The sequence below is a fragment of the Pectobacterium sp. HCp5_1 genome (genome assembly GCF_032905925.1).
GTDB lineage: Bacteria > Pseudomonadota > Gammaproteobacteria > Enterobacterales > Enterobacteriaceae > Pectobacterium > Pectobacterium brasiliense_A.
In genome coordinates this window covers 113,855-229,197 of the sequence record NZ_JAUMIO010000001.1, presented here as the reverse complement: position 1 = coordinate 229,197, position 115,343 = coordinate 113,855, and the positions used below count along the sequence as shown (strand labels likewise).

At 51.4% G+C, this 115,343-nt stretch carries 93 protein-coding genes, 1 tRNA gene and 1 other annotated feature (2 of these 95 running past the window's edge); of the genes, 59 read left to right on the top strand and 35 right to left on the bottom strand.

What is annotated here, in order from left to right:
* Together Q3A88_RS01060 and Q3A88_RS01055 are read left to right on the top strand one after the other, a co-directional pair.
* Positions 1-358 carry the 3' portion of a hydantoinase/oxoprolinase family protein gene (locus Q3A88_RS01060; RefSeq protein ID WP_317177249.1) on the top strand. The gene continues 1,211 nt to the left of window position 1, outside the view, so 358 of the gene's 1,569 nt are visible here — the last part of the coding sequence; its start codon lies off the left edge, out of view; it ends in the stop codon at positions 356-358.
* A gap of 96 nt (positions 359-454) precedes the next feature.
* Positions 455-1,602, top strand: a protein-coding gene (locus Q3A88_RS01055; RefSeq protein WP_317177248.1) for an IS3 family transposase whose coding sequence is annotated in 2 segments (ribosomal slippage) — positions 455-692 and positions 692-1,602 — 1,149 coding nt in all. Because the reading frame shifts where the segments join, the coding sequence is not laid out codon by codon here.
* Between the two features lie 77 nt (positions 1,603-1,679).
* On the opposite strand, the gene pflA is transcribed toward Q3A88_RS01055, so the two are convergent.
* From pflA to ycaO, 4 genes are all read right to left on the bottom strand, one after another.
* On the bottom strand, positions 1,680-2,420 hold the full coding sequence (gene pflA / locus Q3A88_RS01050; RefSeq protein WP_010277183.1) for a pyruvate formate lyase 1-activating protein: 741 nt from the start codon (positions 2,418-2,420) through the stop codon (positions 1,680-1,682).
* A gap of 269 nt (positions 2,421-2,689) precedes the next feature.
* Positions 2,690-4,972, bottom strand: a complete 2,283-nt coding sequence (pflB, locus tag Q3A88_RS01045; protein WP_233989663.1) for a formate C-acetyltransferase — start codon at positions 4,970-4,972, stop codon at positions 2,690-2,692.
* Positions 4,973-5,029: 57 nt separating this feature from the next.
* Positions 5,030-5,887, bottom strand: coding sequence for a formate transporter FocA (focA, locus tag Q3A88_RS01040; RefSeq protein ID WP_110163035.1), 858 nt, complete (start codon positions 5,885-5,887; stop codon positions 5,030-5,032).
* Positions 5,888-6,326: 439 nt separating this feature from the next.
* Positions 6,327-8,090 (bottom strand): 30S ribosomal protein S12 methylthiotransferase accessory factor YcaO, encoded by a 1,764-nt coding sequence (gene ycaO, locus Q3A88_RS01035; protein WP_317177247.1) that lies wholly within the window; start codon positions 8,088-8,090, stop codon positions 6,327-6,329.
* Between the two features lie 329 nt (positions 8,091-8,419).
* On the opposite strand from ycaO, the gene serC reads away from it, so the two are divergent.
* The 6 genes from serC (at position 8,420) to Q3A88_RS01005 (ending at position 16,134) form a co-directional block, all read left to right on the top strand.
* Entirely contained in the window at positions 8,420-9,505 is a 1,086-nt protein-coding gene (gene serC / locus Q3A88_RS01030; protein WP_110163033.1) for a 3-phosphoserine/phosphohydroxythreonine transaminase, read from the top strand.
* A gap of 81 nt (positions 9,506-9,586) precedes the next feature.
* Complete coding sequence (gene aroA / locus Q3A88_RS01025; RefSeq protein ID WP_317177246.1) at positions 9,587-10,876, top strand: 3-phosphoshikimate 1-carboxyvinyltransferase; 1,290 nt, start codon at positions 9,587-9,589, stop codon at positions 10,874-10,876.
* A gap of 220 nt (positions 10,877-11,096) precedes the next feature.
* Entirely contained in the window at positions 11,097-11,774 is a 678-nt protein-coding gene (gene cmk / locus Q3A88_RS01020; RefSeq protein ID WP_010277170.1) for a (d)CMP kinase, read from the top strand.
* A 116-nt stretch (positions 11,775-11,890) separates the two neighbouring features.
* Entirely contained in the window at positions 11,891-13,564 is a 1,674-nt protein-coding gene (gene rpsA, locus Q3A88_RS01015) for a 30S ribosomal protein S1 (RefSeq protein WP_010277167.1), read from the top strand.
* Positions 13,565-13,653: 89 nt separating this feature from the next.
* The gene (gene ihfB / locus Q3A88_RS01010) at positions 13,654-13,938 is read left to right on the top strand and encodes an integration host factor subunit beta (RefSeq protein ID WP_005967571.1); all 285 of its coding nucleotides are present in this window, start codon (positions 13,654-13,656) and stop codon (positions 13,936-13,938) included.
* Positions 13,939-14,271: 333 nt separating this feature from the next.
* Entirely contained in the window at positions 14,272-16,134 is a 1,863-nt protein-coding gene (locus Q3A88_RS01005; RefSeq protein WP_233989665.1) for an amidohydrolase, read from the top strand.
* 61 nt (positions 16,135-16,195) lie between these two features.
* Here the strand turns inward: Q3A88_RS01005 and hisIE are convergent, their stop codons facing one another.
* From hisIE to hisL, 9 genes are all read right to left on the bottom strand, one after another.
* Positions 16,196-16,828: a bifunctional phosphoribosyl-AMP cyclohydrolase/phosphoribosyl-ATP diphosphatase HisIE gene (gene hisIE, locus Q3A88_RS01000; RefSeq protein WP_102116268.1), complete on the bottom strand. Its 633-nt coding sequence runs from the start codon at positions 16,826-16,828 to the stop codon at positions 16,196-16,198.
* A complete protein-coding gene (hisF, locus tag Q3A88_RS00995; protein ID WP_317177245.1) occupies positions 16,822-17,598 on the bottom strand; it encodes an imidazole glycerol phosphate synthase subunit HisF in 777 nt (258 codons plus the stop codon). The genes hisIE and hisF overlap by 7 nt, the downstream gene beginning before the upstream one ends.
* On the bottom strand, positions 17,580-18,317 hold the full coding sequence (gene hisA / locus Q3A88_RS00990) for a 1-(5-phosphoribosyl)-5-[(5-phosphoribosylamino)methylideneamino]imidazole-4-carboxamide isomerase (RefSeq protein WP_317177244.1): 738 nt from the start codon (positions 18,315-18,317) through the stop codon (positions 17,580-17,582). Before hisA ends, hisF begins: the two co-directional genes overlap by 19 nt.
* Before the next feature lie 6 nt (positions 18,318-18,323).
* A complete protein-coding gene (gene hisH / locus Q3A88_RS00985) occupies positions 18,324-18,914 on the bottom strand; it encodes an imidazole glycerol phosphate synthase subunit HisH (protein WP_014915086.1) in 591 nt (196 codons plus the stop codon).
* Complete coding sequence (gene hisB, locus Q3A88_RS00980; RefSeq protein WP_039286954.1) at positions 18,914-19,981, bottom strand: bifunctional histidinol-phosphatase/imidazoleglycerol-phosphate dehydratase HisB; 1,068 nt, start codon at positions 19,979-19,981, stop codon at positions 18,914-18,916. Before hisB ends, hisH begins: the two co-directional genes overlap by 1 nt.
* Positions 19,982-19,996: 15 nt before the next feature.
* Complete coding sequence (gene hisC, locus Q3A88_RS00975) at positions 19,997-21,070, bottom strand: histidinol-phosphate transaminase (RefSeq protein WP_317177243.1); 1,074 nt, start codon at positions 21,068-21,070, stop codon at positions 19,997-19,999.
* Positions 21,067-22,395 carry a histidinol dehydrogenase gene (gene hisD, locus Q3A88_RS00970; protein ID WP_039550950.1) on the bottom strand — a complete coding sequence of 443 codons (1,329 nt, stop codon included), beginning with the start codon at positions 22,393-22,395 and terminating at the stop codon, positions 21,067-21,069. The genes hisC and hisD overlap by 4 nt, the downstream gene beginning before the upstream one ends.
* Before the next feature lie 5 nt (positions 22,396-22,400).
* On the bottom strand, positions 22,401-23,300 hold the full coding sequence (gene hisG / locus Q3A88_RS00965) for an ATP phosphoribosyltransferase (protein WP_039276337.1): 900 nt from the start codon (positions 23,298-23,300) through the stop codon (positions 22,401-22,403).
* Between the two features lie 49 nt (positions 23,301-23,349).
* Positions 23,350-23,471: a sequence feature (His leader region), on the bottom strand.
* A complete protein-coding gene (hisL, locus tag Q3A88_RS00960; protein ID WP_106389040.1) occupies positions 23,447-23,494 on the bottom strand; it encodes a his operon leader peptide in 48 nt (15 codons plus the stop codon). (Overlaps the previous feature by 25 nt.)
* A gap of 281 nt (positions 23,495-23,775) precedes the next feature.
* On the opposite strand from hisL, the gene Q3A88_RS00955 reads away from it, so the two are divergent.
* Positions 23,776-24,612, top strand: a complete 837-nt coding sequence (locus Q3A88_RS00955; RefSeq protein ID WP_317177242.1) for an SDR family oxidoreductase — start codon at positions 23,776-23,778, stop codon at positions 24,610-24,612.
* Between the two features lie 102 nt (positions 24,613-24,714).
* On the opposite strand, the gene Q3A88_RS00950 is transcribed toward Q3A88_RS00955, so the two are convergent.
* From Q3A88_RS00950 to Q3A88_RS00935, 4 genes are all read right to left on the bottom strand, one after another.
* Positions 24,715-26,667 (bottom strand): methyl-accepting chemotaxis protein, encoded by a 1,953-nt coding sequence (locus tag Q3A88_RS00950; RefSeq protein WP_317177241.1) that lies wholly within the window; start codon positions 26,665-26,667, stop codon positions 24,715-24,717.
* A 334-nt stretch (positions 26,668-27,001) separates the two neighbouring features.
* Positions 27,002-28,936 carry a methyl-accepting chemotaxis protein gene (locus Q3A88_RS00945; RefSeq protein ID WP_110163027.1) on the bottom strand — a complete coding sequence of 645 codons (1,935 nt, stop codon included), beginning with the start codon at positions 28,934-28,936 and terminating at the stop codon, positions 27,002-27,004.
* 454 nt (positions 28,937-29,390) lie between these two features.
* Positions 29,391-30,092: a response regulator gene (locus tag Q3A88_RS00940; RefSeq protein WP_014915093.1), complete on the bottom strand. Its 702-nt coding sequence runs from the start codon at positions 30,090-30,092 to the stop codon at positions 29,391-29,393.
* Between the two features lie 91 nt (positions 30,093-30,183).
* The gene (locus Q3A88_RS00935) at positions 30,184-31,779 is read right to left on the bottom strand and encodes a sensor histidine kinase (protein ID WP_317177240.1); all 1,596 of its coding nucleotides are present in this window, start codon (positions 31,777-31,779) and stop codon (positions 30,184-30,186) included.
* A gap of 419 nt (positions 31,780-32,198) precedes the next feature.
* Between Q3A88_RS00935 and Q3A88_RS00930 the strand changes: the two genes are divergently transcribed.
* The 11 genes from Q3A88_RS00930 (at position 32,199) to Q3A88_RS00880 (ending at position 43,043) form a co-directional block, all read left to right on the top strand.
* Entirely contained in the window at positions 32,199-33,569 is a 1,371-nt protein-coding gene (locus tag Q3A88_RS00930) for a 2-hydroxycarboxylate transporter family protein (RefSeq protein ID WP_014915095.1), read from the top strand.
* 115 nt (positions 33,570-33,684) lie between these two features.
* A complete protein-coding gene (locus Q3A88_RS00925; protein ID WP_039509140.1) occupies positions 33,685-34,569 on the top strand; it encodes a fumarylacetoacetate hydrolase family protein in 885 nt (294 codons plus the stop codon).
* A gap of 87 nt (positions 34,570-34,656) precedes the next feature.
* Positions 34,657-35,721, top strand: coding sequence for a [citrate (pro-3S)-lyase] ligase (citC, locus tag Q3A88_RS00920; RefSeq protein ID WP_317177281.1), 1,065 nt, complete (start codon positions 34,657-34,659; stop codon positions 35,719-35,721).
* Between the two features lie 23 nt (positions 35,722-35,744).
* The gene (citD, locus tag Q3A88_RS00915) at positions 35,745-36,035 is read left to right on the top strand and encodes a citrate lyase acyl carrier protein (RefSeq protein WP_010277114.1); all 291 of its coding nucleotides are present in this window, start codon (positions 35,745-35,747) and stop codon (positions 36,033-36,035) included.
* Positions 36,035-36,910, top strand: a complete 876-nt coding sequence (citE, locus tag Q3A88_RS00910; protein ID WP_010277112.1) for a citrate (pro-3S)-lyase subunit beta — start codon at positions 36,035-36,037, stop codon at positions 36,908-36,910. The genes citD and citE overlap by 1 nt, the downstream gene beginning before the upstream one ends.
* A gap of 53 nt (positions 36,911-36,963) precedes the next feature.
* On the top strand, positions 36,964-38,493 hold the full coding sequence (gene citF, locus Q3A88_RS00905) for a citrate lyase subunit alpha (RefSeq protein WP_317177239.1): 1,530 nt from the start codon (positions 36,964-36,966) through the stop codon (positions 38,491-38,493).
* A gap of 26 nt (positions 38,494-38,519) precedes the next feature.
* Positions 38,520-39,047: a citrate lyase holo-[acyl-carrier protein] synthase gene (gene citX / locus Q3A88_RS00900; protein ID WP_317177238.1), complete on the top strand. Its 528-nt coding sequence runs from the start codon at positions 38,520-38,522 to the stop codon at positions 39,045-39,047.
* The gene (citG, locus tag Q3A88_RS00895; RefSeq protein ID WP_317177237.1) at positions 39,025-39,930 is read left to right on the top strand and encodes a triphosphoribosyl-dephospho-CoA synthase CitG; all 906 of its coding nucleotides are present in this window, start codon (positions 39,025-39,027) and stop codon (positions 39,928-39,930) included. Before citX ends, citG begins: the two co-directional genes overlap by 23 nt.
* A 378-nt stretch (positions 39,931-40,308) precedes the next feature.
* Positions 40,309-41,064: a flagellar brake protein gene (locus Q3A88_RS00890; protein ID WP_014915103.1), complete on the top strand. Its 756-nt coding sequence runs from the start codon at positions 40,309-40,311 to the stop codon at positions 41,062-41,064.
* 412 nt (positions 41,065-41,476) lie between these two features.
* On the top strand, positions 41,477-41,683 hold the full coding sequence (locus tag Q3A88_RS00885) for a hypothetical protein (RefSeq protein WP_014915104.1): 207 nt from the start codon (positions 41,477-41,479) through the stop codon (positions 41,681-41,683).
* Complete coding sequence (locus Q3A88_RS00880; RefSeq protein WP_317177236.1) at positions 41,673-43,043, top strand: APC family permease; 1,371 nt, start codon at positions 41,673-41,675, stop codon at positions 43,041-43,043. Before Q3A88_RS00885 ends, Q3A88_RS00880 begins: the two co-directional genes overlap by 11 nt.
* Before the next feature lie 75 nt (positions 43,044-43,118).
* Here Q3A88_RS00880 and sbcB read toward each other — a convergent pair whose 3' ends face one another.
* The gene (gene sbcB / locus Q3A88_RS00875) at positions 43,119-44,546 is read right to left on the bottom strand and encodes an exodeoxyribonuclease I (RefSeq protein WP_317177235.1); all 1,428 of its coding nucleotides are present in this window, start codon (positions 44,544-44,546) and stop codon (positions 43,119-43,121) included.
* A gap of 303 nt (positions 44,547-44,849) precedes the next feature.
* Between sbcB and Q3A88_RS00870 the strand changes: the two genes are divergently transcribed.
* From Q3A88_RS00870 to Q3A88_RS00815, 12 genes are all read left to right on the top strand, one after another.
* Entirely contained in the window at positions 44,850-45,794 is a 945-nt protein-coding gene (locus tag Q3A88_RS00870; protein WP_410522753.1) for a siderophore ABC transporter substrate-binding protein, read from the top strand.
* A 21-nt stretch (positions 45,795-45,815) separates the two neighbouring features.
* Entirely contained in the window at positions 45,816-46,778 is a 963-nt protein-coding gene (locus tag Q3A88_RS00865) for an ABC transporter permease (RefSeq protein ID WP_317177233.1), read from the top strand.
* Positions 46,765-47,772, top strand: a complete 1,008-nt coding sequence (locus Q3A88_RS00860; RefSeq protein ID WP_110163020.1) for an iron chelate uptake ABC transporter family permease subunit — start codon at positions 46,765-46,767, stop codon at positions 47,770-47,772. The genes Q3A88_RS00865 and Q3A88_RS00860 overlap by 14 nt, the downstream gene beginning before the upstream one ends.
* The gene (locus tag Q3A88_RS00855; RefSeq protein ID WP_010277081.1) at positions 47,769-48,527 is read left to right on the top strand and encodes an ABC transporter ATP-binding protein; all 759 of its coding nucleotides are present in this window, start codon (positions 47,769-47,771) and stop codon (positions 48,525-48,527) included. Before Q3A88_RS00860 ends, Q3A88_RS00855 begins: the two co-directional genes overlap by 4 nt.
* 133 nt (positions 48,528-48,660) lie before the next feature.
* Positions 48,661-48,978: a PTS system regulator TmaR gene (gene tmaR / locus Q3A88_RS00850; protein WP_005967626.1), complete on the top strand. Its 318-nt coding sequence runs from the start codon at positions 48,661-48,663 to the stop codon at positions 48,976-48,978.
* A gap of 310 nt (positions 48,979-49,288) precedes the next feature.
* Positions 49,289-51,580 carry a ComEC family protein gene (locus Q3A88_RS00845; protein ID WP_317177232.1) on the top strand — a complete coding sequence of 764 codons (2,292 nt, stop codon included), beginning with the start codon at positions 49,289-49,291 and terminating at the stop codon, positions 51,578-51,580.
* Between the two features lie 37 nt (positions 51,581-51,617).
* Positions 51,618-53,366 (top strand): lipid A ABC transporter ATP-binding protein/permease MsbA, encoded by a 1,749-nt coding sequence (msbA, locus tag Q3A88_RS00840; RefSeq protein WP_317177280.1) that lies wholly within the window; start codon positions 51,618-51,620, stop codon positions 53,364-53,366.
* A complete protein-coding gene (gene lpxK / locus Q3A88_RS00835; protein ID WP_110163019.1) occupies positions 53,363-54,364 on the top strand; it encodes a tetraacyldisaccharide 4'-kinase in 1,002 nt (333 codons plus the stop codon). The genes msbA and lpxK overlap by 4 nt, the downstream gene beginning before the upstream one ends.
* Positions 54,365-54,475: 111 nt before the next feature.
* Positions 54,476-54,658 (top strand): Trm112 family protein, encoded by a 183-nt coding sequence (locus Q3A88_RS00830; RefSeq protein ID WP_005967647.1) that lies wholly within the window; start codon positions 54,476-54,478, stop codon positions 54,656-54,658.
* Positions 54,655-55,407: a 3-deoxy-manno-octulosonate cytidylyltransferase gene (gene kdsB / locus Q3A88_RS00825; protein ID WP_317177231.1), complete on the top strand. Its 753-nt coding sequence runs from the start codon at positions 54,655-54,657 to the stop codon at positions 55,405-55,407. Before Q3A88_RS00830 ends, kdsB begins: the two co-directional genes overlap by 4 nt.
* Before the next feature lie 306 nt (positions 55,408-55,713).
* Complete coding sequence (pelN, locus tag Q3A88_RS00820) at positions 55,714-57,027, top strand: pectate lyase PelN (protein WP_039509155.1); 1,314 nt, start codon at positions 55,714-55,716, stop codon at positions 57,025-57,027.
* 324 nt (positions 57,028-57,351) lie between these two features.
* The gene (locus tag Q3A88_RS00815) at positions 57,352-58,245 is read left to right on the top strand and encodes a YcbJ family phosphotransferase (RefSeq protein ID WP_317177230.1); all 894 of its coding nucleotides are present in this window, start codon (positions 57,352-57,354) and stop codon (positions 58,243-58,245) included.
* Here the strand turns inward: Q3A88_RS00815 and elyC are convergent.
* The gene (gene elyC / locus Q3A88_RS00810) at positions 58,197-59,045 is read right to left on the bottom strand and encodes an envelope biogenesis factor ElyC (RefSeq protein ID WP_317177229.1); all 849 of its coding nucleotides are present in this window, start codon (positions 59,043-59,045) and stop codon (positions 58,197-58,199) included. The genes Q3A88_RS00815 and elyC overlap by 49 nt on opposite strands.
* 167 nt (positions 59,046-59,212) lie before the next feature.
* On the opposite strand from elyC, the gene cmoM reads away from it, so the two are divergent.
* The 7 genes from cmoM to Q3A88_RS00775 all read left to right on the top strand — a co-directional run bounded on the left by cmoM (position 59,213) and on the right by Q3A88_RS00775 (position 70,078).
* Positions 59,213-59,998 (top strand): tRNA uridine 5-oxyacetic acid(34) methyltransferase CmoM, encoded by a 786-nt coding sequence (cmoM, locus tag Q3A88_RS00805; protein ID WP_014915115.1) that lies wholly within the window; start codon positions 59,213-59,215, stop codon positions 59,996-59,998.
* A complete protein-coding gene (mukF, locus tag Q3A88_RS00800; protein ID WP_039550939.1) occupies positions 59,995-61,320 on the top strand; it encodes a chromosome partition protein MukF in 1,326 nt (441 codons plus the stop codon). Before cmoM ends, mukF begins: the two co-directional genes overlap by 4 nt.
* Positions 61,301-62,023 (top strand): chromosome partition protein MukE, encoded by a 723-nt coding sequence (gene mukE / locus Q3A88_RS00795; RefSeq protein WP_010277044.1) that lies wholly within the window; start codon positions 61,301-61,303, stop codon positions 62,021-62,023. The genes mukF and mukE overlap by 20 nt, the downstream gene beginning before the upstream one ends.
* Positions 62,024-62,042: 19 nt before the next feature.
* On the top strand, positions 62,043-66,482 hold the full coding sequence (gene mukB / locus Q3A88_RS00790; protein ID WP_317177228.1) for a chromosome partition protein MukB: 4,440 nt from the start codon (positions 62,043-62,045) through the stop codon (positions 66,480-66,482).
* Positions 66,483-66,882: 400 nt separating this feature from the next.
* Positions 66,883-68,622: a L,D-transpeptidase gene (gene ldtD / locus Q3A88_RS00785; RefSeq protein ID WP_317177227.1), complete on the top strand. Its 1,740-nt coding sequence runs from the start codon at positions 66,883-66,885 to the stop codon at positions 68,620-68,622.
* A gap of 178 nt (positions 68,623-68,800) precedes the next feature.
* Positions 68,801-69,349 (top strand): YcbK family protein, encoded by a 549-nt coding sequence (locus Q3A88_RS00780; protein WP_010277035.1) that lies wholly within the window; start codon positions 68,801-68,803, stop codon positions 69,347-69,349.
* A gap of 81 nt (positions 69,350-69,430) precedes the next feature.
* A complete protein-coding gene (locus Q3A88_RS00775) occupies positions 69,431-70,078 on the top strand; it encodes an MBL fold metallo-hydrolase (protein ID WP_039291484.1) in 648 nt (215 codons plus the stop codon).
* 71 nt (positions 70,079-70,149) lie between these two features.
* Here Q3A88_RS00775 and Q3A88_RS00770 read toward each other — a convergent pair whose 3' ends face one another.
* The 4 genes from Q3A88_RS00770 to pncB form a co-directional block, all read right to left on the bottom strand.
* Positions 70,150-71,340 (bottom strand): amino acid aminotransferase, encoded by a 1,191-nt coding sequence (locus Q3A88_RS00770; RefSeq protein WP_317177226.1) that lies wholly within the window; start codon positions 71,338-71,340, stop codon positions 70,150-70,152.
* A 322-nt stretch (positions 71,341-71,662) separates the two neighbouring features.
* The gene (locus Q3A88_RS00765; RefSeq protein ID WP_317177225.1) at positions 71,663-72,790 is read right to left on the bottom strand and encodes a porin; all 1,128 of its coding nucleotides are present in this window, start codon (positions 72,788-72,790) and stop codon (positions 71,663-71,665) included.
* Positions 72,791-73,085: 295 nt separating this feature from the next.
* Positions 73,086-74,486, bottom strand: coding sequence for an asparagine--tRNA ligase (gene asnS, locus Q3A88_RS00760; RefSeq protein ID WP_010277024.1), 1,401 nt, complete (start codon positions 74,484-74,486; stop codon positions 73,086-73,088).
* 192 nt (positions 74,487-74,678) lie between these two features.
* Positions 74,679-75,884, bottom strand: coding sequence for a nicotinate phosphoribosyltransferase (gene pncB / locus Q3A88_RS00755; protein ID WP_317177224.1), 1,206 nt, complete (start codon positions 75,882-75,884; stop codon positions 74,679-74,681).
* 223 nt (positions 75,885-76,107) lie between these two features.
* Between pncB and pepN the strand changes: the two genes are divergently transcribed.
* From pepN to Q3A88_RS00740, 3 genes are all read left to right on the top strand, one after another.
* On the top strand, positions 76,108-78,723 hold the full coding sequence (gene pepN / locus Q3A88_RS00750; protein ID WP_317177223.1) for an aminopeptidase N: 2,616 nt from the start codon (positions 76,108-76,110) through the stop codon (positions 78,721-78,723).
* A 205-nt stretch (positions 78,724-78,928) separates the two neighbouring features.
* On the top strand, positions 78,929-79,939 hold the full coding sequence (gene pyrD, locus Q3A88_RS00745) for a quinone-dependent dihydroorotate dehydrogenase (protein ID WP_317177222.1): 1,011 nt from the start codon (positions 78,929-78,931) through the stop codon (positions 79,937-79,939).
* A 201-nt stretch (positions 79,940-80,140) separates the two neighbouring features.
* Positions 80,141-80,728 (top strand): cell division protein ZapC, encoded by a 588-nt coding sequence (locus Q3A88_RS00740; protein ID WP_317177221.1) that lies wholly within the window; start codon positions 80,141-80,143, stop codon positions 80,726-80,728.
* A gap of 72 nt (positions 80,729-80,800) precedes the next feature.
* On the opposite strand, the gene Q3A88_RS00735 is transcribed toward Q3A88_RS00740, so the two are convergent.
* Positions 80,801-81,904: a YcbX family protein gene (locus Q3A88_RS00735; protein WP_317177220.1), complete on the bottom strand. Its 1,104-nt coding sequence runs from the start codon at positions 81,902-81,904 to the stop codon at positions 80,801-80,803.
* Positions 81,905-82,149: 245 nt separating this feature from the next.
* Here Q3A88_RS00735 and rlmKL point away from each other — a divergent pair, with 245 nt between their 5' ends.
* The 7 genes from rlmKL (at position 82,150) to Q3A88_RS00700 (ending at position 92,322) form a co-directional block, all read left to right on the top strand.
* Entirely contained in the window at positions 82,150-84,267 is a 2,118-nt protein-coding gene (rlmKL, locus tag Q3A88_RS00730) for a bifunctional 23S rRNA (guanine(2069)-N(7))-methyltransferase RlmK/23S rRNA (guanine(2445)-N(2))-methyltransferase RlmL (RefSeq protein ID WP_317177219.1), read from the top strand.
* A gap of 3 nt (positions 84,268-84,270) precedes the next feature.
* Positions 84,271-86,199: an ABC transporter ATP-binding protein gene (locus Q3A88_RS00725; protein WP_110163006.1), complete on the top strand. Its 1,929-nt coding sequence runs from the start codon at positions 84,271-84,273 to the stop codon at positions 86,197-86,199.
* A 95-nt stretch (positions 86,200-86,294) separates the two neighbouring features.
* Entirely contained in the window at positions 86,295-87,671 is a 1,377-nt protein-coding gene (gene pqiA / locus Q3A88_RS00720; RefSeq protein ID WP_317177218.1) for a membrane integrity-associated transporter subunit PqiA, read from the top strand.
* Positions 87,631-89,298, top strand: a complete 1,668-nt coding sequence (gene pqiB, locus Q3A88_RS00715; protein ID WP_375232370.1) for an intermembrane transport protein PqiB — start codon at positions 87,631-87,633, stop codon at positions 89,296-89,298. The genes pqiA and pqiB overlap by 41 nt, the downstream gene beginning before the upstream one ends.
* Positions 89,298-89,864, top strand: a complete 567-nt coding sequence (pqiC, locus tag Q3A88_RS00710; RefSeq protein WP_110163003.1) for a membrane integrity-associated transporter subunit PqiC — start codon at positions 89,298-89,300, stop codon at positions 89,862-89,864. The genes pqiB and pqiC overlap by 1 nt, the downstream gene beginning before the upstream one ends.
* A 302-nt stretch (positions 89,865-90,166) precedes the next feature.
* A complete protein-coding gene (gene rmf, locus Q3A88_RS00705; protein ID WP_010276992.1) occupies positions 90,167-90,334 on the top strand; it encodes a ribosome modulation factor in 168 nt (55 codons plus the stop codon).
* Positions 90,335-90,762: 428 nt separating this feature from the next.
* The gene (locus Q3A88_RS00700; protein ID WP_110163002.1) at positions 90,763-92,322 is read left to right on the top strand and encodes a methyl-accepting chemotaxis protein; all 1,560 of its coding nucleotides are present in this window, start codon (positions 90,763-90,765) and stop codon (positions 92,320-92,322) included.
* Positions 92,323-92,477: 155 nt separating this feature from the next.
* On the opposite strand, the gene Q3A88_RS00695 is transcribed toward Q3A88_RS00700, so the two are convergent.
* Positions 92,478-94,394 (bottom strand): methyl-accepting chemotaxis protein, encoded by a 1,917-nt coding sequence (locus Q3A88_RS00695; RefSeq protein ID WP_317177217.1) that lies wholly within the window; start codon positions 94,392-94,394, stop codon positions 92,478-92,480.
* Between the two features lie 856 nt (positions 94,395-95,250).
* A tRNA-Ser gene (locus tag Q3A88_RS00690) sits at positions 95,251-95,340 on the bottom strand.
* A gap of 280 nt (positions 95,341-95,620) precedes the next feature.
* On the opposite strand from Q3A88_RS00690, the gene Q3A88_RS00685 reads away from it, so the two are divergent.
* Positions 95,621-96,358 (top strand): phosphatase, encoded by a 738-nt coding sequence (locus Q3A88_RS00685; RefSeq protein WP_014915133.1) that lies wholly within the window; start codon positions 95,621-95,623, stop codon positions 96,356-96,358.
* Between the two features lie 60 nt (positions 96,359-96,418).
* Positions 96,419-96,997: a molecular chaperone gene (locus Q3A88_RS00680; protein ID WP_014915134.1), complete on the top strand. Its 579-nt coding sequence runs from the start codon at positions 96,419-96,421 to the stop codon at positions 96,995-96,997.
* A gap of 78 nt (positions 96,998-97,075) precedes the next feature.
* On the opposite strand, the gene Q3A88_RS00675 is transcribed toward Q3A88_RS00680, so the two are convergent.
* The 3 genes from Q3A88_RS00675 to mdtH all read right to left on the bottom strand — a co-directional run bounded on the left by Q3A88_RS00675 (position 97,076) and on the right by mdtH (position 99,892).
* Positions 97,076-97,642 carry a lipoprotein gene (locus Q3A88_RS00675; RefSeq protein ID WP_120358349.1) on the bottom strand — a complete coding sequence of 189 codons (567 nt, stop codon included), beginning with the start codon at positions 97,640-97,642 and terminating at the stop codon, positions 97,076-97,078.
* 214 nt (positions 97,643-97,856) lie between these two features.
* The gene (gene grxB, locus Q3A88_RS00670; RefSeq protein WP_039286828.1) at positions 97,857-98,504 is read right to left on the bottom strand and encodes a glutaredoxin 2; all 648 of its coding nucleotides are present in this window, start codon (positions 98,502-98,504) and stop codon (positions 97,857-97,859) included.
* Between the two features lie 182 nt (positions 98,505-98,686).
* On the bottom strand, positions 98,687-99,892 hold the full coding sequence (gene mdtH / locus Q3A88_RS00665; RefSeq protein ID WP_010275951.1) for a multidrug efflux MFS transporter MdtH: 1,206 nt from the start codon (positions 99,890-99,892) through the stop codon (positions 98,687-98,689).
* 315 nt (positions 99,893-100,207) lie between these two features.
* On the opposite strand from mdtH, the gene rimJ reads away from it, so the two are divergent.
* The 4 genes from rimJ (at position 100,208) to murJ (ending at position 104,093) form a co-directional block, all read left to right on the top strand.
* On the top strand, positions 100,208-100,792 hold the full coding sequence (gene rimJ, locus Q3A88_RS00660) for a ribosomal protein S5-alanine N-acetyltransferase (RefSeq protein WP_110162998.1): 585 nt from the start codon (positions 100,208-100,210) through the stop codon (positions 100,790-100,792).
* A 9-nt stretch (positions 100,793-100,801) separates the two neighbouring features.
* Positions 100,802-101,437 carry a YceH family protein gene (locus Q3A88_RS00655; RefSeq protein ID WP_039496023.1) on the top strand — a complete coding sequence of 212 codons (636 nt, stop codon included), beginning with the start codon at positions 100,802-100,804 and terminating at the stop codon, positions 101,435-101,437.
* Between the two features lie 28 nt (positions 101,438-101,465).
* Positions 101,466-102,431 (top strand): Gfo/Idh/MocA family oxidoreductase, encoded by a 966-nt coding sequence (locus Q3A88_RS00650; protein ID WP_317177216.1) that lies wholly within the window; start codon positions 101,466-101,468, stop codon positions 102,429-102,431.
* Positions 102,432-102,557: 126 nt separating this feature from the next.
* Positions 102,558-104,093: a murein biosynthesis integral membrane protein MurJ gene (murJ, locus tag Q3A88_RS00645; RefSeq protein WP_205541593.1), complete on the top strand. Its 1,536-nt coding sequence runs from the start codon at positions 102,558-102,560 to the stop codon at positions 104,091-104,093.
* A 108-nt stretch (positions 104,094-104,201) separates the two neighbouring features.
* Here murJ and argS read toward each other — a convergent pair whose 3' ends face one another.
* A complete protein-coding gene (argS, locus tag Q3A88_RS00640) occupies positions 104,202-105,932 on the bottom strand; it encodes an arginine--tRNA ligase (RefSeq protein WP_039286819.1) in 1,731 nt (576 codons plus the stop codon).
* Between the two features lie 655 nt (positions 105,933-106,587).
* On the opposite strand from argS, the gene Q3A88_RS00635 reads away from it, so the two are divergent.
* Both Q3A88_RS00635 and cutC read left to right on the top strand, forming a co-directional pair.
* Positions 106,588-107,136 carry a VOC family protein gene (locus Q3A88_RS00635; RefSeq protein WP_317177215.1) on the top strand — a complete coding sequence of 183 codons (549 nt, stop codon included), beginning with the start codon at positions 106,588-106,590 and terminating at the stop codon, positions 107,134-107,136.
* A 284-nt stretch (positions 107,137-107,420) separates the two neighbouring features.
* On the top strand, positions 107,421-108,179 hold the full coding sequence (gene cutC / locus Q3A88_RS00630; RefSeq protein ID WP_317177214.1) for a copper homeostasis protein CutC: 759 nt from the start codon (positions 107,421-107,423) through the stop codon (positions 108,177-108,179).
* 156 nt (positions 108,180-108,335) lie between these two features.
* Here cutC and cmoB read toward each other — a convergent pair whose 3' ends face one another.
* The 5 genes from cmoB to Q3A88_RS00605 all read right to left on the bottom strand — a co-directional run bounded on the left by cmoB (position 108,336) and on the right by Q3A88_RS00605 (position 112,903).
* Positions 108,336-109,322: a tRNA 5-methoxyuridine(34)/uridine 5-oxyacetic acid(34) synthase CmoB gene (cmoB, locus tag Q3A88_RS00625; RefSeq protein ID WP_010275923.1), complete on the bottom strand. Its 987-nt coding sequence runs from the start codon at positions 109,320-109,322 to the stop codon at positions 108,336-108,338.
* Entirely contained in the window at positions 109,319-110,062 is a 744-nt protein-coding gene (gene cmoA, locus Q3A88_RS00620; RefSeq protein ID WP_039273264.1) for a carboxy-S-adenosyl-L-methionine synthase CmoA, read from the bottom strand. The genes cmoB and cmoA overlap by 4 nt, the downstream gene beginning before the upstream one ends.
* Before the next feature lie 168 nt (positions 110,063-110,230).
* The gene (locus Q3A88_RS00615) at positions 110,231-110,626 is read right to left on the bottom strand and encodes an MAPEG family protein (RefSeq protein ID WP_227528090.1); all 396 of its coding nucleotides are present in this window, start codon (positions 110,624-110,626) and stop codon (positions 110,231-110,233) included.
* Positions 110,627-110,781: 155 nt separating this feature from the next.
* Entirely contained in the window at positions 110,782-111,594 is an 813-nt protein-coding gene (locus Q3A88_RS00610) for a DUF72 domain-containing protein (RefSeq protein WP_317177279.1), read from the bottom strand.
* Between the two features lie 91 nt (positions 111,595-111,685).
* Positions 111,686-112,903 carry an EAL and HDOD domain-containing protein gene (locus Q3A88_RS00605; RefSeq protein ID WP_233991055.1) on the bottom strand — a complete coding sequence of 406 codons (1,218 nt, stop codon included), beginning with the start codon at positions 112,901-112,903 and terminating at the stop codon, positions 111,686-111,688.
* Between the two features lie 477 nt (positions 112,904-113,380).
* Here Q3A88_RS00605 and aspS point away from each other — a divergent pair, with 477 nt between their 5' ends.
* Both aspS and nudB read left to right on the top strand, forming a co-directional pair.
* Entirely contained in the window at positions 113,381-115,177 is a 1,797-nt protein-coding gene (gene aspS, locus Q3A88_RS00600) for an aspartate--tRNA ligase (RefSeq protein WP_010275907.1), read from the top strand.
* 1 nt (position 115,178) lies between these two features.
* Positions 115,179-115,343 carry the 5' portion of a dihydroneopterin triphosphate diphosphatase gene (gene nudB / locus Q3A88_RS00595; RefSeq protein WP_039273284.1) on the top strand. It continues 279 nt past the right edge of the window, so the window shows 165 of its 444 coding nt (coding positions 1-165); the start codon lies at positions 115,179-115,181; its stop codon lies off the right edge, out of view.

The window sequence follows — 115,343 nt, the reverse complement described above, 5'->3', positions numbered from 1 at the left end:
GATTAAATCGTCAAGCGCGGCTATTCCCGCAGTGCTGGTAGGCGGCGGCAGTATTTTGCTGCCTGACGTTTTATCCGGTGTCAGCCAGGTCGTGCGTCCGCAGAACTTTGATGCGGCCAATGCGGTGGGTGTGGCGTTAGGGGCGGTGGGCGCACAGATCGAACGTGTGGTTAAAATGCCGGATAACGATCGTGAAACGATAAAAAGCGAATTGCAGCAGCAAACCATTGTGCTTGCCGAAGAGATGGGTGCTAGGGCAGGCAGCGTTGAAATCATCGATTATCAGGAAATCCCGTTGGCGTATCTGCCGGGAAATGCGGTACAGGTGAAAATCAAGGCAGCAGGGACTTTGGCTTAGCGCAGCGTATTAACACTGCTGTGATATCTTTTTGAATCGCTACGGGTTTGTTAGACATCTCAGAGTCATTTAAAATGGCTTAAAAAAGAGGTGCCCATGAGCGGTAAGCGTTATCCCGATGAGTTTAAAATTGAAGCGGTCAAACAGGTTGTTGATCGTGGCCATTCCGTTTCAAGCGTGGCAACACGCCTCGATATCACCACACACAGTCTTTATGCGTGGATAAAGAAGTACGGCCCAGATTCTTCGGTAAACCAAGACCAGTCTGATGCTCAGGTTGAGATCCGACGGCTCCAGAAAGAACTAAAACGGGTTACTGATGAACGAGATATATTAAAAAAAGCCGCGGCGTACTTCGCAAAGCTGTCCGACTGAGGTACGTCTTTATTCGTGACAACAGTCGTGACTTTCCGGTTCGTTTACTCTGCCGTGTTCTGGATGTTCATCCGAGTGGTTTTTATGCTTGGCTTCAGCAACCACATTCACGGCGATACCACACAGACCAGAAGCTGACCGGGCTGATTAAGCAGTTTTGGCTTGAATCTGGATGTGTATATGGCTATCGCAAGATCCACCTAGATCTGCGCGATACGGGTGAGCGGTGTGGTGCAAACCGGGTCTGGCGTTTGATGCACAGCGCTGGAATAAAAGCTCAGGTCGGTTACCGCAGTCCAAGATCGTACAAAGGCGAAGCAAGCATTGTGACGCCTAACAGACTCCAGCGGCAATTTAATCCGATGGCACCGGATGAACGCTGGGTGACAGATATTACGTATATCAGGACGCATGAAGGCTGGTTGTATCTTGCGGTGATCGTCGATCTGTTCTCCCGCAAAATCATTGGCTGGTCGATGCAATCCCGAATGACGAAAGATATCGTTCTGAATGCGTTGTTGATGGCACTGTGGCGACGTAGTCCACGAAAACAGGTACTGGTACATTCTGACCAAGGCAGTCAGTATACAAGCCATGAGTGGCAGTCATTCCTGAAGTCACATGGTCTGGAAGGCAGCATGAGCCGACGCGGCAACTGCCACGACAATGCAGTTGCAGAAAGTTTTTTCCAGCTTTTAAAGCGTGAGCGGATAAAGAAAAAGATCTATGGAACGCGGGAAGAAGCCCGCAGCGATATTTTTGATTACATCGAAATGTTTTATAACAGTAGGCGTCGGCATGGTTCAAGCGATCAGATGTCGCCGAATGAATATGAACAGCAGTATCATCAACGGCTCGGAAGTGTCTAGATTACCCGTAGCGATTCAACCCGCTAAAATACGAATAGCGCGCCGTGAGCGCGCTATTTTTCAGAAAACGTCAGAGGTTAGTACATGACCTTGTGACCGTAGCTTTCAAGAATCGATTTAACGCGATCCATCGTATCGGCCTTCGGCGGCTTAACGCCGTCTAATTTGTACTCTTCACCCATCGCGATCCACTTATGTTTCCCAAGCTCATGGTAGGGGAGAAGCTCAATTTTCTCGATGTTCGTCATATCTTTGGTGAATTCGCCCAGCTTGTGTGCGGACGCATCATCGTCAGACCAGCCGGGAACGACCACATAACGTATCCAGGTACGCTGGTTGCGCTTTGCCAGATAGCGAGCGAAATCCAGAGTACGGTGATTAGATACGCCAACTAAATTCTGGTGTATGTCGTCATTCATTTGCTTCAGGTCGAGCATCACTAAATCGCTGACGTCCAATAGCTCGTCAATGACGGGGTCGTAACGACGTACGAACCCATTCGTATCCAGACAGGTGTTGATACCTTCTGCCTTGCAGGCACGGAACCAGTCGCGCACAAATTCGGCCTGGAGAATAGCCTCGCCGCCGGATGCTGTTACGCCGCCGCCGGATGCATTCATAAAGTGGCGGTAGGTCACGACTTCTTTCATGAGTTCTTCAACCGTCACTTCTTTACCGCCGTGCGTATCCCAGGTATCACGGTTATGGCAATACAGGCAGCGCATCAGGCAGCCCTGAAAGAAGATGATGAAACGGATGCCTGGGCCATCGACGGTGCCACAGGATTCAAAGGAGTGGATGCGACCGATAAGTGACATTGCGAGGTTTTCTCCAAATTTGACCGAACAATAGCGGTCTTTATGAGCGCAGTCATAAGAAAGCAAGTATCGATCTGACAAGAATTCCTGACAGAAGAACACCGTGTGACAGATGCTGCGTCGAATCTGTTTTGCGAGCCATCCACATGATGAGGGCAACATAGCGGGCTGGCAAAACAGGCTAACAACCTGAACGACAAGCGAGGGTGAGAAAAAGGCCCCACTGACGTGGAGCCTTTATTTTACGCCTTTTCAGACAGTCATGGAAATTACATTGACTGAGTGAAAGTACGAGTGATGACGTCTTGTTGCTGTTCTTTCGTCAGTGAGTTGAAACGCACTGCGTAGCCAGATACACGGATGGTCAACTGCGGATATTTCTCCGGGTTTTCCATTGCATCAAGCAGCATTTCACGGTTCATGACGTTGACGTTCAGGTGTTGACCGCCTTCGATGCTGGCTTCGTGGTGGAAGTAACCATCCATCAGGCCGGCAAGGTTAGCTTTACGCACGTTGTCATCTTTACCTAACGCGTTAGGTACGATGGAGAAGGTATAAGAAATACCATCTTTCGCGTAAGCAAACGGCAGTTTAGCAACGGAAGTCAGAGAAGCCACAGCACCTTTCTGGTCACGACCGTGCATTGGGTTCGCACCTGGTCCGAATGGCGCACCTGCGCGGCGACCATCTGGCGTGTTACCCGTTTTCTTACCATATACCACGTTAGAGGTGATGGTCAGAACAGACTGTGTTGGTGTTGCACCACGGTAGGTATTCAGTTTCTGAATTTTCTTCATGAAACGTTCAACCAGGTCACAAGCCAGTTCATCTACGCGAGCATCGTTGTTACCGAACTGCGGATATTCGCCTTCGATATCAAAGTCGATAGCCAGACCATCTTCATCACGAATCGGTTTAACTTTGGCATATTTGATGGCAGACAGGGAGTCAGCAGCAACAGACAGACCCGCGATACCACACGCCATAGTACGGAACACGTCACGGTCATGCAGTGCCATCAGCGACGCTTCGTAGCTGTATTTGTCGTGCATGTAGTGAATGATGTTCAGGGAGGTGACGTATTGTTTTGCCAGCCAGTCCATGAAGTGATCCATACGATCCATCACTTCGTCGAAGTTCAGAACATCGCCTTTGATCGGTTCTGATTTCGGACCAACCTGCATTTTCAGTTTTTCGTCCACGCCGCCGTTAATCGCGTACAGCATGGTTTTCGCCAGGTTTGCACGAGCACCGAAGAACTGCATTTGTTTACCAACGATCATCGGGCTTACACAACAAGCAATTGCGTAGTCATCGTTGTTAAAGTCCGGACGCATCAGATCGTCATTCTCATATTGCAGAGAAGAGGTATCGATGGAGACTTTAGCTGCATAGTTTTTAAAGCTTTGTGGCAGTTTTTCAGACCACAGAATGGTCATGTTTGGCTCTGGAGACGGCCCCATGGTGTACAGGGTGTTCAGGAAGCGGAAGCTGGTTTTGCTCACCAGTGTACGACCATCCAGACCCATACCAGCCAGAGATTCTGTTGCCCAGATTGGGTCACCAGAGAACAGCTCATCATACTCAGGGGTACGCAGGAAACGTACCATACGCAGTTTCATGACCAGATGGTCAATCATTTCCTGAGCTTCTTCCTCAGTGATTTTGCCTGCAGCCAGATCGCGCTCAAGGTAGATATCCAGGAAGGTGGAGACACGTCCGAAGGACATTGCCGCACCATTCTGTGATTTCACTGCTGCCAGGTAGCCGAAGTAAGTCCACTGCACGGCTTCCTGAGCTGTCGCTGCTGGGCCAGAAATGTCACAGCCATATTTAGCGGCCATTTCTTTAATTTGGCTCAGTGCATGATGCTGATCGGCAATTTCTTCACGCAGACGGATTGTTGCTTCCAGATCTTCGCCGTTTTCCAGTTTGGATTGCAGAGAAGTGAACTGAGCAAATTTGTCTTTCATCAGGTAGTCGATACCGTACAGCGCAACACGACGGTAGTCACCGATGATACGGCCACGGCCGTAGGCATCTGGCAGACCAGTCAGAACGCCTGATTTACGACAACGCAGGATATCTGGAGTGTAAACATCGAACACGCCCTGGTTATGCGTTTTACGATATTCGGTGAAGATTTTTTTCAGTTGAGGATCCAGTTCACGACCATAAACTTTGCATGAACCTTCAACCATTTTGATGCCGCCGAACGGAATTAACGCACGTTTCAGCGGAGCGTCAGTTTGCAGACCAACGATTTTTTCCAGACCCTTGTTGATGTATCCCGCGTCGTGAGACGTGATAGTTGCAGCAACATTGGTATCAAAATCAACAGGCGCGTGAGTACGGTTTTCCTGTTTGATGCCTTCCATGACGCTGTCCCACAGCGCTGAGGTCGCTTTGGTTGCGCCAGCCAGGAAAGACTCATCACCTTCATACGGCGTGTAGTTTTTCTGGATAAAGTCACGAACGTTGACGTTATCCTGCCATTCACCTTTGCTAAAGCCTTGCCATGCATTGGCCAATTTTTCATTCAGCTCGGTCATTTTACACCTACCTTTGATATGGATTTCTTAAAACCCGACGTTGCGGCCGATTGCACCTTAGTGCTTGTCTCCACCGCGCAAATAAATTACCCAATATGTCAAACCGACCATTATGCCGCCGCCGATGATATTCCCCAGGGTGACGGGAATCAGGTTATCGGTAATGAAGTGGCTAACGGTTAAATGTTCAAACTGAGACGGCACCATGCCAATGGCATTCCAGAATTCCGGGGCCGCAAAATTTTTGATAACGATGCCCATAGGAATCATGAACATGTTGGCGATACTGTGTTCAAAGCCGCTGGAAACGAACATGGCGACAGGCAGAATCATGGCAAACATTTTGTCTGTAAGCGTACGGCCGGAATAGCTCATCCACACGGCCAGACAAACCAGCAAGTTGGCCAGAATCCCCAGACACAGCGCTTCAACAAACGTGTGTTCAAGTTTGTGTTCAGCTGTTTGCAGGACGTTAAGACCCCACGCACCTTTTGCGACCATATGCTCTCCCGAGAACCAGATAAGTCCAACGAAGAAAAGCGCGCCAATCAGGTTGCCGACATAGACATTTGCCCAGTTACAGGCTAGTTGCTTCCAGGTAATACGTCCACTGGCTTTGGCAATCACGATGAGAACGGTTGAGGTAAACAAGTCTGCGCCGCAGACGACCACCAACATAAGGCCAAGGGAGAAACAGATACCACCGATCAATTTCGCGATGCCGAAAGGCATCGTTGCGGTTCCAGTGGTGGCCGTAATATAAAAGACGAAGGCGATCGAAATAAACACACCCGCTGTGATCGCTAAATAAAACGTCGTACACGGTTGTTTAGTAGCTTTATAGACTCCGGCGTCTTCAGCAACTTTTGCCATCGCAGCCGGGAGTAATAGAGTAAAGGGGTTGTCAGCTTTCACACTAACTCTCTCTTAAAAATTATCAGCGTTGAGATACTAACAAAGCAGTATACGGTAAAATTTGACGTGGATCATATTGCAAGAAATTAACAGGTCAGCAAGCAAGGTGGGATAGGGCGATTTAGTAGTTAATTTATTGAATTTTATAATAAAAAAATATTTTAAATTTTATAAAAAGAGTTGAATGGCATACGTTAAACCTACCGATTTAGCGTTAATAAAAATCACGTTTTGTAGAATTTCAGTACCACCTTGTCGATGTAATTTAATTAAAACTTCACCATTTAATAACAATGTTCTGATTATGCATTACGAATAATAAATATTGCCCTTTGGATAACAAAATAGCCCTTTAAAATAAAGGGCTATTTGTCCGTGGCTATTTTCACGCGATCGCACTCATCGATATAAGACGCGCGCTGACCTCATCATTCTGGCATTATTTTGCTTGCCAATAACGACGTTTCGCCTGTTGCAGTTTTTCATAGGCTGCCAGCAGCGACTGGTGTGCAGGTAAAGAAGTAAAGGTGTCATCGACGGCAAACAGACCATAGAAGCACGCTTCGCCAGCAACAGCAGCGCTAGCGGCATCGACGGTCTCACTGCCGTACATTTTGGTAAAGGCATCGTAATATTCTGCCGGATCGCGCTCAGGCTCTTGCGCCAGTAACAGCAGCGTTTGCAGGCAACGGTAGTAGTTGCTGCGCTGTGCCGTAAAGACGGAGTCGTTGAAGTCCTGCGTCCACTCTGTCCAGCTTAACGCCTGATCCAGATCGCCGCCGGCCAGTGCCAGCATGGCTTTTAGTTCGCCAACGCGCAGTGTAAACCAGCCATTATCTTTGCCGGTGGCAATGCCGAGCAGCTCGCGTACGCGGGTGAAGTCATCCAGCCCTTCGTCATCCAACTGCTGCAACAGCGCCAGATAGTCTTCTTGTTCCCATTTACTGTCAGGCAGCGCCAGCAGCGTGTCACGCAGGTGAGCACCCATGCTATTATTGGCTAACAACAGATCGTCGGCAGGGTAGATGTCTGACATTCCCGGCACGATGATTCGGCAGGCATAAACAGACAGATGCTCATAGTCAGCAATGTAGACTTCTTTATCTTCCTGCTTGAAGATCGCCATCAATGTAGCGAATTCTTCTTCCGTCGACCCTTTAAAGCTCCAGTCGGCAAATTCATAATCCGCTGTTTTCTTGAACGTATCCCAGGAGATCAGACCGCTGGAATCGATAAAGTGGGTTTCCAGATTGGCGTGTTCGGCCACTTCCTCATCATCGAACGTCGGCGGCGTGAACACGTCCAGATCTTTCAGGCCACGACCTTGCAACAGTTCGGTGACGGTTCGCTCCAACGCCACGCCGAAGTCAGGGTGTGCGCCGAAGGAGGCAAAGCAGGTGCCGTTAGCTGGGTTAAACAGCACCACGCAGATGACCGGATATTTCCCGCCCAGTGAGGCATCGTAAGAGAAAATCGGGAAACCTTCTTTTTCCAGCGTCGCAATCGCTTCGACCACGCCAGGGTAGCGGTTCAGCACCGCTTGCGGAATTTCTGGCAGGCTGATGGATTCGGCAATGATGCGGTTCTTGATGCTACGCTCAAACACTTCAGACAGCCCCTGAACGCGGGCTTCGTTGGCGGTGTTACCTGCGGACATCCCGTTAGAAACGTACAGGTTACCGATGATGTTCATCGGAATATAGACCGTTTGCTGATCGGACTGACGCGTAAATGGCAGCGCGCAAATGCCTCTGTCGGCATTGCCGGATTGCAGATCGATCAGATCGCTGGCGCTCAGTTCCTGCTCAGGATCGTAAAACTGGTGCAGACGGGCATCCAGAATACCTTCTGGCAACGCATCATCTTCTGGAATAGGGAACCATTTTTCATTCGGGTAGTGAACGAAGTCGCCGTTAGCGATGCTTTTGCCGAGATAGAAGTCAGCAAAGAAATAGTTGGTGGACAGACGTTCGAAATACTCGCCTAACGCAGAGGCCAGCGCCGCTTTCTTACTGGCACCTTTACCGTTAGTGAAGCAGAGCGGGCAATCGCGGTCTCGAATATGGACAGACCAGACGTTTGGCACCGGGTTCAGCCATGACGCTTCTTCGATGTTAAACCCCAGGTCCTGGAGCTGTTGTTGAAAACGGGCGATGGAATCTTCCAGGGCGGCGTCTTTGCCTGGGATAAACGTTTGAGTCATGGTGTTCACTCTTATCGAGATTAGCGGAAGCGGCATGATACGGATTTTTCTGTTCAGACTCTATTTATTCATAACCGATCGGCAACAGTGAAAAAGAACAGACGGCGTAACGTGCCGTTTTGCATAATGAAAGCGCAATAAGCGTTGCAGCCGCGATGGACGAGTGATAAAACCGATAGCAGGGTAAAAGTAGTGTGGTTATGGCGGTCGTTCCGTTATAACTACTATCTTGTAACAGCGGTATTTTTATAACCGTCAGGTTTATAAAAATGGTATTTGTAACAACGGTGATAAAAAGAGCCGCTATTTTTCAGGTGTGGTGAGGGGAAATGACTCAGATTTTTAATTTTAGCGCCGGTCCAGCAATGCTGCCGGTTGAAGTACTGCGTCGTGCTGAACAGGAATTGTGTAATTGGAATGGTCTGGGCACATCGGTTATGGAAATCAGCCACCGCAGTAAAGAGTTTATGCAGGTTGCCGCTGAATCCGAACAGGATCTGCGTGATTTGCTGAAAATCCCCTCCAACTACAAAGTGCTCTTTTGCCACGGCGGTGCTCGTGCGCAATTCGCCGCAGTGCCGTTAAATCTTCTGGGCGAACGCTCAACGGCCGACTACATCGACGGCGGATATTGGGCGCACAGCGCAATCAATGAAGCAGAAAAATACTGCACGCCTAACGTGATTGACGTGAAAACGCGCGTGGGCGAACTGCGCGGCATTAAGCCGATGCGTGAATGGAAATTGTCTGATGACGCGGCGTTTGTGCATTACTGCCCGAATGAAACCATTGACGGTATTGCGATCGAAGAAGAGCCGGACTTTGGCGATAAAATTGTGGTCGCCGACTATTCTTCCAGCATCCTGTCTCGTCGTATTGATGTCAACCGTTACGGCGTGATCTATGCCGGTGCGCAGAAAAATATCGGCCCTGCCGGCCTGACGCTGGTTATCGTACGTGAAGATTTGCTGGGCAAGGCGCGCCGTGAGCTGCCATCGATTCTGGATTACCAGGTTCTGGCGGACAATGACTCCATGTTCAATACGCCACCGACCTTTGCCTGGTACCTGTCCGGCATGGTCTTCAAATGGCTGAAAGAGTACGGCGGTCTGGCTGAAATGGAAAAACGTAACCAAGAGAAAGCCGACCTGTTGTATAGCGCGATTGACGGTAACGATTTCTATCGTAATGACGTCGCGGTAGCGAACCGTTCTCGCATGAATGTGCCATTCCTGTTGGCGGACTCTGCGCTGGATAAAGTCTTCCTGGAAGAATCAGTCGCTGCAGGTCTGCATGCGCTGAAAGGCCATCGCGTAGTAGGCGGCATGCGTGCCTCTATCTACAATGCGATGCCGTTGGAAGGCGTGAAAGCGCTGACGGAATTTATGGCTGACTTCGCTCGTCGCCACGGTTGATTAAGACCGCCCCTCGATACATTTTGTTAAGCCCCGGACTTTCCGGGGTTTTTATGTCCACGTTGAAAGAATAGGCTTTACATGCAGGAATCCCTGACGCTACAACCCATCAAACTGATTAACGGTACCCTTAACCTTCCTGGCTCAAAAAGTGTCTCTAACCGTGCGCTGTTGCTGGCGGCCTTGGCTGAAGGAAAGACCCGGCTGACTAACCTGTTAGACAGTGACGATGTCCGCCATATGCTTACCGCTCTAACGGCATTGGGAGTGGACTACCACCTGTCGTCTGACCGGACGGTGTGTGAGATTACCGGTCTGGGTGGGGCGTTTACGGCATCGCAACCGCTGGAACTGTTTTTAGGGAATGCCGGTACCGCGATGCGCCCACTGGCTGCCGCGCTGTGTCTGACCGATGGCGATATTGTGCTGACAGGCGAACCGCGGATGAAAGAGCGCCCAATCGGGCATCTGGTCGATGCGCTGCGTCAGGGCGGGGCGAAAATTGACTATCTGGAACAGGAAAATTACCCACCGCTTCGTCTGCACGGTGGTTTTCAGGGCGGCGAAGTCAGCGTAGATGGCAGCGTATCAAGCCAGTTCCTGACGGCGCTGTTGATGACTGCGCCTCTGGCCGCGCAAGATACGCAAATCAGCATTCAGGGCGACTTGGTTTCCAAACCGTATATCGATATCACGCTGCATATGATGAAAGCGTTTGGTATTGAAGTGCGTAACGAGAACTATCAACGATTTTTCGTTACGGGTCGCCAGCAGTATCGTTCACCGGGTGATTATCTGGTGGAAGGCGATGCGTCATCGGCTTCTTATTTCCTGGCCGCTGCGGCGATTAAAGGCGGTGTTGTGCGCGTGACCGGCGTAGGCCGTAATAGCGTACAGGGCGACATTCGCTTTGCCGATGTGCTGGAAAAAATGGGTGCAACCGTGCGCTGGGGTGAGGATTATATTGAATGCGAACGCGGTGAACTGCACGCGATCGACATGGATATGAATCACATTCCTGATGCTGCGATGACTATCGCGACGGCGGCGCTTTTCGCTCAAGGTGGCACCACTACGTTGCGTAATATCTACAACTGGCGTGTGAAAGAAACCGATCGTCTGGCGGCAATGGCGATTGAACTGCGCAAAGTGGGTGCGGAAGTGGAAGAGGGTAATGATTACATTCGCATTACGCCGCCTGCCAAGCTAAAAGTGGCAGAAATCGGCACGTACAACGATCACCGTATGGCGATGTGTTTCTCGCTGGTGGCGCTATCGGATACGCCAGTTACGATTCTGGATCCGAAATGTACGGCTAAAACCTTCCCTGACTACTTTGAACAACTGGCACGTCTCAGCGAGCTGGCTTGATTCCTCTCCAGGCACGGTTTCCGTGCCTTTTTCCTCTATCGATTTTCCCGAACTACGCTCAATTTTTCTTCTGAAATTGCGCATCTCGTTCAGAGAATGCCTTATTTTTCCCGCCATTCCGGCATTGGGGTAACCTTTCTCTGTATTGATGCGTATAATGAGGTTCCGTGATGCCATAAAACGGCATAAGCGGAACTTCCCAGTATTAAAGGAGAGAGAAATGACGGTGATGGCACCGGTAATTACGGTTGACGGACCGAGCGGCGCAGGCAAAGGTACTTTGTGTAAGGCATTGGCTGAAGCTTTACAATGGAACCTGCTGGACTCGGGGGCTATCTATCGTGTTTTGGCTCTGGCGGCATTGCACCACCATGTGGATATCGGTTCGGAGGACGCGCTGGTTCCGTTAGCCTCTCATCTTGATGTGCGCTTTGTTGCAGAAGACGGGCAACTCAAAGTCATCCTGGAAGGTGAAGACGTTAGCCATGAAATTCGTACTGAAGCGGTAGGCAACACGGCGTCTCAGGCCGCCGCTTTTCCTCGCGTTCGTGAAGCATTATTACGTCGGCAGCGCGCATTTCGCGAGGCTCCGGGGTTGATTGCTGATGGCCGAGACATGGGAACGGTCGTCTTTCCTGATGCTCCAGTGAAGATTTTTTTGGATGCCAGTGCGGAAGAACGTGCACAACGTCGCATGCTACAGTTGCAGGGGAAGGGCTTTAATGTTAACTTTGAACGCCTTTTGTCTGAGATAAAAGAACGGGATGAGCGCGATCGCAGCCGCCCCGTTGCGCCGTTAGTGCCTGCTGCCGATGCGTTGGTGCTGGATTCAACGGAAATGACAATCGATGAAGTGATAGCGCGCGCGTTGGCTTATGCCCGCGAAATTTTAGCGTAATCACAGAAAACTGAATTTTTACCTCGCTGTAAGGATGCACAGCGGGGCATGTTAAACAACCCCATCGAGCAGGATGCCAGATGGACGTTAAATTGAAACCCTTAAGATTATCAAACATGACTGAATCTTTTGCTCAACTCTTTGAAGAATCCCTGAAAGAAATCGAAACCCGTCCTGGTTCCATCGTACGTGGTGTTGTTGTTGCTATTGATAAAGATGTCGTACTGGTTGACGCCGGTCTGAAATCTGAATCTGCCATTCCGGTAGAGCAATTCAAGAACGCACAGGGCGAACTGGAAATTCAGGTTGGTGATGAAGTTGACGTTGCTCTGGACGCTATCGAAGATGGCTTCGGTGAAACGCTGCTTTCTCGCGAAAAAGCTAAACGTCATGAAGCATGGCTGACGCTGGAAAAAGCCTACGAAGAAGCTGCAACTGTTACTGGTATTATCAACGGTAAAGTTAAAGGCGGTTTCACTGTTGAGCTGAACGGCATTCGTGCGTTCCTGCCAGGTTCTCTGGTAGACGTTCGTCCGGTTCGCGATACACTGCATCTGGAAGGCAAAGAGCTTGAGTTCAAAGTTATCAAGCTGGATCAGAAACGCAACAACGTTGTTGTTTCCCGCCGTGCAGTTATCGAATCTGAAAACAGCGCTGAGCGCGATCAACTGCTGGAAAACCTGCAGGAAGGCATGGAAGTTAAAGGTATCGTTAAGAACCTTACTGACTACGGTGCATTCGTTGATCTGGGCGGCGTTGATGGCCTGCTGCATATCACTGATATGGCTTGGAAACGTGTTAAACACCCAAGCGAAATCGTCAATGTGGGCGACGAAATCACTGTTAAAGTGCTGAAGTTCGACCGCGAGCGTACTCGTGTGTCTCTGGGTCTGAAACAGCTGGGCGAAGATCCATGGGTCGCTATCGCTAAGCGTTACCCAGAAAGCACGCGTCTGACTGGCCGCGTAACCAACCTGACTGACTACGGCTGCTTCGTTGAAATCGAAGAAGGCGTTGAAGGTCTGGTACACGTTTCTGAAATGGATTGGACCAACAAAAACATCCACCCATCCAAAGTTGTTAACGTTGGTGATGTAGTGGAAGTGATGGTTCTGGACATCGACGAAGAACGTCGTCGTATTTCTCTGGGCCTGAAACAGTGTAAATCCAACCCATGGCAGCTGTTCGCAGAAACCCACAACAAGGGCGACCGCGTTGAAGGTAAAATCAAGTCTATCACTGACTTTGGTATCTTCATCGGTCTGGATGGCGGCATCGACGGTCTGGTGCACCTGTCCGACATCTCCTGGAACGTGGCTGGCGAAGAAGCCGTTCGCGAATTCAAGAAAGGTGATGAAATCGCCGCTGTTGTTCTGCAGGTTGACGCAGAGCGCGAGCGTATCTCCCTGGGCGTGAAACAACTGGCTGAAGACCCGTTCAATAACTACCTGTCTGTTAACAAGAAAGGTGCTATTGTTACTGGTAAAGTTACAGCAGTTGACGCCAAAGGTGCTACAGTTGAATTAGCAGACGGTGTTGAAGGCTATCTGCGTGCTTCTGACGCTTCACGTGACCGTGTTGAAGATGCAACTCTGGTACTGAGCGTTGGCGACAGCGTTGAAGCGAAATACACCGGTGTTGATCGTAAAAACCGCGTTGTTAGCCTGTCTGTTCGTGCGAAAGACGAAGCTGACGAGAAAGATGCAATCGCAACTGTTAACAACAAGCCGGAAGAAAACAATTTCTCCAGCGCGATGGCAGAAGCGTTCAAAGCAGCTAAAGGCGAGTAATCACTACGGTGGAATGAGCAACGTAAGTTGCTCATTCTTGTAACGGTAGTCAGTTATCCTGGTTATTGATAACCGCACTTGGAGGAGCTATGACCAAGTCTGAACTTATTGAAAGGCTTGCTGGACAGCAATCTCATATCCCAGCCAAAGTGGTTGAGGATGCAGTGAAAGAAATGCTCGAACAAATGGCTTCTACGCTAGCCGAAGGCGACCGTATTGAAATCCGTGGGTTTGGCAGTTTTTCACTTCACTACCGTGCACCGCGTGTAGGTCGTAATCCGAAAACGGGTGACAAAGTTGAGCTGGAAGGTAAGTACGTCCCTCACTTTAAACCGGGCAAGGAACTCCGCGACCGCGCTAATATTTACGGCTAATCGTTAGTCTTAAATACCAGCCTTATAAAAGCACCCACCTCGGGTGCTTTTTTACATTTATAACCATCATCTTCTCTGCACTTCTGCACTTCTGCACTTCTGCACTTCTGCACTTCCTCACGATTGACGATTAGGTCTGATTACTTATCAGAGTGCGATCTCACGTAATACGCTTTCCGTTTTGCCCTTCGCACCGCTAAGTGATCGTCAGCACACAAAATATGAATTTTTTGATTTTCAACTGCTTGGACGTTGAAGTTTCTAATGCTATTGCCTATTTTTTATTCGGCACATTAACATTTCTAATGCGTTACCTCTAAATAAGGAAAGTGTATGAGCGAAGCGTGTAGTCATTCTGGCAGCATAAGCTGTTCCTGCTGTAGCCCTCTGTGGAAATCGTTTCTCCCTGATACTCCAATTGATATCCCAGAAGAAAAGAGCAGCTTGCTTATCGAAACGAAATTATTCCGTTCCGCGCTAAATAAGGATGGGAGCCCTGGAAAAGCAATTCTGACATTGGAGGATGGGCAGGAGGTTGCGGTTGAAGCCATGGGCATTCATGGCGGACTGGTGGTGGCGACAGGTTCATATCAAAACGTGAAGGCCAAAATGCCGAAACACACAGCGGAGCATCAATTGTCTGGCACACAAACGCTGTTGCCGAGCCTGATTGAGCCCCATGTCCACATTATTAACACCGCGATGTTATCTGCTATCGGCAATGACGTTAGCCCGTTCGACAAGCAGAAATTACGAAAAAATTATAATAGGGACTGGGTGACATCCTATCTGGCGGCAGAGGGAAAATCGGCTACGGATAAAAATGATAGCTGGCTTATCGGCTTTGGTGCCGATCCCTCCTTGTTTATTGGTGGAGAGAAGGAGTTTAATGCTGCCGTTCTTGATAAGTGTGTGACGGATAAAAGACCTGTCTTTGTCATCAATGCCTCAATGCATCTGGCCTATATCAATACGTGTGCGATTGAGCTTGTTAGCAAGTCTTGTAAAGATATTCCACCAGACGGCATCCTTAAAGAAATAGCAGGCATAGAGCCTGTCGTGAATGTCATTGTCAGCAGTTATCCCAAAGCAAAATTGGCACTCATGCTAATTGAATCGGTTAACAGCCTGTTTAATGTGGCGAGTCAGCGCGGTGTGACTTATATGCTTGATGCTGGCGTTGAACCTAAAGGGGCTCAACCCGGCTTCGATCAGGTGGGTTTTCTGAACACGTGGGCACACCTTCCACTCTGTCCGGTGCGAATAGGTGGTGCGCTGATCGTTACGAGTGATGATGATTTCAATAGTAAGGTGGTCGATTTTTACTCCCCAGGCTATGGCGATAAACATTTTCACTTGCCGTATATCAAGGTTATTTCAGATGGTTCAAACCAAGGACTGACGGGGTATCAATCTACGCCGTACTGCTGTAATAACCGCTATGAGAAGACACCGGGTGAGGAAAATATCGGGGCCTTTAACTTTAATCCTCTAACTGATATCAATACGCTGGTGCAGAATGTTGTGGATAAAAACTGGCCGTTGATGATTCATACGAATGGCGACGAAGCCATTAGGCTGACGTTAGCGTCATTTAAAGAGGCTGGTGTGACATCGGCTACCTATGAACAGCGCCGCGATCGCCTGGAACATGCATCCCTACTGACTGATGACCATCTATCTGAAATGAAGCTACTCGGTATTTCGCCTAGCTTCTTAATTGGTCATGTAGGGTATTGGGGATGGGCATTTCAGCAAACCATATTGGGAGAGGAGCGGGCTGATCACCTTGATCGCTGCCAGTCCGCTCTTAACCACGGGATGAGGATTACGCTACACAGTGATAACGGTGTTACGCCGCTCGGCCCGTTGCGCATGATGGAACAGGCTATTTCACGTGTGATGGAAGGCGCGCCTAAACAGGCGACTCCTGCTGTGTTACGTGAACAAGAGCGGATTTCCCGTTTCGCTGCGCTTAAAGCCGCGACCTATGATGCAGCCTGGCAATGCCATGCCGATAAGTGGGTAGGTTCGCTAGTCACAGGTAAATGTGCTGATTTTGTTATTCTGGCAGATTCTCCGCTGACTTATGACTCAGCAGATAAGAATAATCCGGTCAAAAATATGCGTGATATACCAGTTCTGGAAACCTGGAAAGGAGGGCGGAAAGTGCACTCAGGTACGGGCCATTCTTAACGCCGCTGTATCGTTATGCTAAGACCCCGCGTTATCAATCGCTGGTAACGCGGGGAAATGCTTACTTATTGTGACGCGCTTTGAGGCGATTGATGATGGTCGCCAGATCTAAATCCTGATCCTGCAACAGCACCAACAGGTGGTACATTAAATCTGCGGCTTCATTGGTCAGTTCTTCGCGATCGTGTACCGTAGCGGCTAGTGCGGCTTCCAATCCTTCCTCACCGACTTTCTGCGCAATGCGCTTGGTGCCGCTGGCATACAGACGCGCCGTGTAAGAGCTATCCGGGTCAGCATGTTTACGCTCGGCCAGCAGTTGCTCTAATTGATAGAGGAACGTCCAGTCGCTGGCAGCCGGTGAGAAACAGCTGCTGGTGCCAAGGTGACAGGTTGGCCCGATTGGGTTAACCAGAATCAGCAGCGTGTCGTTATCGCAGTCTGGCGTGATAGAGACGACATTGAGGAAATGGCCGGAAGATTCGCCTTTCGTCCACAGACGCTGCTTGGTACGCGAGAAGAACGTAACTTTGCCGCTCTTTTCCGTGGCCTGTAAGGCATCCTGATTCATATAGCCCAGCATCAACACTTCACCGGAGACGGCATGTTGCACGACAACTGGCAGCATACCGTCCGTTTTTTCCCAATCGAGCTGGTTTCGTTGTTCGTCGTTTAGAAAAACTGCTTCGCTTAACACACTCGAATCTCCACACCCTGTTGCTTAAGATATTGTTTCAGTTCGCCAATATTAATAATTTGCTTGTGAAACACCGATGCTGCCAGCGCGCCATCAACGTGGGCGGTTTGGAACGCATCCAAAAAATGCTCCATGGTGCCTGCGCCGCCGGAAGCAATAAGCGGGACATGACAGACATCACGCACCAGATTTAACTGATGTAAATCGTAGCCGTTGCGCACGCCGTCCTGATTCATCATGTTCAGGACAATCTCGCCCGCGCCGCGCTTTTGCACTTCTTCCACCCAATCCAGCGTTTCCCAAGTGGTGACTTTGGTGCGCGCTTCATCGCCAGTGTACTGATTGACATGGTAGCGGCCCGTCGCAGCATCGTGCCAGGTATCAATCCCGACGACGATACACTGCACGCCATAACGATCGGCCAGACGAGTAATCAGCTCTGAATCGGCCAGTGCCGGCGAGTTGATGGAGATTTTATCCGCGCCGAAAGAGAGGATTTGACCCGCTTCTTCCACACTTTTAATGCCGCCCGCCACGCAGAAAGGAATATCAATCACTTCTGCGACACGGGATACCCAACTTTTATCGACCACACGACCATCGGAAGAGGCGGTGATATCATAAAAGACTAACTCATCGGCCCCTTCCTGCGCGTAGCGCTGCGCCAGTGGGACGATGTCGCCGATGATTTCGTGGTTGCGGAACTGTACGCCTTTGACGACCTGACCGTTACGCACGTCCAGACAGGGAATTATCCGTTTTGCCAGCATGAAATAGCCTCCGCGACGTTGAATTTACCTTCCAGCAGCGCACGACCCACGATCACGCCCTGCACACCGCTGCCGCGTAAATTGGCGATATCCGTCAGATTACCGATGCCGCCGGATGCCTGAAAGGCAATCTGTGGATAGCGCTGACAGATTTCACGATAGAGCTCGACGTTGGAACCGCTCAGCGTACCGTCACGAGAAATGTCGGTGCACAATACATGTTTCAGACCGAACGGCAGATATTGTTCGACGACCTGTTCAAGCGTGGCGTCTGAATTTTCCTGCCAGCCGCTGATGGCGACGAACTTCGTGCCGTTGACGTCGATACGCACGTCCAGTGCCAGCACCAGCGCTTCTGCGCCGTAGCGGGTGAACCATTGCTGAACGAGTTCTGGCTGCTTAACCGCGGTGGAGCCGATAACGACACGGCTGGCACCAGCTTTTAATAACGCTTCCACGTCCTGTTCGGTGCGGATACCGCCACCGATTTGAACCGGTACGCTAACGCCTGCCAATAGCGTGGTTAACAAGGGGATTTGGCGGGCAGAAGGATCTTTTGCACCGGTCAAATCCACCAAATGCAGCACGCCAGCCCCTTGTTGCTGGTAATCCTGCAAGCGGGGAAGCGGATCGCTGCCGTACTGGCGCTGTTGGCCATAATCACCCTGATGCAGACGGACAACCTGTCCATCAATCAGATCTAAAGCGGGAATAATCATGACGTTCTACATCTCCAGAAAGTTTTTCAGCAGCTGCGCGCCCGCAGCACCCGAGCGCTCAGGGTGGAACTGCACGCCAAAGAAGTTATCTTTTTCCAGCGCCGCGGTGAAGGCTTCGCCGTAGTTGGCCTGTGCAATCGTGTTTTCGCAGACCGGCATGGCATAGCTGTGAACGAAATAGAAATAGGCGCCGTCATCGATATCGCGGAACAAACGATGTCCGGCCTTCGGAATGACCTGGTTCCAGCCCATATGCGGCAGCGGTAAGCCGTGGTCAACCATCTTTTTCACGGGCGTGTCGACAATCCCCAGCGTGGGGATGCCACCGTTTTCGTCGCTGTTTGTGCCCAGCAACTGCATGCCGAGGCAAATACCGAGAACGGGCTGGGTACAGGCCTTGATCAACGCAATCAGGTCGCGCTCTTCCAGTTGATTCATCGCGGCCTGCGCGGTACCAACACCCGGCAGAAACAGCTTGTCCGCTTGCAGGACAATCTCGGCCTCACGGCTCACAACGGGCGTATACCCCAACCGCTGCACGGCGTAGGTCACCGAAGAGAGGTTAGCGCAGCCAGTATCAAGAATGACGACCTTCATCAGAGCACTCCTTTCGAGCTCGGCAGCGTGTCACCCTCGACGCGAATGGCCTGACGCAGCGTGCGTCCGAAGACTTTAAACAGGCTTTCCACACGGTGATGATCGTTGCGCCCTTTGGTTTTCAGGTGCAGCGTACAGGCCATGGAATAAGACAGTGAGCGGAAGAAGTGCTCGACCATTTCCGTACTCAGATCGCCGACGCGCTGGTAGCTGAATTCCGCTTTGTATTCCAGATGCGGACGGCCTGAAATATCCAGCGCACAGCGTGCCAGACACTCATCCATCGGTAGGACGAAGCCAAAACGGCCAATGCCGCGTTTGTCGCCCAGCGCTTTGTTCAGGGCTTCACCCAGTGCCAGACCGGTATCTTCCACCGTGTGGTGATCGTCAATGTACAGGTCGCCTTTCACTTCAATGTTCATGCGGAACCCACCGTGGGTGGCGATTTGATCCAGCATGTGATCGAAGAAGCCGACGCCAGTGTTGATTTTGCTGCCGCCTTCCTGATCCAGCCAGACGTTCACATCAATCGCGGTTTCACGCGTGACGCGGTTGACGTGTGCATGACGGTCGCGCTTGGTGAGTTGGTTGGTAATGGCTTGCCAGTTCAGTCCACCGCGTTGGTAGAGCAGGCCGGTTATGCCCATATTTTGTGCCAGTTGGATATCGGTCTGGCGATCGCCGATGACGTAGCTATTCGCCACATCCATCAGACCACTATTCAAATAGGCGGTCACCAGTTCGGTTTTAGGCTTACGGCAGGTGCAGTTATCCGCCGGCAGATGCGGGCAAATCAACACTTGCTCAAACTGGATGCCCTGCGATGTCAGAATCTGCATCATCAGGTTGTGCGGTGGATCGAAGGTTTCCTGCGGAAAACTATCGGTTCCCAGACCATCCTGATTGGTGATCATCACCAGCGTATAGCCCGCTTTTTGCAGCGCGAGCAGCGAGGGGATGACATCTGGTTCCAGCGCCAGTTTATCCAGACGGTCAACCTGAAAATCCTCAGGTGGTTCAGCAATCAATGTTCCGTCACGGTCGATAAAGAGGTATTTCTGGCCCACGTGAGCTCCTTAAAATTAAGCGTTGATGCCCGGCAATGATTGTAATGCAGCAACAACGCGTTCACATTCGTAGCGGTTGCCGATAGTAATGCGCAAACAGCCTGCGAGGCTCGGTTGCTTATTTTGGTCACGCAGAATAATGCCCTGATCCCACAGCGTTTTAAATACAGAAGGGGAAGCGGTAAAGCGCACCAGCAAATAGTTGCTCTCGCTGGGGAAGATTTCTTCAATGCAGGGAATGTCTTTTAAGGCATCGCTCAGCCAGCGGCGAGCGGAGGTAATTTCCTCAACATTCGCCTTCATTTTGGCGATCCCTTCGTGACTCAGCGCCTGCGCGGCGATATCTGCCACTGGGGTAGACAGCGGATAAGGGGCAATGACTTTCAGCAGAAGCTGAATTACCTCAGGGTTCGCCAGCGTGAAGCCACAGCGCAGCCCCGCGAGTGAAAAGGCTTTGGACAGCGTACGCAGAATCACCAAATGAGGAAACTCGGCCAGCCAGACTGAGGTAGTCGCTTGCGGACAGAACTCGATGTAGGCTTCATCGATAACGACCAACGCTTTGCCCTGTGCAATTGTGAGCAACTGACGTAAATCCTCCCGTGCAATCAGGTTGCCGGTTGGGTTATTTGGGCTGCATACGTAAATGACTTTGGTGCCTTCTAGCTGTGCTTCAATCGCATCGAGATCCAACTGCCAGTCTGATTTACTGGCTACGGTGCGACGTTCGACGCCAAACGTCTCAGCGCTGACAGCGTACATGCCGTAGGTTGGCGGACAGAACAGGATGGCATCTTTCCCCGGTTCGCAGAACGCGCGGATCAGCAGCTCGATACCTTCGTCGGCACCGCGGCTAACCAGAACCTGCTCCGGCGTTACGCCAGCATATTCAGCGTAACGGTTGATCACCGTGACCGGCTGACACTCCGGGTAGCGGTTCAGCGTTTGCAGCGTTAACTGAAACTCTGGTGCTTCAGGATATTCATTGGCATTCAACCAGACATCGCCGTTACCGCCCAGACGACGGGCAGATTGGTAGGGTGTCAACGCACGGACGTTGGCACGTGCCAGTTCTTCAATGCTGCTCATGCTTGCTCCTTCAGTGCTGCAACACGCAGGGTAACGGCGTTTTTGTGGGCGGTCAGCTGTTCGGCCTGTGCCAATATTTCTATGGTCGGTGCCAGTTGCAGTAACCCCTGCGGCGTGAGCTGCTGTACGGTCATGCGCTTCTGGAAATCGGCCAGACCCAGGCTTGAATAAGTTGAGGTATAGCCATAGGTCGGCAGCACGTGATTTGTACCGGAGGCGTAGTCGCCAGCGGATTCCGGCGACCAGTCGCCAAGGAAGACTGAACCCGCGCTGGTGATGCTATCAACCAGTGACTCGGCGTCGCGCGTCTGGATGATCAGGTGTTCTGGACCATACTGATTGCTGATTTCAACACACTGCGCTAAATCACGCGCGACGATGACGCGGCTGCTGGCAAGCGCCTGACGTGCGATGTCCGCACGGGACAGCTGCGTGAGCTGCTCTTCAACGGCGTCTGCCACAGCTTTGGCCATTGCTGCGTCTGGCGTGAGCAGAATGACCTGTGAGTCGGGGCCGTGCTCTGCCTGTGACAACAGGTCGGAGGCGACAAACGCGGGCGTCGCGCCGCTGTCGGCGATCACCAGAACTTCGGATGGGCCAGCGGGCATATCAATGGCCGCGCCATCAAGCTGCTGGCTAACCTGACGCTTGGCTTCCGTCACATAAGCGTTGCCGGGGCCAAAAATCTTATCCACTTTCGGCACGCTCTCGGTGCCAAATGCCATCGCAGCAATCGCTTGCGCGCCACCGAGCTGAAAGACTTCTTTAATGCCGCACAGCTGTGCGGCATACAGAATTTCATCGGCAATCGGCGGCGGCGAGCACAGCACGACGCGACCACAGCCAGCGATGCGCGAAGGTGTTCCCAACATCAGCACGGTTGACGGCAGCGGGGCAGAGCCCCCGGGAATATACAGACCGACGGTTGCGATAGGGCGAGTGAGTTGCTGGCAACGTACGCCTGGCTGCGTTTCGATATCGACAATCGGCAGTTTTTGCGCGTTGTGGAATGTCTCGATATTACGCACGGCGATCGCCATCGCCTGTTTGACGTCATCGCCCAGACGAGCGGAGGCGGCGGCGATCTCAGCCTCGGTGACGCGAATCGCATTCACCTGAACCTTATCAAACTGCGCGCTGTAATCACGTAACGCGCTATCACCACGGCTTTTCACGTTTGCCAGAATATCGCTAACGATGGCGGTAATGCGATCTGACGCAGAAATGGCCGGACGAGTGAGTAACTGACGCTGCTCTTCTGCTGAACAGCGCTGCCAGTCAACGAGCGTGCTGAAGCTGCCAGTGCTGTTGGTGTTATCAGCCATCGTCATCACTCCATCATTTTTTCAATAGGCAGGACCAGAATGGAGCTGGCACCCAACGATTTCAGCTTTTCCATCGTTTCCCAGAACAGCGTTTCGCTGCTGACCATGTGCATGGCAACACGACGTTGATCGCCTGCCAGTGGCAGAATGGTCGGGCGCTCGGCACCAGGCAACAGGGCAATGATTTCGTCCAGACGTTCGCTAGGCGCGTGCAGCATGATGTATTTCGATTCACGCGCCTGAATCACGCCTTGCATACGGGTCAGCAGTTTATCGATCAGCAGCTGTTTCTCTTCTGGCATCTCGCCGTCGCGCTGAATCAGGCAGGCTTTGGAACGGTAAATCACTTCCACTTCGCGCAGGCCGTTGGCTTCCAGCGTGGCACCGGTTGATACCAAATCGCAGATGGCATCGGCCAGACCGGCGCGCGGTGCGACTTCGACGGAACCGTTGAGCAGACAGGATTTAAAATTGACAGATTGTCTGTCGAGATATTGTTTGAGCAGGTGAGGATAAGAGGTGGCGATACGTTTGTTTTGCAGACATTCAGGACCGGTATAGGCTTCATCCAACGGCATCGCCAGCGACAGGCGGCAACCGCCGAAATCCAGACGACGCAGCGTGAAGTAACGCGGATCTTCGCCCTGTGCACGACGGTTTAACAGCTCTTCTTCCAGCACGTTTTCGCCGATGATGCCCAGATCGACCACGCCATCCATGACCAGACCGGGGATATCGTCATCGCGTACGCGCAGGATATCAATCGGCATGTTTTCTGCGAACGCGATCAGGCGCTGTTGCTGTAAGTTGATTTTGATCCCGCAGCGCGCCAGCAGTTCGCGTGAATCGTCGCTCAGGCGGCCTGACTTCTGCATTGCTATCCGTAAACGTGTTTTATCCAGCATGGAAACCTCATTAACCTGTCAAATTTAAATTTTTGGAAATAGAGCGAGCATAAAAAAACCCTCGGAAGATGATCTTCCGAGGGCTCTCTTTGTGTTCTGCGCCACTGGAAGATCTTAACGTCTTCCAGCACCAACTGCCCGAAAGACTAATCAGGATGATGGTGATGATGGTGGTTAAACAGAACGCGTGTCATAAAGTGTCTCTTTGTTGTGTCAGTATTTATTAAATGAATAACGATTTCTGTCGAATAACCTAAACCATGTTCGGGTTGTTGTGCAACATTTTTTTAGCAGATGTGGGAAGTTCGTTTTGGTTGCGTGATGCGTCTACCTAATTGCACGAGATATTGGCCCATGATAGACAGAAAGCGCGGATGAAATCGGACAGGCTCTGTAGCGATGGGCATGAAAGCCGTTTACTCTGTAGGCGGTGCGTGATGTTAATTAACAGGCTCCTTGCAGGGGAGAACGGCTGATGAAAAAAGTATCGATTGTTGGATTGGGCTGGCTGGGTATGCCGCTGGCTCTGGCGCTGAATGGGCACGGTTACCACGTGACAGGGACGAAAACCACTCAGGATGGCGTGGAAGCAGCGCGTATGAGCGGGATTGAGTGCTATCAACTGGCGCTGACGCCGGAACTGGAATGTGACGCTGATGAGCTTAGTGCGATACTACAGGTTGACGTGCTGATCGTGACGTTGCCCGCCAGCCGAACGGCGGAAGGGGGCGAAGGGTATGCGCAAGCGGTACAGCAACTGGTGAATATGGCGCGCGTGTTTCATGTCCCGCGTATTATCTTCACCAGTTCAACCTCGGTTTATGGCGATAGCAGCGGTACAGCAAGAGAAAATTCGCCGCTACAGCCGACGACGGTCGCAGGGAAAACGCTGGTGTCCCTCGAACAGTGGTTGCAGCATCTACCTGATACTTCGGTGGATATCTTGCGTCTTGCGGGGCTGGTCAGCGGTGAACGCCATCCCGGGCGTTTCCTTGCCGGCAAAACCAATCTGCCGCGTGGCAATCATGGCGTGAATCTGGTGCATCAGGAAGATGTGCTGGCGGCGATCCTGCTGCTGCTTAAGCTTCCGAACGGTGGGCATATCTATAACCTGTGTGCGTCAGAACATCCTGCCAGACAGGACTTTTATCCTGAACAGGCGCGCAGATTGCACCTGTCTCCGCCGCAGTTTGCTCCTGTAACCGACAGCGATCAGGGGAAGATTGTTGATGGGCAGCGTATCTGCCATGAACTCGGGTTTGAGTATCAATACCCTAATCCTTCAACGATGCCGTTGAACGAAGGGGTGTAGCGCTAACCGAAATCCGTGCGGCTTTGTTTGCCAGGCTTTTTTGATACCGCGCCAGGGTTTCTGATACGCCCGGATGTGTGTGAAGTATCCGGGCGTGAAGCGTTAAAACGAGGTCCAGTCGCTTTCTGACGATGTGGCTTTTTTGTCTGCTGTTGACACACGTTTTGGCAGTGCGTGTCGTGGCGTAGAGGATGAGGCGCGTGAGCCAGCGCGGGTGTCAGATTGGGACACGCGGAAGTGCTCAAGCAATTTCTCTAACAGCACCGCCTGTTCTTCCAGCGAGTTGGCGGAAATGGAGGATTCCATCACCAGCGAGGCGTTCTGCTGCGTCGTGGTGTCCAGTTCACTGATCGCCTGCGCGATTTGCCCAATTCCCCGGCTCTGTTCCTCAGAGGCGGAGGAAATTTCCCCCATGATGTCGTTCACGCGGGAAACGGAATCGACGATTTGCTCCATGGTTTCTCCCGCAACCGCCACAAGGTGACTCCCCGCATTGGTACGCTCGACGGACTCTGCGATCAGGGACTCGATGTCTTTGGCAGCCTGAGAACTGCGCTGCGATAAACTGCGTACTTCGCCTGCGACCACGGCAAAACCACGGCCTTGTTCACCGGCACGCGCGGCTTCTACCGCAGCGTTCAGCGCCAGAATGTTGGTCTGGAAAGCAATGCTATTGATAACAGTGGTGATATCGGCGATTTTTTTGGAACTGGCCGCGATATTGTCCATGGTCGTCACAACCTGTTTCACGACCTCGCCACCTTTCAGCGCATTCTTGGAGGCATCGGCAGCGATCTGACTGGCATGTTTGGCGTTGTCGGCGTTGTTTTTCACCGTTGACGTCAATTCTTCCATGCTCGCCGCGGTTTCAACTACGGCTGCCGACTGCTGCTCGGTGCGTGATGACAGATCGCTATTGCCTGTGGCAATTTTGCTTGCCGACTGGCTGACGCTACCGACGCTGTCCCGCACTTCGGAGATAACGTGGCGCAGCTGTTCATTCATCGTCCCCATTGCGTGGGTAAGCCGCCCCAGTTCATCGTGGCGATCGGTCTGAATCGAGGTGGTGAGATCGCCACTGGCAATACGTTCCGCCAGCGACAGGTTATGGATGATGGGTCTGGTGATAATCCGGGTGATGTAGATCGAAATAATAATACCGATGATGACGGCGATGAGACCGATAATCATGGTAACGGTAGCGGAGTGATAGGCCAGTTCATCGTTTTTCGCTTTGATAATGGCCGTCAGCGCGTTGATGTCTGCGCTGCTTTTCGTTCCTGCTCTCATGACCAAATACTCTGCTTTTTTCACGTCATCGAAAGCGGTGTAATAGTCTGCATTAATCTGTTGATATTGCTTGATATAATTGCGCAACGCGTCAGTCTGACTTTTCAGGTCGGCAGGTAAAATCGGTAAGGCCTGATAGGCGGATTCCGTTTCCGCATAACGGTTATTCAGCGCAGTGACGGTTTTCTCATCTTTTGTTATTTGCAGCTCATAACTCAGCTTTTGCACTTCACTTAACAAGAAAGCCAGTCTGCTAATCGCGTAATAAGCATCGTTATCAGGGAATGAACTGGTGCTATGAATAGTCTGTGCAACAGGTTCCAGCGTGGCTTGTGCATGGAGTTGATTCATTTTTCCCTGAATAGCAACCGCTTTTTGTGTTGCAACAGACATAGCGGATACCGATGTCTGAAAGCCTTCTAAGTTTTCTTTTAAGCTGTTGATGTGGCCTAACTCATCGGCGCTCCAGGCCAGCGTTTTTGCACTGTCTGTTAAGTCTGTCGCGCTTTTAACGAATTTCGCCAGAATATCTTTTGTCTTCTCATCAGGGGCGTAGAAATATTTAACACGATTTATTTTTGCCTGAAACACCTCAATATTGATGCTGTAAATAAGATTGGTTTTCTCATAGATATCTTTGATGTCTTTAAATCTTTTGGTACTAAGCGATGAGGCAACAATAACGAGTAATAAAATAATGCCAAATCCCGCATACAGTTTATGTGCGATTTTTGTGTTACGGATTCGACTGGCAAGATTCTGCATTATAACTCTCCATGTAGGACGATTTTAGTAATAATGACCACGGTTTTATTGCTAACTATTATTTTACTGTTAACGACAATGCCGTTTCTAAGCACGATTTCATTTCTAACTGCGGTTTCATTTCTAACTACTATGAGTTATCGGGCTTTCTTATCGCGATGTTAGTGCCGAAGTAGGGGATAATAACATTTTGTGATGACTATCAAGGCGGGTTGTGCAAATGCATAGTGTTTTATGGGAATACATCCAAAATAACGTAGCTTACTGATTATTTAACGATTTATTTATTGTTGAATTCAGCCCTGACGTCATATCAGGGCTGAAGGAGCGAACGTTAGAAGGTGGTCCAGCCTGAATCCTGCGATTGTTTTGATGCAGGCGGCAGGCGTTTCTGCTGTGGCGGCAAACCGGAGAGAGCCGCTTTGGGCTTGCGCCCCTCGTGATCGGACAGGCGGAAGTTCGCTACCATACTTTCCAGTATCGCAGACTGTTCTTCCAGCGAGTTAGCGGAGATCGAGGATTCCATTACCAGCGCGGCATTCTGCTGTGTGGTGGTGTCCAGTTCGCTGATGGCACGGGAAATTTGCTCAATACCACGGCTTTGCTCATCGGAGGCGGAGGCAATTTCCCCCATGATGTCGTTAACCCGCGAGACAGAAGAGACAATCTGATCCATCGCCGTTCCCGCATTGGCCACCAGCTGTGTTCCCACATTAATACGCGACACCGATTCAGATATCAGGCTGGCGATTTCTTTTGCCGCTTGCGATGTGCGTTGAGAAAGCGTCCGCACCTCGCTGGCAACCACGGCGAATCCGCGACCTTGCTCACCGGCGCGTGCGGCCTCTACCGCGGCGTTCAGCGCCAGAATATTGGTCTGGAAAGCAATACTGTTGATAACGGCGGTGATGTCGGCAATCTTCCGTGAGCTGTCTGAAATGCCTGACATTGTATCCACCACATCCCGGACCACTTCGCCGCCTTTGTGTGCATTTTGCGAGGCTTCGGTACTGATTTGGCTCGCTTGTTTGGCGTTTTCGGCATTGTTTTTCACGGTTGACGTCAGTTCTTCCATGCTGGCGGCAGTTTCTACCACGGCGGCAGACTGCTGCTCGGTGCGCGAGGAGAGGTCGCTGTTACCCGCGGCAATCTTGGCCGCAGAGGTGGACACGCTGTCCACGCTGTCACGCACATCGCTGATCATATGGCGCAGCTTCTCGTTCATTCTCCCCATAGCGGCCGTTAGCTGACCCAGCTCATCATCGCGGTCAGCCACGATCGTTGACGTCAGATCGCCTGCGGCGATTTTTTCCGCCAGAGAAAGGTTGTGAATCACGGGGCGGGTGATTTGGCGGGTAATCAGCAGCGAAATGATAATGCCGATCACGACGGCGATGAGGCCAATGATCATCGTGATGGTAGCGGAACCGTATGCCAGTGCGTCATTCTTCTCTTTGACGATAGCGATAAGCGCTTTAATAGAGGCGCTGCTTTTATCCCCGCCAACCTTCACGCCGTCTTCGGCTTTTTTCAGATTGTTGACGCTCTGGAAGTAGTCAGTGTTGAGCTTTTTATAGCTGGCGACATAGCTTCGCAGGCCCTCTGCGGCGACCTGTTGTTCAGGCGTCAGTGCCGCAGTGGCGACCTGGTAGCTGCTGTCAAAGCGACCAAAAGCCTCATCGAGCTTCTTCGCGGCATCGGCATTTTGCTTAAGCTGCAACTCATAGGATAACTGCTTGAGTTCTGAAACCTGCGTTGCCAAATCTTCAGCCTGATATTGCGTTGCGCTATCAGCAGGCTGCTGGCGCAATTTGGCGTAAAAATCCGCGGTAATGTTTTGCCCGTTGGCGGCGCTGATTTTGTCGCGATTTTCTACCACGCGCTGCGTGGCTTTCCCCATCTCGGTGATCGCGTTCTGGAATTCGGTCAGGTTCTGGCCGAGATCGTTGACGAGGGGAGCGCCTTCCGGACTCCATGAGAGCGTTTTCGCTTCAGTGGTTAACTCTGAAGCATGTTTAACGAAGCCCGCCATGGTTTCACGCGACTTCTCTTCATACGAATAAAAATACTTCAGGCGGTTTATTTTGGCCTGAAAGACTTCGATGTTGATGTTGTAAATAAGGTTGGTTTTCTCATAAATATCACGAATTTCTCTGAAGCGACCTGCGCTCAGTAGTGATGCAATGATGACCAGTAGCAGGATCACCCCAAACCCAAGATACAGCTTTTGGGATATTTTAAGATTTCTGATTTTTTTGGCTAAGAACATGACGTCTCTCCGGGGATGAATTACTGGTGTCGGGTGTTAATAACGATATGATCCATGGTGTTTATCGGATTTATAGTGGTTTTTTTTAGTGTGAGTGAAGAAACTAATAATAATTTGTGAGGCTTCTCTCTTATTGTTGGACAACTGCACAGCAGGCACCGGTTGAATTACCAATCTGTATTACGTTAATCGTTATAAGAATAAGCACAGAAAACCGGCATTGTTTTTTAATTTTTAAAAAATAAAGAAGGAAATGGCTAATGTAGACATATATTGAAATATAAATAGGATAAAAATAACCAATGGTTAAGCTTTGACTTAATACTGGTAAAATATCCCGATTAGTCAATGACGTTATCGGATTTTTTATCTCAACTTTTATCGCACACCGTCGTCTGACTGTGCCGAATGCCCTATGACGGCTAACATCGCCGTCATAGGATGGGGGCGGGATCTAGTGGGTGTTTTTTGTGCGATACAGCCGGCGTGGATGCCCAATCTTGCCGTAGCGCATTTCGATGTCGAGGAACTGGTTTTCAACGCAGAACTCCAGATAGCGGCGCGCTGTCGTTTTGCTGAGCCCGGTTTTTTCGACGATATCATCGACAGAGTAGAGTGTCTCGCCGTCATCGTTGGCAAAAATCTGCTTGATCAGTCCCAGCGTGTTCTCTTCAATGCCCTTTGCTGACGAGGAGGTGGCTGTGCCGGATGATTGCAGCTGATAGAGAATATCGACGTTCTGCTGATCGACAATTTTGTAAGTGTGCTGCGTTTTCACGAATTGAATAAATCGCTCCAGCGAAGAGCGCAGTCGTGGGTAGGAGAGCGGTTTGATAATGTAGTCAAAGGCCCCGCAGCGAATCGCCTGAGCGCAGGTATTCATATCGCTGGCGGCGGTAATAAAGATGACGGAACAATCCATCCCTTTGAGCAGTTGGCTTTCAATCAGCGAAACCCCTTCGCCGTCAGGCAAATAGTTATCCAGCAGGATCAGGCGTGGCCTGTGCTGCTGAAGGAGCTTTTTGGCTTCAAAAAGCGTAGCGGCAATCCCGACGACACGCAGATTGAAATGTTTCTCAATAAATTCAGCATGAATAGTTGCCAGCTTACTTTCATCTTCAACGATTAAAACATCGAAATGTTCAGTGTGCTGCATGGTGTGAATCCCTGTTAGTCTCTGAATTATAAAATAATGTGTCCGCTATACCTCAAGCGGCCTGTGCGTTGTTCACTACGCGCCGCTCAACTTATTGGGGGGACATCGGAATAAATAGGGAAAATATGCTGCCATTCGGCTGGTTGGCCGAGACTTCGATCATTCCCTGAGCCTGATTGACGTAGCTGGCTACCAGATGCAGCCCCAGCCCGTGATCGCCCTGTGTTTTGCTGGTCACGCCCATTTCAAACAGGCTGTCGGCAATGGCTGGATCGATACCCGTTCCCTGATCGGCGACTTCAATAACTAGCTCTTGTTCGCTGTTATAGATATACACCTCGACAGGATAATGTGGCGCAGTGGTGGCTAATGTGGCTTCCATCGCGTTATCCAGCAAATTACCAATGATGGACATCAGTTCCGTTTCGCTCAGCGTGGGGGGGATGTGGGTGAGCTGGCAGCGTGGGTCGAAAACAATCTCAATGCCTTTTTCTCGTGCCGTCGCGTACTTGCCTAGCAGCAGTCCGCACAACGCGGGTGAACAGAAGCGGCGCGAAACAAAATCCAGCACTACCTGCGCGCTTTCGGACTGCGCTTCAATATATTTGATGGCTTCGTCATAGCGTTTTAGGTGCAGTAGTCCGGCCAGCGTCGCTGTCCAGTTCAGCTGTTCGTGGCGCAAAATGCGCAGACTATTCGCGTAACGCTTCACCTGACTGAGTTGCATGCTAAGTGTATGAATATCGTTTTTACCGCGGAAGCTGATGACCCAGCCCTGAAGCTCATCTTCCAGCATGATCCGCACCCGACTGGCAATCACGGTAGCGTGGTTAAAACGGCAGATTTCATCGTGGGTGTCGCTGTTCCACATGGCCTCGCCGGAGAAAAAGGGCACGGGTTTAATGACGGTATCAATCGGCTTGCCGCGCAACAGGTAAGACGGTTCGTTCAGCCCGAGGATTTCTTTGGCGGCATGGTTAATGGCGGCAATTCGGTGCTGCTTATCGATCGCGATCACCCCTTCGTAGATCGATTCGAGCAGCGCCTTCTGCTGCCTGACCAGCATACGAATCTCAAGAGGTTCGAGGCCAAACATCTGTTTCTTCAGATTCCGCGAGAACCACCAGGAAAAGAGAAACAGCGCGACAAACATCGCCAGAATCGCCAGCAGGATATGCGCCAGTTTACTGAATGTCAGATTATCGATATGGGTTTTTAGATAGCCGACGGAGACAATACCAATAACCTTGCCGTCAGCGACGATTGGCGCTTTGCTGCGTAGGGAAATGCCAATGCCGCCCCGGCGCACGGTGATAGTGCTTTTCCCGGCGAGCACCTCAACGTTATCGCCGCCCACCATCTGCGTGCCGACAAGACTGGCATCTTCAGAGTGAAACAGGTGATGCGCCTGATTATCCCCGATTACGATATAGCTGGCGTCGCTGCGTAGCTTCAATTGCTGAACGAGCGTGCTGATCTGCCTGGTGTCTTTATGCTTCACCGACTCAATCAGGGACGGGATGATGGCGATTTCTCTGGCCTGTACCTGCGCGCGCGTACCCAGCTCGGAATACAGCTGCTTATCGATATCGTGATAATAATAAATACCCGTCATCAGAAGTAACGAAGAGAAGAAGACGATCAAATAGATAAATAATTTGATATGAAAGGAAAGTCTCACTCTCATGATGTGCGGTAACCTGCTGATGAACGAAAAATAGCTGATGAATTTATCACGAATGGTAATCAGAATGGGCTGAGAGGAAAAAACTTGTGAGCAATAACACGTTTAAATATGTTGTTACCAATATGATGGTGGTAATAAATAGATAAAATTAAACGCATCTGTTTTCTTTAATAAACAACTTAATTACGTTTTATCAACATAGTCATTTTTAGGAAATAAAAACCATAAACTCCATAGAAACCATAAAGTTTATTTTGCGCGTAAAATCATCTAACTGCCTGCGTAATAAACGATTTTTGAATATAAACCATAAAAACCATAAACGCCTTTAAAACTCATTTTTTAATTTGAAGGGAATCACATAATAATAGCTAACCGCCCCCTATCATTCGCGGACAAAATAAAACGGGGACAGAGTTATGAGTACGACTGATGATTCATATATTGTGGTAAATAATGAGGCGGCTGGGAAGGCCTCATTAAAGGAAAAATGGTGGCACGTTCTGGATACCTATAAAGTAGGTATTATCCCTGTGCCACTCTTTGTGCTGGCGGGGGTATTAATCGGTATCGACTGCCTGAGTGGCAAGCTGCCGAGCGACATCGTTGTGATGGTGGCGACGCTGGCGTTCTTCGGGTTTGCCTGCGGCGAATTTGGTAAACGTCTGCCGATTATCGGCAAGATGGGGGCGGCGGCAATCTGCGCGACCTTTATCCCTTCGGCGATGGTGCATTATGGCCTGCTGCCGGACGTTGTCGTTGAATCCACGACCAAGTTCTATAAAAGTACCAACATCCTGTATCTCTATATCTGCTGCATTATTGTCGGCAGCATCATGAGTATGAATCGGCAGACGCTGATTCAGGGCTTCCTGCGTATTTTCTTTCCTATGCTGTGCGGTGAAGTCGCCGGCATGCTGGTGGGCATGGGCGTAGGTATTGCGCTCGGCCTGGATCCGTTCCAAATCTTCTTCTTCCTGATTCTGCCGATTATGGCGGGTGGGGTGGGTGAAGGTGCTATCCCATTGTCTATCGGCTATGCCACGATTCTGCATATGGATCAGGGTGTTGCGCTGGGGCGCGTCTTGCCTATCGTCATGCTGGGCAGCCTGACCGCGATCATCCTTGCCGGTGTTCTGAATCAGTTGGGTAAACGCTATCCACACCTGACCGGTGAAGGCGAACTGATGCCGAATAAAGACAATAACCTGAGCGGCGGCGCAAGCAGCGCACCGGCTTCCGCCTTTAGCGGCAAAGCCGATGTCACGACGATTGCCTCTGGCGCGCTGCTGGCAATCCTGCTGTACATGGTGGGTATGCTTGGTCACAAAGTCATTGGCCTGCCTGCACCGGTTGGCATGCTGTTCGCGGCGGTGTTGGTGAAGCTGGCTCACGGTGTTTCACCGAAAATGCTGGAAGGTTCTCAGGTCGTTTACAAATTCTTCCAGACCTCTGTGACGTATCCGATTCTGTTTGCCGTTGGCGTGGCGATTACGCCGTGGCAGGAACTGGTGAACGCGTTTACGATTCAAAACCTGCTGGTGATTATCTCTACCGTGGTGACGCTGGTCGCTACCGGTTTCTTTGTGGGTAGAAAAATCGGTATGCACCCGATTGATGTTGCCATTATTTCCTGCTGCCAGAGCGGACAGGGGGGTACCGGTGACGTCGCCATTCTGACGGCAGGTAATCGTATGGTGCTGATGCCATTTGCGCAGATTGCCACGCGTATCGGCGGTGCGATTAACGTGTCGATTTCACTACTGGTGCTCGCCAACTTTTTAGTCTGATGCCATGTAGAAAATAAGAAGGCGCTGGGCTAAAGAAAGATTGTATTAAAAATGAGTTGAGTTAACGAAATAAAAACCGCCAATGCGCGTGGGCTTATTTTGCACAGGAAATATTATGAAACTTGCAAGCTATCGTTATAACGGTAAGGACAGTTACGGCATTTATACGCCAACGGGATTAATCGATCTCGGCGGTAAAATTGGCCACCGCTATCCCGATCTGAAAACACTGCTGGCGCAGAATGCGTTACAGGTGGCACACGAATTCAGTATGTGCACGCCGGATATTCCGGTCGCGGATGTGACGTTCTTACCGGTTATTACCGCACCAGGGAAAATCCTGTGCGTGGGGATGAATTACGCCGCTAAGCGTCAGGAATTTAATGAAGAGAATCCTGCACCAACGTTATTTGTGCGCTTTGCGGATTCGCAAACCGGGCACGCGACGCCGGTGATCAAACCGCATTACTCCAGCGAGTTTGATTATGAAGGCGAGCTGGCGGTCGTTATCGGTAAAGGTGGACAGAATATTGCTCAGGATGTCGCGCTCTCTCATGTTGCAGGCTACAGCTGCTACATGGACGGCTCTGCGCGTGACTGGCAGCACAGCTGGTTTACCGCAGGCAAGAACTGGCAGAAAACCGGTGCGTTCGGCCCCTATCTGACCACCACGGATGAAATTCCCGATCCGCATGTGCTGGCAATCCGCACCTATCTGAATGGCCGCATGGTGCAGGACGACAATACCAGCAGCATGATCCACAAAGTGGCGGAATTGATTGAATACATCAGCACCTTCACCGAACTGAGTGCTGGCGATGTGATCATTACCGGTTCACCGGGCGGCGTGGGTAAAAAACGCAATCCGCCGCTGTTTATGAAAGCGGGTGACTGTATTGAAGTTGAAATCGAAAACATTGGCCATTTGCGTAACACGATCGTGGATGCCGCTGCGCCGGTGAAATCGGTTCCGGCAGCCGCCGAAGCCGTCGCGCACTGAATAGCCGTGTCAGTACCAGGCTGCCGGCGCTAAACCGGCAGCTTGCAATAGATTGCCTAAATAATTCGAGTTGCAGGAAGAACCGTGATGTATGCCAATGATTCCGTCTTTTTTGACACGCTGGATGTGCGCCTTCGGGAGCAGGAGAGGAACGCGGTGCGCCAGTTCCTCGCACACTGCCAGCTCGGCATGGATGACGATATCGACATCGTGGTGGTTGGCAAACGGGGCGGGCGGCTGATTGCCTGCGCTGGGCTGGCCGCCAACACCATAAAGTGCGTTGCGGTCGATCCTGAATTCAGACACCTCAATCTGGGTGTGCAGGTGGTGAATGAAGTGATGCAGCAGGCGGCGCAGCGCGGCCACTTCCACCTGTTTCTCTATACCCGACCGGAAAATGTCGACATCTTTCGCGGATGTGGCTTCTACCCGCTGGTGTGTTATCAGGACAACGCGGTGCTGATGGAAAACACGCCGATTGGCATCCAGCAGTATTGCCAGTCTTTGGCGGCCTTTGCGTACCCTGAACCGCTTGCGACGCGGACAGATAAAAAGATCGGCGCGATTGTGATGAACGCGAACCCTTTCACGCTGGGTCACCGCTATCTGGCCGAGCATGCGGCACAGTCGTGTGACTGGCTGCACATCTTCGTGGTGCGGGAAGACGTGTCCTTTTTCCCGTTCAGCGAGCGCCTGGAGATGGTGCAGCGCGGCGTGGAACACATCCGCAATGTGACGGTACATGCCGGTTCGAACTACATGATCTCTAAGGCGACCTTTCCCGGCTATTTCCTGAAGGAAGAGAAACTCATCACCCGTGCTCATGCGGCGCTGGATTTACTCATTTTCAGGAAATATATCGCGCCGGCGCTCGGTATTACCCAGCGCTTCGTCGGCACCGAACCCTTTTGCCCGGTGACGTATCAGTACAACCAGGACATGCACTACTGGCTGGAGAAAGACCAGACGGTGTCTTCCCCGGCGTTAAGCGTGGTTGAAATTGAACGTAAACGGCAAACATCAGGACTGGCTATTTCCGCTTCGGAAGTCAGGAAATTACTCAAGCTTCGGCAGTACAGCCGTATTCAGGACATCGTGCCAGCCTCAACCTTTGCGCATTTACAGCGCTATTACGAGCCCGAATACGCGTAATTAAAATTAATCAGGATAAGTCTATGAAGATTGTTAAGGAGTCCCTTGCTGGCACCTTTGAATCCAGCGATTTGCTGGTCAAAGTGGCACCGGCTGACGGGAAACTCACCGTGGTCATTAACAGCGAAGTCATGAAACAGTTCGGTCACCAAATCAAACAGGTCGTGAATGACACGCTGAAAGAACTGGGCGTACAGGAAGGGACGATCATTGTGGATGACAAAGGCGCGCTGGATTGTGTCATCCGTGCTCGAGTGCAAAGCGCGGTACTGCGCGCCGCAGACGGACAGCAGATTGAATGGGAGAAATTGTAATGAATAAGCTTCGCCGCAGTATGTTGTTCCTCCCGGGCGCGAACGCCGCCATGCTGTCCAATGCGTTTATCTATAAGCCTGACTCCATTATGTTCGATCTGGAAGATGCCGTTTCCCTGCGCGAGAAAGATACCGCACGCCTGCTGGTTTTCCATGCGCTCCAACACCCGATGTACCGTGATATTGAAACTGTGGTACGCATCAACCAGCTCAGTACGCCGTTTGGCCTGCTGGATCTGGAAGCGGCCGTGCGCGGCGGTGCGGATGTGATCCGTCTGCCTAAAACCGATTCCACCGATGATGTCGATGAGCTGGAGCGCCATCTGGTGCGTATCGAAAAGGCCTGCGGTCGTGAAGTGGGTTCTACGCGCATCATGGCCGCGATTGAGTCTGCGGTCGGCGTGATTAACGCGGTCGCGATTGCACGCTCTTCCGAGCGCATGATCGGGATTGCGCTGGCGGCGTTCGACTACGTGATGGATATGCAAACGGAACGCGGTGACGGCACGGAGCTGTTTTATGCCCGTTGTGCGGTGCTGCATGCCGCTCGTGCTGCCGGTATCGACGCCTTCGACGTGGTCTATCCCAACGTCAATGACGATGCAGGCTTCCTGAAAGAGGTCGATCTGATCCGTAAGCTGGGCTTCAACGGTAAATCCCTGATTAACCCGCGTCAGATTGAGCTGTTACACAACGCCTATGCGCCTACGCAGGATGAAGTGGACTATTCCCATCTGGTGATCAAAGCCGCTGAAGAGGGCGAACGTGCCGGTCTGGGCGTTATTTCCCTGAACGGAAAAATGATCGACGGGCCGATTATCGACCACGCCAGAAGAGTGCTGGAACGTGCTCAGGCCTCCGGCGTTCGCAAATAGCCATTGCGTGATTGCACCGCAATTGCCGCTCTCAGGAATTACAGGATTAGATAATGAGTCATTTTATTGAAGCACTGCAAAAGCAGTACCCGGAAAAACGCCATCTGCAACCCTTCGTCAACGCGAATCAACATACGCCGTGGTTGAATGATGTTGCACAAAAACATGAACGCAAACTGTGCGCCGATCTGGAAGAGGCGATTCGTCACAGCGGACTGAAAGACGGGATGACGATCTCTTTCCACCACCATTTCCGCGAAGGCGATAAAGTCATTAATCGGGTGATTGATACGCTGGCACGGATGGGTTTTCGCGATCTGACGTTGGCATCCAGCTCGCTGATGAGCTGTAACGCATCACTGATCGACCATATTAAAGCGGGCGTAGTCAGCCGGATTTATACCTCGGGGATGCGCGGCAAATTGGCCGATGCCATCTCTCACGGATTAATGAAAGAACCGGTACAGATTCATTCCCACGGTGGTCGCGTCCATCTGCTGCAAAGCGGTGAACTGAATATCGACGTCGCTTTCTTGGGGGTGCCGTGCAGCGATGAATTTGGCAATGCCAACGGTACCGTCGGGAAATCCAGCTGCGGCTCGCTGGGCTATGCGATGGTCGATGCACAGTTTGCCCGTAAAGTGGTGCTGTTGACGGAAGCGCTCGTGCCGTTCCCGAACATGCCAGCCAGCATTGTGCAGGATCAGGTGGACTACATTGTTCAGGTCGATGAAGTGGGCGATCCGGCCAAAATCAGCGTAGGTGCGGCGCGCGTTACCAGCAACCCGCGTGAGCTGCTGATTGCCCGTTCCGCGGCAGACGTGATTGAACATGCCGGTTATTTCAAAAATGGTTTCTCGATCCAGACCGGTTCCGGCGCGGCCTCGACGGCCTGTACGCGTTTCCTCGAAGATAAAATGCGTCAGCAGAACATCGTGGCGCGCTTCGCCCTCGGCGGCATCACGGGCGGTATCGTCGATCTGCACGAAAAAGGGCTGATCGAAAAGCTGATCGATACCCAGTGTTTCGATGCCAATGCGGCCGCATCGCTGGCGAAGAACCCGAATCACGTCGAGATTTCCACTAACGTTTACGCCAATCCCAGCTCTAAAGCGGCCTGCTGCGATCAGTTGGATATGGTGATTCTCAGCGCGCTGGAAATTGACACCGACTTTAATGTCAACGTGATCACCGGCTCCGACGGCGTGATGCGCGGTGCGTCCGGCGGACACTGTGACGTCGCGACGGCAGCGAACCTGACCATCGTTGTTGCGCCGCTGATTCGTAGCCGCATCCCGACCGTGGTGCGTCAGGTGACGACGCGTGTTACGCCGGGAGAAAGCATTGACGTACTGGTGACCGATCACGGTATTGCCGTCAACCCCGCGCGACCTGAAATTGCTGAACGCCTGAAACAGGCGGGGCTGACGGTGATGACGATTGAGGCGCTGTATCAGCGTGCGATTGCGCTGGTGGGTGAACCACGCGCTATCGAGTTTCACGATCGTATCGTCGGCGTTATTCGCTACCGCGATGGCAGCGTGATTGACGTCGTTCGTCAGGTGAAAGAAGCCGGCGAATAAGCGGTAAACGCATGAGGGAATCGACGATGACAAATGCTGTTTCCATCTCGCTGGAAACCTTACTCGCGGCGAAGGAACGCCGCGCAGTTCGCCAACAAGAATGGCTTGCCCGCCACGGTGCGACGCTGGTGTCGCTGACGCTGGTCACGCCGGGGCCGGTAAAAGATAGCGAAGGCTATCGGCAGGTGATGGCCGAAGCGATCAAGGCATTCACGTTTCTATGTCAGACCAGAGGGTGGACGGTGCTGGAGCAGCAGACATGCTGGCTGACAACGGGCGCGGAAGGGCTGTGGGCGATCACTAAAGATGCGCTGTCCGTGAAAGCCGCGACCATTGCGCTGGAAGATAGCCATGAGCTGGGTCGGCTATGGGATTTCGACATTTTCAGCCCGGAAGACGGATCGATTGGCCGGTCGGTGCTGGCACACGGTGGGAGAACGTGCCTATTGTGCGACCAGATGGCACACGCCTGTAGCCGTTCGCGTCGCCATTCTCTGCCTGAGCTGCTTGAGCACATTGAGGAAAAGGTTAATGCCTACTTTACGCCAGCCTGACGGTGTACTGTCGGCTGCGGTATCCCGTTCCGCAGTCGGCGATTATCGGGAGTGCGGCGCGTTACCGGATATCGACCGACGAGTGACGCACGCGCTGACGATGGAAGTGATGCTGACGCCGAAGCCCGGACTGGTGGATCGCGCCAATAACGGATCTCACCGCGATATGGATGTCGCGCTGTTTCAGACCAGCATTCAGGCGATATCCCCCTGGTTTCGGCATTTTACCGACGCGGGTTATCAGCACGCTAACACACCGCTAGCGCAGTTGCTGTCTCAGGTTCGGCCTATCGGCATCGCCTGCGAACAGGCGATGCTGTCAGCGACGAAAGGTGTGAATACCCATAAAGGTGGGATTTTCGCGTTTGGCCTGCTGTGTACGGCTGCCGGTTGGCTGGCAGGGCGGGGAGAACGTGTAACGCAGCGTAGCTTGTGCGATAGCGTGGCGGCAATGTGTCACGATTTGGTGCGGAATGAGCTGGAGGCGTGTTCTGGTGCAGCGACGGCGGGTGAACATCTCTATCAGCGTCATGGCCTGACGGGGGCAAGGGGAGAAGCCGCCAGCGGTTTCAGTACCGTATGCCAGTACGCGTTGCCTGCCTTGCAGCAGGCGATTGCTGCAGGGGGGGATGATGAAACCGCGCTGTTACGGACGCTACTGGTGTTGATGGCCCACAACCCGGACACCAATGTCGTTTCACGCGGCGGCATGGACGGGCTGGCGTTTGTGCAAGATTACGCGCGGAGATTGCTGACGGGGCCGCTGGATCGTCAGGCGCTGAGAGAGATGGACGACGCGCTGATTGCCAGAAACCTTAGCCCGGGCGGCAGCGCCGATCTACTGGCCTTAACCTGGCTGCTGTATCACTATCCTGCCGACTAGCAAACGAACAGGTGCGATAAAAGGCGCTGGCAGCGATGCGTTTCATTTTTGACCGCGCCTTAACACTTTTTCTCTTGTTCCGCTAAAGTTATTGAGAAAATTGCCGATATCGTTTTCACCAACTTCTACCCGTCATACTTCGAGTTACGTACGTGCTGGCTGCTCAAATTCCTTTCCACGAGTTTGTTCTTCGCTTGCCTCCCTGTAACTTGAGTTAGTTAGGGTAGGTTTCATGCTGTTTCAGGTACTCCGAGTAATCGTTTTCAATATGCAGCCAGTGCAGTGCATCGTGTTGGCACACATGGGACTTGAAAGATAACGAAGAGGCGTGCATCAATATAAGCCATTGACACATACTCTGTGTAAACAATGGTGGGGATGAAAGCGGTGAATGAAAATTTGAAAGAGCAGTTTGTTAAGCGCAACAAACTGGCCATCTGTGCAACACTGCGCGAGTTAAAGAAGAATGATACGTCTTTGATGGTTCATCATTCTCACGGACAGTTCATCAGTAAAATTCTTGACGTTGTACCCGATAACAACCTGTTTGTCTTCGATTTAGGCGGCATTGAGCGTGAGAATAACCGCGCGCTGTATGCGGGGGCGCTGTCTTTTGTGGCAGAACCTGCCGGTGCAAAAGTTGAATTCAATGCTGAAATTGCAAAAACGGTGACTTACGACGGGCTGCCAGCCTTTAGCGCGCAGATTCCTGAGCTGCTTTATCTTATCCAACGCAGAACCTATTTCCGCATCAACACGCCGCTGTGGCCGCCGTTGACGTGCCGTGGCGAACTGCCGGATGAGAGTGTTTTCCTGTTCACCATTAAAGATCTCTCTCTGGGTGGATTGAGCCTGTATACCGACCGTGATACCACGGGGCTGTTGACCGAAGGCGACATCATTAAGAGCGTGGAGATGGATCTGGCTGACCACGGTTTTTTCTGTGTTGATTTGCAGTTTGTCGGTCAGGCAATGGTGAAGATCGTCGATAACAAAGGTGAATTGAAACTGACGCAGCGTCTGAGCTTCAAGTTCCCTTCACTGAACGCATCGCAGGAACGGGACCTCCAGCAGGTGATTTTTGAGTTGGAAAGATTACAAAACGAAAAGAAAAAGCGATTCCAGGAGTTGTAATTTTTAAGCACAACTTTTTGTTTGGGCTTCACACATAACAGCAACGTTTTTATAACGAGTATTCGCTTATTTATCCTACCTATTACCCATAAGTCATGCGAAAAGCCAACGTACAGGCTTCTCGAAGAAGGGTGGGGATAAATAAATGGTTTCCAACGTTCTCAGAGCCTTGTCAGATGAGATCGAGTGGTGCAGAATACGCGCCTTGCAAATAACCGACGTCTAATAGCGTCGGTTATTTTTTTACATTTATGCTCGTCAACCTTTCAGGTTACAGGGGTATTGGTGTGGTTTCTTACCTTTTCTCTGTGGCTCAGGTTTGCTGGGTATAGGGTCTTCAACCAAAGAGGCCGGACAACGATCCGGATAGATAATTTTGTGTGTGCCTGTGAGCACAGTGAGGAAAGGAAAGATGGGGCAATTAACACGTTTCGCACCGGTGCCCGCCGGTTTGTGCTGCAATGGTATTGGTTATGGCGCGACGCAGTCGCAAGTTATCTCTGGTGCTGTTACAGCCACCTCTTCTCATCGTGATTCAGGCGAGTCCTGTATCCACTCATTTGTTTTCGGTGCGTATGCTCCTGCCGTGATGAACGGAGGTGTGCGCCATGTCGCTTGATTCTCAGCTGCCTAATGCTGGCGCAAAACGTGCTCAGTTAAAAAGAACGCTCACGCTGTGGCCTGTCGTTATGATGGGGCTGGCGTACATGCAGCCGATGACCATTTTTGATACCTTCGGTATCGTGTCTGGCTTGACCGACGGCCATGTGGCAACGGCCTATGCGTTTGCGCTGGTCGCCATTCTGTTCACGGCGCTGAGCTATGGCAAACTGGTAAAACGTTTCCCATCTGCGGGCTCTGCTTATACTTACGCGCAAAAAGCGATCAGCCCACACGTTGGGTTTATGGTCGGCTGGTCGTCACTGCTGGACTATCTGTTCATGCCGATGATCAACATCCTGCTGGCGAAAATCTATCTGGAAGCGATCTTCCCCGGCGTACCGTCATGGATTTTTGTGGCGGCGCTGGTCGGCTTGATGACGCTGTTTAACCTGCGTGGTATCAGTCTGGTTGCTAACCTGAACTCCATTATCGTGGTGGTGCAGGTTGCGATCATGGCGATATTCCTCGGTCTGGTGATTCACGGTGTTTATCTGGGCGAAGGGGCTGGTACGCTGACCAGTACGCGTCCGTTCTGGTCTGAGAACGCCCATGTGGTGCCGATGATTACCGGTGCAACCATTCTTTGCTTCTCGTTCCTCGGTTTTGACGGCATCAGCTCGCTGTCGGAAGAAACGCAGGACGCAGGTCGGGTGATTCCAAAAGCCATCTTCCTGACGGCGCTGATCGGCGGGGTGATCTTTGTTGCCGTGGCGTACTTCCTGCAACTGTATTTCCCGGATATTTCGCGCTTTAAAGAGCCGGATGCGTCTCAGCCGGAAATCATGCTGTATGTTGCGGGTAAATTCTTCCAGTCCGTTATTCTGGTGTTCTCCTGCGTCACCGTACTGGCATCCGGTATGGCGGCACACGCAGGCGTGTCTCGCCTGATGTATGTCATGGGGCGTGATGGCGTATTCCCAGAGCGCTTCTTCGGCTATATCCACCCGAAATGGCGTACGCCGTCTTTGAACGTCTTACTGGTTGGCGCTATTGCACTGTCTGCGGTGTCGTTCGATCTGGTGACGGCGACGGCGCTGATCAACTTCGGTGCGCTGGTGGCGTTTACGTTCGTGAACCTGTCGGTTATTTCACAGTTCTATATTCGTGAGCGCCGTAATCGTACCGTGAAAGACACGATTAACTTCCTCGTGATGCCTGTGCTGGGCGCGTTGACGGTGGGTGCACTGTGGGTGAACCTGGAAGCTAGCTCAATGACGCTGGGTCTGGTGTGGGCAACGATTGGATTGCTCTATCTGGCGTTTGTGACACGCAGTTTCCGTCAGCCAGTACCGCAATGTAGCGAAGAACCGGTTTAAATAAACCGACGACATGCCTAAAAGAGAAAAGCGGAGCCACTGTGCTCCGCTTTTTTATGGCTTTAGGCGGCTATCTTAGCCCACCAGCTCCTGCGCATAGGCGTACAGTGCTTTTAGCTGTGCCATCTTCTCTTTATCGTCTTCGTGCAGTTGATAAAGGTTGCTGAGTTCTGACATATAGTCCTGCAAGCGCTCCGGCGTAAAGACCGCACGCCGATGCTGCAACCAACGCTGCTGTTCGCGGTCGTCCAGCGTGCCGGGGAAATTGCGGGCGCGATAGCGGAAGAGCAGCGGTTCCAGACGATTATCGGCAAACGTGAGATCCAGCGCGGGCAGGTTCTGCGGAGCGGTCTCCTGAATAATCTTCATCGCCATGCGGTCAGCATCGCCAAAGAAGCCATCATAAAGCCGTAAATCGACATCATCAGATGCGGCGAATGCGGGGGCTTCAGCAAACAGCTCCACCACTTTTTCCCTGACGCTCGCGTTGCTACGTAGCAGTGCGAGATTGTCCAGACAGCGTTGACGATCGATGCCTAATCTTTCCGCATCTTCCGGCCGTAAGGTATTGGCTGGTGCTAAGACCGGACATTTATTGATGTGCACCAGCTTGAGTGGAACGGCACTCTGATCCGCCTCCAGCGCATCCCGGCGGGTGTATAACCGTTCGCGCAAGGCTGCGCTGTCCAGTTCCAGCAGCGGCGTCATATCGCCAGCCAGATCGCACATGATGACCGCATTACGGTTGTCCGGATGCCAGGCGAGTGGAACAACCCAACTGGTATTGCTCCTCGCCGCGCCAAACATGCCAGACACGTGAACGAGCGGCTTCATTTGCGGGATATCAATCAGCGCGGAAATTTTGTTTTTGTTACGTAGCAGGAACAGATATTCAAACAGTTTAGGCTGCGCCTGCTTGAACAGCTTCGCCATAGCGATGGTGGCATAAACGTCGGACATCGCATCATGCGCCTGCTCGTGCGAAATACCGTTGGCTTTCGTCAGATGCTCAAGGCGGAAACTGGGCAAGCCGTCATCGTTTTCCGGCCAGACGATGCCTTCCGGTCGCAGGGCATAGCAGGCGCGTAACGCATCCAGCAAATCCCAGCGGGAATTGCCGTTTTGCCAGCTGTAGGCGTAAGGATCGTAGAAGTTGCGATAGAAAATATTGCGGCTGACTTCATCATCAAAGCGAATATTGTTGTAGCCCATAATACAGGTGCTGGGCACGCTGAACGCGTCGTGGATCTGACGAGCGAACTCCGCCTCATTGACGCCTTTTGCCAGCGCAACCTGTGGCGTAATTCCGGTGATCATCACCGCTTCCGGTTCCGGCAGGTAATCATCCGCCGGACGACAATAAATGACTAGCGGCTCACCGATAATATTGAAGTCCATATCGGTACGGACACCCGCAAACTGCGCAGGGCGATCGCGCGCTGGATGTTTACCGAACGTCTCGTAGTCATGTATGAAAAAAGTGGGTTGTGTTTTCTCGGCCATATATGCAGTTAGCTACGTGTGCGCGCTGAGCCTGAAATCAGGCAAAACAATCTGGAAAACGGCAAGGATACCATTGAATCAACTTTTCTGTGGCGCTTTCCTGATTTGCACCACTTCCCTGACTTACATCAATAGGAGGGTAGACAGAATCGCTAGGCATGACTGTGTCCATTCGGTTACAATTTTCGTTCTAATGCGAATGATAATTAAATTCTTTATTACCCCGTAGATCACTCTGCGGGGTGGCATTCGGCAACAAACAGCGAAATGGAGAACACACTTATGCGGTTAAATGCGGTGCGATTGAATGCAGCGTTTGCAGTGAAGGCGACGTTATTGGCATCTATGTTTGTTCTGGCCGGCTGCGATCAGCAGGCATCGCCTTCAGAAGGAAGCCACACGGTCAGCATTGAGCATGCGCAGGGCACCACTCAGGTTCCACAGCCGCCGAAGAAAGTGATTGTGTTTGATCCCGCCTCATTGGATACGCTGGATGCATTGAAGGTTGAAGGGATTGCTGGTGTACCAAAAAGCAGCACGCCGCTGCCCGCGTTTTTATCAAAATATAACAGCGATACTTACCTGAACGCCGGGACGCTGTTTGAACCTGCCTATGAAGCGCTTAGCAGCGCGAAGCCCGATCTGATTATTGCCGGTGGACGTACGCGCGACGCCTACGACAAGTTGAGCGGTATTGCACCGACGATCTCAATGGACGTGGATGAGCACCAGTTTATGACGAGTTTTACCCAACGCATCGAGCAACTGGGCACCATCTTCGGTAAAGAAGATGACGCGAAGAAACAGATTGATGATTTCAAACAGCAGATCGCCCAAACGCGCGCTAAAACGGAAAATGCAGGCAATGCGCTGGTTCTGATGGTCAGCGGCGGCAAAATGTCTGCCTACGGTCCTAAATCGCGTTTCGGCTTCGTGTTTGATGAGCTGGGCTTTAAACCCGCGACTGAGTTCCCTGAGTCTGGGCGTCATGGCAACGTGGTGACCTCAGAATTCTTACTGAGCGTGAACCCGGAATGGCTGTTCATTCTCGATCGTGACAGTGCGATTGGTCGCCCGGGTGGAGAATCGGCCCAGCAAGTGCTGGATAACCCGCTGATTCACAAAACCAACGCCTGGAAAAATAATCGCGTGATCTATCTGGATTCTGCATCGCTGTATATCGCTGGGGGGCTGCAAAGCTATAAAAACCTCGTGAGTACCGTCAGTGACGCGTTAGATAAGCAATAACGGCAGGTTACGGCAGAATCAATGAAGTCTTTTTACTATTCGCTGGGTCTGGTTTTTCTGGCCTGCATGATCGTTGTCAGCCTGTTTGTTGGGGCAGGGCAACTGAATATGCAGGCTGTGTGGAACGACCCGGAAATGCGCGATATTTTCTTTATCAGCCGCGTTCCTCGCACGCTGGCTTTGCTGCTGGCAGGTAGCGCCATGAGTGTGGCTGGTCTCATCATGCAGTTGCTGACGCAAAACCGTTTTGTCGAACCGTCTCTGGCGGGAACCACACAGTCGGCTAGCTTAGGTTTGCTGGTGGTGATGATCGTCGTGCCCGGAGCGACGATTTTCACCAAGATGGTGGTGGCGAGCCTGTTCGCTTTAGCGGGTACCTTCCTGTTCATGATGCTGCTACAGCGAATTGTGCTGAAATCCGCGCTGGTGGTGCCGCTGGTCGGCATTATGCTGGGTGCGGTTATCAGTTCAATCACCACGTTTGGCGCGATGTATTTTGATCTGCTACAGGCGCTCGGCAGTTGGGAATCGGGCGATTTCTCCGGTGTCTTGCAGGGGCGTTACGAACTGCTTTGGCTGGTTGGTGCGTTAACGCTGGTGGCCTGCTGGATCGCTGATCGCTTCACGGTCGCGGGCATGGGGCGTGAGTTCTCCGTCAATGTCGGCCTTAACTATCGGCAGGTGATGATGATGGGGCTGAGCATTATCGCCATCGTCAGCGGCGTAGTGGTCGTGGTGGTCGGTAGCTTGCCGTTTATCGGACTGATCGTGCCGAACCTGATCAGCATGATGATGGGCGACAATGTGCGCAAAACGATCCCGTGGGTGTGCCTGCTCGGCGGTGGTCTGGTGCTGTGCTGCGATATTATCAGCCGCGTGATTCGCTATCCTTTCGAGATTCCGGTGAGCGTGATTCTTGGCGTCATTGGCGCTGCCGTTTTCCTTCTCTTATTGCTAAGCCAGAAACGCCATGTCAGTCAATGAACGTAATACGGTGCTGACCGGACCCATCAGCGAAAAACGAGCGGGGTTATCGCCGACGCAGCGGTTGATGTGGCTGGCTGTTGCGGCTGCCGTGGTGATCGTGCTGTTTATGACCATCAATTTAGGCAGCAACCTGCGCTACATTTTGACGCACCGCGGGTTGATGTTGACGACGATGCTGCTGGTGGCGTTTGCTGCCAGTGCCTCGACCGTGCTGTTCCAAACGGTGACGAATAACCGGGTGCTGACGCCGTCGATTATGGGGTTTGAAGCCCTGTTTATCCTGATTCAGACGTCGCTGGTATTTGTTTTCGGCATTAGCGGCATTCCGGGGCTGGGCGTTGAAGGAAAATTCGTTCTTGAGACGCTGCTGCTGATTCTCTTCTCCGCGCTGCTGTACCGCTGGCTGTTTACCGGCAGCCGCAATAACCTGCATTTGGTTTTACTGGTCGGGATTATCTGCGGCACGCTGTTTCGCAGCATGGCGGGTTTAATGCAGCGTTTGCTGACGCCCGGCGAGTTCGCCATCTTACAGGGGCGGATGTTTGCCACCTTCACCCGTACCGTGCCTGAACTGGTGGCGCTGTCGGTTGGAATTACGCTGGTGGTCGCGGTAGTGATCTGGCGTATGCGCTTTCGGTTTGATGTACTGGCGCTGGGGCGTAATAACGCGATTAACCTAGGTATCGACTACAAACGCAGCGTCACGATCATTCTGCTGCTGGTTTCCGTGCTGGTTGCTATTTCAACGGCGTTGGTCGGTCCGCTTACCTTTTTGGGCTTTATGGTCGCGAACCTGGCCTATTTAGTGATTGGTTCCAGCCAGCATCGCCTGTTGCTGCCCGCCGCTTTCCTGCTGGGCGTTATTTCACTGGTTGGTGGACAACTGGTACTTGAGCATCTGCTGGATATGTCTGGTGCGCTGTCGGTCGTGATCGAATTTGTGGGTGGATCGCTGTTTATTGTGTTGCTACTGAAAAAGGTTTCCGTGTGATTGAGATCGGCAATGTAACCAAAGCGTATAACAACGTTAAGGTATTAGATAATGTCACCGCGACGGTGCCTCGTGGTGGCGTCACGTCGATTATCGGCCCGAATGGGGCAGGGAAGTCGACATTGTTGTCCATCATCAGTCGCCTGCTGGACGCGGATCGCGGACAGGTAAAAGTCAACGGCATGGACGTGATGACCACGCCAAGCGATAAGCTGGCGACGTGTTTATCTGTGTTGCGGCAGGAAAACCAGTTTACCAGCCGCTTAACGGTAGCGGAGCTGGTAGGTTTCGGTCGCTACCCTTATACCAAAGGGCGACTAAATGCTGACGATCGTGAACGCATCAGCGCCGCGCTGGCGTTCCTCAACCTGACCGAATTGAAAGATCGCTTTTTAGATGAGCTTTCCGGTGGCCAGCGCCAGCGTGCCTATGTCGCGATGGTGCTGTGTCAGGACACGGAATATGTACTGCTGGATGAACCGCTGAATAATCTGGATATGAAGCACGCGGTGGCGATGATGAAACAGATTCGCCGTGCGGCCGATGAGCTAGGTAAAACCATCGTGCTGGTTATCCATGATATCAACTTTGCTTCCGCCTATTCGGATTACATTATTGCGATGCGCAAAGGGCAGATCATCTACACGGGAAAACCGGAAGACATCATGGTGTCCGAGGTGTTGGAAGATATTTTCGATACGGAAGTGGCCATCGAGCAGGTTCATAACCAACGTATCGCGGTATATTATCGTTGATGGTTTGATGACAGATTATCCGCTCAGCGAGGTGTTAGCGCAAAGGGCGTAAGCACTGCTTGAAAGACGCTGGGTATAACCTGTATGGTGAATGCATAAAGAATTTATGTATGACTTAAGGTAAGGGTAAAAGATGGATAAGGACACTAAGCCGTGTTTCCAGGATGTGCTGGAATTCGTGCGCATGTTTCGTCGTAAAAACAAGCTTCAGCGTGAAATCGTCGACAACGAAAAGAAAATTCGTGATAACCAGAAGCGCGTCCTGCTGCTGGACAACCTGAGCGAATATCTTAAACCTGGCATGTCCATTGAAGACGTGCAAAATATCATCGCCAACATGCGCGGTGATTATGAAGACCGTGTTGATGACTACATCATCAAAAACGCCGATCTGTCGAAAGAGCGCCGTGAGCTGTCTAAAAAGCTGAAAGCGATGGGCGAAGTTAAGTAACCTGACGCATCGTTTTTACTGTAACCAACGTTACGGTAAATAGCGCCTGTAAAAGGATCGCTTCTGCGGTCCTTTTTCTTTTTAATCGCCTCATTATTCACTTCCTTCTTTGCAATCAATTTTCCGTCAATTATCGCAGTATCAAACACCTGAAAAACTGGAATCCAGCTCGCACGCTGAATGGCATTGTTTGCAATTTAGCCGTTTTCTTGCGAAGCGTTTCCCTACCTGAAGTTTTCGTCCTATTGCATCAGTTTGAGTTACTGCAACATGCTAGGACGAACCACAGGGTGTGTCATGGCAAAGGACGATGTCAGTAAAAGGGATGATGTCAGTAAATAGTCTGGCTTGGGCGAGCGTGCTGGGTATTTTGCCGTTGCTTTTCTTACCGCAGATTCCCGCGCAAATGCTGCTGTGGTGGGGCATTGGGTTATCCACCTGTGTGATGTTGGTAGGATATCGTCACGCGGGGATACGCTGTGTGGCGCTTGTTGCCATGAGTTTTTGCTGGGCCTTGTTGAATGCTCAAACTTTACTGTTACAAATCGAGCGCGTTACGCAGGGTCAGGTTAACGCTGTCGTGACGATCAGCAGCATACGATTCAATGAGCAGGATGAGGATGGGATCACGGTTCGGCTGGAAGAGATCAATCAGCGCCGGATCTTCCCTCCGTTATATGCTCAACTGACCTTATCACCGGCTATGGAAAACTGGTGTGGTGGTCAACGTTGGGCAATTACCACCAGTTTACGACCTATTCACAGTCGACTAAATGAAGGCGGTTTTGATAGCCAACGCTGGGCGATAGCCAAACGGCAACCGTTGTCAGGTCGTGTGATAACGGCAAAGGCGGTTGATAGCCATTGTGACTTTCGCCAGCGCACGATTGTACAGGCGGAGCAGCAGGTGCAGGGATTAGCGTGGCGTTCTATTTTACTGGCGCTGACGTTTGGTGAGATGAAAACGGTTAGCCCAGAGCTCAAGGCGCTACTTCAGAATACCGGGACGATGCACCTGATGGCGATCTCTGGCCTCCATATCGTGCTTGCAGGTCTGGTTGGTTGGGGAATGGCGCGGGCGTTACAGTATGGCTTTCCCGTGCAGTGGATGGGCTATCGTTTCCCATTACTGACGAGCGCTGTGGTTGCCTGGGGGTATGTCTGGCTGGCAGGGGGAAATCCGCCTGCGGTACGATCTGCTCTGGCGCTTAGCGTATGGGTTTGCCTAAAAGTGTGGAACATCAACGGTTCAGCTTGGCAGGTCTGGCTATGGTGTGTCGCGTTGATTCTGGTCAGCGATCCATTGAGCGTACTGTCAGACAGTTTTTGGCTATCTTGCCTCGCTGTCGCATCGCTCATTTTCTGGTTTCAGTGGGCACCGCTTCCTCATCGGCTACAGACCCGACGGCGTTGGTTCTGGCTGCGCTGGATCCACCTGCAAACGGGAGTCACTCTGCTATTGATGCCCTTGCAGCTTCATATTTTCCACGGTTTTAGTATCACCTCGCTGCCCGCAAACCTTTGGGCTGTGCCTTTGGTGTCCTTCGTTACCACTCCGCTCATTTTGCTGGCATTGAGCACGCTGGCATTCGCGCCGCTGAGTGAAATGCTCTGGTGGCTGGCGGATATTTCGCTGCGTGTAGTATTTGCTCCACTGACGTACTTACAGACGGGGTGGGTATATCTTGATGCATCGCTGCTGCTTGCGAGCGTCGCGGGCTGGGGCGCGGTTGTGATATGGCGCTTTAGCTGGTGGCGCGTCTATCCGATGAGCGTCGGTGCTCTGATTGTGGTTTTGCTGGTTTTTCGCATAAAGACTGATGAGCCGGACTGGCGTGTGGACATGTTGGATGTCGGGCACGGTCTGGCGATTGTGATCGAGCAGCGTGGGAAAGCGGTACTATACGACACGGGAAACCGCTGGGAAGGAGGCGATATGGCGACGCGAGAAATTCTACCCTACCTGCGATGGCGGGGCGTTGACGTGGAAAACATTATCCTGAGCCATAGCCATATGGATCACATTGGGGGACTGGGAACTCTACAGGTGGCTTACCCTGAAGCAACGATATATAGCGCGACCAACGTGATGCATCATCGTTCTTGCCTACGCGGCGAGCGTTGGCGCTGGCAGGATCTCACGTTTACCGTGCTGTGGCCGTTAGCGCTCGTAGAACGAGCGGAAAATAACGACTCCTGTGTTATTCGCGTTGATGATGGAAAATACAGCGTCTTACTGACAGGCGATCTGGAGTCAGATGCGGAAAAGGCATTGATTAGGTTAGATCGTCATGCCCTGCGTGCGAATTTGTTACAAATCCCTCACCATGGCAGTAAGACATCATCATCGCCTTCCTTTATTCGTGCGGTTAATGCCGAGTTTGCTATGGCTTCTGCGGCGCGTTATAACCCGTGGCGGTTGCCTTCAGTAAAGATTGTTGAACGATATCGGCACTATGGCTACTCATGGCTGGATACCGCGTCATTCGGGCAGTTAAGTGCTCGTTTTTTCAGCAATTCATGGCGCATTCTGCGGTTCAGGGATCACATATCGCCTCGTTGGTATCATCAGTGGTTTGGCGTAGAGCGGTATAATGAGTAAAATGGTCGGCTATTTCTTCCCGATTCAGGTTTACTACATGCTGAATGATAAAGATCTCTCCACCTGGCAGACCTTTCGCCGCCTCTGGCCGATGATCTCTCCTTTTAAGGCAGGGCTTGCTGCTGCTGCAATTGCACTCATTATTAACGCAGCCGGCGATACCTTGATGCTCTCCCTGCTTAAGCCCTTGCTGGATGAAGGATTTGGCAAAGCGGAACGTTCCGTATTGCTCTGGATGCCGTTGGTCGTCATTGGGTTGATGCTAGTAAGAGGGGCGTCAGGCTTCGTGTCCAGCTACTGCGTTGCCTGGGTTTCCGGCAAAGTGGTGATGAATATGCGTCGCCGCCTGTTCTCCCATATCATGGGGATGCCGGTGTCGTTCTTCGATCAGCAGTCAACTGGGACGTTGTTATCCCGAATCACCTACGATTCGGAGCAGGTCGCGGCATCGTCGTCAGGTGCGTTGATTACGGTTGTCAGAGAAGGGGCCTCAATTATCGGCCTGTTTATTCTGATGTTCTACTACAGCTGGCAGTTGTCCATCATTCTGATTGTGATTGCGCCAATCGTATCGATTGCCATGCGCATGGTGTCCAAACGCTTCCGCAATATCAGTAAAAATATGCAGGATACGATGGGGCACGTCACCACCAGTACGGAGCAAATGCTTAAAGGCCACAAAGAAGTGCTGATGTTTGGCGGCCAGGAAGTTGAAACCAAACGTTTTGATCAGGTCAGCAACCGGATGCGTCAGCAGGGCATGAAAATGGTGTCCGCGTCGTCGATTTCCGATCCTATTATTCAGTTGATTGCTTCGCTGGCGTTGGCCTTTGTACTGTATGCCGCCAGTTTCCCCAGCGTGATGGAAACGCTAACTGCGGGGACAATCACGGTGGTGTTCTCTTCCATGATCGCACTGATGCGTCCGTTAAAATCACTGACCAACGTTAACGCGCAGTTCCAGCGCGGTATGGCCGCGTGTCAGACGCTGTTTGCGATTCTGGATATGGAGCAAGAGCGTGACACGGGCAAACTTGAGATCGAACGTGCGAAAGGTGAACTCGAATTCCGTCAGGTGAATTTCGCTTATCCGGGAAGAGAAAATCTGGCGCTGAGAAATATCAATCTGCATATCCCCGTGGGTAAAACAGTGGCGTTGGTTGGCCGATCTGGTTCCGGTAAATCAACGATTGCCAGTTTGATCACGCGTTTTTATGACATTCAATCCGGTGAAATTCTGCTCGATGGCCACGATCTTCGTGAATATCGCCTGTCTTCCTTGCGTAATCAGGTGGCGCTGGTTTCTCAAAACGTCCATCTGTTCAACGACACGATAGCAAACAACATCGCCTATGCCCGCAATGAGCACTATAGCCGTGAGGAAATTGAGCGCGCGGCGACAATGGCGTATGCGATGGATTTCATCAATAAGATGGAACACGGTCTGGATACGATCATTGGTGAAAATGGCGTGATGCTTTCTGGTGGACAGCGGCAGCGTATCGCGATTGCCCGTGCGCTGTTGCGGGATAGCCCGATCCTGATATTGGATGAGGCGACGTCGGCGCTGGACACGGAATCTGAGCGTGCGATTCAGTCTGCCTTAGACGAACTGCAAAAAGATCGCACCGCGCTGGTGATTGCACACCGCCTTTCCACGATTGAAAAAGCGGATGAGATTCTGGTTGTCGAGGACGGCAGAATCATTGAGCGTGGTAACCATGCTGCGCTACTGGCGGAGAACGGTGCCTACGCTCAGTTGCATAGAATGCAGTTTGGCGAATGATTGAACGTATCTGGTCTGGGCAATCACGGCTCTATTGGCTGCTGCTGCCGCTTTCGTGGCTATACGGACTCATCACGTTTCTGATTCGCCAGAGCTATCGATGGGGATGGCGGAAAAGCTGGCGATCTCCTGTGCCCATCGTGGTTGTGGGGAATTTGACGGCGGGTGGTAATGGGAAAACACCGGTCGTCATTTGGCTCGCCGAACAGCTGCGACGCAGAGGCTATCGTGTCGGCGTAGTATCACGTGGTTACGGCGGGAAAGCTGAACGTTATCCGCTGTTGCTGGATGAGTCGGTCACGACGGCGCAGGCTGGCGATGAACCGGTGTTGATTTTCCAGCGTACCGGTGCACCCGTGGCGGTCGCTCCCCGTCGTCGGGATGCCGTGAGCGCATTATTGGCACAGCACACGCTAGATGTGGTGATCACCGACGATGGATTGCAGCACTATGCGTTGGAAAGAGATATCGAACTGGTTGTGATTGACGGGATGCGGCGTTTTGGCAACGGATGGTGGCTGCCAGCGGGCCCAATGCGGGAAAGAGAAAGCCGTCTGGCATCGGTGGATGCCGTTATTGTTAACGGCGGGACGCCGAGAGCAAATGAGATAGGCATGACACTCACGGCGGGTATGGCGGTTAACTTGCTTTCTGGTGAGTCACGACCGCTGAACCAGTTGCATGATGTCGTTGCGATGGCAGGCATCGGACATCCTCCGCGTTTTTTTGCTACGCTGCGCGATGCTGGTGTTAGCATTGCACGTGAAGTTGCCTTTGCTGACCACCAATCGTACCAGCCAGAACAGCTCAACTCGCTGACTCAGGATGCGACACAGCCGCTGCTGATGACGGAAAAAGATGCCGTAAAATGTAAGGCATTTGCTCAGGATAACTGGTGGTATCTGCCCGTCGATGCCGTGTTAGCTGAGCCCTATGGCACGCAATTGCTCGACAAACTGGAACATGTGCTTAATCGGAATGCGGGCAGCAGAGCATAAATTGGTCTGCTACCACGGTTTCAGATATCCCTTGTGGATATCACCTTATTAGATCGCTGCTGTAGCGAGAAAGAACATGCCGGTCATCGATCGGCCAAAGATGGAGGAAGCATGGATCACCGTTTACTTGAGATTGTTGCCTGTCCTGTTTGTAATGGTCGGCTGTACTTTAATAAAGAGAAACTGGAACTGATATGCAAGGTCGATGGTTTGGCCTATCCGGTTCGTGATGGTATCCCTGTGCTGCTGGAAAACGAAGCGCGTAAACTCGGGGCTGATGAGATAACACAATGACCTTTACTGTGATCATTCCTGCGCGTTTTGCGTCAAGCCGACTGCCGGGTAAACCGCTGGCGGACATCAACGGCAAACCAATGGTCGTCCATGTGATGGAACGGGCGCTGGAATCGGGGGCGCAGCGCGTTATTGTGGCCACCGATCATCCCGACGTCGAGGCGGCCGTGCAGCAAGCGGGCGGTGAAGTGTGCCTGACTCGCGCCGATCATAATTCTGGTACAGAGCGCCTGGCTGAAGTCATCGAACGTTACGGTTTTACCGATGATGACATCATCGTGAACGTTCAGGGCGATGAACCGCTCATTCCTTCCGTTATCATTCGTCAGGTGGCGGAAAACCTCGCTGCCAGTAAAGCAGGAATGGCGACACTGGCGGTGCCGATTGAAACCAGCGAAGAAGCATTCAATCCGAATGCGGTAAAAGTCGTTACCGACGCTGAAGGATACGCGCTGTATTTTTCCCGAGCGACTATTCCCTGGGACAGAGAGCGTTTTGCTCAGTCTAAGGAAACCATTGGCGATCACTTCCTGCGGCATATCGGTATCTATGCTTACCGTGCGGGCTTTGTGCGTCGTTATGTCAGTTGGGCACCGAGCCAGCTGGAGCAAATCGAATTACTGGAGCAACTGCGCGTGCTGTGGTACGGCGAGAAGATTCACGTTGCGGTCGCCAAAGCTATTCCTAGCGTCGGCGTGGATACCCCAGAAGATCTGGCCCGTGTGCGACATGTCATAGCGAGTCAGTAAGGTCTGCCACACCCGCCGGTTATAAGCACGTCATGGGGGAATCTATTCTTGCTGGAATAGGCTTTCCCCCATGACGTTTCTCTTAATAAGATATTTTATCTTTTAAATTATTTAGCACTTATTTAGATAACTATTCTTAAAAACTCTCAAATTACGCTGTGTCGCGTTATTTATGCCGATGTCTTATTCCCATTCTGAATTGATTTGTCGTGAGTGGAACTTTTATTTTTATATTTAAATGCTACTATCAATTCGCCATGTTTTCGCATGGCGTTTTTTGTTATTTCAACTAAGGATGGTAATGATATGAATGCTAAACATTATATCGCAAAAATTTTTCTCGGCGGTATGTTAATGGGGGCTGCCGCGGGCAGCAGCGCGGCGGTTTATTATATGGCTCCCAACGGCAACGACGCGAATAACGGCAGTAAAAACTCCCCCTGGAAAACAATCGACCGCGCACAGAAAACATTAAACCCTGGCGACCGCCTGTGGATCCGTGGTGGTAAATACGTGTTTACCAAAGGACTAAACGTCTGTGCGACGCGTACTGATGTGGTGAATGCGATCACGCTGAGTAAGAGCGGTACTGAAGGTAAGCGCATTGAGTATTGGGCATCTAGCGGGGAAGTGCCAATTTTTGATTTCAGCCAGATGCAGGATGATTGCCGTGTTAAAGGATTCAATGTCGTTGCAGATTGGGTTTCTGTAAAAGGACTGGAAATAACCGGTGTCCCACAGCGTAATAACCTTAACCATGAATCCTGGGGCGTGTGGATAAGGGGCAGCAATAATATATTCGAGCAGTTGAATATTCACCATATTATGGGAACGGGGCTGTTCATCCAGCGTGGGGGGAATAACCTGGTATTGAATAGCGACTCTCACCATAATTACGATCCACTGACCTCTAATGGTGCGGGCCAAAGTGGAGATGGCTTTGGTGCGCATATCCCTGCTAACCAACCGGGTAATATTTTCCGCGGTTGCCGGGCGTGGTCAAACTCGGATGATGGCTTCGATTTAATTAATGCTTATTCTCCGGTGCTGATTGAAAATTCCTGGGCCTGGTCGCACGGTTATTTACCGGGGACGACACAGTCACTGGCTGCGGGTAACGGTAACGGTTTTAAAATAGGTGGCTACGGTGGTGTTTATGTGGCGAATGCGGTGAAACATACCGTGCGTAACTCGGTTGCGTTTTTAAATAAAGCAGCGGGTTTTTATGCTAATCACCATCCGGTAGCGAACGATTTCTTCAACAACACTGGCTATAAAAATAACCCGAACTTTAATATCCGCGGCATTGATGCAAACGGAAAAGCGATTGGGCTAGGTACGCTACGCAACAACGTTTCTCACGGTGGTAAAGACCTGTCGTTCTCCGATGGCGCGAACATGCGCTATAACTCGTGGGATCTGAAAATTGCGGTATCAGATTCTGATTTCGAGAGCGTTTCCGTGACCGGATGGGACGCGCCGCGTCAGGCTGACGGCAGCTTGCCAGTACTGAAAAGCCTGCGTCTTGCTTCAGGCAGCGCGCTGATCAATAAGGGCGGGGATGTCAAACTGCCTTACAAAGGATCTGCCCCAGATCTGGGCGCCTTTGAACGCGAATAATGGCAGTGTGTTAACACGCTAGCCTGTCACTCCGATATTCCCTGCTGACGAGTAGGGAATATCGCTGCAACAACCTCAGCAGGAGTTATCCCTGCCGCCATTGATCCCCCGCTTATACTCTAAATAATTCGAGTTTCAGGAAGGCGGCAAGTGAAGGAATCCCGATGAGCTTACATAGGTAAGTGATTCGGGTGACTGAGCGATGCCAACGCACATGCAACTTGAAGTATGACGAGTATATTTGATCTGCGTTGAAGTATTTGTCGCCTGCTCGCCGCATCATGGTGAGTGGAGCTATTTGGCTCAACTGAGGTATAGCCGTTGATGGAACAGTTGAAATCGGAACTCAGTACGGTGTTGGGGGAAAGCCTCAGCCGACTTGAGCGCATAAGCGAGCAGCCGTATGCGGATCTGTATGCCTTGTATGATAAAGAAGGCAACGCCATTCCTTTGTTGGCTAAAAGTTATGTTTGTCAGGGCGTGGCGCAGCAGGAAGCCTACAAACTGTCGATGCTGGCGCGTGAGGGCGAGGTGCGTCTGCCAACCGTTTATGGATTGGTACTGACGCAACAGCAGCCTTATCGGGAACTGCTGCTGATTGAGCGCTTGCGCGGCGTGTCGGTGGAAGCGCCGCCAAGAAACGGCCAGCGCTGGACGCTGCTGATGGATCAAATTGTTGAAAACGTATTGGCCTGGCACCGAATTGATAGTCATGGCTGCGTCGGTTCCGTGGACAGCACGCAGGACAATGACTGGTTCAACTGGTATCAACAGCGTCTGGAAGTCCTGTGGTCCACGTTGCTCAATGTTAATGCGCCGCAGCTTACTCAGCAGGATCGGAGCGTGCTGTATCGTTCGCGCCAGTGCTTAGAGATGTTGTTTGAAGATTTTGAGGATGGCTGTGTGTTGGTACACGGTAACCTGTCGCTGCGCAGTATGTTGAAGGACGCGCGTAGCGATCAGCTATTGGCAATGATCAATCCGGGAATGATGCTGTGGGCACCGAGAGAGTATGAACTCTTCCGGCTTTGTGAGTCCGGCATGCCGGAACAGCTGCTTTATCACTATCTGAAACAGGCACCGGTATCTGAATCCTTTGTCTACCGGCGCTGGCTCTATGTCATTTGGGAAGCCGTATCCCGCTATATCCACACGGGACAGCTAGACCGTCAGCTATTTGATGTCGCTTCCCGTGAGTTGTCCCCTTGGCTGGAGTGAGCCTGCGGTTGTTCCGCGTCGTGCGGTGCTGCCGTGCTTCCCTTCAGTGCTTGCCAGAGGCGACCGAGCGTTTCGTACCAGGCTCGCTCGCTGTGCGATAGATAGTAAGCGGAAGGGAACACTTTTTCCCACGGGTTGAGCGCGGAGGTAATCGCCATCTGATTGGCTGGTGCGGGAATCGGCGCTAGCCCTTGAGCCTGGAAAAATCGCATGGCGCGAGGCAAATGATTGGCCGAGGTCACCAGCAAGAAAGGGCGTTCGCCAACAATCTTAGCGGTTGCCGCCGCTTCCTCTTCCGTGTCCTTTGGCGTATCCAGAATGATGATATCCTGTTGGGGAATGCCCAGACTTTCGGCAACCAGCGCCGCGGTTTTCGCGCTGCTGACAGGGTTACCCTGTGCGGCTCCACCGGTAAAAATCAACTTTGCGCCGGGATTGGCATGATAAAGGCGAACCCCCTCTGTGACGCGCGGGAGGCTGTTGCTGATGAGATTAGAACTGGGTGCCCATTCCGCGTTATAGGTATATCCCCCGCCTAGCACGACAATATAGTCGGCTTTGCTCGCCTGCGGCGTTTGTCGCCAGGTTGGGTAGTGTGATTCCAATGGTAATAGCAACCGATCGGCAACAGGCTGCAAGCTGAGCAGAATAAGCATCAGCCAACTGGCTAATATTATCGTTTTCCCCGTGCGCTGCCGCTGGGTAAACCAAAGCAGCAACAGGCCAACACCCATCAGAAGCAATAGCAATGGCAGGGGCTGAAGAAGGCCACCGACGAACTTTTTGAGTGTGAAAAGCATAAAATTGCATTCCTTTTGAGTGAAAAACCCGCATCCGGGAAGATATCATGCGGTAAGGCCATTTATTCTAAGCCAGCCTGTGCCAAAATGGCAGGCTGGAAAAAAATCGCATCGCGCAGACATGTCCTGCACGAGATCCCCGTTTATATGATGCGGAACAATGACTGATGCAGGATCGCAATTTTAACGATATCGCCGAAAAATTTGCTCAGAATATCTATGGCACGACGAAGGGGAGACTTCGGCTGGCGGTATTGTGGCAGGATCTTAGCGATCTTTTGACCCAGCTCCCGGCACGGCCTTTGCGCATCCTTGATGCGGGGGGCGGCGAAGGGCAGATAGCCTGTCGTCTGGCGGCTTTAGGACATCAGGTATTGTTGTGCGATGTTTCCGGTGAGATGATTCAGCGCGCCAAACATGCGGCAGCGGCGCAGGGCGTTACCCATAATATGCGTTTTGTGCAGTGTGCCGCACAGGATATTGCGCAATATATGGATAGCCCCGCCGATCTGATATTGTTCCATGCGGTGCTGGAGTGGGTCGCGCAACCGCAGCAGGTACTGAAAATACTGTACGATTGCCTGTCGCCGGGGGGCGCATTGTCCCTGATGTTCTATAACCATCATGGGCTGTTGATGCGTAACATGGTGGTGGGTAACTTCGATTATGTTCAGGCCGGGATGCCTAAGGGTAAACGGCGCTCGCTCTCGCCGGATCATCCGCTGAACCCGCAAGACGTGTACGGCTGGCTTGATGAGATGGGGCTGACCATTAGCGGGAAAACCGGCGTGCGCGTGTTTCATGACTACTTGAAAAATAAGCAGCAGCAAGTTGAGAAATTTGACGACATTCTGGAGATTGAACAGCGGTATTGTCGGCAAGAGCCTTTTGTGAGTTTGGGCCGTTATATCCATGTCATGGCGCATAAACCCCATTTGAAGGATGCATTATGAGTGATTTTTCCCAGACTGTACCCGAACTGGTCGCCTGGGCACGAAAAAACGATTTCTCCATTTCCCTCCCCACCGAACGCCTGGCGTTTTTGATGGCGATTGCCACGCTTAACGGCGAACGCATGGATGGTGAAATGAGTGAAGGTGAGCTGATTGATGCCTTCCGTCATGTGAGTCAGGGATTTGATCAGACGAACGAAACCATTACCCTTCGCGCCAATAACGCGATTAACGATCTGGTGCGCCAGCGCTTGCTTAACCGCTTTACCAGTGAGCAGGCCGAAGGTAATGCGATTTATCGTCTGACGCCGCTGGGGATTGGCATTACTGACTACTACATCCGGCAGCGTGAGTTCTCGACGCTGCGCCTTTCCATGCAGCTCTCTATCGTGGCGCAAGAGCTCAACCGTGCTGCTGATGCGGCGGAGGAAGATGGTGATGAGTTTCACTGGCACCGCAACGTATTTGCGCCGCTGAAATACTCCGTTGCAGAAATTTTTGACAGTATCGATCTGTCACAGCGCGTGATGGATGAGCAGCAGCAGGGCGTTAAAGACGATATCGCCGCGCTGTTAAATCAGGACTGGCGAGCCGCGATCAGTAGCTGTGAACAACTGCTGACGGAAACGTCATCGACGCTGCGTGAGTTGCAGGATACGCTGGAAGCCGCAGGCGACAAATTGCAGACGAGCCTGTTGAGCATTCAGGATGCGATTATGAATAACCCGCATAATCTGGAGTTTGTCGACAAGCTGGTGTTTGACCTGCAAAACAAACTCGATCGCATTGTGAGCTGGGGACAGCAGACGATAGATCTGTGGATTGGTTATGACCGCCACGTACATAAGTTTATCCGTACCGCGATTGATATGGATAAAAACCGCGTCTTTGCCCAGCGGTTGCGTCAGTCGGTGCAGAGCTATTTCGATAGCCCCTGGGCGCTGACGTTCGCCAACGCGGATCGTCTGTTGGATATGCGCGACGAAGAGCTGACGCTGCGTAGTGAAGAAGTGACCGGTGAACTGCCGCCGGAGCTGGAATACGAAGAGTTTAGTGAAATGCGCGAACAGCTGATCGCGCTGGTCGAGCAGGCGCTGCATAAATATAAAGCGCAACAGATTCCGCTGGATTTGGGGGAAGTGATGCGTGAATACCTCGCGCAGCATCCTCGCTCGCGGCATTTTGATGTTGCCCGAATCGTGGTCGACCAGGCAGTACGTCTGGGCGTAGCCGAAACAGATTTCACCGGATTGCCTGCATTGTGGCAGGCGATCAATGATTACGGAGCCAAGGTGCAGGCCCATGTCATCGACAAATATTGAACAATTTATGCCAGTGAAGCTGGCAACCGCGCTGTCGAATAACCTCTTTCCTGCGCTGGACAGCCAATTGCGCGCCGGGCGCCATATTGGTATTGAAGAACTGGAAAACCACGTATTTTTGATGGATTTTCAGGAGGTGCTGGAAGAGTTCTACAGCCGTTACAACGTGGAATTGATTCGCGCGCCGGAAGGATTCTTCTATCTGCGTCCGCGTTCTACCACGCTGATCCCGCGCTCGGTATTGTCTGAGCTGGATATGATGGTAGGGAAAATTCTCTGCTATCTCTATCTGAGCCCGGAGCGTTTGGCGCACGAAGGCATTTTCAGCCAGCAGGAGCTGTATGAAGAGCTGCTGAGTCTGGCGGATGAAAGCAAGCTGCTGAAACTGGTTAACCAGCGTTCTACCGGTTCCGATCTGGATCGCCAAAAATTACAGGAAAAAGTCAGAACCTCGCTTAACCGCTTACGTCGGTTAGGTATGATCTACTTTATGGGCAATGACAGCAGCAAATTCAGAATTACTGAATCGGTGTTCCGCTTCGGGGCTGATGTGCGCAGCGGCGACGATGCCCGCGAAGCACAGCTACGCATGATTCGCGATGGTGAAGCGATGCCTGTTGAAGGTAGTTTGTCGCTGAAAGATGACAGCGACGATAACGATCGCACCGATGATACCGCGCCAGAAACGGGTGAGGATGAATAAGTGTTGAGGATGAACAGGAATGATTGAACGCGGTAAATTTCGCTCACTAACGCTGGTCAACTGGAACGGCTTTTTCGCTCGCACCTTCGATCTGGATGAACTGGTTACCACGCTATCCGGCGGTAACGGTGCCGGGAAATCCACTACGATGGCCGCCTTTATTACGGCGCTGATCCCTGACCTGACGCTGTTGCACTTCAGGAACACCACTGAAGCCGGTGCCACCAGCGGCTCACGCGATAAAGGTCTGCACGGTAAATTGCGCGCCGGCGTCTGCTACTCCACGCTGGATGTCGTTAACTCGCGTCATCAGCGCGTGCTGGTTGGGGTTCGTCTCCAGCAGGTGGCAGGGCGCGACCGTAAAGTCGACATCAAGCCTTTCACCATTCAGGGATTACCGACGGCGATACAGCCGACGCAAATTCTGACGCAGGTGGTCGGCGATCGTCAGGCGCGCGTTCTCTCATTGCAAGAGCTGAAAGAGCGCGTCGAGGAGATGGAAGGCGTTCAGTTCAAGCAGTTTAACTCCATCACCGACTATCACTCGCTGATGTTTGATTTGGGCGTGGTGCCACGTCGCCTGCGCTCTGCTTCCGATCGCAGTAAGTTCTATCGTCTGATCGAAGCGTCGCTGTACGGCGGTATCTCCAGCGCGATTACTCGCTCGCTGCGTGACTACCTGCTCCCTGAAAACAGCGGCGTGCGGAAAGCGTTTCAGGATATGGAAGCCGCGCTGCGTGAAAACCGTATGACGCTGGAGGCGATTCGCGTCACCCAGTCCGATCGCGATCTGTTTAAGCACCTGATCTCTGAAGCGACCTCCTATGTTGCCGCCGACTACATGCGGCACGCCAATGAGCGTCGTATTCATCTGGATGGGGCATTGGAACTGCGTCGTGACCTGTTCTCCAGCCGTAAGCAACTGTCGAGTGAGCAATATCGTCATGTAGAAATGGCGCGGGAACTGGCGGAGCAGAGCGGTGCCGAAGGCGATCTGGAAACGGATTATCAGGCGGCCAGCGATCACCTGAATCTGGTGCAGACAGCGATGCGTCAGCAGGAAAAAATCGAGCGCTATAACGCCGACCTGGAAGAATTGAGCTATCGCCTCGAAGAACAGAACGAGGTGGTGGAAGAAGCGCGGGAGCAGCAGGCGGAAAACGAAGAACGCGCCGATGCTGCCGAGCTGGAAGTAGATGAGCTGAAAAGCCAGCTTGCTGATTATCAGCAGGCACTGGACGTACAGCAGACGCGTGCCATTCAGTATCAGCAGGCTCAGCAGGCGCTGGAACGCGCCCGCTCGCTGTGTCAGTTGCCAGATTTAACGGCAGACAACGCGGATGAATGGCTGGACAGCTATCAGGCGAAAGAGCAGGAAGCGACAGAAATCCTGCTGATGCTGGAGCAGAAACTGAGCGTGGCCGATGCGGCGCACGGCCAGTTTGAACAAGCCTATCAGCTGGTGAGCAAGATTGCCGGTGCGGTGAATCGCAACGAGGCCTGGCAGGTTGCACGCGACCTGTTGCGCGATAGCTCTTCACAACGCTATCAGGCGGAGCGGGTACAGCCGCTGCGGATGCGTCTGTCTGAGCTGGAACAGCGTCTGCGCGAACAGCAGGATGCCGAACGGTTATTACAGGATTTCAGCAAACGCAACGGTCAGGATTATCAACCGGAAGAGCTGGAGTCACTCCAGCAAGAACTTGATGCCCGCATCGAAACGCTGTCATCGCTGGTGGCGGAAGCGGGTGAGCGTCGCATGGCGCTACGTCAGGAGCTGGAGCAGACTCAACAGCGCATTCAGAAACTGACGGCGCGTGCGCCAGTCTGGCTGGCTGCACAGGAAATGTTGACGCAGCTGAGCGAGCAGAGCGGCGAAACGTTTGAAGATAGCCGTCAGGTGACGGAGTTCATGCAGCAGTTGCTGGAGCGCGAGCGTGAAACCACGGTTGAACGTGATGACATCGCAGCCCGCAAGCGGCAAATCGAAACGCAGATTGAGCGACTGAGTCAGCCCGGTGGTTCCGAAGACCCGCGCCTGAACGCGCTGGCGGAACGCTTTGGCGGCGTGCTGCTGTCTGAGATTTATGATGACGTGACGTTGGATGATGCGCCGTACTTCTCGGCGCTGTATGGTCCCTCCCGCCATGCCATCGTGGTGCCCGATCTTTCTCTGGTGCGCGATCAGCTTGCCGGTCTGGAAGACTGCCCAGAAGACCTGTATCTGATCGAGGGGGACCCGCAGTCGTTTGATGACAGCGTATTTGCCGTTGAAGAGCTAGAACGTGCTGTCGTGGTGAAAGTCGCGGAGCGCCAGTGGCGTTATTCGCGCTTCCCAGAAGTGCCGCTGTTTGGTCGTGCCGCGCGGGAAATGCGTCTGGAAAGCCTGCGTGATGAGCGCGAAGCGCTGGCTGAGCAGTACGCGACGCTGTCATTCGACGTGCAGAAAACGCAGCGCCTGCACCAGTCGTTCAGCCGCTTTATCGGTACGCATCTGGCGGTCGTTTTTGATGAAGATCCCGAAGCGGAAATTCGTACGCTCAGTTCCCGTCGTGGCGAGCTGGATCGTGCGATGGCGAGCTTTGACGGCGAAAACCAGCAGCAGCGTCAGCAGTACGATCAGGCGAAGGAAGCCAGCGCACAGCTGAATAAACTGATTCCGCGCATTAGCCTGCTTTGCGATGAGACATTGCAGGATCGCGTGGAAGAGATTCGTGCAGAGCTGGATGAAACCGAAGAGTCTGCTCGCTTCATTCAGCAGCACGGTGCAACGCTGGCTAAGCTGGAACCGCTGGTTTCTGTCCTGCAAAGCGACCCGCAGCAGCATGAGCAGTTGCAGGAAGATTATACGCAAGCGCAGAACGCGCAGCGGCAGGCAAAACAGCAGGCGTTTGCGTTGACCGAAGTTGTGCAGCGTCGCGCGCACTTCAGCTATGCCGATTCGGCCGGAATGTTGGGTGAAAATGCAGGCTTGAATGACAAACTGCGCCATCGTTTGGAACAGGCTGAGGCAGAACGGGCAAAAGCGCGTGAACAGCTACGCCAGCATCAGGCACAGTTGACGCAGTACAGTCAGGTTCAGGCATCGCTGAAAAGCTCTTACGATGCCAAGCAGGACATGCTGAAGGAGCTGACGCAAGAACTTCAGGATATCGGCGTACGTGCGGACGCTGATGCTGAAGCGCGCGCCTGTCAGCGTCGTGATGAGTTGCATGCCGCATTAAGCACCAACCGCTCGCGGCGTAATCAGTTGGAAAAACAGATTACGTTCTGTGAAGCGGAAATGGACAGTTTGCAGAAGAAGTTGCGCAAGCTGGAGCGTGATTATCATCAGATGCGTGAGCAGGTTGTTACGGCGAAAGCGGGCTGGTGCGCGGTCATGCGTTTGGTGAAAGACAACGGCGTCGAGCGTCGCCTGCACCGTCGCGAGCTCGCCTATATGGAAGGTGATGAACTGCGTTCCATGTCGGATAAGGCGCTGGGTGCGCTGCGTCTGGCGGTTGCGGATAACGAACATCTGCGCGATGTACTGCGGCTTTCGGAAGATCCGAAGCGGCCTGAGCGCAAGATTCAGTTCTATATCGCCGTTTACCAGCATCTGCGCGAGCGTATCCGTCAGGATATTATCCGCACCGATGATCCGGTAGAAGCGATTGAACAGATGGAAATCGAGCTTAACCGTCTGACTGAAGAGCTGACGGCGCGTGAGCAGATGCTGGCCATCAGCTCACGCAGCGTGGCAAACATCATTCGTAAAACGATCCAGCGTGAGCAGAACCGCATTCGGATGCTGAACCAGGGGCTGCAAGCGGTCGCATTTGGTCAGGTGAAGAGCGTTCGTCTCAACGTCAACGTGCGCGAAACGCATACTACGTTGCTCAACGTGTTGTCTGAACAGCAGGAAATGCATCAGGATCTGTTTAACAGCAACCGTCTGACCTTCTCGGAAGCGTTGGCAAAACTGTATCAGCGCCTGAATCCTGAAATTGATATGGGACAGCGTACGCCGCAAACCATCGGTGAAGAGCTGCTGGATTACCGAAACTACCTTGAAATGGAAGTTGAAGTTAACCGTGGCGCGGATGGCTGGCTACGGGCGGAAAGTGGGGCGCTGTCGACCGGGGAAGCCATCGGTACCGGGATGTCGATTCTGGTCATGGTGGTGCAGAGCTGGGAAGAAGAGTCTAAGCGCCTGCGTGGCAAGGATATTATCCCATGCCGTCTGCTCTTCCTCGATGAGGCGGCACGTCTGGATGCCAAGTCTATTGCGACACTGTTCGAGCTCTGCGATCGTCTGGAAATGCAGCTGGTTATCGCGGCACCGGAAAATATCAGTCCCGAGAAGGGAACCACCTATAAGCTGGTGCGTAAAGTCTACCAGAACAACGAGCACGTCCATGTGGTCGGGCTGCGCGGTTTCGGAACGGAAGCGCCAGAGACGCAAGAGCAGGCCTCGTAGCGATAAACCTTGCTGTTATTTTCTTCTATAATCATAAAGCCGCTTTTTTAAGCGGCTTTGTTTTTTCGTAAAGAGAATGCTGACGGCGAATAGGTTCATCAAATATTAAGATAATACCCAGAAGAAGAAGCAAAAATATTTTTCTCTTTATATACTGACGATAAAACGATGGCAGGCCGTAGAAGGATTTGCGGTTTTATGTTGCAAGGTGGCGTACCGTAATAACGGGCGCGATATAAAAACGATCACATTTCATTCTTTCTCGTTTTCTACACGAGCAAAGTGAAAGAATGTGCTTACGCGAGTATGACCGTATACGAGCGAATTCGGTTTGTTATTTCCATATCCAGCGTGGATTGTCGTGAAAGCATAGTGATTAATGAGTACAGGGGATAAATGGATGTTGTTGTTACATAAACGAAAAATGGTCAGGCTGCTGTTACGCGTGGGTTGTATTTGGGTCGGAAGCCTGTCTCCTTCGTTTTCGGTGCTGGCAGCATCTCCGACGGTGGTATCCGGCTTATCGCAAAGCTCGGGCGTGGTGTCTGTAGAAAATAGCCGTGCAGGGCTTCTGGCCGCGCTGCCGCACGGTATGACGTTACATTATCTCTCTGATTTATCATCGCTTTATGCCCAGCATCAGATGCAACCTATGTGGGCAGATAACCGTGCGGTTCAACAGTTTCAACAACAGCTGGCCGAATTAGCGATAGCGGGCGTACAGCCGCAGTTCACTACGTGGGTAACCTGGCTGACCGATCCGCAATTGACCGGATTTGCGCGCGATGCCGTGCTCTCGGATGCGATGCTGGGCTATTTGCAGTTCGTCTCGGGTGTAGAGCGTAGCGGTAATGACTGGTTGTACAGCAGCGTACCTTACCGTCTGCAATCGCCGGCGCTCAATATCGTTTCGCAATGGCAACAGGCCGTGAAATCCGGCACCAGCGCGGCCTATGTGGTTTCGCTGGCACCACAGCATTCGCAATACGCCAAAATGCATGAAGCATTGAAGACGATGCTGACGGACAATCGACCGTGGCCGAGCCTGAATCTGGCGGAGTCTCTGCGCCCGGAACAGCAGAGTCGGGAACTGGCGGTACTGCGTGAAATTCTGCAACGTACTGGCATGCTGTCTTCAACGGAGAGCATTACGCTATTTAACGAAAATACCGCCGCGACGACGGTACCGGCCGGGCAGGCTCCGCTGGTCGATAGCAGTACTGCGATTGATGATCGTTATACTGGCGAACTGGTTGACGCGGTTAAACGCTTCCAGCACTGGCAAGGGCTGGAGGATGATGGCGTTATTGGTAAGCGTACGCGCGATTGGCTCAATGTGTCCCCGCAAATGCGTGCAACGCTGCTGGCGCTGAATATCCAGCGTCTGCGCCTGCTACCGGATAACGTTCACACTGGTATCATGGTGAACATCCCCAATTATTCACTAATCTATTATCAGGATGGCGCTGAACGCTTATCATCACGCGTCATTGTTGGGCAGCCTAAACGCAAAACGCCATTGATGAGTAGCTCGCTGTATAACGTGGTGGTCAATCCGCCGTGGAATGTTCCTACGACGTTGACTCGGCAGGACATTATTCCTAAAGTCGTACGCGATCCCGGCTATCTACAGCGTCATGGCTACACGGTGTTGTCCGGTTGGAGTCAGGATGCTGAAGCGATCGATCCTTCCATGATCGATTGGCCGATGGTGTCAGCAGAGCGCTTCCCTTATCGACTGCGTCAGGCCCCAGGTGCGAATAACTCGCTGGGACGCTATAAATTCAATATGCCGAATTCAGAAGCGATTTATCTACACGACACGCCTAATCACAATCTGTTCCAGCGTGATATCAGGGCGCTTAGCTCCGGCTGCGTGCGGGTTAATAAAGCATCGGAACTGGCTAGCATGTTATTGCAGGATGCAGGATGGAATAATAGTCGTATTTCTTCCACGCTGGATCAGGGAAATACCACCTTTGTGTCAATGAAACATCGGATTCCGGTCAACCTCTATTACCTGACCGCGTGGGTGGCGGAAGATGGTAGACCGCAGTTCCGAACAGATATTTACAATTATGATGACACCGCTCGTGCAGGGACGAAAGTGCTGTCCAGAGCAGGGCTGTTGCTTCAGTAAGTATTGAAAACACGAGCATTAGCGGTATCGGTATTTTATCGTTTTGCGGGGGATCGATGCGATCTCCCGCAAACCCGTAAGCAAAGCGGGTTGACTCACTTTTCTCTGGCAGTTAAGGTTCAAGGCGGCACGTTTTGTGCCTCCTTTTATACCGTTCTTTAGCCAGGGTACTTGTTCTATGGATCACATTGACAATCATCGCCGTAAGTGGCTTGCACTGGGTGGTGCCGCGTTGGGTATCGCACTGCTTCCCGGTCAGGCATTTGCGACGTTATCTACACCCCGACCACGAATTTTGACGCTGAACAATCTGAATACCGGAGAGCGGCTGAAAACGGAATTCTTTGATGGCAAACGGTATAACAAGTCAGAACTTTCTCGCCTCAATCACTTTTTCCGCGACTATCGCGCCAATAAAGTCAAAACGATTGATCCCCAACTTTTCGATCAGCTCTATCGCTTACAAGTGATGTTGGGCACCAACAAGCCCGTACAGCTGATTTCTGGTTATCGCGCGATAGATACGAATAATGAATTACGCGCGCATAGCAGGGGGGTGGCAAAGCAGAGCTACCACACGAAAGGGCAGGCGATGGATTTCCACATTGAAGGCGTTCAACTCGCTAACATTCGTAAAGCGGCGATGAAAATGCGTGCTGGCGGCGTTGGCTACTACCCACGTAGCGATTTCGTTCACATCGATACCGGCCCTGTCCGCACCTGGTAATCTGCTACCACAGCACGACACTTTTTCGATTCGGCTCGCTGAGACATCGCGAGCCGCTCAGTTTATTCAACATGGAGTGATATGAAATATCAAATTGTCCCGGTGACGGCATTTAGCCAGAACTGCACGTTGTTATGGTGCGAAAAAACCAATGAAGCGGCGATTGTCGATCCCGGTGGTGATGCAGAAAAAATCAAACGTGCCGTCGCGGATGCAGGGATTTCGGTTAAACAGATTCTGTTAACGCATGGTCATCTGGATCATGTGGGGGCGGCTGCCGAGTTGGCCGAGCACTATCAGGTCGCAATCATTGGCCCGCAGATTGAAGATGCTTTCTGGCTGGAAGGGCTACCGGCACAGAGCCGGATGTTTGGTCTGGAAGAATGCGCGCCGCTGACGCCATCACGTTGGCTACAGGAAGGTGATGAGGTTAACGTAGGCGAGACGACGCTGGCGGTTTTCCATTGCCCAGGCCATACTCCGGGCCACATTGTTTTCTTTGATGCGGAATCGCGTCTGGCGCAGGTGGGTGATGTGATTTTTAACGGTGGCGTAGGGCGTACCGATTTCCCACAGGGCGATCATCAGGCGTTGATTGCGTCCATCAAAAACAAGCTGCTGCCGCTGGGTGACGATGTGACGTTTATTCCGGGACACGGCCCGATGTCGACCTTAGGGCATGAACGCAAGACCAACCCTTTCCTGCGTGAAGATGTCGCGATTTGGTAGTGTTTTATAGACTTCAAACGCAGAAATAAAAAAGCCGACATGCTGTGTCGGCTTTTTTGATCGCGGAAGAATCAGAGTACGGCAACAATCGCTTCGCAGAGCGGAGCCATATTTTCTGGCGTCATTCCTGCAACGTTGATACGGCCGGAATTCACCGCGTAAACGCCGAATTCGTCACGCAGACGCAGAACCTGCTCCTTGGTCAAGCCGCTGAATGAGAACATCCCATTCTGGTCGATGATGAAGGAGAAATCCTGCTGCGCGCCTTTTTCCTGCAAGGTATTAACGAACAGCTGACGCATACGCTGAATGCGCTCACGCATCGCCGTCAATTCCTGCTCCCAAATGGCCTTCAGTGCGTCGTTGCCCAAAATGGTCGCAACAACGGTCGCGCCGTGTGACGGAGGGTTGGAGTAGTTTGCGCGAATAGCGGCTTTCACCTGGCTGAATGCTTTGTCTGCCGTTGCGGCATCAGCGGCAACCAGCGTGCAGGCACCGACGCGCTCATTGTACAAACCGAAGTTTTTAGAGTACGAGCTGCATACGATCAGTTCATCGTGTTTTGCAGCGAAGAGACGCAGGCCTTCCGCATCTTCTTCGAGCCCACGGGCAAAGCCCTGATAGGCGAAGTCAAACAGCGGCAGCCAGCCTTTGGCTACTGACAGTTCAGCCAGCGTAGCCCACTGCTCAGCGGTAGGATCGATACCGGTTGGGTTATGGCAACAGCCGTGGAACAGCACTACGTCACCCGCTTGGGTAGCGTTCAGGCTATTCAGCAGGCCATCAAAATCCAGCGCATGGTTTGCAGCATCGTAGTAGTCGTACTGGCAGACTTCCAAACCGACAGCGGAGAAGACATTGTTGTGATTTGGCCAGGTTGGGTTGCTGATCCAAATACGTTTTGCAGACGTTTGATTGGCAATGAAATCAGCGGCTACGCGCAGCGCACCGGTTCCGCCCGGCGTTTGCGCCGTACGGGCACGTTTGTCGGCAATGATGGCATTCTGCTTGCCAAACAACAGCTCCTGCGTGCACTGACCGAATGCTGGCAGACCGTCAATGCCCAGATAATTTTTGGTGGTTTCATTTTCCAGCAGATAGTGTTCTGCTTTTTTTACGCTGGTCAGAACCGGAGTTTTACCGGTTTCATCTTTATAGACACCAATACCCAGATTGATTTTATTCGCGCGGTCATCGGCGCGGAAAAGATCGGTCAGCCCGAGAATAGGATCGGCCGGTGCGGCAGAGATATTTTCAAACATTGCCAGAATGTTCCATAACTGAGATGAAATAAGAATTCTCAGAGTACCGTCAGTAAAAGGCTTTGCCAACCGTTGATGTCAAAAAGAAAGGGAAATAACAGGGAGAAGGAGAGAGACGAAATAAAAGACTGGTTAGGCGAGAATAATTGGCGCAGCGTGGCGTAAAGCAGAAACAAAAGAACGCGGAGAGCATTTTTCAACGTCGCAGGCGACGGCTTGTAAGGCGCTGGAGCTGTTTAGCACACAATAAAAAAGACAGAGCCGAAGCCCTGTCTTTTCATGCAAGACGAACGATTAACTCGTTACGTTATGCGATGCCAACTTAGAACTGGTAAGTCAGACCCAGAGCAACAGTGTCGTCATCGGACTTGCCGTATGCGTTGGTGTCTTTGATCAGGTTGATCTGGTAGTCAACATAGGTAGACATATTTTTGTTGAACGCATAAGTGGCGCCAACGCTAACATATTTAGTGATGTAATCATTTTTATTGTTTACATCATCTTTAGCTTTAGCTGAAACATATGCCAGAGATGGAGTTAAACCGAAATCGAAGTTGTATTGTGCAACAGCTTCAAAGATTTTAGTTTTGTCTGCGAAGCCATCAGTGTCACCTGCTACGACAGTGCTGTTAGGGCCAGATGCTTGGCCGATATATGACAGGTTACGATATTCACCGTAGGTAGCAGCTAAATAGACAGCATTGGCATCATATTTCAGACCAGTAGCCCACGCTTCGGCTTTCTTACCACGACCAGTGGTCGCATTGGTAATGTTGTTTTGGTTATCAGTACGGTTAATTGCAGCATAAGATGCTACAACACCCAGGCCGATATCTGATTCGTAGGAAGAAGATACGCCCCAACCATCGCCATTCTGTTCGTCAATATTGCCACGACGATTTGTGCTGTCGCTGTTGTTTTTACCTTGGTATTGAACAGCGAAGTTCCAACCGTCAACCAGACCGAAGAAGTTAGTGTTACGGTAAGTAGCAACACCAGTTGAACGGCCAGTCAGGAAGTTATCGGAGTTAGATTGATCGCCACCAAATTCTGGCAAAACGTCTGTCCAAGCGATACCGTCATATGCAATACCCATGTTACGACCGTAGTCGAAAGAACCATAGTCAGCGAATTTCAGACCAGCAAAAGCATAACGAGTTTTGTCAGCGTTGGAAGAACCGGCGCTTTCAGCTCTGTTGCCTTGGAATTGATATTCAAAACGGCCAAAACCAGTCAATTGATCAGCGATCTGAGTTTCACCTTTGAAGCCCAGACGAGCATAGGTTTTATCGCCATCATTACCGTTGTCATCAGAGAAATAGTGCAGACCAGTGATTTTACCAGTCAGATTCAGCTTGTTGCCGTCTTTGTTATAAACTTCAGCAGCGTTGGCTGCGCCTGCGACTAACAGAGCTGGGATTACTACTGCAAGAATGTTGCGTTTCATCATTATTACCCTCATTGGTGTTATTTAGACACCTGCCACTGCCATAAATAATTCTTTACGGAACTATTCCTGAAAGTTTGGTGTCTTCCTGTGTCTGAACGCAGTTTTCCATTCACTCGCCAGTTAATCCACCCTAAAGATGCTACAAACTTCGTAATCGAGTAACAAATGGAAATAATGTGTGTCTAAATGTAAAAATCAGGGAACTTTGTGAACCATAACAAAAATTAAAAAAAAAGAGCCGGGAAACCCGACTCTTCTTTTCTACATATTTGTTTTACTTATATTAAATTTTTATTTAGAAACTGGCGTTCCTCGGTGTGCGTGGGAAAGGAATTACATCGCGCACATTTTGTACACCGGTAACATAGGCAATCAATCGTTCAAAACCTAAACCGAAACCGGAATGTGGAATGGTGCCGTAACGACGTAAATCACGATACCACCAGTAGTCTTCTTTATTCAGTCCCATCTCTTCCAGACGGCTATCCAACTGAGCCAAACGCTCTTCACGCTGAGAGCCACCGATGATTTCGCCGATTCCCGGTGCCAAAACATCCATCGCGGCAACGGTTTTACCGTCGTCATTCATACGCATATAGAAAGCTTTGATGTCTTTCGGGTAGTTCTTAACGACAACCGGTGCTTTGAAGTGTTGCTCTGCCAGATAACGCTCGTGCTCGGAGGAGAGATCCACGCCCCAGTAAACCGGGTTCTCGAACTGCTGTCCGCAATTTAGCAGGATCTCGACGGCATCGGTGTAATCCACCTGCGCGAAATCGGAGCTGACGAATTTTTCCAGTCGAGTGATGGCTTCTTTATCAACGCGCTCAGCAAAGAACGCCATATCATCGGCACGCTCATTCAGGACGGCCTGGAAAACATATTTCAGCAGGTTTTCGGCCAGCGCCGCGACGTCATCCAGAGAGGCGAAAGCGACTTCCGGTTCGATCATCCAAAACTCAGCCAGATGGCGGCTGGTGTTAGAGTTTTCTGCACGGAACGTCGGGCCAAAGGTATACACATTGGACAGTGCACAGGCGTAGGTTTCACCATTCAACTGGCCGGATACGGTCAGGAACGCTTCTTTACCGAAGAAATCTTCGCTGAAATCCACTTTACCTTGTTCGGTACGTGGCAGGTTTTCCAGATCGAGAGTAGAAACGCGGAACATTTCACCCGCGCCTTCGGTATCGGATGCGGTAATCAGCGGGGTTGATACCCAGAAGTAACCGTTCTCGTGGAAGAAGCGGTGAATTGCCTGCGCCAGCGTATGGCGAACGCGGGCAACGGCACCGATCAGATTGGTGCGTGGACGCAAGTGCGCGACTTCACGCAGGTATTCGATACTGTGACGCTTTGCCGCCATTGGGTAGGTATCGGGATCGTCAACCCAGCCGACGACGTTGACGTTGGTGGCTTGCAGTTCGAAGCTCTGGCCTTCACCCGGAGAGGCGACGACGTTACCGGTGATTTCAACGGAGCAGCCAGTAGTCAGGCGCAGTACGTCATCCTGATAATTGGAGAGATTATTATTAACGACAGCCTGTAATGGATTAAAGCAGGAGCCGTCATAAACGGCGATAAAGGAGATACCGGCTTTAGAATCTCTCCGGGTACGTACCCAGCCGCGCACGGTGACTTCGCTGTCAACGGCGACACGGCCTTGCAGTACATCGACTACAGGCACTACGCTCATAAAATTCTCTCTTTAATTAATCGTGTTTAAGAAAAATATCGTGGTTAAAACGCTAAATGGCCCAATCCGAGCCATTTGCTATGTTACTTGCGATGCAACAGGACACAAGCAGAAATCACCGGAATGGCGCGAAGTTTTCGCTCATGACGGTGAATCTGCTGCAAAGTTGGTCAGCATCTAAAGGGGAAAGCCTTAACTGGCCTTTTTCACGCGGGGCAGGTCAAACGCTTTGCGCAACTCACACACGAAGTTCTGATCCTGACAGATGGTTTTGCCCGGGCTATCGGAGAGTTTTGCCACCGGCTTGCCGTTGCATTCCACCAGCTTGATCACAATGTTCAGCGGTTTCACGCCGGGGATATCACACGTCAGGCGCGTGCCGATACCAAATACCAGATTCACGCGCTGCCCGAAATGACGGTACAGCGTCAGCGCTTTATTCAGATTCAGATTGTCGGAGAAGACCAGCGTTTTGCTCATCGGATCGATGTTCAGGCGCTGATAATGCGCAATGGCTTTTTCGCCCCAATCGACCGGATCGCCGGAATCGTGACGCAACCCCTGATAGGCTTCGGCAAACGGCAAATCGAAATCGCGCAGGAAGGCATCCATCGTGATGCAGTCGGTCAACGCAATGCCCAAATGTATGGGATATTCTCGTAGCCACATTTGTAGCGCGGCGCGCTGGCTGTTTGCCAGCGTCGGACTAATCTGCTGATGCGCCTGAAACCACTCGTGTGCCTGCGTGCCGACAGGCGTGATATCCAAACGGCGTGCCAGATCGTAATTGCTGGTGCCGATGAGATAAGGGAAGTCGGCCCGCAGCGTCGTCACAATCGTCTGCTGGACATCACGAGAGAAACGCCGGCGCGTGCCGAAATCCATTAACTTGAACCGACTGAGATCCACATCTGCGCTGTTCTGGCGGAAGCTCTCTAGTGAGGCTGACAGTTGGGCAAGCGCCTGCTTAGTCGTAATGTGGGGTGAACGATCGCGATGCACGACTTCACTGATCACGGCCAGCAAGGGAACTTCCCACAAAATCACTTCACGCCATGGCCCGGTGATGCGGATATCCAGCTTGCCCGCATGATTCTTGATCGAAACCTGCTGCGGATTAAAACGGAAGTCCCGCAGCCAGTGGAGATAATCTGGCTTAAAGAATGGCAGAGAAGAAAGATAGGTGAACTCATCGTCACTCAATGACAAGAAACGCATCAGATCGACCTGATGGGCTATCTCATCAGCGTAAACGCCTAATAACTCATCACCGCGACAGCGAAATTCAGCCGCAACGTCGACATCATAATAGTGATGATACACCGCCTGTTGCATGTGCAGCTTGTAGGCATCGGTATCCAGCAATGAGTGCAGAATCGGGGAAGTGTGCAAAGTCATAATGCGTTACAGCATCCTTGTAAGATGCCTATCCACCATTGGGACAATCAGCAATGTTCGGTCAGTATACCTTGATTATCCGTTTATTACATTACGACAACATAGCGAGACGTGCGGGAATGAACCACGGTACGATGATTATCCTCATTATTTTGTCGTGGTAACATTAAGATAACAGGCTTAGACTTGATCTTTGATGTTTATGACGAGGTGGAAACTTTATATGAATCAACAGCCGCAAATAAAATATCGCCATGACTACCGTGCGCCGGATTACACCATTACCGACATTGCACTGGATTTCGATCTCCATGCCGAAAAGACTCACGTAAAAGCCGTTAGTCAGGTGGTGTTGCAGGGGGACGCTGGCGCGCCGTTGAAGCTGGATGGCGAAGGGCTGAAACTGATTAGCCTGAGCGTTGATGGTCAGCCGTGGACACATTACCAGCAGCAGGACGATGGCCTGATTCTGACACAATTACCCGCGCGTTTTACGCTCAGCATCGAAACGGAAATCAATCCCGCCGCCAACAGCGCGCTGGAAGGGCTGTATCTTTCTGGCGATGCGCTCTGTACGCAGTGTGAGGCCGAAGGTTTCCGCCACATTACTTATTATCTTGACCGTCCAGATGTGTTGGCGAAATTCACGACGCGCATCACAGCGGATAAAGCTCGCTATCCTTATTTACTCTCTAACGGCAATCGTATCGCACAAGGGGAACTGGAAGGCGGCCGCCACTGGATTGAATGGCAGGATCCCTTCCCGAAACCCGCTTATCTGTTCGCGCTGGTTGCTGGCGACTTTGATGTCCTTCAGGATCGCTTCACGACACGTTCTGGTCGCGATGTTGCATTAGAGTTGTTTGTTGACCGTGGCAACCTCGATCGTGCTGGCTGGGCGATGACCTCGCTGAAGAATTCGATGAAGTGGGACGAAGAGCGCTTCGGACTGGAATACGATCTCGATATCTATATGATCGTCGCCGTTGATTTCTTCAACATGGGGGCGATGGAAAACAAAGGGCTGAACGTATTCAACTCTAAATACGTGCTGGCCAAAGCTGAAACCGCGACGGATAAAGATTATCTGAACATTGAAGCGGTGATCGGCCATGAATATTTCCACAACTGGACGGGTAACCGCGTCACCTGCCGCGACTGGTTCCAGCTCAGTCTGAAAGAAGGGCTGACGGTGTTCCGCGATCAGGAGTTCAGCTCCGACCTGGGGTCGCGCCCGGTGAACCGTATCGATAACGTACGTGTGATGCGCGGTGCGCAGTTCGCCGAAGATGCCAGCCCGATGTCGCATCCGATTCGTCCCGATCAGGTGATCGAGATGAATAACTTCTATACGCTGACGGTCTATGAAAAGGGATCGGAAGTGATCCGCATGATGCACACTTTATTAGGTGAAGAAGGCTTCCAGGCAGGCATTCGTCTCTATTTTGAACGTCATGATGGCAGTGCGGCGACCTGTGATGATTTCGTGCAGGCGATGGAGGATGCTTCCGGTGTCGATCTTACGCAGTTCCGTCGTTGGTATAGCCAGTCGGGCACGCCGGTGCTGACCGTACGTGATGATTACGATCCGCAGACGCAACAATATCTGCTGAGCGTGAGTCAGACGACGCCAATTGGAGCCGACAAACAACCCAAACTGCCGCTGCATATTCCGCTGGATATCGAACTGTACGATCCGCAAGGGCAGGTTATTCCGCTACAGAAAGACGGTCAACTGCTGGCGTCGGTGCTTAGTGTGACCGAATCTGAACAGACGTTTATTTTCGATCAGGTGCCTTGCCGTCCGATTCCTTCTTTATTACGTGAGTTCTCTGCGCCGGTAAAATTGAACTATGCCTGGAGCGATGAGCAACTGACATTCCTGATGCGTCATGCGAGTAATGCGTTCTCGCGTTGGGATGCGGCACAGAGCCTGTTGGCCAACTATATCCGTCTGAACGTTTCACGCTATCAGCAGAAACAGCCGCTTTCCGTGCCGATGCATGTTGTTGATGCTTTCCGTGGCGTGCTGCTGGATGACAAACTGGATCCGATGCTGGCTTCTCAGATTCTGACATTGCCGAGCGAAAACGAGATTGCTGAGCTGTTTGACATCATCGATCCGACGGCGATCGCTGCCGTACGCGACAGCATGACGCGTACGATGGCGAAAGAGATGGCGGATGAGTGGCTGGCGGTATACCACGCGAATCAGGCTCCACAGTATCGCATCGAACACGCGGATATGGGTAAACGCGCGCTGCGCAACGTCTGCCTGCATTATCTGGCATTCAGCGATGAAGCGCAGGCGGATAAACTGGTGCAAACACAGTTCCGTCAGGCGGATAATATGACCGATTCGCTGGGGGCGCTGGCGGCGGCGGTTGAGGCTCAATTGCCGGTGCGTGATGAATTGCTGACGCAGTTTGATAACCGCTGGCATCAGGATGGGTTGGTCATGGACAAATGGTTCGCGCTACAAGCCACCAGCCCAGCAGATAATGTGCTAACCCGCGTGCGTGAATTGTTGCAACACCGTTCATTCAGCCTGAACAACCCTAACCGTTTACGTTCGTTGGTGGGGGCGTTTGCAGCCTCGAATCCGTCGGCTTTCCATGCGGAAGACGGCAGCGGTTATCGTTTCCTGACGGAGATTCTGAGCGATCTGAATACCCGTAATCCGCAGGTCGCGGCACGGGTGATCGAACCGTTGATCCGTCTGAAACGCTATGATGCTAAACGTCAGGCGCAAATGCGTCAGGCGCTGGAGCAACTGAAGACGTTGGAAAATCTGTCTGGCGATCTGTTCGAGAAGATCAGCAAGGCACTGCAAGACTAATCCCGCCACGCGATTAGCACAGCCACACGCGGTATCCTGCCGCGTGTGGCGATAATTCCCGCATCACGATTTCCCTTTCCCGCAAACGTTTTACTTTCCGCAAAGATGGAATTACCATCACCGACCGTGAGTTAAACCGTAATCCACGATTGCTGACTTTCAGCGTAGGCAAGATACCTTTGCGATAGGGATCTCAGGAGACAATATGTTCTATCCCGTTATCAAAAAAGCCCTGTTTCAGCTCGATCCAGAGCGTGCGCATGAGCTGACCTTCCAACAATTACGTCGTATTACTAACACGCCTTTTGAATTCCTCGTCCGTCAGTCTGTTCCAACGAAACCGGTTACCTGCATGGGGCTATCTTTTAAAAACCCACTCGGTCTGGCGGCGGGATTAGATAAAGACGGCGAATGTATTGATGCGTTAGGCGCAATGGGATTTGGTTTTATTGAAGTCGGGACGGTAACGCCACGTCCACAAGCCGGTAATGATAAGCCGAGATTATTCCGCGTAGTGGAAGCGGAAGGGTTGATCAACCGGATGGGTTTCAATAATAAAGGCGTGGATTATCTGGTCGAGAATGTAAAGAAAACACGTTTTGGCGGTGTATTAGGGATCAACATCGGCAAGAATAAAGATACGCCGGTTGAGCAAGGCAAAGACGATTATTTGATCTGTATGGATAAGGTTTATCCTCACGCAGGCTATATCGCGATCAACATTTCGTCACCCAATACGCCGGGATTACGCAGTCTGCAATATGGTGAAGCGCTGGACGATCTTTTGCTGGCGATAAAGAACAAGCAGACAGAATTAAAAGATAAACATCAGAAATATGTTCCCGTGGCGGTAAAGATCGCGCCGGATCTTTCTGAAGAAGAATTGATCCAAATTGCCGACAGTCTGGTTCGCCATAACATCGACGGCGTGATTGCCACCAATACGACACTCGACAGAAAACTGATTCAGGGATTAAACCACTGCGGGCAAACCGGAGGATTAAGTGGACGTCCTTTGCAGACAAGCAGCACGGAAATTATCCGCCGTTTGTCACAGGAATTAGCGGGACGTTTACCGATTATTGGCGTTGGCGGAATTGATTCTTTGGTTGCCGCACGCGAAAAAATGGCGGCTGGCGCATCGCTGGTACAGATATATTCAGGCTTTATTTTCCACGGTCCACGCCTGATTAAAGATATCGTTACACATATTTAATCCGAAATGCCTTTCATTTTTAGCTGGGGGTTTATTTATCCCCCCGGCTAGTCTATATTTTATCCGTTTGCGTAAATAATCTATCAACGGATGACTGATCTTCTTGCCGCAATGTTTTTGACGATGAACGATTATTGTGATGTGAGAAAACACAATCAGCCATTTCTGATATTTCTACTGTGAAGGCGAAGGGTAAATAATATGAAGTTAAAACCTGACGATAACTGGCGCTGGTATTTTGATACCGAACATGACCGCCTGATGTTGGATTTGGCTAACGGCATGTTATTCCGTTCTCGTTTTCCGTCTAAAATGCTAACGCCGGATGCATTCAATGAATGTGCATTCTGTGTCGACGATGCCGCGTTATTTTTTACCTATAACGACAAATGTCAGAAAGCGGCACTGCATCGCGACCTCCAGGGTGAATTAGTTCTTAATGCGCTGGTCGCAAGCCGGTTCCTAAAACCGCTTATGCCAAAAAGCTGGCACTTCATTCAACAGCCGGATGCTGTAACGTATTCGCCGCAGGCGGGTGATGTTGTACAAGTACAACTCACTGAAACCCATGAAACGGCCTGTTTTCTGGTAGCGGAAGCAGGGGATAAAGCCTGCCTCTGTCTGCTGGCACAAGAACAGCTGTCATTAAGCGGAAAAACCATGGGGCTGGGTGACGCCATCAAAATCATGCACGACAGACTCATGCCTGCCATCGTTCAGAATAGGGCTGAGTGGGAAACCACGTTGGGCGAGGGCACGTCGGCATTTGAGTACGCCAAGGTGGTTTAAACCCTCGGCTATACTCGTCAGACTTCAAACTGCATGTACGCTGGCTTTTCTTCGACTATTGCAGATGCTTTTTTATTGCAACTGAACGTCACTCTGCGGAATGCAGCTACAGGTAAGAATCTCGCCGTTTTCTCTGATGGCACTTTGCTTCAGTGCGGAAACCTCTCCGCTGACTAACGTCAATTTACAGCAACCGCACAATCCTGCCCGACAAGAATAGGGGATTCGAATACCCTGTTGCTCCAACTGCTCCAGTAAAATCTGCTGATTGTTCCCTTGTAATGATTTTCCCTGATAGTGGATGGTGACGGCCTGTTCGCTTTTTTCGGGAACGACAAGGCTTTCGACCACCTGACCAGAACCATAAGGACGCGGCGGTTTGGTCGCTAAGACTTCCAGCGTATCGCCTACGCGAATGATGCCCGTATTTCTGGCGACCAAATTTTGCCCAAAATCAACGTCGCCGTTCTCGGCAGTACGGAAAGATTGCAGCGTTGCCAGCGGTTCTCCTGACGGGTGCTTACGGCCACGTTCGATGCTGACGGTGGTGAAGATACAGCGGCTACAGGGTTTGACAACGTCAAAAATAACCTCGCCAATACGAATGGTCTTCCATCTGTCTTCGGCAAAGGCTTCTACGCCTGTTACGACCAAATTGGGGCGAAACTGTTCGATTTTAATGCCGGCGGGACAGCGCTGGCGCAGCGCCTGAAATGAGGCATCATTAATTAACAGAAACGGATAGCCATCGGCAAATGCCAGAGGAACATCAGGATAATGCTTAACTCGCCGCGATGGCTCATTTCCCACCCAGCGAAGCTGTACGGCACGCTGAAAATAGTGGCTTAACCAGACGTTGATAGCGTCAGAGGCGACGAGCGCCGTAAAGTGCGTTCCCCAGACTTCTGTCGGCTGAGGTGCCTCGGTGAAGTCGGCAAAACGTATCGTGGCCGTTTGACCATCCGGTGCGGCAATAAACAGTCCATCGGGTAACAAGGCGGGGGTAAATAACACCATCTGCGGATACTGGCGGGCAGTAATAAATGTGCCATCCGGTTCGGTAATCATGAAGGCACGATCGTTCGCCAAACCGCTGACAGACGCCATCGCGTGGGACAGCTGTAGCCCCCGCATCGATTTTACCGGATGAATATAAAGCCGCGTTACGCCAATCACTGACCTGTTCCTTGCCAAAGTAAAACGGCAACTTTATGACAAGCGTCTCGGATTAGCTATAATGCGCCTCAATTTCTTTTTCTATACCCGTCATACTTCAAGCTGCTTGTGCGTTGACCGCCCTTACTCACCCCAGTCACTTACTTATGTAAGCTCCTGAGGATTCATGCGGTTGTCGCCTTCACGCAACGTGAATTATTTAGGGTATAGTTCGTTTTTTTACATATTTTGGTGATAGTGACGACATGAATGCTTTGTTTGCCAGTACGGCGCGGGGATTGGAAGAGTTATTAAAAAGCGAACTCGAATCATTGGGTGCGCAGTCCTGTGCGGTTGTGCAGGGCGGTGTCCATTTTGAGGGTGACAATCGCTTGCTGTACCAGAGCCTGCTGTGGAGCCGTCTGGCATCGCGCATTCTGCTGCCGCTGAATGAATTCAAGGTACACAGCGATCTGGATTTGTATCTGGGCGTGCAGGCGATTGACTGGTCAACGATCTTCAGCATCGATAAAACCTTTGCCGTGCATTTTACCGGTACCAATGAAGATATCCGTAACAGCCAATACGGCGCATTAAAAGTTAAAGATGCGATTGTGGATAGCTTCACGCGCAAAACCGGACAGCGTCCAGACGTAGCGAAACAGCAGCCGGATATTCGCGTTAACGTCTTTTTGCAGCGTGATACAGCCAGCGTGTCGCTGGATTTAAGCGGCGACGGCTTGCACCAGCGCGGTTACCGCGATCTGGCGGGGCTGGCACCGCTAAAAGAGAATCTGGCGGCGGCAATTGTTTTACGTTCTGGCTGGAAGAATGGCACGCCGCTGGTCGATCCGATGTGTGGTTCCGGTACGTTGCTGATCGAAGCCGCTATGATCGCGGTTGATCGCGCGCCCGGTTTGCATCGTACGCACTGGGGATTTAACGCCTGGTTAAAACACGATGCTGAACTATGGCGTGAAGTGACGGCCGAAGCACAGCAGCGCGCTCGTCAGGGGTTACAGGCGACGACATCGCGCTTCTTCGGGTCGGATAACGACCGTCGAGTGATTGAGATCGCCAAAGCCAATGCGCGTCGTGCAGGCGTTGCCGAACTGATTTCTTTCGACGTGAGAGATGCCGCGCAGCTAAAAAATCCACTTCCGGAAGGCCCGAGAGGCACGGTTGTCAGTAACCCGCCTTACGGTGAGCGCCTGGAAAGTGAACCTGCGCTGATCGCCCTGCATAATATGCTGGGCCGTAAGATGAAAAGCGATTTTGGTGGCTGGCAGCTCTCGCTGTTCAGCGCATCGCCGGAACTGCTGAGCTGTCTGCAACTGCGTGCTGAGCGCCAATTCAAAGCGAAAAACGGCCCGCTGGACTGCGTACAGAAAAATTATCAACTGGCGGAAACGCAGGGTGAATCTGCGGGGCAAATCGCAGAAGACTTTGCCAACCGTCTCCGTAAAAACCTGCGCAAGTTGGAGAAGTGGGCGAAGCAGCAGGGGATTGAGTGCTATCGCCTCTACGATGCCGATCTGCCTGAATATAATGTGGCGGTTGACCGCTACGGCAGTTGGGTCGTCGTACAAGAGTATGCGCCACCGAAAACCATTGATGCGCAGAAAGCCCGTCAGCGCCTGTTTGATGTGATCAACGCGACGCTGAGCGTGCTGGAATTACCGTCGAACCGTTTGGTGCTGAAAACGCGCGAACGTCAGAAAGGGAAAAACCAGTACGAGAAACTGTCGCAGAAAGGCGATTTTCTGCTGATGGAAGAGTTTGGTGCCAAGCTGTGGGTCAACCTGACCGACTACCTCGATACCGGTCTATTCCTCGACCACCGCATTGCCCGCAAAATGCTGGGTGAGATGAGCCGTGGCAAAGATTTCCTTAACCTGTTTGCCTACACCGGCACAGCGAGTGTGCACGCGGGACTGGGCGGCGCACGTTCAACGACCACCGTCGATATGTCACGTACCTATCTGGAATGGGCTGAGAAAAACCTGCGGGTGAATGGCCTGACCGGGCGTCAGCATCGCCTGATTCAGGCGGATTGCCTGTCATGGTTACATAACGCTAATGAACAGTTCGATGTGATCTTCATTGACCCACCGACCTTCTCCAACTCAAAACGTATGGAAGAGTCGTTTGATGTCCAGCGCGATCATTTGGCGCTGATGAAAGATCTCAAACGTCTACTGCGCCGTGGCGGCACCATCATGTTCTCGAATAATAAACGCGGCTTCCAGATGGATACCGCTGGCCTGACCGCGCTGGGGCTGAACGCCAAAGAAATTACCGCGCAGACCCAATCGCAGGATTTTGCCCGTAATCGTCAAATTCATAACTGCTGGCTGCTAACGCATGCCGGTGAGGAAAAGTAACCGATGTCTTTAATCAGTGTTTCAGGTGCGTGGCTGTCGTTCAGCGATGCGCCGTTGTTGGATAACACCGAACTCCATATCGAAGAGAATGAACGCGTTTGTCTGGTTGGCCGCAACGGTGCCGGAAAATCGACACTGCTGAAAATTCTGGCCAAAGAGGTCCCGCTGGATGATGGTCGTATCACCTATGAACAGGATCTGATTGTCGCGCGCCTGCAACAGGATCCCCCGCGGGATGTTGCTGGTAGCGTTTTTGATTTTGTTGCTGAAGGGGTCGCTGCACAGGCAGATCACCTGAAAAACTATCACGCCATGCTGCGTCTGGTAGAAAGCGATCCGAGCGAAAAGAACCTGAATCAATTGGCTAAGTTGCAGGACGTTCTGGAACATCAGGGCCTGTGGCAGCTGGAAAGTCGCATTCACGAGGTGCTGGAACAGCTTGGTCTGTCCGCCGATGCGCCGCTGGCTTCGCTTTCCGGTGGCTGGCTGCGTAAAGCTGCACTCGGCAGAGCGCTGGTGAGTTCGCCGCGTGTGCTGCTGCTGGATGAACCGACTAACCACTTGGATATTGAAACAATTGACTGGCTCGAAACCTTCCTGAAAACGTTCCAGGGCAGCATTATCTTTATTTCCCATGACCGTTCGTTTATTCGCAATATGGCAACCCGTATTGTCGATCTTGACCGCGGTAAGCTGGTTTCCTGGCCGGGTAACTACGATAAATATCTGGAAGGGAAAGAAGAAGCGCTGCGAGTGGAAGATCTGCAAAATGCGGAGTTCGATCGCAAATTGGCGCAGGAAGAAGTGTGGATCCGTCAGGGCATCAAAGCTCGTCGTACCCGTAACGAAGGTCGCGTGCGGGCGCTGAAAGCCATGCGGCAGGAACGTGCACAGCGTCGTGAAGTGATGGGCTCGGCGAAAATGCAGGTTGAAGAAGCTGCCCGCTCCGGCAAGATTGTGTTTGAGCTGGAAGACGTGAACTATCATGTTGACCAGGGTTCTCTGGGCGAAAAGAAAGTGCTGACGCGCAATTTCTCCGCTCAGGTACAGCGCGGCGACAAGATTGCGCTGGTGGGGCCGAATGGCTGCGGTAAAACCACGCTGCTAAAATTGATGCTGGGTGGATTGGAACCGGTCAGCGGTCGCGTGCACTGTGGCACGAAGCTGGAAGTTGCCTATTTCGATCAGCACCGTGCTGAACTCGATCCAGAACGTACGGTGATGGACAACCTGGCGGAAGGCAAACAGGAAGTGATGGTCAATGGCCGCTCACGCCATGTGCTGGGCTATTTGCAGGACTTCCTGTTCCATCCGAAACGTGCCATGACGCCAGTAAAAGCACTCTCGGGTGGGGAGCGTAACCGCCTGCTGCTGGCGCGCTTGTTCCTCAAACCCAGCAACCTGTTGATTCTTGATGAACCGACCAACGATCTGGACGTGGAAACGCTGGAGTTGCTGGAAGAGTTAATCGAAAGCTATCAGGGAACGGTTCTGCTGGTCAGCCACGACCGTCAATTCGTCGATAATTCGGTGACTGAATGCTGGATCTTTGAAGGTGACGGCAAGATTTCCCGCTTTGTCGGTGGGTATTACGACGCACAACAGCAGCGTGCCACGGCCACGCCACTGCGAACGACGGCTGCGCCAGCAGTAACCGCAACAGCGCTGGCGGCGAGCACCGCACCGTCCGCTAAACGAAGCGCGGGGAAATTAAGTTATAACCAGCAGCGCGAATTAGATCAGTTGCCGCTGCGCCTTGAGCAACTGGAGCAGGAAATTGCGTCGTTGCAAGCACAGATGAGCGACGCCAATTTCTTCAGCCGTCCACATGACGAAACGCAGCAGGTCTTAAGCGCTCTGGCGGAAGCGGAAAGCGCGCTGGAAACCTGTTTCGAACGTTGGGAAGAGCTGGAAGCACAGAAAAACGGCTAATACGCGTGGTTGTGTGACACCATCAATACGGGCGCAACATCTCGTGTTGATGGTTTTTCGGTCATAAGCTGACGACGTTTTGAAGGAGAGAATGCGTGTGTTCCCATCACGATCGACATGACCTAGATCTTCAACAAACAGAGCGTCATCAACACAAACACGATCGTCAACATGATCCCGCTCATGAGCATAGCCCTGAACACGAACATCATCACCATGATGACTATATGCTTTGCCCGCAGTGCGACCTGCTGGTGGAATTACCTGAGCTGTTACACGGCCAGAAAGCGACCTGTCCACGCTGTAAAACTGCACTAACCAACCGCCAGACGGAACCGCGTAAACGGCCGGTTGGCTATGCGGTGAGCGCGCTATTCATGCTATTGCTGGCAAACCTCTTCCCCTTCGTTTCTATGCGTGTCGCGGGAATCACCAGCGAAATTACCTTGATACAAATTCCTAAAGTGATGGTGGCGGAAAACTATGCCAGTGTCGCGACGCTGTTTATGCTTTTTGTCCAACTGGTCCCGGCTTTCAGTATGGCGACCCTCATTCTGCTTTGCCTGCATGCTTCGCTGCCGCTGGCGTTGAAAAAAAACCTGGGCAAAATGCTGTTCCACCTCAAAAGCTGGGGGATGGCAGAGATTTTTCTGGCTGGCGTGCTGGTCAGCTTTGTCAAACTGATGGCCTATGGTGACATCGGCATCGGCACCAGCTTTATGCCTTTTGTCCTGTTCTGTCTGCTACAGCTGCTGGCCTTCCAAAGCCTCGATCGCCGCTGGCTGTGGAATGACATCGTGCCGCCCCCCGCGCTGCCTGCGCCCCCGGTTCTGGGACAAAGCGGGCTATCGCAAGGGCTGCGCTCGTGTTCATGCTGCACCGCCATTCTGCCAGCCAACCAGTTAATATGCCCGCGCTGCCACTCACGCGGACATGCCCGTAAGAAGCACAGCCTGCAATGGACGCTGGCTCTGCTGATGACCTCTGTGCTGCTCTATATCCCCTCGAACCTGATGCCGATCATGGTGACCGAAGCCTTCGGCGATCGCATGGGATCGACGATTATGTCGGGCGTCATCCTGCTGTGGGGAATGGGATCTTACCCTGTCGCGCTGGTGATTTTTGTCGCCAGCGTCATGGTGCCATCGCTAAAAATGCTGGCGCTGGGCTGGCTTTGCTGGCAGGCCAATGGCAAAACCAAAAAAAGGGAAGACAGCGAACGCATGCATGTCATCTATGAGATGGTTGAGTTTGTTGGACGCTGGTCGATGATTGATGTGTTCGTTATTGCCGTCTTGTCGGCGATGGTGCGCATCGGTCGCCTGATGAGTATTTATCCCGCCGTTGGGGCGGTGTTGTTCGCGGCCGTGGTGATTCTGACCATGTTTGCCGCGATGATGTTTGATCCCCGTTTGTTGTGGGATCGTCGCGATGATGTTCTTCATAAGGAGCCTGCCGTTGGCGAAAGATAACCATGCCATTGCGGATGTAGAAACGATTAAACGCTGGTCTCCGGTCTGGATTGTGCCGATTGTCACGGTACTGATCGGTGCCTGGATACTGTTTTACCATTTCAGCCATCAGGGGCCGCAAATTACGCTGATTACCAGCAACGCAGAAGGGATTGAAGCGGGAAAAACTGCCATCAAAAGCCGTAGCGTAGACGTTGGAGTGATAGAGAGCGTCGTACTGAGTGACGACCTCCATCGAGTGGAGATCAAAGCACGTCTGCATGATGGTATGGATAAATTGCTCAAGCAGGACTCCGCTTTCTGGGTGGTGAAGCCGCAAATTGGTCGCGAAGGCGTTTCCGGTCTGGGGACGCTTTTATCCGGCGCTTACATTGAGCTACAGCCCGGAGCCAGTAAAGAGGGTAAAAGCGAGTTTACCCTGCTGGATGCGCCGCCGCTGGCCTCGCCGGATGCGAAAGGTATTCGGGTAATACTGGATAGCGAGCAATCCGGGCAGTTGAATGCGGGCGATCCGGTCCTGTTCCGCGGCTATCGGGTGGGGTCGGTGGAAACCAGCGAGTTCGATCCGAAAGCACGCAAGATGCGCTATCAGCTGTTTATCTCTGCGCCGTATGACGGTTTGGTCACGACCAACGTCCGTTTTTGGAAAGACAGCGGCGTCGCGTTCGATATGTCGGCGCAGGGCATGCGTGTCGAAATGGGCTCGCTGACTACGCTATTCAGCGGGGGCGTCAGCTTTGATGTCCCTGCCGGGTGGGAACTGGGCGATGCGGCCAAGACAATGGCACAGTACCGACTGTTTGATAGCCAGCGCAGTATTCAGGACTCGCTGTATACCGAATATAAAGAGTATTTGCTGTTCTTCAGCGAATCGATCCGTGGTCTACAGGCGGGTGCGCCGGTTGAATTCCGCGGCATTCGACTGGGCACGGTTGCCGAAGCGCCATTTTTCCCAAAAAATATGAAGCAGGATCTGGATGATGATTATCGTATTCCGGTGCTGATCCGTATTGAACCCGATCGGTTCGAGAAGAAGATTGGTGGCTCGTTCGATTTTGAACAGCATCTGAAACAAGCCCAGTCGCTGGGGCTGCGCGCGTCGATGAAGTCGGCTAACCTCCTGACGGGCGCGCTCTATATCGATCTCGATTTTTATCCAAAAGAGAAAGTGGATAAACAGCTGTTCGTTCTGGACGGCTACCCGGTTCTGCCTACCATTGACGGTGGCCTGTCACAGATTCAGCAGAAGCTGATGGCGGTGCTGGATAAGGTGAATAACCTGCCTCTGAACCCGATGGTCAATGAAGCCACGAAGACGCTGACGGAAAGCCAGACAACGCTGCGCGAAATGCAAAAAACGATGGCAACGCTGAACAAGCTGACATCCAGCAAAGCGATGCAGGATCTGCCTGAAGATATGCAAAAAACGTTGCTTGAATTGAATCGCAGTATGAAAGGCTTCCAGCCTGGCTCACCGGCGTATAACAAGATGGTTGCGGACATGCAGCGGTTGGATCAGGTGCTGCGGGAGCTACAACCTGTGCTGCGTACCCTGAACGAGAAAAGTAATGCGTTGGTCTTTGAGGCCTCGGGTAGTCAGGATCCTCAGCCGAAGAGGGCAAAATAATGATGAAAGCATGGACACTGGTTCTGGCTTTGGTATTGAGCGCGTGCAGCAGTAGCAATACGCAGAAAACATACTATCAACTGCCGACAATCGCGGATGCCAATACGCCACAGGCTGTGGTGACTCAGGGTCACCCGCTATGGGTGGAACATGTCAGCGTGGCAGATTATCTCGCCAATGCAGGCTTGGTTTATCAGACTAACGATGTGCAATATGTCATTGCCAGTAACAATCTGTGGGCCAGCCCGTTAGATCAGCAATTGCAGCAGGCGCTGGTGACGAACCTGGGGCATAAACTGCCCGGTTGGGTCGTGACCACGCAGCCGCAGGGAAGCGATCAGGCAGTGCTAAACGTGACGGTTACGGGCTTTCACGGCCGTTATGATGGCAATGTTATCGTGCGCGGAGAGTGGATGCTGACCTATCAGAGCAAAGTGGTTAAGCGACCCTTTAGCGTAGTGCTACCACAAACGGAAGACGGCTATGACGCGCTAGTGAAAACGCTGGCGCAAGGCTGGCAGCAGGTTTCCCAGTCGATTGCCCAGCAGGCGGATACGCTGAAATAACGATGACAGGCACTCGGTATTATCCGGTCACGGTTTGACACAAACAGCGTTCTAAGAAATCAGGCCTCTAAAGATGTAATGCTGTGATTGCATTACGTTTTTAGAGGTTTTTTATTGTTTTCAATCAGTTAGGTTTTTCAGTTCTTTAACGGGGAAAATTCTTATTTTGGATCACAAATATGACACTGGCGTGAATTTTGCGCCTTGACCTTTGGCGACAGAATCGGTATTGATAGTCTGTGGTTGCTTACAAAGTAATCATTGTTTTCTTTCCACCAGATAAATAATGAGGGAAATAAGGCATGAAGAGACAGAAACGCGATCGCCTGGAACGGGCTCATTCACGTGGTTATCAAGCAGGTATTGTCGGTAGACCAAAGGAATTTTGTCCTTATCAATCAATTAATGCCCGGTCTTACTGGTTGGGAGGCTGGCGAAAAGCCATGGAGGACAGGGCTGTTACCGCTTAGCGCGCCTTGTCATTAGAGGGAACGCCTCCGCTTTTGCGGAGGCTTTTGTTTTTAGGGGCTAATAGCCCTGATTCTGCCTCTCAGTTCAATCGATACCGAGTTCACCGTCGACAGACACGATCAACACGCACGATCAATACGTACGATCAATAAATACATTCAACAGACATATCGGGCTTCGAGCAATGTCCGATGCTTTGTTATTCCTGTAACGTTATTTACCTATTAATTTCGATTTCGATCATTTTCCCTCTATTTTTTAATCGTTATTGCTCGATATTGTCTTTAAATTGAGCGAATGAGGTGATTTTTCATTATTTATTGTTAAAAAATCTATCATTACTACCTGGATGGTATGGCTCAAGGCGGCAATGTAGTGTAGTTTTTTGTTCGGAATTTTCTGAAAAGCGGTTAGAGAGAAGAATATCGTGAAATTACGAACCAGAATTGCACTGCTATGCGGTACGACCTTGTTAGGGATGTTAATTTTATCAGCGGTGGCGCTGAATACGCTCTATAACACGATGATGAGCGAACGCACTGGCCAGCTTTCTACGCTGGTTCAACTGGCTCACGCTGCGGCACAAAAGGCATATGACCTTGAGAAAAGCGGTCAGCTGTCACGTGAGGACGCAGAGAAAGAGGCCAAGCGGGCAATTAGCAGTTTCCATCAGGACGATCGCTATTTCTTTGTACGCGGCTATACGAATGATGTGAACTACGTTCACCCTAACCCTAAACGCATTGGCATTGTCGATGCCAATGGCGGTAAAGAGGCGGGAGAACGCTACCGCGCGTCGCTTCAAGGCAATACGATTGGCACGGTGATCGCGGAAGGGACGCGCCCGGGGCAGCAGAATAAAGTGGAGAAGCTTTATGCCGTCATTAAATTCGAGCCTTGGGATTGGACGATTGGCTACGGTGACTATATTGACGATATCCAGCAAACGTTCTGGCGCAATGCGCTGATCCTGCTGTCTTTAGGACTGGTTCTGCTGTTAATCATTTCCGCGTTTGCATGGAATATGTTGCGTACGCTGATGCATCAGCTTGGCGGCGAGCCGCAATATGCGGTGGAGGTTGTGCGTGAAATTGCGGAAGGCAATTTGCGCGTCGATGTTGAAACGAAGCCGGGCGACCAAACCAGTATTCTTTACGCTATCCGTGCGATGCGCGACAACCTGTCGCATCTGGTTAATCAGGTTCGCAGTAGTACCAATTCCATTGCCACAGCCTCGACGCAGATCGCATCGGGTAACGGCGATTTGTCTGCCCGTACCGAATCGCAGTCCAGCGCATTAGAGCAAACGGCATCGGCAATGGAACAGCTGACCGCAACGGTGAAACAGAATGCAGATAACGCGCGCTACGCGAATGAACTCGCGGTGTCGGCATCGGATGTCGCGGTGCGTGGTGGGGATGTTGTCAGCCGGGTCGTGGTGACGATGGATTCCATCAGTACATCATCGCGTAAGATTGTGGATATCATCGGCGTTATTGACAGCATCGCTTTCCAGACGAATATTCTGGCGCTGAATGCGGCGGTAGAAGCGGCACGGGCCGGTGAACAAGGCCGCGGCTTCGCCGTCGTCGCAAGTGAAGTTCGCACGCTGGCGCAGCGCTCTGCATCCGCCGCTCGGGAAATTAAAGGCTTGATTGATGATTCCGTTGCCAAGGTGGGCGAGGGCACGGATTTCGTGAAGCAAGCTGGCGATACGATGAGTGAAGTCGTTGAAAGTGTACACCGCGTAACGTCCATGATGGGTGAGATTAGCGTGGCGAGTGCAGAGCAGCGTTCCGGTATTGAACAGGTCAATCTCGCGATATCGCAGATGGATCAGAGTACCGAACAGAATGCGGCGTTGGTTGAAGAAGCATTGGCTGCGGCACACTCGCTGAGTGAACAGGCACAAGAGCTGTCACGCACCGTTGAACAATTCCGCGTTGATGAATCTGCGGGCAACTATCTGGCGCTGGGGGCAAGATAGCAGGAACAACAAACGGCAGGGTTCAAGCAGTATCGAACTTTGTCGACGTTTTTCATCAGTCATGACATAAGATTGAACCCGACATATACGTGTCGGGTTGTTCTTAAAACCAGCGATCAGCTTAAACATCTCACTCGTTACTGGAGGGACAATCTTCAGAAAGACTCCCAATCTTCTTTATTCGCAGGCGGCAGCGCTGCGGGTTTCAGCCTGGTAGATAATTGTGTGCCGGATGATGGACGATTTTGCGTCGTGGACTCCGTTCCCAACCTGAATACTGAGATCAGTTGTGACAACTGATCGGCCTGTTGTTCCAGGGAAGAGGCTGCAGCAGAAGATTCCTGCACAAGAGCAGCATTCTGTTGAGTGGTTGAATCCAGTTCTGTCACAGCTTTACCTATTTGATCAATACCTCGACTCTGTTCTTCAGATGCACTCGAAATTTCATTCATGATCTCACTGACATTGGTGACTGAGGAAATGATCTGTTCCATAGTGCCCCCCGCTTTATTCGCCATTTCTGACCCGGTGTGCACACGTTGGACTGATTCCTGTATGAGACTCTCTATTTCTTTAGCTGCCTGCGCACTACGTTGTGCAAGGTTTCTTACCTCACCGGCGACAACAGCGAAGCCCCGGCCTTGTTCACCGGCCCGTGCCGCTTCTACCGCCGCATTCAGCGCCAGAATGTTCGTCTGGAATGAGATGCCATTAATCACGCTGATTATTTCAGTAATTTTCTTCGAGCTTTCAGTGATCACACCCATAGTATTGATCACATCCCAAACAATTTTGCCACCTGAACGTGCGTGGTTTGCGGCCACTTCAGCAAGATGACTGGCTTCACGGGCATTATCTGCATTACGTTTTACGGTTGAGGTTAATTCTTCCATGCTGGCTGCAGTTTCCACAACGGCGGATGATTGCTCTTCAGTGCGTGATGCCAGATCTGTGTTACCTGCAGAAATTTCTGATGATGCTGTAGCGACATGCATGACAGATTCTTTGATCTGAGAAATCATTTCACGTAACCGCTGATTCATTACTGCCAAAGCGGTAGTCAGGCGACCTAGTTCATCGGAGGGCTGAGGTTCAATTACGGCAGTCAAATCACCATCGGCAATATATTCGGCAAGGGTCAGGCTGTTCCTTATTTGGCGGGTCATCTGGCGTGTAATTAGCCATGCGACTAATAGACCGATTACAACTGCGCACAGCGCAACCAGTGCTGTCATGGATATCACTTTCTGCGTGATATCCAGGTTTTTTTGAGTTTGTGACGCCACTAAATTTTGTATCGTGTTATTAAGTTTTTCGGCAAAGCCTGTTAGTGTGTTAGCGGCATCTCGTGATTGTTGAAGTGCCGCAGAATAGTTATTGACATTACCTTTAAGCGTATTAAGAAATAGTTGTGCAGCTTTTTTATCTGATTCGGTTAGCTGTAGGTTTTCTGTCGCTAACAGATTCAAAGCAGAACGGTAATCTGCCTCAAAAATATCCTGTCCGCTTTTTCCGCCAGATGACTGTATCTGAAGCACGTGGCTCCACAAGCGATTGAATAAATTCAGTAGTATTAAGTCTTGCTTTGTGGATTGTTCATGAGTGATTAACAGCTGATTCAATTTGTCCAGTTCAGACTTCTGTTCTGGTGCCGTCAACATTTTAGACATATCCACTAATTGGCGTTCAAATTTGACAAAGTTATCCCGTGCATCGGTATAGGCAGGGATGGTGTTTCTTAAGTCATTGAATAATGTTCGTGCATCTGCTTCCCATGCGAAGCTTTCCCCTTGTACTGCCTTGTTATACATTTTATCAACAGCAACTTTGTTTGCTTGAATGACACTCTCATCGTGATTGATTTGATAGGCAAGACGGTTTCGCCGTGCGTCGTTCAATTCATCATTGATTTCACCGATCAATGCCCCCTTTAGTGCATAACCCCGGATGTTAACTGATTGCTGTATACTAAAAACTGATGAAATAATGATGATGATTATCAATATGGCAAATCCGCCGAACAGTTTGGCTGCAACGGAAAGATTTCTGAACCCTGAAGAAAGGTATGTCATAGTTATATCCTCAAAAATATTTTCATTTTAAAACATGTCAATGACTAGGGTTGTTAATTCCCTACGTGGTTTGTTAGTTTTTTGTGTATATTAAACTAATGCCAGTTTCATTATTATTTATCGCTATGCATGAGATAAAATAATTCTTTTATTGTATTTTCGGATGCATATTAATAATCTTTAGTGTTTGTTTAAAATAAATAAAATGTTTAAAAATAGCTGGTTACGTATTTTTAAGGAATGGTTTTTTATCATGATTCAATAAAATTATGATATTGTTTTTTAATTTGATGATATAAATCATTCTATGTATGATTTATTTTTTTTGTTAATCGAATGTGATTTTATTCACAGCCGAAATGTTTATCCCTGATGTTGGTGTAATGTGAGCATAGTATGGGCACGATACTCTATCCAGTTGATACCTATATTTATTTTTACTTGAAATATTATCCTTTCTATTCAATGATATAATGTGTATTTAAAAAGTGAATAAGAAATGTTTTTTTATTTATAAAATATCTAAAGCAAGGCACGAAATATGCTCCACTGAATAGTGACGGTTTCAGGAAGATGGCGTGATTTCGTTAAAGAGAGGTGAACCTAAGTAAAATGCTGATTTCAGCAGTTTCAGGTGAGATGACTCCTGTGATTTCACGTTAATCTGTTTTTTCTGCGCGATGCCTTATGGATGGTTTCTGTTTTGTTGAGCATCAGTCAGTTAATGGGCAGGCCGCCGTTGGCGGTCCAAAACGCCAATCCTGTCGTTTTGTCGAACCCTGTCAAGGCTTCTCATCCGTTCCATCACCATAAAAGAAAACGCCCCTGACTTGCGTCAAGGGCGTTTTCTTTTATATGGCGGTGAGGAAGGGATTCGAACCCTTGATACGTTTTCACGTATACACACTTTCCAGGCGTGCTCCTTCAGCCTCTCGGACACCTCACCGTGGCCTCGCCGTATCACATAGCAGCGGACGGCGCTAATGTAGGGAAATTGCCGAACAGCGTCAACAAACTTCTGCATTCAATGCGCGCAATTAGCTAAAGTTAACGCAATTTGTTGCTTTGCTCACCGCTTTTCATTTTTCGCCCTCGCGCATTCCCTCGTCATGCGCCAAAAACTGATGTTTCAGTTGTGTTAATCATGCGTTGTAATTCCGTTCACTGGCTGCGGAATAGCCCTGAAAATGGTATGCTGATTTGCAAACTTTGCCCCAGGAGAACCTATGTATCCCGTCGATTTACATATGCACACCGTTGCCAGCACACATGCTTACAGTACCCTGCATGATTACATCGCTGAAGCACAGCAAAAGAATATCCGCCTGTTTGCCATCACCGATCATGGTCCGGATATGGCGGATGCACCGCATTACTGGCACTTCATGAATATGCGCGTTTGGCCGCGTCTGGTGGATGGCGTCGGCATCCTGCGCGGTATCGAAGCAAATATTAAAAATATCGAGGGTGATATAGACTGCACCGGACCGATGTTGGATCAGGTGGATGTGATTATCGCAGGCTTTCATGAGCCGGTTTTTCCACCACAGGATAAAGATACACATACTACGGCGATGATCGCGACCATGGCACGTGGCGACGCGCATATCATTAGCCACCCCGGCAACCCGAAATTTCCTGTCGATATCCGCGCGATTGCGGAAGCCGCGGCGAAATACAATGTGGCGCTGGAGCTAAATAACTCTTCTTTCATGCATTCACGCCAAGGTAGTGAGCCAAACTGTCGGGCGATTGCGGAAGCCGTTCGTGACGCAGGTGGGTTACTTTCTTTAGGTTCCGATTCCCATATTGCGTTTTCTCTGGGAGACTTTACCCACTGCGAACGTATTTTGCAGGAAGTGAATTTCCCACAGGATCGGATATTGAACGTCAGTCCTCGGCGCGTGTTGGATTTCCTCGAACAGCGTGGAATGCCTGCTATCGCTGAACTTGCTGATTTGTGACGCCGTCACTTAAAAGTGTTACTTAAAGACAGTGCCACTTAACAATAAATAGGGTTATTAATGAACGAGTTTTCTATTGTGTGCCGCCTATTGGGCACGCTGTTTTATCGCCAGCCGCAGGATCCTTTGCTGACACCGTTATTCACGCTGATTAAAGACGGAAAACTGGCGCAGCACTGGCCACTGGAGCAGGATGCATTGTTGGAACGTTTGCAAAAAGGTCTGGATTTGCCCGCAATGGCGGCGGATTATCAGGCGCTGTTCGATAGTGAAAATGGCTCAGTGTCGCCGCTGCGTTCGTCTTATGAAAGCGATGCTGATGACGCGGAAATTCGTACCTTTTTGCAACAGCGTGGCATGCCGTTAAATGACGGTGGTGTGGTTGGGCATTTTGGTAGCTTGTTGCTTGCCGCGTCATGGCTGGAAGATCAGGCACAAGAAGACGAAACCGCTGCACAGATTACCCTGTTCGATGAGTATCTTTTACCGTGGAGCGATCGTTTTCTCGGGAAAGTAGAAAGTCACGCCACCACCGCATTTTATCGTACGCTGGCGATAGTGTGCCGTGAAGCGCTGGAGGCGATGCGAGATGAACTGGGTGAAAGCGACGAAGAAGACGAATCGGAAGCGGAAGAATAATACCGCGGTATGAAACCCCGCAGTATGAAATCTAGTGCGCCGATAGCAAACATGACGTGTGCTATCGGCGAGTCAGTATTAATCAGTAAACAGGATAACGATCTGGCCAGGTTTGATTTCGATGCCTTTTGCCATCTTCTTCGCCATTGATTCCGCTGTACTCTTATCCGCATTCAACACGTAAGCGGGTTTTTGGTCAAAATAGCTTTTTAGTGATTGATTAAGATACGGACTGAGCGTTTTCATTACCGCCTGCATTTTTTCCGGCTGTACAGTGTAATCAACCAGTTCCATATCTTTCAGGTAAATCGCGCCCTGCGTTTTATCAAAAACTGGCTGTGCTTTCAGCGTAAGCTTCATGTCGGCAGCCTGATTGCCCAACAGGGACGAAATATCGACCTTCGCGTTGCCCGTCAGCGTCACTTTTCCCGGTTCTGCCCGACCAATCTGGCTGGACAGTTCGGTCAACACAATATGGGCATCCACCACGCCGGGCACGCCCAGCTGTTTCTGATAATCATTGTGTTTTTGCAGGTATTCATTCACCTCTTGCTCACTGAGCGTGTATTGCGTGAGTTTATTACAGCCACTGAGTGTAAAAGCGAGCAGCACTGCGGCCGCTGCCATCCATCCTGATTTTTTCATTATTCTGACCTCTTGATGCTATTTACGCGCACAATTCATTCCTACGGTAGTCTATTCACATGAACGAGCGCTTTATGTGAATAATCAACACGATTCTGCACGGGCAGCGTGCGCCTGATGCGCAGGGTAAACAATAGGATAGCACTGAAATGGCGGATAATGCCGCTTCAGAACGAAGCGGCGGAGTAAAACTAAACGATTAGATACTAAACGATTAGATTGCCAGGCTGCTGAGTAGCGTGACCTGAGTCTGTTTCGCCATATTATCCCGATAGTCCGCAACACGGGAAGGCGGCGTAACACCCGCAACAATGGACAACGAGCGGAGCAGCGGAAAGAGGTTGATGTCGTCCGTTGATAACGTGCCGTTACAGGCATTCGGTTGAACAATCAGTGGATCCAGATCCTGTAAATCATTGTTCAATTTCTTAATCAGCCCCTGCGAGTGGTTCAGGTGGTCAGCAAAATTGCCTAGCTGAGCTTCTTTCTTATTGACGAAATATTGTCGGGCGGAAGCGGAGGCAAATTCTTCAAAAGCCGCCTGAGCAAAGCGGGGAATAATGAGGCGCGGCGTATACTCGGTGACTTTACGCAGCCAGGCGGCGATGGCCGGATTGGTTGAGCCAGTCAGCAGCGGTTTGCGGTCGTAATTATCGATGTAATGAACGATGTCCATGCTTTCTGGCATGTAGCTGCCATCGTCTTTTTGCAGAATGGGCACCATTTTCTGGCCGATCAGTCTCTCTGGCGTTGCAGCGTCATCGTTCGCCAGTATTTGCAGTTCGACAGGGAGATTTTTCAGGCCGAAGATCATGCGCGCTTTAACGCAGTAGGGGCAGTGATCGTAAATGTAGAGCTTCATACATCGTCTCCTAAATCACAGGTTGTAGACAAAGGCCGCAGGGCGACCAAGCGTGTAACCCATCACCAAACAAGATAAATCGAGTATGCGAGAAGGCTCGCGACGATAACAATTGTTTGAATGTATTAGGAAAGTATAGGAGGGCTTTACCGACGAGATCAAACTCGTCGGTAAAATTCAGACTAATGACCACCCAGCATCGCGGGCTCAATGCGGCGTTGGTTGAACTGCCAATACAATGCGGCTAACGTCAGGAACCCGATGGTGCCGAGCATGAACCACGGCAGTTCCGGTTGATTCAGTGCGTGTCCGGTATCGAATAACCAGCCGCCGCCGCTGTAACCAATCGCGCCACCCAGTGCCAATCCAAGTCGGCTGAACCCCATATAGCTGCCTCTGGCTCTGGAGTCCGCCAGCGAAGCGCTCAAGGTTTCACGCGCAGGTTCGGCGATAATCGAACCAATATAAAACAGGCTGATCAGCAGCAGCAGGGTTTGTAACTCCGTCGTCATCCCGATCGGGAACATACTGACGGACATGATGAAAAGCCCAGCCATCAGGCGCTGTTCCAGCCGGAAATGCTTCTCGCTCCAACGGGCGATAGGGTAAAGCAGCGTCAGCGACAGCACCGCTTCAATGGCGTACATCCATTTCACCGCAGACGGCGTTCCGGCGAGCTCGTTGACCATAATCGGTAGCATCAGCAGAACCTGAACGGCCAGCATGTAATAGCCCGTCAGTGTTAAGACGTACATCAGGAAACGGCGGTCACGGATGACACGCGTCAACCCTTCCCGTATTGGCGTCTTGACCGTTGAGATGCGGTAGGCTGGCAGCAGCCAGGCATTAAGCGCAGCGGCAAGCACAAAAATGACCGCACCCGCCCAGCAGACAATCTCGAAATCGTACTGGAGCAACCAACTGCCGATGAGGGCACCGATAACGGCACCGGCGCTATCCTGCATCATTAACAGGGAGTAGAACCGACCGCGTTCCTGCGGACGAACCAGCTTGATGACCAGCGCGGTACGTGGCGGATCGAATAGCGTGCCGCCAAGGCCGGATAGCGCACAAGACAACCAGAGCAGCCAGGGTTCATCGGCGATCGCCATGAAGACAAAACCGGAGGCACGTAGCAGCATCCCAGTAATAATCATCGGTTTGGCACCAAAACGGTCAGCAATAGCCCCGCCGAAAATACCGAGCCCTTGCTGAATAAACTGGCGCAATCCCAATGCGATACCGACTAATAATGCGGCCCAGCCGAGATCGTCGACAAAGCGAATGGAAATAAGGGGAAAGACAACGAAGAATCCCAAAACCACCAGCATATTATCGAGTAATAAAAAATATTTACCCAAGCTCCGAGCTTGCGACATCAGAGGCATGTTTCACCACAACGAAGAAAGGAGGAAAATAACAGACGTGACTATTTTGTACTCTAATTCGACTTTGGTATAGCCTATTGTTGGATAATATTTTTTTATCGATTTAACGTTATCCTGGTAGCATTTCGGCGAGAAAAAATGCCTTTCCTGAGTCAACTGCGCAATAACTCGGCGACGGGGATTTTACGTCTATGAATTTATGTGGTTATAGTAAGGATTATCGGAAATACCGATATTTTCTGCTTATGCGGAATAGTGATTTTTTCAGCGGCGATGAATTTTACTTATCGATAACATGGAGAGACAGGGGGAAAAATGTTTGGCTACCGTTCAACGCCGGTAAGAGTGCAATTGACAACTGACAGGCTGGTGGTGCGTCTGGCCCATGAACGCGATGCATGGCGTCTGGCCGAATACTATTCTGAAAACCGCGAATTTCTTAAGCCGTGGGAACCCGTGAGAGACGCGAGCCATTGCTACCCATCAGGCTGGCAGGCGCGTTTGAGCGTGATTAACGATATGCACAAGCAGGGCAGCGCCTATTACTTCCTCCTGTTGGACCCGAATGAAAACGAAGTGTACGGCGTGGCGAATTTCAGCAACGTGCTGCGGGGATCGTTTCACGCCTGCTATCTGGGCTATTCACTTGGTCAAAAATGGCAGGGGCAGGGGCTGATGTATGAAGCGCTGCAACCGGCAATACGTTATATGCAGCGTCAGCAGCATATGCATCGCATCATGGCTAACTATATGCCGCATAACCAGCGCAGTGGGGGATTACTGACGCGTTTGGGGTTTGAACGTGAAGGCTATGCGAAGAATTATCTGCTCATTGATGGCAAATGGCAGGACCATGTATTAACCGCGCTGACCAACGCCGAGTGGAAGTCTCCGCGTTAAGGAAAAATGATGAAATACCAATTGGATGCTCGTGAAGCCCGCGTGATTGGTTGCATGCTGGAAAAGCAGATCACGACGCCGGATCAATACCCGATGTCGTTAAACGGCATCACCACGGCCTGTAATCAGAAAACCAACCGTGAACCTGTGATGGAACTGAGCGAAAGTGAGGTCCAACAAACGCTGGATTTACTCGTGAAGAAGCATTTCCTGCGCACGCTCAGCGGGTTTGGTAATCGTGTCGTGAAGTATGAACATCGTTTTTGTAATTCTGAGTTTGGTGACCTGAAGCTCTCGCCTGCGGAAGTCGCGCTGGTGACGACGCTGCTTCTGCGCGGCCCACAGACGCCGGGCGAACTGCGTACGCGTGCGGCCCGATTGTATGAATTTTCTGATGTCGGTGAAGCTGAGTCTACCCTTGAACAGCTGCAACAGCGTGAGGATGGGCCGTTTGTCGTCCGACTGGCGCGAGAAGCAGGGAAACGGGAAAGCCGCTACCAGCACCTTTTCAGCGGCGAGGTTAGTAATGCTACCGCTCCCGAAACGGACAGTGCAAGTGACAACTCATCGCTGGCCGAACGTGTTGAGGTGTTAGAAAAAGAGGTCGCTGAACTTAAACGTCAGCTTGCCGCGCTGTTAGCGTAATGAATCTGTCTCAGGGAGAAAATCAGTGATGAAGCCTCAGTTTACGTCTGCGGAAAGGGTTCCAGAGAATAGCGGTTTGACCCGACGTCCGCGTATCGGCGTCGTTGGGCTGGGAGCTATCGCGCAGAAAGCCTATTTGCCGATTCTCAGTCAGGCTGAACGCTGGGAACTGGTTGGCGCGTTTTCTCCCGATCGGCAAAAGACGCAGCGAATTTGTCAGGACTATCGGATGACGAGTTTCTCTGCACTGGATGAACTGGCAGCACAGTGCGATGCGGTTTTCGTTCACAGCAGCACCGCCAGCCATTTTTCCGTTGTGAGCCAGCTGCTCAACGCGGGTGTTGATGTTTATGTGGATAAACCGCTGGCAGAGACGTTGGAGCAGGCGGAAGCGCTGGTCGAATTGGCAGAGCAACGACAAAAAATTCTGATGGTCGGTTTTAATCGTCGTTTCGCACCGTGTTATCAGCAGCTAAAACAGCGGCTGGATCAACCGTCATCGCTGCGCATGGACAAACATCGGATTAATGGCGTTGGTCCGCAGGATGTCCGTTTTACGCTGCTGGATGATTATCTGCACGTGGTGGACACTGCGCTCTGGCTAGCGGGCGGCGACGCTCAACTGATTGATGGCGTGTTGCATGCGAATGCGGACGGTCAACTGCTGTATGCCGAGCACCATTTCCTGAGCGGCGGTTGTCAGGTGACGACCAGTATGCATCGTCAGGCTGGAAGCCAGCGCGAATGGGTTCAGGCTGTTACCGAGGGGGGGCTCTATCAGGTCGATGAGATGCGTGAATGGCGTGAAGATCGCGAAGGAATAACGATCCGCCCAGCGGTACCCTCCTGGCAGACCACGCTGGAACAACGCGGATTTGTCGGTGCGGTGCAGCATTTCATCGCGGCCGTTGAACAACGGAAACCAGCGGAAACATCAGGTAACCAGGCGTTGCTGTCCCAGCGTATGATTGATAAATTGCTGGGAAAAAGCTGAAAAGTTCAGCAGTTATGGCAATGCGCGGTAGCTATTACACGTGCAATGCGTAGACTAGTCGCACCTCGCAATCAGGATAACCTCAACGGGTTAATAATCGGTCCTGAACCGTTCAGAACATAATCGATGAATCTACTTAAATCACTGGCTGCCGTCAGTTCCATGACCATGTTATCGCGCGTTTTAGGCTTTGTGCGCGATGCCATCGTCGCCCGTATTTTTGGTGCCGGTATGGCGACGGACGCCTTCTTTGTGGCGTTCAAACTGCCCAACCTGCTCCGGCGAATTTTCGCGGAAGGCGCATTTTCACAGGCTTTTGTGCCGATTCTGGCAGAATATAAAAGCCAGCAGGGCGATGAGGCTACGCGGACGTTCCTCGCTTATGTCTCTGGTATGCTGACGCTGATTCTGGCGTTAGTCACCGTGGCGGGGATGGTCGCCGCACCGTGGGTCATCATGGTGACCGCGCCCGGTTTTGCCGCGACGCCTGAGCGATTTGAGCTCACTTCGGATCTATTAAGAGTCACGTTTCCCTATATCCTGCTGATCTCGCTGACTTCTATGGTCGGTTCGGTGCTCAATACCTGGAACCGTTTTTCGGTGCCCGCGTTTGCTCCGACATTGCTTAATGTCAGCATGATTGGCTTTTCGCTGTTTGCTGCCCCGTATTTTAACCCACCAGTAATGGCGTTGGCCTGGGCGGTTTTGGTTGGCGGTTTACTGCAACTCGGCTATCAGTTACCGCATCTGAAAAAGATTGGCATGCTGGTCTTGCCCCGCCTGAAATGGCGTGAACCTAGCGTCTGGCGCGTCATGAAGCTGATGGGGCCTGCGGTTCTGGGTGTATCGGTAAGCCAGATTTCGCTCATCATCAACACCATTTTCGCCTCTTTTCTCAGCGAAGGGGCAGTGTCATGGATGTATTACGCCGACCGTCTGATGGAGTTTCCTTCCGGCGTTCTCGGCGTGGCATTAGGGACGATCCTACTGCCGTCGCTGGCGAAGAGTTTTGCCAGTGGTAATCATGACGAATACTCCCGTCTGATGGATTGGGGGCTCCGCCTGTGTTTCCTGTTGGCGCTGCCGAGCGCGGTGGCATTAGGCATTTTGGCTAAGCCCTTAACCGTGTCGCTGTTCCAGTACGGCAAATTTAGCGCCTTTGACGCACTGATGACCCAGCGGGCGCTGATTGCCTATTCGGTTGGACTGATGGGACTGATTGTCGTCAAAGTACTCGTGCCCGGTTTTTATTCTCGGCAGGATATCAAGACGCCAGTCAAAATAGCGATAGTCACGCTGATCCTGACGCAAGTTATGAACCTGATCTTTATCGGCCCTCTACAACATGCGGGTCTGGCGTTGTCTATCGGTCTGGCTTCCTGCTTGAATGCAGGCTTGCTGTATTGGCAACTGCGTAAGCAGGACATTTTCCAGCCGCTGCCGGGTTGGCGGGGGTTTCTGGTTCGCCTGTTGACGGCAGTTATTGTGATGTCGCTGGTTTTACTGGGTATGCTGTGGTGGATGCCTGCGTGGGATGACGGCAATATGACAATGCGAATCCTGCGCTTGTTGCTGGTCGTGGTCGCGGGAGCGGGTTCCTATTTTGCCACACTGGCGCTGTTGGGATTCCGTCCTCGGGATTTCGCCCGCCGTAGCGTGTGACAACGCCAAACCGTTATTCGGCTGTCTTTACCTGTAACGCAAACGCCATTGGTAGCAGCACCAATGGCGTTTGTGTTTCCAATGAATACGTTTTCAGTCGATGGAGAATTACATCTTCTCGACGGTTTCGATGCCGAGCGTATCCAGACCTTGCTTCAACGTTTTCGCCGTCAGCAGCGCCAGTCTCAGACGGCTTTGACGTACGTCGTCACTTTCGGCATTGAGAATCGGACAGTGCTCGTAGAAACCAGAGAACAGGCCCGCCAGATCGTACAGGTAGCTACACATCACATGCGGCGTGCCTTCACGGGCGACGGAGGTGATGGTTTCTTCAAATTGCAGCAGACGCGTGGCAAGCGCAAATTCGCGCTCATCGCTCAGCGTAATCGGCTGCGTTAAGCTGTCTTCCTGTATGCCTGCGCGCTTGAAAATAGACGCGACGCGCGTATAGGCGTATTGCATGTAAGGCGCGGTATTACCTTCAAACGCCAGCATGTTGTCCCAATCGAAAACGTAGTCCGTGGTACGGCTCTTCGACAGGTCGGCATATTTGATCGCGCCGATAGAAACCACTTTCGCCAGCGCAGTTAACTCATCGCTTTCCATCTGCGGGTTTTTCTCTGCGATGAGCTTCAATGCACGATCGTAGGCTTCATCCAACAGTTCGGACAGCTTGATCGTTCCGCCTGCACGCGTTTTGAATGGTTTCCCGTCTTTGCCTAGCATCATGCCGAACATATGGTGTTCCAGGCTGACAGAATCAGGTACGTAACCGGCTTTACGCACGATGGTCCAGGCCTGCATCAAATGTTGATGCTGGCGGGAATCGATATAGTAAAGTACGCGATCGGCGTTCAGAGTTTCATAACGGTATTTGGCGCAGGCGATGTCTGTTGTGGTGTAGAGGTAGCCGCCATCCTTTTTCTGGATGATGACACCCATCGGTTCGCCTTCCTTGTTTTTATATTCATCAAGGAAAACGACCGTTGCGCCTTCGCTCTCAACCGCCAGACCTTTTGCTTTCAGGTCGGCAACGATGCCCGGCAGCATGCTGTTATACAGGCTTTCACCCATAACATCCTGTTTGGTCAGCGTGACATTGAGGCGTTCATAGTTGATCTGGTTCTGCGTCATGGTGATATCGACGAGCTTGCGCCACATCTGACGGCAATACTCATCACCACCCTGCAATTTCACCACGTAAGCGCGCGCGCGTTCGGCGAAATCGGCATCTTCATCGTAGTGTTTCTTCGCTTCGCGATAGAACGCTTCAAGATCGGAGAGATCCATCTCGCTGGCGCTTTCGTTTTGCATTTTTTCAAGGTAGGCGATCAGCATGCCGAACTGCGTACCCCAGTCACCAACGTGGTTCGCACGAATCACGTTGTGGCCTAAAAACTCCAGCGTACGGGCTGACGCATCACCAATAATGGTTGAGCGCAGGTGACCGACGTGCATTTCCTTCGCGACGTTAGGGGCAGAGTAGTCAATCACGATCGTTTGAGGCTCAACGGGGGTTAAACCCAGTTTTGGTGCATTCAGGGCGTTCTCAACCTGGCTCGCAACCCACTGCTTATCGAGAAAAATATTAATAAATCCCGGGCCTGCGATTTCTGTTTTTTCCGCAATGCCCTCCAGCGCCAAAAGTTGGACGACTTTTTCGGCCAATTGTCGCGGCGGCATGCCCAGTTTTTTTGCCACGGCCATAACGCCATTGGCCTGATAATCACCAAACTGTGCTTTTGCCGACTGACGAATCTGAGCTTCGCTGTCTGCTGGCGCGCCCGCGGCGGTTAACGCCTGGCTGACTTTTTCGGAGAGAAGAGCCTGAATATTCACCGGTTTACCTTAAATAAAAAATTAAGCCTTGCTTATACCATATTTGCCTTTCCTCGTCAGCAGACGGGGTGAGGCAAAGGGATGTTCAGGCGAAAAAATACCCGGCAAGCGGGAGGTAACAGAAGGGGGATGAGATGAAAAAATGGATAAGGAGAACACGACAAAAAAGAAAAAGTAGTTTTAGGTAGAATAAAAATAAATCAAATCGCGATCTTAACGTTTTTTTGACCGACTATTTACACCAATTTTATGTGAGTCTCTGGTTTTAAAATGACGAAAAATAGCGTATGCCGCAATAGCGATAAGCGCGATGGATATAATGAGTAAAACCATGGTGATATCTCTGTGTTATTATTTGTTTTCTTAATTTATACGTTTTCTTTTCGGCGTTCAATAGGGCGCTTATTATTTAAGATTCCTCCCAGAATAGATTGCGAGAAGTATCGCAGATTACACCAGGTAAAAAATATTTCCGTTTATTAATCAAACAGCATGGTTACCTTTTCTTTGCATTTAATGCGTTTCACGTAATGAAGGTGTAAATAAATGTACGTGGGTAAAAATAGAATTTAATTAGAATGTGTCACGGGTGTGATATTCTCATTGCGCAAATGGTGATTGATAATGTGAGATGCCGTGAGGAGTGTTGCCCGATATGTTACCCGATGATTTGATAACGGATTTAGCGCGTTTTGAGCAGGCGTTACAGGAATTGGCCGATGTGCTACAGCTGGATTTAGGTACATTTCATGCCGATCATATTTCATTGCGCTGCCATCAGAATACGACGGCTGAATCATGGAAAGCGGCACTGCTAAAGGTCGGCAACCTGCTGTCTGAAAACCAAATCAATGGCCGCACAATCTGTTTGTTCATTCTGGACAATGCCATCACGGTAGGCCCTTGGCAGATTACCTGTGTTGAACTACCGTGGCCGGGGAAAAAGCATTATCCGCATGAAGGTTGGGAGCATGTGGAACTGGTGCTGCCCGGGGAGGCGGAAACGCTGCACCAGCGTGCGCTAGCCTGCTTGTCTGATGATGCGCTGCGTACGCCGGGCATCAAGCTTAAATTCAGTTCTCCGCAAGGCGAAAAAGAGCGAATTCCTAATCCGACATTGGCGGTAACCAACGGGAAAGTGACAATAAAGTTTCATCCATTTGACATACGCGATGTTGTCGCAAGCGAAATGTCGACGCTATAAAAATAGCGTATAGCTCGGACGTAGCGTAATCATAAAGATAACATTGGCGGAAAGGTAAAATGGCCTGTCACGTTATTCATGCCATTTTCTTTTGCAGTAGAACAGATTAATAAAACTGTGGATTATGTCATGTTTATTTCGGCAATGTATCGCGTTCATTGTGACTCCTGTCTCCTCACGATATGAATGCGAATGCCATAGTTATTACTTTAATCGGCGTGATGATTCGTCGATTTTTCGATAATTAAGAAAAGTGGTCTGGGAGTTTACATGGAGGAGCAGCGATGACGAAACTGGAAGTATGCTGTTATAGCGTTGATTGCGCGATAACAGCAGCGCAGTCTGGGGCTGACAGGATTGAACTCTGTGCAGGACAGCGAGAAGGCGGGTTAACGCCATCCTATGGTGCGCTGCGTGGCGCGCGCGAAAAGGTCGCGATTCCTGTCCACCCGATTGTGCGCCCGCGAGGAGGCGATTTTTGCTACAGCGCGACGGAATTTGCTGCCATCAAATGCGACATTGAGCAGATTCGTGAGATGGGTTTTCCCGGTGTTGTTGTCGGCGTACTCAATGAAGAAGGGCACATTGATTTGCCCAAAATGCGTGAAATCATGGCAGCGGCTCAAGGGATGGCGGTGACCTTTCATCGTGCGTTCGATATGTGTCTGAACCCATACATTGCACTGGAGCAGCTCACTGAGCTTGGCGTATCGCGCATATTGACCTCTGGGCAGCAGCAGACGGCGGAAAATGGGCTGCGGTTATTACGTGAACTAACACAGGCCAGTCGCGGTCCAATTATTATGGCGGGTTCCGGCGTGCGGCTGACTAACGTGCACAAATTTCAGCAGGCCGGTATCCGGGAACTGCACAGTTCCGCAGGTCAGTGGACACCTTCTCCGATGCGCTATCGCAAAATCGGCGTGTCGATGTGTTCTGATACGGAATTAGATGAGTTTAGCCACTATTGCGTGGATGGTGATGTGGTGGAAGCCATGAAGCGAGCAGTCAGTCCGGACCGTGAAATGCAGTACGTGTCATGACGTCAGTCATTTAATGGCGTGGCGGTAGAGAGACAGCGTTGTTCTAAACACCACATCGGCATTCTTCAATTTTGCCGCGCCGCATACCATCAGGTGTGCATGGCAAGTACCAGGCCCCAGCGCGTTGCTGGGGCTTTTTTTGTCGAGCGCGGCAGTTTAGGGCTGGTAGACCCCAGGTTTACGGGCAACCAGTACGGCGCGTACCGGAGCGGGGTAGCCTTCCACCGTTTTCGTCGGATCTTCAGGATCGAGGAATTCAGCCAGTGATTCCGTGATCATCCAGTCTGTCCGTCGTTGTTCCTGCGTTGTCGTGGTACAGATATCGACGACGCGAACATCAACAAATCCGCATTTCTCAAGCCATGTGGTCAAGGCTGCGGCAGAAGGGATGAAATACACATTGCGCATTTGCGCGTAGCGTTCTCCCGGAACCAGCACCTGATTTTCATCGCCTTCAATAACCAGCGTTTCCAGCACCAGTTCGCCACCTGCCACCAGTTGATTCTTCAATTGCCACAGGTGATCGAGCGGGGAACGGCGGTGGTACAGCACGCCCATCGAAAACACCGTGTCAAACGCGGCAAGTTCGGGGAGTTGCTCAATGCCGAGCGGTAAAACGTGCGCCCGTTGATCGTCGCCGAGCAACTTACGCACGGCTTCAAACTGGCATAAGAACAGCTGCATGGGATCGATGCCGACTGCCATCGTGGCACCTTCGCCAACCATTCGCCACAGGTGATAGCCGCTGCCGCAGCCTACATCCAGAATCAGGCGATTCTTCAACGGGCTGATGTGCGGCAGAACGCGCTGCCATTTCCAGTCCGAACGCCATTCTGTGTTGATATCCACGCCGTAAAGCGAAAAAGGGCCTTTACGCCAGGGCATCAGGTTACGCAGCAGCTTTTCAATGCCTTCTCGCTGGCCGACTGAAATATCGGGTTCCATGCGTGCCGTAACGCTGTCGTTCAAATCCAGAGAGGTTGGCGTCAGCGATGGAAGATGTTCCAGCGAGTTAAACCAGAGTTTGAACTTGCCGTGCAAGGATTCCTGCTGCCAACTGCTGAGCTGTGAAGGCAGCGTGTTAAGCCAGTGGCTGAGCGGGCCTTTTGCGATTTGCTGATAAAAATTGCCGAAATCGATCACGCCTTTTCCTCTGCTTTCACGGCTAATAACGAACCAAAATTAAAACACTGAAACCAAATTTCGCTGTGCTCAAAACCGGCATCTGCCAGTCGGGCCTTATGGGTTTCTACCGAATCGGTCAGCATGACGTTTTCCAGCATGCTGCGTTTCTGACTGATTTCTAACTCGCTGTAGCCATTTGCCCGTTTGAAATCGAGATGCATGTTGAACAGCAATTCACCGACGTCTTTGTCCGCAAAATTGAATTTCTCTGAGAGCACGAGCACGCCGCCGGGATTCAAGCCCTGATAAATACGCTTGATGAGCACCTGACGCTGGGAAGGTTCCAGAAACTGAAGGGTAAAGTTCAGCACCACCATAGACGCATTTTCGATATCAATATTCAGAATATCGGCTTCTATAATCTCGACGGGTGTATCGGAACGGAAAGCGTCAATGTGGCTGCGGCAGCGTTTCACCATTGCCGGAGAATTGTCTACCGCGATAATTTTGCAACCCGGCACAGAGATATTACGTCGCATAGACAGCGTGGCTGCGCCCAACGAGCATCCTAGATCGTAAACGTGACTATCCGGGCGGACGAAGCGTTCTGCCAGCATGCCAATCATCGAAATGATGTTGGAATAGCCGGGCACGGAACGTTGGATCATATCGGGGAATACGTCGGCAACGCGTTCGTCGAATGTCCAGTCGCCTAAATTGGCAATTGGCACAGAGAAAAGCATATCGCGGTTTGGCATGGCAGAAAGTGCACTGAGAGTAATAAAGAGGCGCGTATTCTAGCAGAATACACGGTGGTCTTCACCTTTCACATGGTGTAGACGTAGGGTGTGGACGCGGTTTTTGATTCCCGGACGCATAATGTCTGTGCGCCCGAGAGAGGCGGGGATAGTTTTTGCCTCACGCCATCAGTACAACGTGAAAACCAAATCCCAGGGAAGATAATAGAGGTTTGCTGCAACCATCAGAATGAGCGAGGCATAGGTTGCCGCCATACCTGAACGCCGCCAGCGGAATTCGCGATGCCGAAGGCCGTAGTAGTGAACCAAACGTCCCGTAATCAATAAAATACCGCAGAAGTGGATCATGATAATAAGGGCGCCGTTCATTTCCATCAGCACCAACAGAATCGCTGCAATCGGAATGTATTCCACCGCATTGCCATGTACCCGGATCGCCGTTTGCAATTCATAAAATCCGCCGTCGCCATACGCCACGCGATACTGCATTCTGAGTTTCACAACATCAATAGACAGCTTTATCAACAAGATTGCGCCAAGCACGATATAGAGCGCACTTACCATTTTTTACTCCGTGACCTAACCGAAAACGGCTTGCAGAATAATAGCTTTACCTAACGCAACTGTCGCCTGGAAAGGCCGATTTTTTTAGCGGAAATGGATTACGTTGCGAAATTGCTTATAACCAAACGAACTAACTCATGGGGATATTGAGTGGTTTAAAAGAGCGTCGCCTGCTGTGGCCAATCCGGCTGGGGCGGCAAGGTCGGGTCGATCTCTGCGAGTAATGGCCAAAGCTGCTGCGCCAGCGGTGGGGCATCACCGATATCTGGTGTGTGAATAAAGAAGAAGGGATTTGCCTCATGCCATTGCGGCAACTTGTTACGCCATGACTCGAACCAGCGAAGATTTTCTTCCTGCTTTTCACTGCCGATAAAGCGAATCAGCGGTTGCGTGGCGGTCAGTACGGCATGTACTGGCACGCGAGGTTTCTTCCGCTGGGCTTCACGCATAGCCGCACTGTCTGGCGCAGCGTGGTGAACCGGGCGGCTGTCGAGAATCACGCGGTTGATACCGCGCTGCTGTAGTCCCTGATTCAGCGCGCGTTCTTCATCGCCTTTGGCAAAAAACAGCGGATGACGAACTTCGACACCGTAGCTAAACCCCTGTGGCAAGGCATCAAGAAAACGCCATAAAACGGGCAACTGTGTGGGGCCGAAGGTGGCGGGAAGCTGTAGCCAGAGCTGTCCGATACGGTGGGCAATCAGCTCAAGGCACTGATAAAAAAGTCCGACATCGCTATCACAATTCTGCAAGGCAGTTTTATGGCTGATCGTTGAGGGAAACTTAAAGCAAAAGCGGAAGTCATCATGCGTCATATCACGCCAGCGCTCGACAACCTCGCGTGAAGGCAACGCATAAAAAGTCGTGTTACCTTCAACACAGGTAAAATAGCGGCTGTAGTCGGAAAGATCGTTTAATCCCAACCGACTCCAGGCGGGATGCTGCCATTGCGGTAATCCGATATACATCATCGCACCATAACGTCATTGAATTTCAAGCAGAATGGCGACGATTATCGCGTAATTGTCAGGGCAGCGCGAGTGAACCGGGAGAAATCGTTTATAAAATCTCGTCCGCCCACTGTGTTGCTTCCATGATCATCGTAAAGAAATTTTCCTCATCGATACCCAACTGGGTTAACAGTTGCTCAAGCTCTTCCCATTCTTGCTGTTCGTATTTAGTGATTAACGTCAGATAAACCGCGAGTTCGCCAGTATGATCCAATAAGCTCTGGTTAATTTTTTCCGATAGGGCGATTTGTGAGAGCAGCAACGGCATGGGTGAATCTAATACGGCATCGATCAGGGACAATAACCCGCACAGAAACGCCTCGGTGGTATCCTCCTTTACATTAAAAGAGGCATACAGTAATTCGAAAAACCTGGCGCGAATTAAGCTGGTACGATAAAGCTCACAGGGTTTATTTTCATTACTGTTGGTAATGCTAATTACCGAGACAAAACGTTTAAGTTCGCGTTGTCCAAGCAGCATCGCCATGGAACGGAAAGACATCGACGTTGCCGTGATGCCAAAGCGGGTGTTGTATTTGATATTGGTGATGTGGCGCATCAATTTATAATAAAGCGACAGATCGGCACAGACCAATTCTTCGATCGTGGCATAGTTGAGCTCAGGTTTATTGACCTCTCTCAGCAGTCTGACGGTATTGCTGGAGTTACTGACCAGTTTTTTCGATTTGATCATTTCAGGACGACTGAAAAAATAGCCCTGAAACAGTGAGATGCCCAGCTTCTTGCTTTGCAGGTACTGCTCATGCGTCTCTACCTTCTCGGCCAGATAGATTAACTTGCGCTGCGTGGCTCTTTTGATGAAATTTTCGATGTTGCTAAAGGTCGACAGGGTTAAATCGAATTTGATGATATCAACGTAAGGCAAAAACCGATCCCATTCTGAATTCATCGAAAAATCATCGAGAGCAATTTTGAAGCCCTTTCTTTTTAGCTTTTTTACGGCAGCAAAGAGATCATTGTTGGGGATCGAATTTTCAAGGATCTCAATAACAACCTTTTCCTGTGGTAATACTTCCGCCTGGCCATTGATCAGCATCTGATGGGGAAAATTAATGTAGTAAGGCTGTTCAACCACGGACCTTGTCAACGGATTGGTTAAGAACTGATCGGATATAAGCTGTGCGGTTGCAAATTCAGGACTCACGTCAGGAAATCTATTGGTGATGTCCATGCGAAAAAGTAGCTCGTAAGCAACGGTTTGGAGGTGTTGATTTAAAATGGGTTGACGGGCAACAAATGAATACATAGTTGTTCTCCATGTAAACCATACGCATTTGCCAGAAATGGGAAAGCGCTTTTTATTAAAATTTTTATAAAAATCAGCAGTTACTTGGTAATTTTAGCAGGTTTTACTAAAAGAGAAGGTCGGTTTCCGCAAATCCTCACGCGATGTGGGTCGGCGAGTTCTGCGTCTTTGGGCCGATGATTGGGGCTTCCTTAGATGTTCAGTTTTGCAACAACTCTATGCGGATTAGTGAACATTCCGTTAACCGGAAAGGAAATTTCGTAAAAAGAGTAGGCGGCAGCGTCGCAGAGCGTTACCTTCATGCTTATCGTTCGGGCGAATATCCTTTATAATAGCCGCCTTTTTTCATCGGACAGTAACCCAGAAAAACCATGCCGTGCAGCGAAAATGCCACTGTTTTTGCACTGTGAGATCTACCGTGAAAAGTAATCTACCGTGAGAACGTGTGAGCTGGCGGATGAGTAAAAGGACATCGTGATGCGTACTAATTATTGCGGGCAGTTGAATTCGTCCCATGTGGGCCAGGAAGTGACATTGTGCGGTTGGGTTAACCGCCGCCGCGATCTGGGTGGTTTGATTTTTATTGATATGCGTGACCGCGAAGGGCTGGTTCAGGTGTTTTTTGACCCGGATCGTCAGGACGCATTTAAACTGGCATCCGAGTTGCGTAACGAGTTCTGCATCCAACTTACCGGTGTCGTACGTGCCCGTCCAGAAAGCCAAATCAACAAAGATATGGCGACGGGGGAAGTCGAGATTTTTGCCACCGCACTGACGATCGTTAACCGTTCTGAAGCGCTGCCGTTGGACTCCAACCAGACCAATACCGAAGAAGCGCGTCTCAAATTCCGCTATCTGGATTTGCGCCGTCCTGAAATGGCGCAGCGCCTGAAAACGCGTGCCCGTATCACCAGTTTTGTGCGTCGTTTTATGGACGACCACGGGTTCCTGGATATCGAAACCCCGATGTTGACGAAAGCAACGCCGGAAGGTGCTCGTGACTATCTGGTGCCAAGCCGCGTACATAAAGGCAAGTTTTATGCGCTGCCGCAGTCTCCACAGCTGTTCAAACAGCTGCTGATGATGTCCGGCTTTGACCGCTACTATCAGATCGTCAAATGCTTCCGTGACGAAGACCTGCGTGCCGACAGACAGCCAGAATTTACCCAAATCGATGTGGAAACCTCTTTCATGACCGCGCCACAGGTGCGTGAAGTGATGGAGAAGCTGGTGCGTGAACTGTGGCAGGACGTGAAAGGCGTCGATCTGGGCGATTTCCCGATCATGACGTTCGCAGAAGCCATGCGCCGTTTCGGTTCCGACAAGCCAGATTTGCGTAACCCGCTGGAACTGGTCGACGTTGCCGATCTGGTTAAAGATATTGAATTCAAAGTCTTCTCCGGCCCGGCAAACGATGCTAAAGGCCGCGTTGCCGCTATCCGCGTACCGGGTGGTGCACAGCTGAGCCGTAAGCAGATTGATGAATACGGCAAGTTTATTGAAATCTACGGCGCGAAAGGTCTGGCTTACATCAAGGTCAACGAGCGTGCCAAGGGCCTGGAAGGCGTTCAAAGCCCGGTAGCAAAATTCCTGAGTGAAGACGTTCTGTCTGCCGTGTTGGATCGTACCGCGGCACAAGATGGCGACATCCTGTTCTTTGGTGCGGACAGCGCGAAAGTGGTGACCGATGCGCTGGGCGCACTGCGTCTCAAGCTGGGTCGCGATCTGAGCCTGACGAAAGACAATAGCTGGGAACCGCTGTGGGTTGTCGATTTCCCAATGTTTGAAGAAGATGGCGAAGGCGGTCTTGCTGCGATGCACCATCCGTTTACCGCACCGCGTGACATGCTACCTTCTGAACTGGCTGCCAACCCGGTTTCGGCAATCGCCAACGCGTATGACATGGTCATTAACGGCTATGAAGTGGGCGGCGGTTCCGTGCGTATTCACAGTGGTGAGATGCAGCAAACCGTGTTCAGCATTTTGGGCATTACCGAACAAGAGCAGCGTGAGAAGTTTGGCTTCCTGCTGGACGCATTGAAGTACGGTACACCGCCGCACGCGGGTCTGGCGTTTGGCCTTGACCGTCTGGTGATGTTGCTGACGGGTACCGATAACATTCGTGATGTTATCGCCTTCCCGAAAACGACGGCAGCAGCGTGTCTGATGACGGAAGCGCCGAGCTTCGCCAACCCGGCTTCGCTGGAAGAGCTTGCCATTGCGGTTGTTGTGAAAGGGAAAGCGGCTCAGGATGGAAAATCCGAGAACGAATAAGATGGTATACAAGCGACCCGTTTCGGTTCTGGTGGTGATCTATGCTCGTGACACCGGGCGGGTGCTGATGTTGCAGCGGCGTGACGATCCTGAATTCTGGCAGTCGGTAACAGGCAGCATAGAAGAAGGGGAAAGCGCGTCGTATGCCGCACAGCGTGAAGTCAAA

Excerpts from the sequence above, each read along its gene's own strand:
- pflA (WP_010277183.1), bottom strand. The coding sequence starts at position 2,420 with ATGTCACTTATCGGTCGCATCCACTCCTTTGAATCCTGTGGCACCGTC.
- pflB (WP_233989663.1), bottom strand. The coding sequence starts at position 4,972 with ATGACCGAGCTGAATGAAAAATTGGCCAATGCATGGCAAGGCTTTAGC.
- ycaO (WP_317177247.1), bottom strand. The coding sequence starts at position 8,090 with ATGACTCAAACGTTTATCCCAGGCAAAGACGCCGCCCTGGAAGATTCC.
- serC (WP_110163033.1), top strand. The coding sequence starts at position 8,420 with ATGACTCAGATTTTTAATTTTAGCGCCGGTCCAGCAATGCTGCCGGTT.
- aroA (WP_317177246.1), top strand. The coding sequence starts at position 9,587 with ATGCAGGAATCCCTGACGCTACAACCCATCAAACTGATTAACGGTACC.
- cmk (WP_010277170.1), top strand. The coding sequence starts at position 11,097 with ATGACGGTGATGGCACCGGTAATTACGGTTGACGGACCGAGCGGCGCA.
- rpsA (WP_010277167.1), top strand. The coding sequence starts at position 11,891 with ATGACTGAATCTTTTGCTCAACTCTTTGAAGAATCCCTGAAAGAAATC.
- ihfB (WP_005967571.1), top strand. The coding sequence starts at position 13,654 with ATGACCAAGTCTGAACTTATTGAAAGGCTTGCTGGACAGCAATCTCAT.
- Q3A88_RS01005 (WP_233989665.1), top strand. The coding sequence starts at position 14,272 with ATGAGCGAAGCGTGTAGTCATTCTGGCAGCATAAGCTGTTCCTGCTGT.
- hisF (WP_317177245.1), bottom strand. The coding sequence starts at position 17,598 with ATGCTGGCAAAACGGATAATTCCCTGTCTGGACGTGCGTAACGGTCAG.
- hisA (WP_317177244.1), bottom strand. The coding sequence starts at position 18,317 with ATGATTATTCCCGCTTTAGATCTGATTGATGGACAGGTTGTCCGTCTG.
- hisH (WP_014915086.1), bottom strand. The coding sequence starts at position 18,914 with ATGAAGGTCGTCATTCTTGATACTGGCTGCGCTAACCTCTCTTCGGTG.
- hisC (WP_317177243.1), bottom strand. The coding sequence starts at position 21,070 with ATGAGCAGCATTGAAGAACTGGCACGTGCCAACGTCCGTGCGTTGACA.
- hisD (WP_039550950.1), bottom strand. The coding sequence starts at position 22,395 with ATGGCTGATAACACCAACAGCACTGGCAGCTTCAGCACGCTCGTTGAC.
- hisG (WP_039276337.1), bottom strand. The coding sequence starts at position 23,300 with ATGCTGGATAAAACACGTTTACGGATAGCAATGCAGAAGTCAGGCCGC.
- Q3A88_RS00955 (WP_317177242.1), top strand. The coding sequence starts at position 23,776 with ATGAAAAAAGTATCGATTGTTGGATTGGGCTGGCTGGGTATGCCGCTG.
- Q3A88_RS00950 (WP_317177241.1), bottom strand. The coding sequence starts at position 26,667 with ATGCAGAATCTTGCCAGTCGAATCCGTAACACAAAAATCGCACATAAA.
- Q3A88_RS00945 (WP_110163027.1), bottom strand. The coding sequence starts at position 28,936 with ATGTTCTTAGCCAAAAAAATCAGAAATCTTAAAATATCCCAAAAGCTG.
- Q3A88_RS00940 (WP_014915093.1), bottom strand. The coding sequence starts at position 30,092 with ATGCAGCACACTGAACATTTCGATGTTTTAATCGTTGAAGATGAAAGT.
- Q3A88_RS00935 (WP_317177240.1), bottom strand. The coding sequence starts at position 31,779 with ATGAGAGTGAGACTTTCCTTTCATATCAAATTATTTATCTATTTGATC.
- Q3A88_RS00930 (WP_014915095.1), top strand. The coding sequence starts at position 32,199 with ATGAGTACGACTGATGATTCATATATTGTGGTAAATAATGAGGCGGCT.
- Q3A88_RS00925 (WP_039509140.1), top strand. The coding sequence starts at position 33,685 with ATGAAACTTGCAAGCTATCGTTATAACGGTAAGGACAGTTACGGCATT.
- citC (WP_317177281.1), top strand. The coding sequence starts at position 34,657 with ATGTATGCCAATGATTCCGTCTTTTTTGACACGCTGGATGTGCGCCTT.
- citD (WP_010277114.1), top strand. The coding sequence starts at position 35,745 with ATGAAGATTGTTAAGGAGTCCCTTGCTGGCACCTTTGAATCCAGCGAT.
- citE (WP_010277112.1), top strand. The coding sequence starts at position 36,035 with ATGAATAAGCTTCGCCGCAGTATGTTGTTCCTCCCGGGCGCGAACGCC.
- citF (WP_317177239.1), top strand. The coding sequence starts at position 36,964 with ATGAGTCATTTTATTGAAGCACTGCAAAAGCAGTACCCGGAAAAACGC.
- citX (WP_317177238.1), top strand. The coding sequence starts at position 38,520 with ATGACAAATGCTGTTTCCATCTCGCTGGAAACCTTACTCGCGGCGAAG.
- citG (WP_317177237.1), top strand. The coding sequence starts at position 39,025 with ATGCCTACTTTACGCCAGCCTGACGGTGTACTGTCGGCTGCGGTATCC.
- Q3A88_RS00890 (WP_014915103.1), top strand. The coding sequence starts at position 40,309 with ATGAAAGCGGTGAATGAAAATTTGAAAGAGCAGTTTGTTAAGCGCAAC.
- Q3A88_RS00885 (WP_014915104.1), top strand. The coding sequence starts at position 41,477 with ATGGGGCAATTAACACGTTTCGCACCGGTGCCCGCCGGTTTGTGCTGC.
- Q3A88_RS00880 (WP_317177236.1), top strand. The coding sequence starts at position 41,673 with ATGTCGCTTGATTCTCAGCTGCCTAATGCTGGCGCAAAACGTGCTCAG.
- sbcB (WP_317177235.1), bottom strand. The coding sequence starts at position 44,546 with ATGGCCGAGAAAACACAACCCACTTTTTTCATACATGACTACGAGACG.
- Q3A88_RS00865 (WP_317177233.1), top strand. The coding sequence starts at position 45,816 with ATGAAGTCTTTTTACTATTCGCTGGGTCTGGTTTTTCTGGCCTGCATG.
- Q3A88_RS00860 (WP_110163020.1), top strand. The coding sequence starts at position 46,765 with ATGTCAGTCAATGAACGTAATACGGTGCTGACCGGACCCATCAGCGAA.
- tmaR (WP_005967626.1), top strand. The coding sequence starts at position 48,661 with ATGGATAAGGACACTAAGCCGTGTTTCCAGGATGTGCTGGAATTCGTG.
- Q3A88_RS00845 (WP_317177232.1), top strand. The coding sequence starts at position 49,289 with ATGTCAGTAAAAGGGATGATGTCAGTAAATAGTCTGGCTTGGGCGAGC.
- msbA (WP_317177280.1), top strand. The coding sequence starts at position 51,618 with ATGCTGAATGATAAAGATCTCTCCACCTGGCAGACCTTTCGCCGCCTC.
- lpxK (WP_110163019.1), top strand. The coding sequence starts at position 53,363 with ATGATTGAACGTATCTGGTCTGGGCAATCACGGCTCTATTGGCTGCTG.
- Q3A88_RS00830 (WP_005967647.1), top strand. The coding sequence starts at position 54,476 with ATGGATCACCGTTTACTTGAGATTGTTGCCTGTCCTGTTTGTAATGGT.
- kdsB (WP_317177231.1), top strand. The coding sequence starts at position 54,655 with ATGACCTTTACTGTGATCATTCCTGCGCGTTTTGCGTCAAGCCGACTG.
- pelN (WP_039509155.1), top strand. The coding sequence starts at position 55,714 with ATGAATGCTAAACATTATATCGCAAAAATTTTTCTCGGCGGTATGTTA.
- Q3A88_RS00815 (WP_317177230.1), top strand. The coding sequence starts at position 57,352 with ATGGAACAGTTGAAATCGGAACTCAGTACGGTGTTGGGGGAAAGCCTC.
- elyC (WP_317177229.1), bottom strand. The coding sequence starts at position 59,045 with ATGCTTTTCACACTCAAAAAGTTCGTCGGTGGCCTTCTTCAGCCCCTG.
- cmoM (WP_014915115.1), top strand. The coding sequence starts at position 59,213 with ATGCAGGATCGCAATTTTAACGATATCGCCGAAAAATTTGCTCAGAAT.
- mukF (WP_039550939.1), top strand. The coding sequence starts at position 59,995 with ATGAGTGATTTTTCCCAGACTGTACCCGAACTGGTCGCCTGGGCACGA.
- mukE (WP_010277044.1), top strand. The coding sequence starts at position 61,301 with ATGTCATCGACAAATATTGAACAATTTATGCCAGTGAAGCTGGCAACC.
- mukB (WP_317177228.1), top strand. The coding sequence starts at position 62,043 with ATGATTGAACGCGGTAAATTTCGCTCACTAACGCTGGTCAACTGGAAC.
- ldtD (WP_317177227.1), top strand. The coding sequence starts at position 66,883 with ATGTTGTTGTTACATAAACGAAAAATGGTCAGGCTGCTGTTACGCGTG.
- Q3A88_RS00780 (WP_010277035.1), top strand. The coding sequence starts at position 68,801 with ATGGATCACATTGACAATCATCGCCGTAAGTGGCTTGCACTGGGTGGT.
- Q3A88_RS00775 (WP_039291484.1), top strand. The coding sequence starts at position 69,431 with ATGAAATATCAAATTGTCCCGGTGACGGCATTTAGCCAGAACTGCACG.
- Q3A88_RS00770 (WP_317177226.1), bottom strand. The coding sequence starts at position 71,340 with ATGTTTGAAAATATCTCTGCCGCACCGGCCGATCCTATTCTCGGGCTG.
- Q3A88_RS00765 (WP_317177225.1), bottom strand. The coding sequence starts at position 72,790 with ATGATGAAACGCAACATTCTTGCAGTAGTAATCCCAGCTCTGTTAGTC.
- asnS (WP_010277024.1), bottom strand. The coding sequence starts at position 74,486 with ATGAGCGTAGTGCCTGTAGTCGATGTACTGCAAGGCCGTGTCGCCGTT.
- pncB (WP_317177224.1), bottom strand. The coding sequence starts at position 75,884 with ATGACTTTGCACACTTCCCCGATTCTGCACTCATTGCTGGATACCGAT.
- pepN (WP_317177223.1), top strand. The coding sequence starts at position 76,108 with ATGAATCAACAGCCGCAAATAAAATATCGCCATGACTACCGTGCGCCG.
- pyrD (WP_317177222.1), top strand. The coding sequence starts at position 78,929 with ATGTTCTATCCCGTTATCAAAAAAGCCCTGTTTCAGCTCGATCCAGAG.
- Q3A88_RS00740 (WP_317177221.1), top strand. The coding sequence starts at position 80,141 with ATGAAGTTAAAACCTGACGATAACTGGCGCTGGTATTTTGATACCGAA.
- rlmKL (WP_317177219.1), top strand. The coding sequence starts at position 82,150 with ATGAATGCTTTGTTTGCCAGTACGGCGCGGGGATTGGAAGAGTTATTA.
- Q3A88_RS00725 (WP_110163006.1), top strand. The coding sequence starts at position 84,271 with ATGTCTTTAATCAGTGTTTCAGGTGCGTGGCTGTCGTTCAGCGATGCG.
- pqiB (WP_375232370.1), top strand. The coding sequence starts at position 87,631 with ATGATGTTCTTCATAAGGAGCCTGCCGTTGGCGAAAGATAACCATGCC.
- pqiC (WP_110163003.1), top strand. The coding sequence starts at position 89,298 with ATGATGAAAGCATGGACACTGGTTCTGGCTTTGGTATTGAGCGCGTGC.
- rmf (WP_010276992.1), top strand. The coding sequence starts at position 90,167 with ATGAAGAGACAGAAACGCGATCGCCTGGAACGGGCTCATTCACGTGGT.
- Q3A88_RS00695 (WP_317177217.1), bottom strand. The coding sequence starts at position 94,394 with ATGACATACCTTTCTTCAGGGTTCAGAAATCTTTCCGTTGCAGCCAAA.
- Q3A88_RS00685 (WP_014915133.1), top strand. The coding sequence starts at position 95,621 with ATGTATCCCGTCGATTTACATATGCACACCGTTGCCAGCACACATGCT.
- Q3A88_RS00680 (WP_014915134.1), top strand. The coding sequence starts at position 96,419 with ATGAACGAGTTTTCTATTGTGTGCCGCCTATTGGGCACGCTGTTTTAT.
- Q3A88_RS00675 (WP_120358349.1), bottom strand. The coding sequence starts at position 97,642 with ATGAAAAAATCAGGATGGATGGCAGCGGCCGCAGTGCTGCTCGCTTTT.
- grxB (WP_039286828.1), bottom strand. The coding sequence starts at position 98,504 with ATGAAGCTCTACATTTACGATCACTGCCCCTACTGCGTTAAAGCGCGC.
- mdtH (WP_010275951.1), bottom strand. The coding sequence starts at position 99,892 with ATGCCTCTGATGTCGCAAGCTCGGAGCTTGGGTAAATATTTTTTATTA.
- rimJ (WP_110162998.1), top strand. The coding sequence starts at position 100,208 with ATGTTTGGCTACCGTTCAACGCCGGTAAGAGTGCAATTGACAACTGAC.
- Q3A88_RS00655 (WP_039496023.1), top strand. The coding sequence starts at position 100,802 with ATGAAATACCAATTGGATGCTCGTGAAGCCCGCGTGATTGGTTGCATG.
- Q3A88_RS00650 (WP_317177216.1), top strand. The coding sequence starts at position 101,466 with ATGAAGCCTCAGTTTACGTCTGCGGAAAGGGTTCCAGAGAATAGCGGT.
- murJ (WP_205541593.1), top strand. The coding sequence starts at position 102,558 with ATGAATCTACTTAAATCACTGGCTGCCGTCAGTTCCATGACCATGTTA.
- Q3A88_RS00635 (WP_317177215.1), top strand. The coding sequence starts at position 106,588 with ATGTTACCCGATGATTTGATAACGGATTTAGCGCGTTTTGAGCAGGCG.
- cutC (WP_317177214.1), top strand. The coding sequence starts at position 107,421 with ATGACGAAACTGGAAGTATGCTGTTATAGCGTTGATTGCGCGATAACA.
- cmoA (WP_039273264.1), bottom strand. The coding sequence starts at position 110,062 with ATGCCAAACCGCGATATGCTTTTCTCTGTGCCAATTGCCAATTTAGGC.
- Q3A88_RS00615 (WP_227528090.1), bottom strand. The coding sequence starts at position 110,626 with ATGGTAAGTGCGCTCTATATCGTGCTTGGCGCAATCTTGTTGATAAAG.
- Q3A88_RS00610 (WP_317177279.1), bottom strand. The coding sequence starts at position 111,594 with ATGTATATCGGATTACCGCAATGGCAGCATCCCGCCTGGAGTCGGTTG.
- Q3A88_RS00605 (WP_233991055.1), bottom strand. The coding sequence starts at position 112,903 with ATGTATTCATTTGTTGCCCGTCAACCCATTTTAAATCAACACCTCCAA.
- aspS (WP_010275907.1), top strand. The coding sequence starts at position 113,381 with ATGCGTACTAATTATTGCGGGCAGTTGAATTCGTCCCATGTGGGCCAG.